Consider the following 103,758-nt stretch of genomic DNA (forward strand, 5'->3'; position numbering starts at 1 on the left):
GCCCTCGACCCAGAGGGCGGCGCCGGGGCCGGTGGTGCCGGTGCCGATGCGCACCCGGCGCAGGCCGCGGATCAGCGCGCCCGGGTCGCCGTCGGACAGCCGGCCGACCTGCTCGACGCGGCCGAGCACGCCGACGCCGGCGTAGTCGCCGTCGATCCGCGGCACCAGCAGGACCTGCGGCTTTCTGCCGTTCTCCCCCGTGGACCGGGCGGCCGCCTGGGCGGCCTCGACCGCGGCGCGCACCTCGGGGTCCGACAGCTCCAGCGGCACCACCATGCCCGGCAGGACCACCTCGTCGTCGAGGGGCAGAACGGGCAGGGTGAGCGAAGTGGACGTCGAAGCCATGATCTCTCCCTCGTAAGAGAAGTTGAGCTATGCCCACTCAATGCGGGAAGGGCCGTGGATGTTCCAGCGGTGACGGCCTGTTCGCTCACAGCGATACGCGGGCCACGCACACCCCGTGGCCACAGCGAGTGGGGCGGATACTTCCGGCATGCCGAACCCCGCACCGCGTCGCCGCAGCCTCGTCGCCGGGCTGTTCGCCGTGATCGCCTCCACCGCCTGCGCCCCCGGCGGTCACGCCGGCCACGGCCCGGGACGCCCGGGCGGCGGGACGGAGGGGTCCGCCACCTCCCGGCCGGGCGGCGCACCCTCCCCCTCAACGCCCGCCACCGCCCCCGGTATGCCCGGCCCGCCGCTGCTGGAATGGCTGGTCACCGGCGGGTTCGCGGGCGTACGGATCCGCACCCTGCTGCACGAGGACGGCACGTACACCGTCTCGACGGGCTCACTCGGCTCCCCGGACTCTCCCGACTCCCCGCACGACGACGCCCCCGGCCGCAGCGGCCGCCTCCCCGCGCGCGACGTGGCACGCATCCGCGCACTGCTCGCCGAGGCGCGCCTGGCCGAGGGGCCCCGCCGCACCCTCGACCCGCGCCTCCGGGACGGACTCCACTACCGCATCGCCCATGGCGGCCACGTGGTCCACCGCGACGACACCACGCTCGGCGCGCCGCTGCGGAAGGTGCGGGCGCTGCTGCCGCCCCCGTCCGCCTGACCGGCGGCCCGACGTCCCGAAAAGCGGGCCACCCCGGGGGCAGGTGTCCGCGAGGATGGAGCCATGAGCCTCACCCACAGCCCCCCGCCGCCGGAGCCCGTCGTCCTGGACCGCCGCGAGGGGCCGTACGGCGAAGTGGTGCTGCGCCGGCACGGCGAGGTGCTGCAGATCATCGCCAACGGCTGCTTCCTGATGGACACCTCCGACGGCCGCTCCGAACGCGGACTGGTGCGCGCCGCACTCGCCGCGCTGGACGGCAGGCAGCGGCCGACGCTCCTCATCGGCGGCCTCGGCGTCGGCTTCTCCCTCGCCGAGGCCGCGGCCGAGCCGCGCTGGGGCGGCATCACCGTCGTCGAACGCGAACAGGCGGTCATCGACTGGCACACCGGCCGGAACGCTCCGCTCGGCCCGCTCTCCGCCGCCGCGCGCGCCGACGCCCGCACCCGGATCGTCACCGCGGACCTGACGGCGCACCTGCGCGGCACCGACGACCGGTACGACGCGCTCTGCCTGGACGTCGACAACGGCCCGGACTGGACCGTCACCGACGGCAACGACGCGCTGTACTCCCCCGCCGGGCTCGCCGCCTGCCGGGCCCGGCTGACGCCCGGCGGCGTGCTGGCCGTCTGGTCCGCCAAGCCGTCCGCGACTTTCGAAGAAAGGTTGCGAAAATCCGGATTCGCACAGGTCCGCACCGATGAGGTAGCCGTCGTCCGAGGCGTCCCCGACGTGGTGCACGTCGCAACCAATCCCTCGTAGCCGCAGGCCGTACGGGGCCCGTACGCTGCTGTCCAGCACACAGACATCACAAGCCAACGGGGCTAGGCACTGGGCGGGCGAATGGACCAGAAGAACACTCCACAGACGCACGGCGGCGGCAGCTCTCCGGCGACCACTCCCGGCGCCCAGCGCCGCATCCTGGTCGTCGAGGACGATCCGACGATCGTCGACGCGATCGCCATGCGCCTCCGCGCCGAGGGCTTCCAGGTGCAGACCGCGGGCGACGGGCCCGCGGCCGTCGACACGGCCGAGGCGTGGCAGCCGGACCTGCTGATCCTCGACGTGATGCTGCCGGGCTTCGACGGCCTGGAGGTCTGCCGTCGCGTGCAGGCGCAGCGTCCGGTGCCGGTGATGATGCTCACCGCGCGGGACGACGAGACCGACATGCTGGTCGGGCTGGGCGTCGGCGCCGACGACTACATGACCAAGCCGTTCTCCATGCGTGAGCTGGCCGCCCGGGTGCACGTCCTGCTGCGCCGGGTCGAGCGGGCCACGCTCGCCGCGCACACCCCGCGCAGCGGCACCCTGCGACTCGGCGAGCTGGAGGTCGACCACGCCCAGCGGCGGGTACGGGTGAACGGCGAGGACGTGCACCTCACGCCCACCGAGTTCGACCTGCTGGTGTGCCTGGCCCACTCGCCGCGCGCGGTGCTCTCCCGGGAGCAGCTGCTGGCCGAGGTGTGGGACTGGGCGGACGCCTCCGGCACCCGGACCGTGGACAGCCACATCAAGGCGCTGCGCCGGAAGATCGGCGCCGAGCGGATCCGCACGGTGCACGGCGTGGGGTACGCGCTGGAGACGCCCGCGCCGGCCGCCCCGGCGGCCGACGGCTCCTGACCGTGGCGACGGGGGGGCTGCGCACGGCCGTACGCGGGGCCTGGAACCGCGCCTGGCGGCGCATCTGGGCGGGGCTGCGCCCGATCGACCCCTACCGTTCGGTCAAGGCGGCGCTCGGCTGGCTGGTGATCGTCTCGGTGGCGATCACCACGCTGCTGGTGGTGTTCGCCATCAACTCGGCCACCGAGCTGCGGGTGATCACCATCCTGTCGATCATCGTCTCGCTGTTCATCACCCAGTTCGTGGCGCAGACGCTGACCAGGCCGCTGGACGAGATGACGCACGCCGCGCGCGCCATGGCGCGCGGCGACTACGGACGCCGGGTGCGCGGCGGCCGCCGGGACGAGTTCGGCGAACTGGCCGAGACCTTCAACCGGATGGCCGCCGACCTGGAGGCCGTGGACCAGCACCGCAAGGAGCTGGTGGCGAACGTGTCGCACGAGCTGCGCACGCCGATCGCGGCGCTGCGGGCCGTGCTGGAGAACGTGGTCGACGGCGTCTCGGAGGCCGATCCGGAGACGATGCGGACGGCGCTCGCCCAGACCCAGCGGCTGGGCCGGCTGGTCGACCAGCTGCTGGACCTGTCGCGGCTGGACAGCGGCGCCGTACCGCTGCACGCGCACCGGTTCGAGGTGTGGCCGTACCTGGCGGGCGTGCTCAAGGAATCGAACATGAGCAAGCGGCAGGGGCACGCGCGCAACGACGTGCACCTGCACCTGGACGTCTCGCCGCCGGAGCTGACGGCCTACGCCGACCAGGAGCGGCTGCACCAGGTCGTCGTCAACCTGATCGACAACGCGGTCAAGCACAGCCCGCCCCTGGGCCGGGTCACCGTGCGGGCGCGCGGCGGCGCGACGCCGGACAGCCTGGAGATCGAAGTGCAGGACGAGGGCCCGGGCATCCCGGAGACCGAACGCCTGCGGGTCTTCGAACGCTTCAACCGGGCGAACGCCTCCGGGGGCGGCCCCCAGAGCGGCGGGACGGACGGCGGCACGGGTCTGGGCCTGGCCATCGCGCGCTGGGCGGTGGACCTGCACGGTGGGTGGATCAGGGTGGCCGAATCCCCCCGCGGCTGCCGCATCCGCGTCACCCTCCCGGGTCCGCGACCGGCGACGGATTGACGCACGGGGCCCTCGTCCGCCGCCCGGACGGGGGCCGCGCACGGTCCGGGCCCGCCGGGAGGACGCCTCGGACAGCCACGGACGGCGGGCCCGTTGCCGCTGGGTGCATCGCAGGTCACCGTGGGTGCGGGCGCGCGCACCGGGGTCCCCTGCGGCCGTCGTGGGTTGTTACGGTCGCTCCCGAGCGCGCGCCGCGACGCCCGGAGGGGGCCCGCGGTTCCCTCGCCGAGCCGAAACCAGGTGTGTTTCCCGCCATTTCCCCGGCCGAAACCAGGTTTCCGGTGTGACGTACACGACGACGGGCGCGTGCGGACTGCACTCACCCGCCCAAGAGGCGTAGCCTTTGTTTCCGCTGTCCACCACCTTTAGGAAGCGGAAGAGGGCGGTTGCCGCCGTGTCGTCACAGTCCCCCGAAACCTCGAGCGTCTCGACCCAGCCGGACGGAGGCGGGAAGTCACCCGTCGCCTTCGGCGCCAACGAGTGGCTCGTCGACGAGATCTACCAGCAGTACCTCCAGGACCCGAACTCGGTAGACCGAGCCTGGTGGGACTTCTTCGCGGATTACAAGCCCGGGCCGGCGGGCGCCGCCACCCGGGACAAGGGCGCGCAGGGGGGCGAGAGCGCCACGGGAGCAGGGCTGAGCCCGGCCGAGGCCGGCGGCCCCACCGCGCAGGTCCAGGCCGCCCCGCCGGCCCAGAAGACCGCACCCACCGAGCAGGCGCAGGCCGCGTCGGCGCAGCCCGCACCCGCCTCGCCGCCGCAGCCCGCGAAGCCGGCCGCCGCGGCGGCCCCCGCGAAGCCCGCGAGCAAGCCCGCCGCGACGTCCGCGCCCCCCAAGCCGACCGGCGAGGAGGCGGAGGCGCCCGCGGGCCCGGAGTACGTCACGCTGCGCGGCCCGTCCGCCGCCGTGGCGAAGAACATGAACGCCTCGCTGGAGCTGCCCACGGCCACGTCCGTGCGCGCCATCCCGGTGAAGCTGCTCATCGACAACCGCATCGTCATCAACAACCACCTCAAGCGCGCCCGCGGCGGCAAGGTGTCCTTCACGCACCTCATCGGCTACGCCATGGTGCAGGCGCTGAAGGCGATGCCCTCGATGAACCACTCCTTCACCGAGAAGGACGGCAAGCCCACCCTGGTCAAGCCGGACCACGTGAACCTGGGCCTGGCCATCGACCTGGTGAAGCCGAACGGCGACCGGCAGCTGGTCGTCGCGGGCATCAAGAAGGCGGAGACGCTCACCTTCTTCGAGTTCTGGCAGGCGTACGAAGACATCGTCCGCCGCGCCCGCAACAACAAGCTGACGATGGAGGACTTCACCGGGGTCACCGCGTCGCTGACCAACCCCGGCGGCATCGGCACCGTGCACTCCGTGCCCCGCCTGATGCCCGGCCAGGGCCTGATCGTCGGCGTCGGCGCGATGGAGTACCCGGCCGAGTTCCAGGGCACCTCGCAGGACACGCTCAACAAGCTGGGCGTCTCCAAGGTCATGACCCTGACCTCCACCTACGACCACCGGGTGATCCAGGGCGCCGCCTCCGGCGAGTTCCTGCGGATCATGCACCAGCTGCTGCTCGGCGAGAACGACTTCTACGACGAGATCTTCGAAGCGCTGCGCATCCCGTACGAGCCGGTGCGCTGGAACCAGGACATCGACGTCTCCCACGACGACGACGTCACCAAGGCCGCGCGCGTCTTCGACCTGATCCACTCCTACCGGGTGCGCGGCCACGTCATGGCCGACACCGACCCGCTGGAGTACAAGCAGCGCAAGCACCCCGACCTGGACATCACCGAGCACGGCCTCACCCTGTGGGACCTGGAGCGGGAGTTCGCGGTCGGCGGCTTCGCCGGCCGCACCATGGCCAGGCTGCGCGACATCCTCGGCGTGCTGCGCGACTCGTACTGCCGCACCACCGGCATCGAGTACATGCACATCCAGTCGCCGAAGGAACGCAAGTGGATCCAGGACCGCGTCGAGCGGCCGCACTCCTCGCCGGAGCGTGAGGAACAGCTGCGGATCCTGCGCCGGCTCAACGCCGCCGAGGCGTTCGAGACGTTCCTGCAGACCAAGTACGTCGGCCAGAAGCGGTTCTCGCTGGAGGGCGGCGAGTCCGTCATCCCGCTGCTCGACGCGGTGATCGACGCCGCCGCCGAGTCGCGGCTGGACGAGGCCGTCATCGGCATGGCCCACCGCGGCCGGCTGAACGTGCTGGCCAACGTCGTCGGCAAGTCCTACGCGCAGATCTTCCGGGAGTTCGAGGGCAACCTCGACCCGAAGTCGATGCACGGCTCCGGCGACGTGAAGTACCACCTCGGCGCCGAAGGCACCTTCACCGGTCTGGACGGCGAGCAGATCAAGGTCTCGCTCACCGCCAACCCCTCCCACCTGGAGGCCGTCGACCCGGTCGTCGAGGGTGTCGCGCGCGCCAAGCAGGACATCATCGGCAAGGGCGGCACCGACTTCACCGTGCTCCCGATCCAGGTGCACGGCGACGCGGCGTTCGCCGGCCAGGGCGTCGTCGCCGAGACGCTGAACATGTCGCAGCTGCGCGGCTACCGCACCGGCGGCACCGTGCACGTCATCATCAACAACCAGGTCGGGTTCACCGCCGCCCCGGAGTCCGCGCGCTCGTCGATGTACTGCACCGACGTGGCGCGGATGATCGAGGCGCCGATCTTCCACGTCAACGGGGACGATCCGGAGGCCGTGGTCCGCGTGGCCCGGCTGGCGTTCGAGTACCGGCAGGCGTTCAACAAGGACGTCGTGATCGACCTCATCTGCTACCGGCGCCGCGGCCACAACGAGACCGACAACCCGTCGTTCACGCAGCCGCTGATGTACAACCTGATCGACAAGAAGCGCTCGGTGCGCAAGCTGTACACCGAGTCGCTGATCGGCCGGGGCGACATCACGATGGAAGAGGCGGAGCAGGCGCTCCAGGACTTCCAGGGCCAGCTGGAGAAGGTCTTCACCGAGGTCCGCGAGGCCACCACGCACCCGGCTCCCGCCGAGGTGCCGCACCCCCAGGCCGAGTTCCCGGTGCACATCGACACCGGGATCACCCAGGAGGTCGTCAAGCGGATCGCCGAGTCGCAGGTCAACATCCCCGACCGGGTCAAGGTCCACTCGCGGCTGATGCCGCAGCTCCAGCGACGCGCCTCGCAGATCGAAGAGGGCAAGATCGACTGGGCGACCGGCGAGGCGCTGGCCGTGGGCTCGCTGCTGATGGAGGGCACCCCGGTCCGGCTCGCCGGCCAGGACTCCCGCCGCGGCACCTTCGGCCAGCGGCACGCGGTGCTCCTCGACCAGAACACCGGCGACGACTTCACCCCGCTGCTGTACCTCTCCGACGAGCAGGCCCGCTACAACGTCTACGACTCGCTGCTCAGTGAGTACGCGGCGATGGGCTTCGAGTACGGCTACTCGCTCGCCCGCCCCGAGGCGCTGGTGATGTGGGAGGCGCAGTTCGGCGACTTCGTCAACGGCGCGCAGACCGTGGTGGACGAGTTCATCTCCTCCGCCGAGCAGAAGTGGGGCCAGACCTCCGGCGTCACGCTGCTCCTGCCGCACGGCTACGAGGGGCAGGGGCCGGACCACTCGTCGGCCCGCATCGAGCGCTTCCTCCAGCTCTGCGCGCAGAACAACATGACGGTCGCGATGCCGACCCTGCCGTCGAACTACTTCCACCTGCTGCGCTGGCAGGTGCACAACCCGCACCACAAGCCGCTGATCATCTTCACCCCGAAGTCGATGCTGCGGCTCAAGGCGGCGACCTCGAAGGCGGAGGAGTTCACCGGCGGCGGCTTCCGCCCGGTCATCGGCGACGACACGGTGCGTCCCGGCGACGTCCGCAAGGTCGTCTTCTGCTCCGGCAAGGTCTTCTACGACCTGGACGCCGAGCGGCAGAAGCGCGGCGTCACGGACACCGCGCTGATCCGCATCGAGCGGCTCTACCCGCTGCCCGGCAAGGAGATCCAGGACGCGCTGGCGCCGTACACCAAGGCGCAGAAGTTCGTCTGGGCCCAGGAGGAGCCGGCCAACCAGGGTGCCTGGCCGTTCATCGCGCTGAACCTGGTCGACCACCTCGACCTGATCATCGGCGCGGCGCCGGACAACGCGGACCGGCTGCGCCGGGTCTCCCGCCCGTCCTCGTCCTCCCCCGCCGTCGGCTCCGGCAAGCGGCACCAGGAGGAGCAGAAGGCGCTCGTGGACGAGGTGTACGACCTCTGACGCGTCCACCATCCGGTACAGCCGGGTGACGTACGTCGCTTCGCGGGGCGGAGGCTGACAGCCTCCGCCCCGCGGCGCTAGCGTACGGATCATGTTTGCTGCCTACGCCGCGCGGATCGACAGGGCCCAGCCGCTGAGCGGACTGGAACTGGGGGAACGGCCCGAGCCGGAGGCGCCTCCGGGCTGGACCACGATCGACGTGCGCGCCGCCTCCCTCAACCACCACGACCTGTGGTCGCTGCGCGGCGTCGGGCTGGGCGAGGAGATGCTGCCGATGATCCTCGGCTGCGACGCGGCGGGCACCGACGCCGACGGCAACGAGGTCGTCATCCACTCCGTGATCGGCGCGACCGGACACGGCGTCGGACCGCACGAGAAGCGTTCGCTGCTCACCGAGCGCTACCAGGGCGCGTTCGCCGAACGGGTGGCCGTGCCGCAGTGGAACGTGCTGCCGAAGCCGAAGGAGCTGTCCTTCGAGGAGGCCGCCTGCCTGCCGACGGCGTGGCTCACCGCCTACCGGATGCTGTTCACCAACGCGAACGTACGGCCGGGCGACAGCGTGCTGGTGCAGGGCGCGGGCGGCGGCGTCGCCACCGCCGCGATCGTGCTCGGCGCCGCGGCCGGCCTGCGGGTCTTCGCCACCAGCCGCGACGAGACCAAGCGCCGACGGGCCGTGGAACTCGGCGCGGAGGGCGCGTTCGAGAGCGGCACGCGGCTGCCGCACCGGGTCGACGCGGTCATCGAGACGGTCGGCGCCGCGACCTGGTCGCACTCGGTCAAGTCCCTGAAGCCGGGCGGCACGCTGGTCATCTCCGGCGCGACGAGCGGGCCGAGCCCCGAGGCGGCGGAACTGAACCGCATCTTCTTCCTGGAACTGAAGGTCGTCGGCTCCACGATGGGCAGCAAGGAGGAACTGGACTCGCTGCTCAAGTTCTGCGCGGCGAAGGGCGTACGGCCCGTCATCGATTCCACCCTGCCCCTTGACCGCGCCCGCGAAGGATTCGAGAAGATGGCCGACGGCGATCTCTTCGGGAAGATCGTCCTGACCGTCTGACGGACCGACCGTCCGACCGACCTTCAAGGGGGACCCGCCGTGGCGGACCTGGGCATACGCGCCGCCACGGGGGCGGACCGCGACGCGATCGCGGCACTGCTGCACGAGGTGTTCCGGGACGACCCGGTGAGCCGATGGGTCTTCCCCGACGACGCGCACCGCGAAGAGGCGCATCCGCGCCTCTTCGGCGCCTTCCTCGACCACGGCATGGAGCACGGCACCGTCCACCTCACAGCGGACGGTGCCGGCGCGGCCGTGTGGTTCGCCGTCGCCGGAGGGGAGCTGCGCGGCGGCGACGACCTGGGGGCGCGGCTGGAGAAGGTCGACTCCGACCGGCTGCCCGTCCTCGGCGAACTCACCGAGTCCGTCCACCCGATGGACCGCGACCACGCCTACCTCCAGGCCATCGCGGTCGCCGCCGACCGCCAGAGCCGCGGGGTGGGCTCCGCCCTGCTGGCGCCCGTCCTCGCGCAGTGCGACCGGGACGGTCTCCCGGCCTATCTCGAGGCCAGCAGCGACCGCAGCCGCGGCCTGTACGAACGCCACGGCTTCACGGTGCTGGACCGCATCGTCCGCCTCCCCGACGGCCCGCCCATGTACCCCATGTGGCGCGAACCCACGGCCTGACGCCCCCGCGGCGCGCCCGTCAGGTGGAGGCGCCGCGGAGCAGGGCGACCACGTGGGCGGCCGTGGTGCCGAGGTAGTGGCGGGCGTCGCGGAGCTGGTCGGGGGTGACGCCGTGGTCGCGGGCGGCGTCGCGGACGTCGTCGCGGAGACGGTCCAGCAGCCGTTCCAGGTCGCGGGCCGGGTCGGAGGACGACGGCTCTTCCACCGCCCAGCCGGGCAGGTCCGCCTCCGGCGGCACCGGCGGCGGCACGGGCCCGCCGGGCGGGGGCGGCGGCGAGGGCGGCGCGTGAGAGCCGGGCGGGGGCGGGGGGCCCTCCGCCTGCACCGGCCCGCCGGCCGGGGACGACGGGGGCGGCGGGGGCGGCGCGGTGAAGCGGCCGAGGTCGCCGATGTGGCGGCTGAGTTCGGAGAGACCGGACTGCACCGCGCCCTGCCAGTCCCCCGCCTTGGCCTGGTCGCGGACCCGGTCCTGGACCCGGCCGGCGATGCGCCGCATCTCCGCCATCGCCTCGGCGTGCGCCTCGCGCTCCTTGTACGCCTGGTGGCGGGCCTTGCGCGCGTCCTCCTGTGCGCGCTGCGCCTGCGCCTTCCACTCGCGTTTGACGCGCTGCATCTCCTCCTTGGCCTGGCGCCAGGCGTCCGCGTCCCCGCCGTGCGATCCGCGCGGCGCGCCGCGCGGGGCGTCCGTGCCGCCGCCGGTGCCGCGTGCCTGCTCCCGCATCTCGCGCCGCAGGTCGCGGGCGGAGCCGCTGACGTCCTCGCGGATGTCCGCGGCGAGCGAGGCGAGGGACTCGCGGATCTCCAGTTCCAGTTCGGCGATCTCGGCCTGCCGGTCGGCGAGTTCGGCCCGTCCGGCGTCGGTGAGGGCGTAGGTCTTGCGGCCGCCCTCGGTGCTGTGGGTGACGAGGCCCTCGGCCTCGAGCTTGGCGAGCCGGGGGTAGACCGTGCCCGCCGAGGGGGCGTAGAGGCCCTGGAAGCGTTCCTCCAGGAGACGGATCACCTCGTAGCCGTGCCGGGGGGACTCGTCCAGGAGCCGCAGCAGGTAGAGGCGCAGACGCCCGTGGGCGAAGACGGGAGGCATGTCAGACGTCCTTCCTGAGGTCGTACGCCGCGCCCGCGCCGACCGCGTCCTCCTGCGGCGGGCGGCGGAGCAGCGCGACGGTGCCGGAGACCGTCTTGACGCGGAGGCGTCCGGCTCCGGTGCCGAGCGTGCCGGTCAGGCTCTGGGCACCCCAGTGACCGGCGACGCGCAGGGCGTCGAAGGCGCTGGAGAGCGCGCCGCCCGCCGTGCCGGCCTGGACGACGGCGTCGGTCGTGTCCGGCAGGCGTACGGCGACCTCACCGGAGACGGTGGCCAGGGCGATGTCCGGGCGCCCGGCGGTGTGCGCGAGGTCGAGGATCATGTCGCCGCTGACGGTGTCGGCCCGTACGGAGGAGCCGTCGCCGTCGATGACGGTCAGGTGGCCGGAGACGGATTTCAGGCAGAGGGGGCCGCGCAGTGCCTGCGCCTCCACGGCGCCGGAGACGGTGTCGGCGCGGACCTCGCCGCCCAGCCCCACCAGCGTGCAGCCGCCGGACACCCCGCGGACGGTCGTACCGCCGTGGACGCCGGAGACGACGGCGGTGGCGGCGACCACGCCCAGGTGGAGGCGGGTTCCGGCGGGCACCGAGACGGTGACCACGGCCGACCGCTCCCAGCCCTTGCGGTCGAGCAGCTTGAGGAAGCCCTTCCACGGGAGGTCGTCGTAGGCGACGACGATGCGGTCGCCCTCGCGGCGGACCTCCAGCGGCGGGCCGTGGATCTCGGCGATCTCGACCCGCGCGCCGGGCGCGTCGGTACCGACGACGTTCACGGCGCCGTTGACGATGCGGACGTCGAGTGCGGCGACGGGGTCGTCGAACTCCAGCTGCTGCGGTCGTGAGACTTCCGGCACGGGACACCCCCAGGGTAGACCGAGGACGACATATCGCGTCTCTCGTCAAACACGATATGTCGTGTCGTGTCGCGAGGCAAGAAGCCCCCGCCCCCAGCCGGCCCCCTCGGGCGCCTTTCCCGGCGGGCTACTCGTCCTCCTCCTCGTCGTCGAGACGGGCCAGCCACGTCGCGAGGCGTTCGACGGGGACCTCGAAGTCCGGGTTCAGGTCGACGAACGTGCGCAGCTGCTCGGAGAGCCACTCGAAGGTGACCTCCTCCTCGCCACGCCGCTTCTCCAGCTCCTCGATGCCGCGGTCGGTGAAGTACACGGTGACTCCCAGGTCGGACGGGGGACGACTGCCCCCAGCGTAGGGCGGGCACGGCACGGCCCCGCCGCCCGGTGAGGGCGACGGGGCCGGTGCGCCGTGCGGGCGACGGGGCCGGGCCGCAGCGCGGCCCCAGGGCTCAGAGGACCTTCGACAGGAAGGACTTGGTCCGCTCGTGCTGCGGGTTGGTGAGCACGTCCCGCGGGTGCCCGGATTCGACGACCACGCCGTCGTCCATGAACACCAGCGAGTCGCCGACCTGCTTGGCGAAGCCCATCTCGTGCGTGACGACGATCATCGTCATGCCGGATTCGGCGAGGTCCCGCATCACGTCCAGGACCTCGCCGACCAGCTCCGGGTCGAGCGCCGAGGTCGGCTCGTCGAAGAGCATCAGCTTCGGGTCCATGGCCAGCGCGCGGGCGATGGCGACGCGCTGCTGCTGACCGCCGGAGAGCTGTGACGGGTACTGCTTGGTCTTCTCGGACAGCCCGACCCGGTCCAGCAGCTGCATCGCCCGCTCGCGGGCCTCCGCCTTGGAGGTGCCCCGGACCTGGACCGGCGCCTCCATCACGTTCTCCACCGCGGTCATGTGCGGGAAGAGGTTGAAGCGCTGGAACACCATGCCGATGTCCTTGCGCTGCTCGGCGACCTCGCGCTCCTTGAGCTCGTAGATCTTGTCGCCGCGCTGGCGGTACCCCACCAGCCGGCCGTCCACGTAGAGGCGACCGGCGTTGATCTTCTCCAGGTGGTTGATGCAGCGCAGGAAGGTGGACTTGCCGGAGCCGGACGGACCGACCAGGCAGAAGACCTCGCGCGGCTGCACCTCCAGGTCGATGCCCTTCAGCACCAGGTTGTGACCGAATGCCTTGTGCACGGCCTCGGCACGGACCATCGGCCCGCCGGAGGTGGCGGCCGGGGTGTTCGACGCGGCGTTCGACGTGTTCTTCATCGGATCTCCCCCGATCCCGTCCCGTGCCGGAACGTGGTGAGGTTCTTCCACACCCGCTGCATCGGCGTGTCCGGCATCTGCCGCGAGGTGCCGCGGGAGTAGTGCCGTTCGATGTAGTACTGGAAGATGCTGAAGATCGTGGTGAGGACGAGGTACCAGACCGTCGCGACGATCAGCGCCTCCATCACCGCCAGCGTGCGGGAGCCGAAGTTGCGGCTGGCGAGGAACAGCTCGTTGTAGCCGATCGCATAGGCCAGCGACGAGGTCTTCAGCATGTTGATGAACTCGTTGCCGGTCGGCGGGATGATCACACGCATGGCCTGCGGCAGCACGACGCGCCGCATCGTCTTGGTGCCGCGCATGCCGAGCGCGTGGGCCGCCTCGGTCTGGCCGTGGTCGACCGACTGGATGCCGGCCCGGCTGATCTCCGCCATGTACGCCGCCTCGTTGAGGCCCAGGCCCAGCAGGGCGGCCATGAACGGCGTCATGAAGTCGTTCATCTCGTCCTGGTAGATCGGCCCCAGGTTGATCGTCTCGAAGATGATCGAGAGGTTGAACCAGAGGAAGATCTGGACGAGGACGGGCGTGCCGCGGAAGAACCAGATGTAGACCCAGGCGACGTACGACAGGACCTTGTTCTCCGACATGCGCATCACCGCGAGCAGCATGCCCAGGACCACGCCCAGGATCATGGCGAACACGGTGATCTTCAGGGTCTCCCAGGCGCCCTTGACGAACGTCTCGTCGTCGAGCATGTCGCCGACGACGCCCCAGTCGATCTGGGCCTGGGCGAACGCCAGGACGAGCAGGCCGAGCAGGGTGAGGACGGCGGCGGCGCCGACCCAGCGGCCGTAGTGCTTGACGGGAATGGCCTTGATGGCCTCCGGCGGGACCTTGCCGGTGGTCATGGCCCCGGTGCCGTCCGGGCGGGTGCCCCCCTTGCGCAGGGAGCCGCCGCCCGCGGCCTTTCCGGGCTCTTCGGGTTCAGACACGGGTGGTTACCTTCGGGATCAGAAAGCGGGTGGTGCGGGCGCCGGGGCGCGGCGGCGGCCGTCCGGCGGCCCGCCGTCACGCCCCGGCTGCGGCTCACTTGCCGGCGTTGACCGTCGCCTCGTCCAGTGCGCCGTTGGTCACGTCCCACTTCTTCATGACCTTCTCGTACTCGCCGTTCTCCATGATCCGGTTCATGGCGGACTGGATGGCGTCGCGGAGCTCGGTGTTCTTCTTGCTCACCGCGATGCCGTACGGGGCGGCGTCGATCTGGCCGCCGGCGACCTCGAACTGCTCGCCGTTGCCGAAGGTCTTCGCGTTGTACGCGGCCACCGGGAAGTCGGTGACGACGACGTCCGCGCGGCCGTTCTGGAGCTGCGTGATCGAGTCGGTGTCCTTGTCCGCGAAGAACGGGTCGATCTTCTCGTCGCACTTCTTGTTCTGCGTGCGGACCAGGGCCTCGTTCGCGGTGCCGCGCTGGGCGGCGACCGTCTTGCCGCAGAGGTCGTCCAGGTTCTGGACGTTCTCCGGGTTGCCCTTCTCGACCAGGAAGGAGGAGCCGGCCTTGAAGTAGTTCACGAAGTCGGCGCCGCCCTCGGCGTCGTCGCTCACACCCTCCTGGCGCTCCTTGGTGTCGGTGACGGCCGACATGACGACGTCGTAGCGGCCCGAGTTCATGCCCAGGATCAGCTGGTCGAAGGTGCCGTTCTGGAACTGGAAGTCGACGCCCAGCTCCTTGCTCATGGCCTTCGCCAGGTCCGGGTCGATGCCGGCGGGCTCGCCGTTCTCGTCCACGAACTCGACCGGCGCGTAGGCGATGTCCGAGCCGACCTTGATGGTCCCGGCCTTCTGGATCTTCTGCGGCAGCTCGTCGTACAGGGGGGCTTCCGCGTCGGCGGTCTTCTTGCCGCCGCCGTCGCCGTCCCCGCCCCCGTCCGTCTGGTCCCCACAGCCGGTGAGCAGCAGTGCTCCGGCGACCGCGATGGCTCCTGCCGCCCCGATCCGGGATCGGAAGGCCGGGGAACGTCGGGTGGTGCGAACGGTCATGGCCAGGTCCTCCTGCGAGTGAGGGTGTCGCCGGCCCGCGCACTCGTCGTCGAATGTCACGGTCCGGCCACGTCTGATGGGGGGAATCTTGCCACCCGGGGTAGTCATCCCAGGGGCCCGACGATGTCAAAATCGGATAACGGATAGTCGACTCCGGATACAGGGCACCCGAAAGGCGCTATGGCGCTCACCCGCGGCGCAGGTGTGCGGACCACGTGTCAGCGGCGTGTCAGCGGCGTGAGAGGTTCCTCACCCACCGTAGAAAGAGGTTCGTCGGCACGCACCTCCGTCGGGTAGAAAGGACGATTACACCCCTCACCCGGGGACCAGGGCGCGTGTGCGGCGCGCCCGGCGTCCGTGTCTCCCCCAGGCGGCGGTTACCCGCAGGCCCGGTCACGGACGTGGTGCCCGCCCGCCCCTCACCCGGGAGCGGCCACCCTCAGCAGTTATACGAAAACAAGGGGTCCACACAGTGGCAGCGGAGATCGTCAATCCCAAGGACGGGCTGGACGAGGACATGATCGACCCGGCATTCGCGCTCCATCGCGGCGGAAAGATGGCGGTGCAGGCGACGGTGCCGGTGCGGAACGCGGACGACCTGTCCCTCGCCTACACGCCGGGCGTCGCCAAGGTCTGCAGCGCCATCGCGGAACAGCCGGAGCTGGTGCACGACTACACGTGGCGCTCCCAGGTGGTCGCCGTCGTGACCGACGGCAGCGCGGTCCTCGGCCTCGGCGACATCGGCCCGGCCGCCTCGCTCCCCGTCATGGAGGGCAAGGCGATCCTGTTCAAGCAGTTCGGCGGCGTGGACGCGGTGCCGATCGCGCTCGACTGCCGCGAGGTCGACGAGATCGTGGAGACCGTCGCCCGGCTCGCGCCGTCCTTCGGCGGCATCAACCTCGAGGACATCTCCGCGCCCCGCTGCTTCGAGATCGAGGAGCAGCTGAAGAAGCGCCTCGACATCCCCGTCTTCCACGACGACCAGCACGGCACCGCGATCGTCACGCTCGCCGCGCTGCGCAACGCCTCGCGGCTGGCCGGCAGGACGCTGGGCGACCTGCGCGTGGTGATCTCCGGCGCCGGGGCGGCCGGCGTCGCCATCGCCAAGATCCTGGTCGAGGCCGGCATCGGCGACGTCGCGGTCTGCGACCGCAAGGGCGTCGTCTCCCGCGACCGCGAGGACCTCAACTCCGCCAAGCGCGACCTGGCGGGCTTCACCAACAAGGCCGGGCTCGTCGGCTCGCTGGAGAGCGCGCTGGACGGCGCGGACGTCTTCATCGGCGTCAGCGGCGGCACGGTGCCGGAGGAGGCCGTCGCCACGATGGCCGACGGCGCGTTCATCTTCGCCATGGCCAACCCGAACCCGGAGATCCACCCGGACGTCGCCCGCAAGTACGCCTCCGTGGTGGCCACCGGGCGCAGCGACTACCCCAACCAGATCAACAACGTGCTCGCCTTCCCCGGCGTCTTCGCCGGGGCGCTCCAGGTGCGCGCGTCCGAGATCACCGAGGGGATGAAGATCGCGGCGGCGGAGGCGCTGGCCGCGGTCGTCGCGGACGAACTGAGTGCGGAGCGGGTGATTCCGTCGCCGTTCGACGAGCGGGTCGCCCCCGCGGTGACGTCGGCGGTCGCAGCGGCCGCCCGCGCGGAGGGCGTGGCCCGCGCGTAGCCCTGCGGGGCTCAGCCGACGGAGGGGGTGACCGCACCGGGTGCGGTCACCCCCTCTGCGGTGCCCGGGTGGGATCGGTCCAGGTACGGGCCGGTGATCGTGGGCGGTAGCCGTGCGGTTCACCTGACGGGCGGGTGGCGGGGTCACAGCAGTCACATCCGCCTCAACCGTTCGGGTCTTGCGTGGATACGGCGATGAGGTTGCCGTATCCACGCAGGGAGTCGGGGTGTCCCGGACAAGGACCAGAGAGCCGGGCTGAGCGGCCCCGGCAGGCCCGTGGAGGAGGTGTGCACGCCGGCCGCCCCTGCCGGGGATGCCCGGCGCGGTGCGCCACCGGGGGGAAAGGGGAGGGCCGGTCGGGGGACGACGGGGCGGCGCGCCCCGTTCCGAGCCATACGTCGATGTGATCATCACGCCGGGTGACGCACCCGGTGTCGCCCCGTGAGTCACATCGGGAGGCGTCATCGCTGACAACCTCGTGCGGAACGGCGACGCCGAGCAGGGTCCCGGCGGGACGGACGCACCCGTCGACGCCGTGACGGGCTGGAAGGTCACCGAGGGGGCGCCCGCCCTCATCCGCTACGACTTCGGCGAGGGGCACCCCGGGCCCAAGGACCCGGGGCCGCCGCGGCGCGGCAGCCGCTTCTTCGCCGGCGGCACGTCCCCCCGTACCACGCTGCTCCAGGACGTCGCCCTGCCGACGGACGGCGCCACCGGCCGCGGCGCCGTGGACGGGGGCGGCGTCCGGTTCCGCGCGGCGGCGTGGCTGGGCGGGTTCGGGGACCAGGAGGACGGCGCCCGGCTCTCGGTGGAGTTCCGGGACGGCAGGGGCACGCCCGTCGCGCTCGCCGTGCTCGGCCCGCTCACCGCGACCGAACGCGACGGCCGCACCGGCATGTTCGAGCGCACGGCCGAGGCCGCCGTACCGCCGGGCGCCCGGTCGGTGCGGCTGGTACTGGCGCTGACGCAGGACGGCGGGGCCGCCAACGACGGCTACGCCGACGCCCTCTCCCTCACCCTGCACGGCGGCAGCGCCCGCGTTCCCTCCGCCACACCCACCGCCCCGGCGCGCCGGGAGGGGATCGCATGAGGCTCGGCAGACGCGGACTGCTCAGGGCCGCCGCCGCGGCGGGCGCGCTGAACCTCGCCTGGCCGCTGGCCGCCGGCCACTCCCCGGCGCAGGCGCGGGCCGCCGCCGAGGCGCTGGGGGCCACGTACGATCCGGCGCCGTTCACGCTGGGCGTGGCGTCCGGCGATCCGCTGCCGCACGGCGTCGTGCTGTGGACGCGCCTGGTTCCGGACCCGTTCGCCGTGGAACAGGACCTCCCCGAGACGGTCGAGGTGGGCTGGACGGTCGCCGAGGACCGCGGCATGCGCACGGTGGTCCAGCGCGGGACCGTCCACGCGTCGGCCACGCTGGGCCACAGCGTGCACGTGCCGGTCGACGGGCTGCGCCCCGGGCGCCACTACTACTACGCCTTCACCGCGCGCGGGAGGACCAGCCGGATCGGCCGGACCAAGACCGCGCCCGCGCCGGGAGCCCGGCGGGTGGTCTTCGCCAGCGCCAACTGCCAGAAGTTCTACGACGGCTACTACGCGGCGCTGCGCGGCATCGCCGCCGAGGAGCTGGACTTCGTCGTCCACCTCGGGGACTACATCTACGAGTACGGTCCCGGATCGGGCGACCGGGACCGCAACCACGACACCGGCGAGTGCCTGACCCTGGCCGACTACCGCAAGCGGTACGCGCTCTACAAGGGCGACCCGTCGCTGCGCGCCGCGCACGCCAATCACCCCTGGTTCCTGACCTGGGACGACCACGAGGTGCGCAACAACTACAGCCCGGCCGTCGGCGGCGCACCCTTCCTGCAGCGCCGGCTCGCCGCCTACCAGGCGTGGTACGAGCACCAGCCGCACCGCGACGGCGAACCGGGCGTCGACGCGGCGCTCCCGGAACCCGTGCTGCACCGGCGCCGCGACATCGGCGGACTGGTGGAGCTGACCGTGCTGGACCTGCGGTCGTACCGCACGGTGCCCGACACGGCGGACGGCAGCATTCTGGGCACGCGGCAGCGCGACTGGCTGAAGCAGGGCGTGACGAACGCACCGGACGCGTGGCACTGCTGGGCCAACTCGATCATGCTGAGCCAGCTGCGCGCCAAACCGGGCAGCGACATCATGTTCCCCGACCAGTGGGACGGTTTCCGCACCGAACGGGCGGACGTACTCGGCCACGTGCACGGCGCCCAGCTGGAGGACCTGGTGGTGATCACCGGCGACTGGCACTCGGCATTCGTCGACGAGATCCGCACCGACTTCGACGCCGCCGACTCCCCCGTGGTCGGCGCGGAGTTCACCTCGCACTCCGTCTGCTCGGGTGCCTACCGGCCGGAGTGGAACGAGAAGAACGGCCCGCTGATGGGCGAGGCCAACCCGCACCTCCAGTACTTCCAGGCGGGTTCGTACGGCTACGACCTGTACGAGGTCACCCCGGAGCGGTGGACGACGCACATGCGGGTGGTGGGCTCCCGCCACGACCCGAAGTCGCCCGTGTCGACCCTGACGAAGTGGCACGTGGACCGCGGCAAGCCCGGCGCCTACGAGGACCCGGCGACCAGCGGCTCGCACGCCCACTACCGCCGCGACTGAACGGCACCACGCGTCCCCGCCCGGGCGGACCCCGGCGGGGACGCGTGGTGTCGGGGGCGCGGCCGTGTCAGCGCGGGCGCACCCAGCGCCGGCCCGTGTCAGCGCAGGCCCAGGACCAGGGCGTCGGAGGGCGAGGCCCACACCGGGCGGGCCTCGGCGAAGCCCGCCTCCCGGAGGCTGCGGACGTGCCAGGCCGGGGCCTGGACCTGGTCGGAGAAGTGGTCACCGGTGCGCGGGTCGCCGAAGATGCGGAAGCGTTCGGCCGCCGCGTCGGCGAGCACCGGGTCGGCTGCTACCGTCCCCCACCAGTCCGCCCAGTCCTGGACGCCGGCCGCCTTCTCCCGCTCCTTGCGCGACCGCTCGAACGCGCGGACCGCCTCGTCCAGGCGCGGGGTGTCCTCGTCCGGCATGTGGTCGGCGTTCATGAACACTCCGCCCTCCCGCACGACCGAGGCGAGCTGCCCGTACAGACCGCGCAGCGCATCGGTGCGGAGCCAGTGCAGCGCGGTGGCGGTCAGCACGGCGTCGTAGGAACGGTGCGGCAGCCGGGCCGTCCAGTCGGGGTCGTTGAGGTCGGCGGTGACGAACTCGGCGCGCTCCTCGTCCGCGAAGTGGCCGCGGGCGATGGCGAGCAGCGCCGGGTCGAGGTCGACGCCGGTGGTGCGGGCGTCCGGGAACCGGCGCAGCACCCGGTCCGAGATACTGCCGGTGCCGCAGGCCAGATCCAGCACCCGCGGCGCGGGGCCGACGACGGCCTCCACCATGTCGAGCATGACCCGGAACCGCTCCTCGCGGTCGGGCAGGTACCACTCCTGCTGGCGGTCCCAACTGCGCTGCCATGCCTGCCAGTCCGTACGGCCGGCCGTTTCGGTCGTCATCCGTCCTCCTCGAGTAATACCCTGGAGGGCAGTTCGGCCATTACCGAAGCCCCACCCCGACGATAGACCGCGGCCGTAAGGACCACAAGTGGAACTCAACTATTACTCGGACTGGGCGGTGCGCCTGGTGAACACCGAGCAGCCCGAACGCGGCGAGGACACGCTCACCTCCGTCGACGCCGTGCGCGAACTGTTCGGCCCCGCCCGGCAGATGGCGCGCCGGGCCACGGACGGGGACGTGGCCCGGTTGCGCACCGTACGGACGCGACTGCGCGCGGTCTTCGGCGCGGCGGCCGACGGCGACGAGGTCCGCGCCGTGGACCTGCTGAACGCACTGCTCATGGAGTTCCCCACGAGCCCGCAGATCTCCGGGCACGGCGACCGAGGCGCGGACGGGCGCCCTCTCTGGCACATGCACCTCGCCGACCACGCCGCCAACGCGACAGCCGGCTACGCGGCCACCGCCTGCATGGGGCTGGCCTTCCACCTCACCGACCTGGGCGTGGAACGGCTGGGCATCTGCCAGGCCGGCCCCTGTCGCAACGCCTACCTGGACACCTCGACCAACCGGTCCCGGCGCTACTGCTCGGACCGCTGCGCGACCCGCGCCAACGTGGCCGCCTACCGGGCGCGCAAGCGGCTGGCCGGCGGCGGCACCAAGGGGCGCACGGCGGACAGCGCCCAGCGCAGCAGCGAGAACACCGACGCCTGAGCGGTCCCGGCACCGGCTCCGTCGCCGGGACCGGCGGCCCGGCGGGGCCGCACCCTCAGCAACGCGCGCGCGACCAGCAGTTCGTCCGGCACCGCCCCGAACTCCCGGCTGTCGTTGCGCACCGCCGGGTTGTCCCCCTGCACCCACCAGCCCGCCGCACCGCGCCGCCGGAGCACACGTTTGACGATCAGCAGGTCGTGCTGGAACGGGTGCCGCAGCACCACCACGTCCCCGGCCCGCACCCGGCCGCCGTAGTGCACGACCAGCTGGTCTCCCGGGTACAGGGTGGGCTGCATCGAAGGGTTGTACACCTCCGCCAGCCCGATCCGCCGCAGCAGCCCCTGGTCACGCGGCCCGCCGTCCGGTCGCCCGGCACGCGCCCGCGCCGACGCGATCCGCGGCTTCCCCCGTGACTTCGCCCGCTCGGGCATCCTCCGCCTCCGGTCCTTCCGATCATCCACCCGGCACGACTCCTTCTGGGACTTTTGGCCCAAGCCCTCAGGGGCACCCGGGAAAACACCTACCCCAGCGAGTAACCTCGCACCTGAGAAGACGATCACGAGGAAGGACGGCTTTCATGCTTTCCCGCCTGTTCGCCCCCAAGGTGCAGGTCAGCGCTCACTGCGACCTGCCCTGCGGTGTCTACGACCCCGCACAGGCCCGCATCGAGGCGGAGTCCGTCAAGGCCATCCAGGAGAAGTACCAGGCCAACGAGGACCCGCACTACCGCGCCCGCGCCACCACCATCAAGGAGGAGCGCGCGGAGCTGGCCAAGCACCACGTCTCCGTGCTGTGGAGCGACTACTTCAAGCCTCCGCACTTCGAGAAGTACCCGGAGCTGCACCAACTGGTCAACGACACGCTCAAGGCCCTCAGCGCCGCCAAGGGGTCCACCGACCCGGCGACCGGCCAGAAGGCCCTGGACCACATCGCCCAGATCGACAAGATCTTCTGGGAGACCAAGAAGGGCTGACCTGATCTCAAGCCCTTCGACCTGCGATTTCCTTGATCGTCTGGTCACCCCGTCCGCACCCGGTCCGCAGGCCGCCGAGCACGGCGTCCCTCACGGACCGGGTGCGGTCTTCTCTGCCCGGCCGGTCGGCCGCAGGTGCGCGTAGGTCCGACTTCCCCCGGGTGCGCGTCCGCGAACTCCCGTCCGTGACCCCGTAGCCGGGGTGGCCGCGGACGCCGCACGCGGTCGCGGACACCGCCGCACACGGTCGTTCGCGGGGCTGATCACCCCACTGGGTGACTGCGCGCCGGCACAAACCGGGTCAAGATCATTCCCATGAAAGCTTCCCTGACCCGCCGCGCATGTGCCGCGGCCCTGGTACTCGCCGCGACGATGACGCCTGCGGTAGCAGTACCGCCGGACGGCAAGGCCGCACCGGCCGACCGCAGCGGGGTGCAGGCCCGCCTGCTCGGCGAAAAGATCATCCCGCATCAGCTCACCTTCCGGAACACCACCGTCGGCGGGCTCTCCGGCATCGACCGCGATCCGTGCACGGGCGATTACGTCATGATCAGCGACGACCGCTCGTACCTGCAGCCCGCTCGCTTCTACACCGCCGAGATCGGTGTGGACCGTTCCGGGGTGCACACCGTGGACCTCACCGGCACGCACCCGCTCCGGCAGCCGGACGGCTCGCTCTACCCGCCGCCGACCGCCGGCGACGGCAGGGCCGTGGACCCGGAAGAGCTGCGGGTGGACCCACGGAGCTGCCAGTACGTGTGGGCCCAGGAAGGCAACCGGCCGAAGTCGGCGGGTGAACCGATGGTCCAGCCGTCGATCCAGTTCGCCACCCGCACGGGTGCGTACCTCGGACAGCACCCCCTGGCGCCCCACTACCGGATCACCACCGACGACTGGGGCATCCGGCGGAACCAGGCCGTCGAAGCGCTCACCTTCGGCGGCGGGGGTGGCCTGCTCACCAGCGCCGTCGAAGGCCCGCTGATCCAGGACGGCCCGGAACCGGATCGGGAACACGGCGCCCTGATCCGCGTCACCCAGCAGAACCGGCAGGGGCAGGTGCGGGGACAGTTCGCCTACCACCTGGAAAAGATCTTCGCCGAGTCCGACCCGACCAGCCCGTGGGGCCCGGACACCGGCGTACCCGCGATCCTCGCCTTCCCCCACGACCCCGACCGCTACCTCGTACTCGAACGCACCTGGGTGGCGGGCGCGGGCTACAAGATCCGCCTCTTCGACGCCACCACCCACGGCGCGACCGACGTGCGGAACATGGACTCCCTGAACGGACGGGAGGTCACGCCCCTGCGCAAGAAACTGGTCGCGGATTTCGACGACTTGGGCCTGTCCACCGTCGACAACACCGAGGGCATGACCTGGGGCCCGACGCTTCCGAACGGCGAACGAACCCTGATCCTGGTCAGCGACGACAACTTCGCCGAGAACGCCGTCACCCAGGTCGTCGCACTCGGCATCCGCTGAGAACGACCAGCGGCACGCCCCACGACGGCAGCGGCAAACCGCTCGGCACACGAGCCGGCGCGCCGCTGCCGGGCGGGTAGCCGTGCCCGGGTCCGCGCTGCGGGCCCGGGCACGGTCGTGTGCGGGTGGTCATACGCGGGTCGCCGTGCCACAGGCTGCGGGGTCGGCGCCGCCCGTGCCCGCCTCGCGGCTGCGGTCGTACGGGTCGCGCGTGGGGCCGTCGCCGCCCCCGTCCGCCCGTTCGGAGGGGAAGTCCGGGTGCAGCATGCCGTCCGCCTCGGCGTCGCAGCGGACGCCCGCCCACTCGCCGATCGTCTCGGTCACCCAGACCGTGCCCGGTGTGGTGGTTCCCCACCCGGCCAGCGCGTCGGCGGAGACGTCGCCGACGGGCTCCGCGGCCGGCAGTTCGATGGCGTCGGCCCCCTCGTCCCAGCGGCGTGCGGGCGAGCCCGCCCAGGGACGCTCCAGGGTGGGCAGGCCGGAGAACGCGGCGGTCGGCGGTGCACCGGTGGGTCGGCCGGTCTCCACGGCGAGCGGCTCCCGCTGGCCACCGGCGCCGGGGGATCCGAGGTTCAGGTGGCCGCGCCGGTCGGCGAACCACAGGCCGCCCACGAGCAGGCAGAGCACCGCGAACACCAGGCCCACCCGCCGGGACTGCCGCCAACCGCCGCCGCCCCGCGTCTCGTACAGGGCTGGTCCGGTGCGCCAGCCGTCCGGCTGCCACGGCTCCGGTGGCTTCCCCTTCCCGCGACGGCCGAACCCGCGCCGCTGCGCGGCGGCCGCGGCCTCGTCCTGCTCGCGCAGCCGCGCCGCGACCATCCGCGCCCGCGCGGACGGCTCCTTCGGAACGCCGGCGGCACCCGTCGATCCGCGCCGCCCGGACTCCTCCGCCTCCCGCTGGAACGCCTCCCACGCGCCGTCCGGGACGGACGACCCCTCTCCCCCGGCTCCCCCGTCCGCGGGGCCCGCGGGGCCGGACGCTCTGTCAGACATGTGGTGCTCCGCTTCGGTTCCCTGCACACGTCGCCGGCCCGCCCGGGGCGGGGGGAGGGTCCGGCGGGCGGCCGAGAGCCGTCCGAAGGGGGCCGTACGCTCCGGCATCGGCGGTGGGGCGCCGGCCAGCGGTTCAGGGCAGCATCGTAGAGGTGTTCGGGACGGCGCCCGGCGGCGGGGCGCGACGGCCCGCCGCGGGGCGCGGGTCCGTCGGGGCCCGGTGCGGTCGGTGCGGTCAGGCCGGGCCGGGGAGCGGCGGCAGCGCCCGGAGGCCGTCCGCGAGGTCGCGCTTGAGGTCCTCCACGTCCTCGAATCCGACGTGGACGCGGAGCAGCGGCCCGCGTCCGCGCCAGGTGCCGGCCAGCCGGTGCTGCGCGGGTTCGCACGGCACCACGAGGCTCTCGTAGCCGCCGTAGCTGTGGCCGAGCCCGAAGAGGGTGAGCCGGTCGGCCAGGGCGTCGGCTTCCTCCCGCCCGTACCGGGGGTCCAGTTCCAGGCCGAAGAGGCCGGAGGCGCCGGTGAAGTCGCGGCGCCAGAGGTCGTGCCCGGGGTCCTCCGGCAGCGCTGGGGAGAGCACGGCCGCGACGCCCGGCTGCTTGCCCGCCCAGCGCGCAAGCTCCAGGGCCTGCGCCTGGTGGCGCTCCAGCCGCACGTCCAGGGTGCGCAGGCCGCGCAGCGCGGCGTAGACGTCGTCCGCCCCGGCACACTGCCCCAGCCGCATGGCCGTGGCGCGCACGGCGGGGTACGCGGCGGCCGTGCACACGGCGACGCCCAGGATGCTGTCCGCATGGCCGGTGAGGTACTTCGTCGCCGAGTGCAGGACGACGTCCGCACCCAGCTGAAGCGGACGGTGGTACACGGGCGTGGCCCAGGTGTTGTCGACGAGGGTGGTGACGCCGCGGGCCCGGCAGGCGGCCGTGATCGCCGGCACGTCCTGCACCTCGAAGGTGGTGGACCCCGGGGACTCCAGGTACACCAGCCGCGTCGTGGGGCGGACGAGTGCGGCGATGTCCGCGCCGATGCCCGGCGGGTAGTACTCGGTCTCCACACCGAGCGCGGCGAGGGAGTCGCAGAAGCGGCGTGTGGGCAGGTACGCGGAGTCGGTGACCAGGACGTGGTCGCCGGCCCGGACGAAGGACAGGACGGCGGTGCTGATCGCCGCGAGTCCGGAGCAGGTGGCCACGCCGCCGTGGCCGCCCTCCAGTTCGGCCACGGCCGCCTCGAACGCCATGCTGGTCGGGGTGCCGAAGCGGCCGTAGACCGGCATCTCCCGCTTCAGCGGATCGGCCTGCGACACCGCCATCTCGGCGGTGTCGCGGTAGAGGACGGTGGACGCCCGGTGCACCGGCGGGTTGGGGTAGCCGCGCTGCGTACGGGGGTCGGAGCCGGCGTGCACCAGCCGGGTCCGCGTCGTGTGCCGCTCGCCGCTCACGGCACCGGCTCCGGGGTGCGATCCGCGGCGGTCCCGGACGGGACGACGGTGCGGCGGCGTCGGCGTGCGGGCAGGACGAGGAGCACGGCGACGGCGCACTGGACGGCGGCGAACATCCAGAACCCCTCGGGCTCCCCCGCCTGGACGAAGTGGGCGAAGGCGAACCCGCCGGCCAGGCCGGCGAGCAGCCCGCCCACACCTGCGGTGAGCCGCTGCACGCCGAACGCGAACGCCGGGTTGCCCGGCACCCGTTCGACCAGTTCCAGGTCGCAGCGCAGCAGCAGGAACACCTCGCCCAGGGTGAAGACCGCGGTACCCGCGAGAAGCATCCAGGGCCCGCCCAGGGACATCACCGCGGTGCCGGCCGCCAGCAGGGCGAACGATCCGCCGACCAGCAGCCGGTAGGGAGCTCGCGCGATCCTCCCGGAGAGGGCGGGCTGGAGGACCACCACCATGGCGCAGTTGAGCAGCATGACCCAGCCGAGCATGCCGATGTGCCCCAGCTCGGCGGCGTACAGGCCGACGAAGCTCTGGAAGAAGAAGTACAGGTAGAAGGCGAGTCCGGTGACGAGCACCGGCCGCAGCGCGGGGCGCAGCCGCCGCAGCACGCCCGGGCCGGTGCCCGGCGACGGGGTGGCGGCCCTGCCCTCGACCGGGCGCATGGTGAGCTGGTGGGCGAGGGTGATCGCCGCGAACAGCAGCGCGGCGCCGAGCAGGAGCATCATCGGGTCGGTGTCGATGAGGAGCGCCGCCAGCAGCGGGCCGACGCCCATGCCGGCGTTGAGCGCGGCGCTGCTGACCCCGAGGAACAGCGGTCGCAGGTCGTCGGAGACGCAGGTGACGATGTACGCCTTGTTCGCCGGCAGGTACAGCGCGGGACCGAGCGCGACCAGGAGCACGGCCGGGTAGGCGAGCCAGGGGACGGCCACCGCGACGCCGAGCAGGGCGAGACCGGCGGTACGCAGCACCAGCGCGCCGACCATGGTCGACTTGAGACCGATCCGGTTCACCACCGGCCCGCCGAGGATGCTGCCGCCGAACTGGATGAAGGTGGCGACGGCGACCAGGGCGCCGGCCACTCGCAGGTCGAGGCCCACCGCCTGGACCATCAGCACGCCGATGAAGGGCGTGACCATGTAGCTGCCGAGCGCGACGACGAAGGACAGGACGATCAGGGACTTCAGGCTGGGCGAGAGGTCCCGGAAGGTCTGCCACCTGCTCGCGGCGGGCGGCTTCTTCACGAGGCCCCCGTTCACGAGGCCCCCGCGTGGTCCGCGCTCCCGGCGCTCCCCGCGCTCCCCGCGTCTGCCGCGCCGGTCGCCACGGGTCGCCCGGAGGAGGGGAGGCCCCATTCGCTCCAGGACCCGTCGTAGACCGACAGGTCCTCCAGGCCCGCGAGGTGCGCGCCCAGTGCCAGGACGCAGGCGGTGACGCCCGATCCGCAGCTGAAGACCAGCGTCCCACGGTCCCCGGCGGCTTCGCGGAACGCCTCCCGCAGCTCGTGCGGGGGACGCATCCGGCCGCCGTCGCCCAGCAGTTCGCCGAACGGGAGGCTGACCGCTCCGGGCATGTGGCCGCCGCGCAGGCCGGGACGCGGCTCGGGCGCACGGCCGGTGAACCGGGCCCGGGTGCGGGCGTCGAGCACCGCGGCGTCCGGGTCGCGCAGCGCGTCCGCCACCCGGTCGGCGCCGACGAGGAGGCCGGAGCGCGGTCGGGCGGTGAAGTCGCCCGGGGCGAAGGGCTGCAGAGGCCGGGCGGCGTCTTCCACCGGCCCGCCGGACGCGGTCCAGGCGGGCAGGCCGCCGTCGAGGACCGCGGCCCGGTCGAAGCCCACGGCCCGCAGCATCCACCAGGCCCGCGGGCTGGAGTAGACGCCGGCCGCGTCGTACACGACGACGGTGTCCTCGTCCCGGAGCCCGAGGGCGCGCAGCTCGGCGGCGAGGCGGTCGGGCTCCGGCATGGTGTGCGGGAGCGAGGCGTGGTGGTCCGAGAGGGCTCCGTCGAGGTCGAACCGGCGGGCGCCGGGGATGCGGGTCTCCGCGTCCCGGTGCGCGCCGGCGGAGGCGTCGAGGACGACGAGCCCGTCCGCGCCCAGCCGGGGCGCGAGCCACGCGGCGTCCACCAGCGGCCCCGGCAGCGGACGCGGCGGCTGCGGCTGCGACGACGGCGGCACGTGAGGCCGGGGCGGCTCGGGCGGGGTCACGGGGTCGCTCCCGCGGTCTCGGGGGCGTCGACGGGACCGGCGGCATCCGGGGCATCGGCGGGACGCCAGCGGACCGCCCCGGCGAACCAGGCGGCGACCTTCTCCATGTTCGCCGCGACGTCCTCCTCCGATGCGCCGCCGACGACGTAACCGGCCAGGAACAGGCCGGACTTGACGCCTCCGTGGAAGACCTGACCGGCCCGGCCGGTGTGCGCGGACTCGAGCACGCAGTCGGGCGCGCCCTCGGTCGGGAGGTGCTCCAGTACGCCGCTCGACGGGGGGATCCACAGGCCGCCCGCCGGCCGGGGAGCCGGCCCGCCCGACGAGGCGGGGAGCCCGCACTCGGCGTAGAGCCACTCCTTGTCGAGGTCGATGCCGAAGGCGTGCCGGACGGCACGGGCGACCATGCCGCCGCCGGTGCGGCTGGCGATCTCGCAGAACACCGTCCGGTCGTCCGGGGTGATCCAGAACTCCGCGTGGAACGTGGTCCGTTCGGGCGTCGGGAGCTGCGCGAGGACCGCGCGGACCGCGTCGACGAGGCGGGCGTGGTACGGGTCCCCGGGCGCCAGCGGAACGCTGCCCATCCAGTGGTCGCTGCGGAAGGAGAGGCAGTCGTTCAGGTAGCGGAAGGGCCGCACGAAGACGGGTTCGCCGTCCCGCACCAGCCCGTCCACGTGGTACATCGCGCCCGGGACGAAGGTCTCGATCTGGCTGGTGCCGCGCCAGGGAGCGGCGAGGTAGGCGTCCAGGTCGGCTTCGTCGCGCAGGACGCGGGCACCGAGGGAACCGGACTCGGACACCGGCTTGACCACCACCGGGTACCCGTGCTCGGCGACGAACTCCACGGCCGTGTAGGCGGAGTCGAGGAGACGGTAGGCGGGGACGTCCACCGGGCCGCCCGCGAGGTGGTCCTTCATCACGACCTTGTCGCGGAAGGCGCGGGCGCTCGCGGTCCGCTGTCCGGGAAGGTCCAGCAGGTCGCGGAGCTGCGCGGCCCGCAGGACGTCCGACTCGGCCCGGGCGAAGACGGCGTCCACGTCCAGCTCGCGGGCGAGGCGCAGGGCCGTCTTCTCGACGAGCTGGTTGGTGTCGTAGTCGTCGAAGGCGTGCACGTGCCGGAGGTGGCCGTAGCCGGCGGCGTGCACACGGGGGGTCAGGACGACCGGCTCGATGCCGGTGCCCGCCAGCCACTGCTCGTAGGGCGTGGTGGCGTGGGGCGTCTTGGCGAAGACGAGGACGTGGCGCATGCGTGTCCCCTCTCAGGCCGTCGGCTCGACGAGCAGCGGCAGCCGGCGGCGCTGCGGCACGCGCGAGACGAGCCCGAGTTCCTCGGACAGTTCGGGGGCGAAGCAGCCGTCCTTGTAGACGCCCGCCATCCGCTTGTCGGTGAACGCCTGGATGGCCTCGTGGTCGAACTCGAGGTCGTAGCGGGCGCCGTCCTCGCCCTCGACGACGGTGCGGACCAGGATGCCCAGGTGGGGCTCGAAGGTGTTGACGCAGCCGACGATGTCGCCGATCTTCTCCCGGCGCTCCGGACCGTCCTCGGACAGCACGGTCTCCTCCGCGGGGATCGCGGCGAACAGCTGCCGGCCGGCGCGGCACCAGCCGACGTGCCCGGGGAAGCCCATGGCCTTGATGCCGAACGTCCCGAAGTCCTCGCTGACGCCGAGCTGGAAGTCCAGCTCCACGGTGTCGTGCAGCCAGCGGAAGTCGCGGTACGCCTGCTCGATCTCCTCGCGGGACAGCCGCAGACCGGGGTGCCGGCCGCCGTGGTCGCTGAAGTTGTTGAAGCGCACGGTGTCGACGCCGAGCTTGTTGAAGTACTGCGCGTAGCGCAGCAGGGACTCGCGCCCGTGGTTGTGGCGGCCGACGGTGACGCCGATGTTGACGCGGAAGGCGTCCGCGGTCTCGGAGCCGTCGGCGCGGCGGCGCGCGTTGTAGTCGGCGATCCGCTGCAGCACCTTCTCCGTGTCGGCGCCGCTGAACACGCCCTTGATCGGGTAGCTGCCGTCGTCGATCACCGCCAGGTTCTCGTCGAGTACGCCGTGGTAGGTGATGGAGATCGTGCCGTAGCCGCTCTCCCGCGCCAGGTCCAGGAGCTCGACGTAGTCGTCGCCGAGCAGGGGGCGTCCGCTCGTCCAGGCGTCGCCCTTCTCCATGGTCTCGGTGGGGATGTGGTCGGCTTCCTGGCGGAACTCGCGGTTGTTCGCCGGGCCGTAGATGCGCATGAACTCGCCGCCGTAGGCGAAGCTGTCCACGTAGCGCGGGTAGACCTGGTAGCCGTGGCTCTGCAGGCCCTCCAGGATGCGCGGGCCCTCGTCCATCGCGAAGGACTTGTCGTAGACCTTCTCGTAGTTGACGAACCAGCAGTGCGTGCACTTCTGGCCGCAGGTGTTCCGGCCGACCTTGGTGTCGAGGTCGAGGTAGATGTGGATGTCGGCGGGGTCTATTTCGGCGAACGGGACGGTGAACGGCGTGTCGCCGTGAAAGTCGTAAGAAATCGGCTTGTTGGTGGCAGGCATGACTTCCCCCATGGTGTGTCGCGCGTCGTGTGCCGGAAGGATGGTGCGGAAGGTGGTGCGGAAGGCGTACGGAAGTGTGGTGGTTTTCGGAACGCGGGGCGGAGCGGGCGGCTCAGCCGTCCCGCTGGGTGACGACGACCGGCACGGCCGTCAGTTCGCCGACCGCCGCGAGGCAGTCGGAGCGGGACTCCGCGACGAGCGTCGCCGAGCCGAGCCGGTCCGCGGAGGACCGCAGCGCCCCCACCTCGTCGCCGGGCCGTACGGAGAGGTCCCAGTCCACGAGCGTGCCGTGGGTGGGTGCGGGCGGGTCCGCGACGGCGGTGACCCGGCCGGGCGGCGCGGTGAAGAACACGGTGGCCGCGGCGGGTGCGGTGGGCGCGACGCGCGGCAGGTCCGTTCCCAGCGGCCAGCCGAGGGCCGCCGCCCGCCAGTCGAGGCCGGTGGTGAGCTGCACCAGGTCGGCGATGCCGTCGCCGCCGAGGCGGTTGTGGGTCTCGATGACGACGACCTTGTCGCCGTCGAGCTTGACCTCGGTGTGGCTGGGGCCGTCCGTGACGCCGAGGGCGTCCAGGAGCTCGGCCACGGCGTTCTCGACCAGGAGCTGCCGCCGCTCGTCCAGCGACGGCGGCGGCATCAGGTGACTGACCTCGACGAAGCCTGCGGTGGTGCCCTTCTGCGCGATGCCCACGACGGTGTGCCGGCCGTTCGCGGACAGGGCCTCCACGCTGTACTCCCGGCCCTCGGCGAACTGCTCCAGGAGGGTCGTCGGCGTCCTGCGGTCGTCCGGGAGGTCGTCGAGGCGTTCCAGCAGGGCGACGGCGTTGCTGCCGAACCCGTCCACGGGCTTGGCGACCACCGAGGGGTAGCGCGCGAAGAGCGCGGCGACGGCGTCCGCGTCGTCGCCGCGGGCGAAGGCGGGGTTCAGGTGCGGAACGCGCTGCTCCAGCAGCTGCCGCATGCGGAACTTGTCGCGGGTGGCGCGTACGACGTCCGGGTCCAGCCCGGTGACGCCGAGGTGCCGGGCGGCCAGGGCCGCCGGTTCCAGCCCGAGTTCGGTCAGCGAGACCACGGCGAGCGGGCCGAGGGGCCGGACCACCTCGTCGAGGAAGGGCAGCAGCGCGGTCCGGTCGAGGAAGTCGACGACGTGCACCCGGCTGCGGGAGTCCGGTCCGCCCTCGGCCGGAGCGCCGGCCGCGTCGTCGGCGGTACCGGTCAGGCGGAGGTGCACGACCTCGCGGGGGAGGGTGTCGGCTGCCCGCGCGACGGTCGGGTTCGCCCCGAGGACCACCAGTGTCACGCGGGGACCCGGACTGATCTGTGGAGCATGTGACGGCCACGCCTTCTCTGGTCGCGGGACGCGCGGGGCGTCGCCGGCTCACGAGTGATGACCACGTCGGACCACGGCCGCACTGGGCGACGAGGGGCGCTTCGGCCGATGTGGTGGGGAAGCAAAAGTGACAGGGGCAACTCGGAAGCGTCAACTCCCTTATGACACATGTCACTTGAGAAGGTCACCCTTTCGGTCTCGACTGCACATCTGGACCGTTCGCCTCCACATCACGCACAGGGTGCGCGCACGCGTGCCGCGCGGAACGCGCGCAGGGGGGCTCGGCGTCGCGCCCCGCCGCACGGCGACCGGGGGTGGCAACCGTGCGGGGGCGCGGCCTCGCAGCGGGGAGACGCGGGCCGTCAGGCCGCGGGGACGTGGAGGAGGGGGCTGTCGTGGTGGGCGAGCCACTGCCGGTAGGACGGCGACCCCCACGCGACCTCGCGGTAGGCGTCCTGGAGGTCGGCGAAGACCGCGTCGAAGTCGGTGCCGCCCTCGGGTGCGTCGGGCAGCGGGAGACGGGTCGCCATCACCAGCCGCACGGTCAGCGGGTCGCCGGCCAACGGCCGGATGACCAGCCCCGGACGCGCCCGCGAGGTGGGCTGGGCCGGGGCGACCACCTCGCCGGCCGCGACCAGGTCGGCCCCCGCGAGGTAGTCGCCGTGCGCGACCTGAAGCCGCAGCCCCGCCGCCGTGAACACCCGCCGCAGGCCCGCCCATTCGCCGTCCACGTTGGGGTCGACCATCCAGCGGTCCTCCACCAGGTCGGTGAGGGAGACCTCCTCCTTGCGCGCCGCCGGGTGCGTCGCGGGCAGCGCCACGAACTGCGGTTCACGCTCCATCAGCACGCGCTGCTCGAGGCCCTCCGGCACCTGCAGCGGGCAGCCGGCCACCTCGTGCACGAAGGCGACGTCGAGCTGGCGGTCGGCGACCATCTGGAGCAGGGCGCTGGGCGAGACGTCGATGCGGATGGTGGTGTCCGTCTCCGGCAGCCGGGCGTGCAGGCGCCGGAGCCAGCCGGGGACGGCGCGGTTGCCGGTGCTGCCGATGCGCAGCCGGGACCCGCCGCCGACACCGAGCGCGTCACGGGCCTCACTGATCAGCGCACTCATCTCGGCGACGATCGGCCGTGCCCGGCTCAGCACCGAGAGGCCGAACGGAGTGGGCCGGCTCCCCGTCCGCTCCCGGGTGAACAGCCGTCCGCCCAGGGCGCGTTCGATGCGTCCCAACTGGGTCGTCAACGACGGCTGGGTGACCCCGAGCTGCCGGGCCGCCTTGTGCACGCTCCCGTGATCGGCGATGGCGCACAACGCACGAAGATGTCTCACCTCGAGCTCCACGGCCGGAGCATAACCGCGCCCCGGTTCTCCGCGCCAGAGACATGACAAGCCAATCCTCCCTGCTCAGAGACGATGCGCCTGGACTATCACCGGATGCCATCATCCGTGCGGCGGGTGATTCGGCACACACTCTCCGGGACCGAACGTTCATCCGCGGTTCACGGGCGGCGTCCCCCACACGCCCCACACGTACGCCGAACCGGGCTCCGCGGACGACCTGGAGGACCCCCACATGAGAAACATCAGGACCGCCCTCGCCGCCTCGCTCGCCGTCGGCATGGCCGTCGCCGGTCTCGCCGCGGCCCCGGCCTCCGTCTCCGCCGGCTCCGGCTCCGTCGTCGCGGCCTACGAGGGTGGCGCCAAGTCCGAGCAGGCCCAGAACCGCGCGTTCTTCGAGGCCGTCTGGGAGAAGGCGCAGGAGCGCCAGGACGCCAAGCCCGGCTTCCAGGCCATCACCCTGTACTACAACGACTCCGCGGCCCCCTCCTTCCAGAGCGAGATCTCGCAGAGCGCCTCGATCTGGAACTCCTCGGTCAGCAGCGTCACCCTGGCCGAGACCTCCGGCAGCGGCGACTTCGACTACCGCGAGGGCAACGACCCGCGCGGCAGCTACGCCTCGACCGACGGCCGCGGTCACGGCTACATCTTCCTGGACTACGCCCAGAACGAGACCTACGACTCGCTGCGCGTCACCTCGCACGAGACCGGTCACGTGCTCGGCCTGCCGGACAACTACAGCGGCCCGTGCAGCGAGCTGATGTCCGGCGGCGGCCCCGGCCCGTCCTGCACCAACGCCTACCCGAACTCCTCGGAGAGCGCCCGGGTCGACCAGATCTTCGGCTGAGCGCAGTCGTCCGGGAGGACGCGCCGAAGTTCACCACCGCCCGCTGACGCGGCGGTAGGGCCCCGTACCGGGGTCCGTCCGGACGAGGGATCCGTCTGAACGTGTGCCCGTCCCGCTTCACCGCGGGGCGGGCACACGTGCGTGCGAGGTCGCGTCCACGCGTGCTCCGCGCGGGATCGGGCGCGTCCCCGGCCGCGGCGGAGGTCAGGCGTGGGTGAGGCGCCAGAGGGTGGTGACCTCGGCGGAACGGGCCGCGTGCAGCGGGTCGTCGGGGTCGGGGGCGGTGGCGCGCCGGTGGACGGGACGGGTGTCGAGCCGGCCGGCCACCCGCAGCCCGGCTGCGCCGATCCAGCCCAGGAGGTCGTCCCGCGTGCGCAGGCCGAGGAGTTCGGCCAGGTCGGAGAGGATCAGCCAGCCCTCTCCGCCGTCCTCGTCCAGGCGCCCGGGCAGGCCCTTCAGGAACGCGCGCAGCATCCCGCTGCCCGGGTCGTAGACCGCGCGTTCGACGGCGGACGTCGGTTTGGCGGGCAGCCAGGGCGGGTTGCAGACCACCAGCGACGGCGCGGCGGCCGCACCGCGCGGCGACCCGGCGGGAAACAGGTCGGCCTCCACCACCTCGACGACGCCGGGAGCGGCACCACCCGGGACGAGACGGTCCAGGTTCTCCCGGGCGCAGGCCAGCGCGCGCGGGTCCTGGTCGGTGGCCACCACGTGCCGGACGCCGCGCCGCGCGAGCACGGCGGCGAGCACCCCGCTGCCGGTGCCGACGTCCCAGGCCAGCGCCTCCGCGCGGGGCGGCAGCGGCGCCTCGGCGACCAGGTCGACGTACTCGCCGCGCACCGGGGAGAACACGCCGTAGCACGGGTGGACGCGGGCACTGCCCAGGGCCGGGACCGGCACTCCCTTGCGGTGCCACTCGTGGGCGCCGATCAGGCCCAGCAGTTCGCGCAGCGAGACCAGCAGCGGCTCGGCCGCGTCGGGCGGCCCGTAGGCGCCGCGGCAGGCGCCGTCGACGTCGGGCGCACGCCGCAGCGGCACGGTCCACCGTCCGTCCGCCGCCTCCAGGGGCACGAGCAGCATGCCCAGGATGCGGGCGCGTTGGGCCTGCCGTGCACGGTGACGGTGGAACGCCGCGGCCGGGTCCTCGCCGCCCTGCGCACGCCCCCGGGACGGGCGGTCGACGCGGCGGGTCAGCGCCGTGAGGAGCTGGCGGGCCCCGACGTAGTCGCCGCGCCACAGCAGCGCCGTGCCCTCGCAGGCGAGCGTGTAGGCGGCGTCGGCCCGGGTGCGGTCGTCGGCGGGGGCCACCTGCTTCGGCGGACGGGCGCCGCTCTCGGAACGCCAGCGGGCCGAGCGGTCTTCGCCGTCCTCGGCCCAGCGGACGGTCTGGCGTTCGGTCACGGCCACAGCGTACGGCCGGCCGGAGCTACCCGTGGCGGGAGGTGCGAACGGCACCGGCGCTGGCGGCGATCACCAGCGCCACCGCGAGCACCTGCACCCAGCCCATCCGCTGGTCCAGCACCAGGAATCCGGCCGCCGAGGCCGCCACCGGCATCAGACTCATCAGCACGGCGAAGGTGGACTTCGGCAGCCGCCGCAGGGCGAACAGCTCCAGCGTGTAGGGGATGCCCGAGGAGAGGACGGCGACCGCCGCTCCCAGGCCGAGGACGACCGGGTCGAGGAGCGCGCCGCCCGCGCTCAGGACACCGAGCGGCGCGCTGAGAAGAGCGGCCACCACCATCGCGATGGCCAGTCCGTCCGCGCCGGGGAAGCGCGCTCCGGTGCGCGCGTTGTAGACGATGTACGCCGCCCACATGCCGCCCGCGGCGAGTGCGTAGCCGACTCCGGCGACGTCGAGGTCGCTGAAACCGCTCGCGCCCAGCAGGTACACGCCCGTCAGCGCCAGTCCCGCCCACAGCAGGCTCAGCGCCCGCCGGCCCGCGACGACGGAGAGCGCCAGCGGGCCCAGCAGTTCCAGGGTCACCGCGGCACCGAGCGGGATCCGCTCGATCGCCTGGTAGAACAGCGTGTTCATGGTGCCCAGGGCCACGCCGAGGCCGACGACCGCCGCCCAGTCCGTACGCGAGTGCCCGCGCAGCCGCGGACGGCACACGGCGAACAGCAGCACCGCCGAGAACACCAACCGCAACGCGACCATGCCGAGGGCGCCCGCGCGCGGGAAGAGCAGCGCCGCCACCGCCGAGCCGAACTGGAGGGACAGCGCACTCGCGCAGACCAGCCCCACCGCGCCGAGGCGGCCTGCTCCCGACGGGTGCGCGCCGGGACCGGTCGAGGAGGTGTTCCCCGGGGACGCGGAGGCCGCCGGGCCGGAGCCGGCGACCGGGCGTTCGACGTGACTCATGGGTCCCACCGTAGAAGGCGCCGCGCACGGCAGGCGGCTCGGGCGGCTTCGGACGGCTTCGAGCGGTGCGGGACGGCGCAGGACGGTGTGGGACGGCTTCCAGCGGCTTCGGGAACGGAGAGGGACCACCAGAGGAGGGACAGGAGGAACCGGACGGATCCGGCACACGTTCACGGGTCGCGGGCACCCGCCCGCCACACCCCACAGTGCGGAGCTGGAGGCACACGATGGCAGGGTTCCTCGACCGGGCCAAGGAGCAGGCGCAGCGCGGTCTCGCCCAGGGCAAGGAGAAGATGGAGGAGGTCCAGGCGCAGCGCGCGGGGCACGACCTGGTGCGCAAGCTGGGTGCGGCGTACTACCGCCAGCAGCACGGCACCGGCTCGCCGGAGGAGGTCCAGCGCGCGCTGGCCGCCGTCGAGCAGCACATCGCGCAGCACGGCGACTCCGCCCTCCGCTGAGGCGGCCGGCGGGACCGGGGCGACGGCCGCGGTCCCGCCGGGCAGAATCGGCGGTGTGCAGCCCGACGCCTCCCCCACCCCGTCCGCCGCGACCCTGCGGGCCCTGCGCGACCTGGCCGGCCTCCGCTCCGGAGCGCGCCTGCCCTCGCCGCTGGTCGAGGTCGACGACGCGCGCTTCACCCGGCACGGCGTACGGCTCACCCTGAAGCGGGACGACCTGATCCACCCGGAGATCCCGGGCAACAAGTGGCGCAAGCTGGTGCCGAACCTCGCGGCGGCCGTCGAGGACGGCCGGCACACCCTGCTCACCTTCGGCGGCGCCTACTCCCACCATCTGCGGGCGACGGCTGCGGCCGGGCGCCTGCTGGGGCTCCGGACGGTGGGCGTCGTACGCGGCGGGGAACTGGCGGAGCGCCCGCTGAACCCCTCCCTCGCCCGTTGTGCCGCGGACGGCATGCGGCTGCATTTCGTGTCGCGGTCCGACTACCGGCGCCGCGCCGATCCGGCGTGGGTGGAGGGTCTCCGGGAACGGTTCGGGGACTTCCTGGCCGTGCCCGAGGGAGGCAGCAACGCCGCGGCGGTCCACGGCTGCACCGAGCTGGGCGGCGAGTTGCGCGGCCGCACCGACGTGGCGGCGGTGGCCTGCGGCACGGGCGGCACGCTGGCCGGGCTCGCCGCCGGGCTCGCCGCCGAGCCCGGCGGAGCGAGGGGACCGGGCGGAGCGTACGCGCTCGGCGTTCCCGTGCTGCGCGGCGGCTTCCTTCCCGCGGAGGTGCGGCGGCTCCAGGGGGAGGCGTTCGGCGGGCCGCGCGGCGCGTGGCGCACGGACGACCGGTTCCACTTCGGCGGCTACGCCCGCACCTCCGCCGAGCTGGAGCACTTCGCCGCGGACTTCGCGGAACGGCACGGCCTGCCACGGCTGGAGCGGGTCTACGTCGCCAAGCTGCTGTTCGGGCTCTGCACGCTGGCCGGCGAGGGGGCCTTCGCCCCGGGCAGCACCGTGACCGCGGTGATCACGGCGGGCGGCGGTGCGCCGGAGGGCGCCGCGAGCCCCGGCGCGGGCCCCGGCGCGGGTTCGCCCGGCCACGAACGGTGAACGCATCCGTCCTCCCGGGTGTCCGGGCGGCACGGAACGGGAACCTCTGAAAGGAGCCGGGTGTTCACCCAGTGTGGCCGCGGGGGCGGAGAACGGGCCGCAGAAGGGCCGTAGCGACCGGGTGTCACCAACGCAGTGTCACAATCCGGTATTTGAAGGCCCGACCCCCTAGCCACGGACTGTACCCACGTGTTTACTATAAGTGACGCCTCGCAAGTGGGGCGTTCGCGGTGCCGAGGGAATCGTCCGGGCGACATCCCGCGGTGGATCGCGATAGCGTCGCAGTCGAACGATCCAGTACGTCGGCCCGTTCCGACCGGACCCGGCAGGTGAGGCCCGGGCGGCCGGACCGCCGCACTGGTCACAGACAACGAGCCAACCGGCTTGTGCCACCTTGGAGGTGAGGGTGTCCCAGATCGCAGGCGAGCCCGGAGACAAGGACTTCGTCGAGGTCCGGCTGCCCGCCGCGGGCGCCTACCTGTCCGTGCTGCGGACGGCCACGGCCGGTCTCGCGGCCCGCTTGGACTTCACCCTGGACGAGATCGAGGACCTGCGGATCGCGGTCGACGAGGCGTGCGCGATCCTGCTCCAGCAGGCCGTGCCCGGCTCGGTGCTCAGCTGCGTGTTCGAGCTGATCGACGAGTCACTGCGGGTGACGGTCTCCGCCCCGACCACCGACGGCCGTGCCCCCGAGCGCGACACCTTCGCCTGGACGGTGCTCGCCGCCCTCGCGGGCGAGGTCGACTCGACGGTGTCGGAGGACCGGACGGTCAGCATCAGCCTGCGCAAGCAGCGCGGTACGGGTCCGGATCCGTCGTGACGGAACACGAGGCACGAGAAGCATGGGCGGGTCGCCACGAGGCGGCCGGTCCGGGCATTCCCGAGCAGCACGCCCGCCCGCACCCGGAGGGGAACGGCGGAGCGGTCGGTGAACGGTCCGAGCATCGGCGATCGGAGCAGGCCGAGCAGGCGGAGCAGGCGGACTCGATGGACGAGCAGCGGCAGGAGCGGCAAGGACGCCCGGGCGGCGCCACCGGCGGCCGGGGGCACACCCCGCAGGACCGCAGCGCCGCACGCGCCCTCTTCGTCGAGCTGCGGGCACTGCCGGACGGCTCTCCGGAGCACGCGGAGCTGCGCAACCGGCTGGTGCGGATGCACCTTCCGCTGGTCGAGCACCTGGCCCGCCGCTTCCGCAACCGCGGCGAGCCCCTGGACGACCTGACGCAGGTCGCCACGATCGGCCTGATCAAGTCGGTGGACCGCTTCGACCCGGACCGCGGCGTGGAGTTCTCCACCTACGCGACGCCGACCGTGGTCGGTGAGATCAAGCGGCACTTCCGCGACAAGGGCTGGGCGGTACGGGTACCGCGGCGGCTCCAGGAGCTGCGGCTGTCACTGACCTCGGCCACCGCCGAGCTGTCCCAGCAGCACGGCCGGGCGCCGACGGTGCACGAGCTGGCGCAGCGGCTGAAGATCTCCGAGGAGGAGGTCCTCGAAGGACTGGAGTCGGCCAACGCCTACAGCACGCTGTCGCTGGACGTGCCGGACACCGACGACGAGTCCCCCGCCGTCGCGGACACCCTCGGCGCGGAGGACGACGCGCTGGAGGGCGTGGAGTACCGGGAGTCGCTCAAGCCACTGCTGGAGGAGCTGCCGCCGCGCGAGAAGAAGATCCTGCTGCTGCGCTTCTTCGGCAACATGACGCAGTCGCAGATCGCCCAGGAGGTGGGCATCTCGCAGATGCACGTCTCGCGACTGCTGGCGCGCACCCTCGCACAGCTGCGGGACCGGCTGCTCGTCGAGGAGTGATCCGCACCGGGCCGTCGGCAGGGACGGCCCGGAGGCGACGAAAAAGAAAAGACAGAGGGGAAGAAGGGGACGGGGGCGCACGCGGGACTCCCGCGTCACGCGCCGGCCGTCGGGTGCCGGACTCCCCCGGGCGTCACGCGTCCCGCGGGCCGACCCCGAGGGCGGCGGCCGAGACCGGCGTGACCAGGCAGCCGAGGACGACGACCGCGACGACGCCGATCGCCACACCACCGGCGGTCCACACCCCGCCGTTCTGCGCCATCTGCCAGCCCACGGGCAGCGCCAGCAGCTGGGTGATCAGCGCGGGACCACGGCTCCAGCGACGCAGCAGCCAGAGCCCGCGAGCGGCCGCCAGCGGCAGCGCGGCCAGCGCGAGCACGGTCAGGGCCATCGTCAGCGCCTGCACGAGGCCGTCCGGGTCTCCGATGAAGAGCATCACGAGGGACACCAGGCCGAAGCAGGCGATCACCGCCCCTTCCGCGGCGGTCAGCGCCGCCGCGACGGTCAGCCGTGCCGGGCGGGGGTCGAGGGGGGCTTCATCGCTCACCCCTGCAGGGTAGCCCGGCCGCCGCAGCGGTCCTCGCCCGCAGTGCGGACCGCCCTGCCCCCGCGCGGGGGTCCTGGGTACGCTGCACCTCATGCGCGCACTCCTCGTGGTCAACCCGGCAGCCACCCTCACCAGTGCGCGGACCCGGGACGTCCTCACCCACGCCCTGGCCAGCGATCTGAAGCTGGAGGTCGCCTCCACGGAATACCGGGGGCACGCCCGCGACCTGGGCCGCGCGGCTGCGGAGGACGGGGAGACCGAGCTGGTGATCGCCCTCGGCGGCGACGGCACGGTCAACGAGGTGGTGAACGGCCTGCTGCACGGGGGGCCCGATCCCGAGCGCCTGCCCCGGCTCGCCGTGGTGCCCGGCGGCTCGACCAACGTCTTCGCGCGCGCCCTCGGGCTGCCCAACGACGCGGTCGAGGCCACGGGCGCCCTGCTGGACGCCCTGCACACCGGGAGCGAGCGCACGGTCGGTCTGGGCCGTGCCGACGGCGTGCCGGGGACGGACGACGCGGGCGCTCCCCCGCGCTGGTTCACCTTCTGTGCCGGCTTCGGATTCGACGCGGGCGTGGTGGGCCGGGTGGAACGGCAACGCGAGCGGGGCAGGCGTTCGACGCATCCCCTGTACGTGCGGCAGGTGCTGCGGCAGTTCCTCCGGGAACCGCATCGCCGTCACGGAACCATCACTCTCGAACGGCCGGGCGAGAAGAGCACCGAAGGGCTGGTGCTGTCCATAATCTGCAATACCGCGCCCTGGACCTACCTGGGGAGCAAACCGGTCTACGCGGCCCCGCACGCGTCCTTCGACACCGGCCTCGACCTGCTCGGACTCTCCCGTCTGACCTCGGCGGCGGTGGGCCGGTACGGCACCCAGCTGCTCACCTCGTCGCCCGGGCGCGGGCCTCGCGGCAAGCACGCTCTGTCGTTGCACGATCTGACATCCTTCACCTTGCATTCGCAGGTTCCACTGCCCTTCCAGATGGACGGTGACCACCTGGGACTCCGTACGAGCGTGGGGTTCGCAGGCGTACGCCGAGCACTGCGTGTGATTGCGTAAGTCGAAGGCCCGAAAGTCCTTCCACTCGAACGTTTAAACCAGCTTCCACCCCCTGGAAGTACGGCTGTGAGCCAAGCGACACCAAGGAATCAAAAAAAACTTTCCTGAAGGGGTTGTATCCGCCGCCGAGGTTTGCGAGTCTCTTCATGGCGATCGGGACAGCCCCTCACCGGGCCCCCTTGAGAGCCCCGAATCCCCCTCATCCGGTCCGGTGGGACCCGCATCACATCGACGTGGTACCCCTTCCGCCGCAAGGGGATTCGTGAAAGCGTTCACATTCACAAGCAAACTCACGCCCGTAATACGAGGAGAGGTAGCAGCCATGGACTGGCGTCACAACGCCGTTTGCCGCGAGGAAGACCCCGAGCTGTTCTTCCCCATCGGCAACACCGGTCCTGCGCTGCTGCAGATCGAGGAAGCCAAGGCCGTCTGCCGCCGCTGCCCCGTGATGGAGCAGTGCCTGCAGTGGGCCCTGGAGTCCGGTCAGGACTCCGGTGTCTGGGGTGGCCTCAGCGAGGACGAGCGCCGCGCGATGAAGCGCCGCGCCGCCCGCAACCGGGCGCGGAACAACGCCGCGTCCGCCTGACGGCCCCACCCACCGGCTGCAATCCCGAGCCGCAGCGCGCAGTGCTCTCGTCAAGCACCGCACCACGCATGGCTACGAGCCCCGGAAGCGACTGACATCCGTCGCACTCCGGGGCTCTGTGCTGTGCGGGGCGCCCCCGCAGTGCGGTGAGGGTCTTGACGTGAGAGGGGCGGGGGCGTTCGGCAGGGGGCGTGCGGCGCGGACACCACCACCCCGGCCGCATCACCGCGCCGGTCACTGCTTCTCGGACGCGACCGGCAGGTCGAGGATCACCCTCGTGCCCCGCTCCGGGGCCGGCACCATGTCGAACGTGCCGCCCAACTCACCCTCCACCAGCGTGCGGACGATCTGGAGGCCGAGATTCCCGGCGCGCTGTGCGTCGAAGTCCTCGGGCAGCCCCCGCCCGTCGTCGGTGACGGTGACCCGCAACCGCCCCTCCTCGCGGCCCACCCCCGGCGTGCGGACCGCACCGACCTCCACCGTGCCGTGCTCCGCCGGCCCGAAGGCGTGCTCCAGCGCGTTCTGCAGGATCTCGGTGAGCACCATCGACAGCGGCGTGGCGACCTCGGCGTCCAGGATGCCGAACCGCCCGGTGGTGCGCCCCGTCACCCGTCCCGGGGAGAGCTCGGCGACCATCGCCAGCACCCGGTCGGCGATCTCGTCGAACTCCACGCGCTCGTCGAGGTTCTGCGACAGCGTCTCGTGCACGATGGCGATGGAACCCACCCGCCGCACCGCCTCGTTCAGCGCGTCCCGGCCGCGGTCGGAGTCCATCCGGCGGGCCTGCAGCCGCAGCAGTGCCGCGACGGTCTGGAGGTTGTTCTTCACCCGGTGGTGGATCTCCCGGATGGTGGCGTCCTTGGTGAGCAGCTCGCGTTCACGGTGCCGCACCTCGGTGATGTCACGCAGCAGCACCAGGGAACCGATCCGGGTGCCCTTGGGCTTGAGCGGGATGGCGCGGAGCTGGACCACGCAGTCGTTGCCCTCGACCTCGGCGGTGCGCGGGGCCCAGCCGCTCGCGAGCTTGACCATCGCCTCGTCCACCGGTGCGCGGGAGGGGGCCAGTTCGGCGGTGGCCTCGCCGAGGTGCAGGCCGACCAGATCGGCGGCGAGGCCCAGCCGGTGGTAGGCGGAGAGGGCGTTGGGGCTGGCGTACTGGACGAGGCCGTCCGCGTCCAGGCGGATCAGACCGTCGCCGACCCGCGGCGAGAGGTCGGAGTCACCCTGGCGGCCGGGGTAGGGAAACGATCCGGCGGCGATCATCTGTGCCAGGTCGGACGCGCTCTGGAGATAGGTCAGCTCCAGCCGGCTCGGGGTGCGGACGGTCAGCAGGTTGGTGTTCCGCGCGATGACGCCCAGCACCCTGCCCTCCCGGCGCACCGGGATGGATTCGACCCGGACCGGCACCTCCTCGCGCCATTCCGGGTCGCCCTCGCGGACGATCCGCCCCTCGTCCAGGGCCGCGTCCAGCAGCGGCCGCCGGCCGCGCGGCACCAGGTGGCCCACCATGTCGTCCTGGTAGGAGGTGGGACCGGTGTTGGGCCGCATCTGGGCGACGGAAACGTAGCGGCTGCCGTCCAGGGTCGGCACCCACAGCACCAGGTCGGCGAAGGAGAGGTCGGAGAGCAGCTGCCACTCGGAGACCAGCAGGTGCAGCCACTCGAGGTCGGCGGGGCCGAGTGCGGTGTGCTGGCGGACGAGGTCGTTCATGGAGGGCACGGGCCGAGCCTACCGGCGGGCCCGCGGAGGCCGCCGCGCAGGCGCCGCCGGGGCTCGGCGCTGCGGACGGAGCGCGGACGGAGCGCGGACGAGAGCCGGGCGTGGGCCGGGATCAGGGCCCGGGGCCGGGGCCCGCGACGGGGCCGGGAAAGCACTTCGGGCCGCGGCGCCGGTACGGGACCCTCAACCCGTCCGGCACCGCAGCCCGGAGTTCCAAGACCCCGGCGCGGTCAGGGCAGATCACGCCGCGAGTCCCGTTCCGTCCTCCTGTGCGGGGAGAACGGACGCTTCCTCCGCCCCATTGTGGACTAGACCTGTACGGGTGTCCATGGGTCTGCGGCGAACGATCGATCAGACCAGCAGCCCCGCACTGCCGCGCCGGCTCAGTGGGTCTGGGTGACCTTGGCGAGGGCGCGGGGGGCGTCGGGGTCCTGGCCGCGGGCGAGGGTGACCTCGTAGGCCAGCATCTGGAGGGGCATGATCTCCAGGATGGGCTGGAGTTCCTCGGGCAGTCCTGCGGTGGGGAGGACGAAGCCGGCGGAGGCGGCGTCCACCTGCGCCTTCGGGCCGATCACCACGAGGTCGGCGCCGCGGTCGCGGAGCCGGTCCAGCACGGGCTGGAGCGCCTCGCCGCCGCGGCCGTCGGTGACCACGGCGATCACCGGGGAGATGTTGTCGACCATGGCCAGCGGGCCGTGCAGCAGGTCGGCGCCGGAGTAGGACAGGGCGGGGACGTAGCTGGTCTCCATCAGCTTCAGCGCCGCCTCCTTGGCCGTGGGGTAGCCGTAGCCGCGTGAGGTGATGACCATGCGGTCGGCGAAGCGGTAGCGGCCGGCCAGGGCCCGTACCTCCTCGCGGCGGGCGAGGACGGATTCGGCGAGTTCGGGCAGGGCCGCAGCCTGCTCCGGCCCGTCGGCGCCGCGCATGCCCGCCACCAGCAGGTACAGGGCGAGGAGTTCGGCGGTGTAGGTCTTGGTGGCGGGCAGGGCCTCCTCCGTGCCGGCCAGCACGTCGATGTGGAACTCGCTGACCTCGGCCAGCGGTGAGGCGGCGTTGTTGGTGACCGCCAGGGTGATCGCGCCGGCCTCCCGGGCGGCGCGGGTGGAGGCGACCAGGTCCGGGGAGCCCCCGGACTGGCTGACGGTGATCACCAGGCAGTCGGTGAGGTCCGCCTTCGCCTGGTAGGCGGTGGTGGTGGACATCGAGGTGAGTCCGCACGGCCTGCCCAGCAGCACCTCGATGAGGTACTTGGCGTACAGCGCCGCGTTGTCCGAGGTGCCGCGGGCGGTGAGCAGCACGAAGCGCGGGGCGCGGGCGGCGATCGCCCGAGCGGTCTCCCGGATCGTCGGGGCGCCGCCTGCGCCCCGCTCCCGCTCCAGCAGCCGGCGCAGCACCTCGGGCTGCTCGGCCATCTCGGCCGCCATCAGCCGCCCGGGCACGACGGGCTCCCCGGCGGTCTCGGGCACGGACGAGGACGGCGTCGGGACGGACATGCGGAGTGCCTCCAGGTGGCGTGACAGTCGGTCTGCGGCGGTCAGCGGCCGGCGTCCGCGCCGGTCAGGACCTCCGCGGCGGCTCGGGCGCAGACGCGGGCGGCGCCGTGGGTGGCGATGTGCAGCGCGCCGGCCGGCGGAGCCTGCGGGACGCCCATCTCCACCACGACGGTGTCGGGGCGGGTGGCGAGCAGGGCGTCCAGCACTCCGGCCATCCAGGCGTGCCGGTGGACGTCGCGTACCACGGCGACGATCCTACGGTTCGCCGCGGCGCCGAGCACCTCGGCGAGCGCGGCGTCGAGGCCCCCGTCGTCGATCCGGTCCCGGCCGTAGGTGGCGGTGGTGGTGCCGGGGAGCAGCCGGGCGAGTTCGGCGGCGAGGCCCCAGGGCGTCTCGCTGCCCACGGCGATGTTGGCGACCGGGGTGAGTGCGGCGACGAACGGCGGCTCGGTCAGCGGCCGGTGGTCCGCGAGCCCGGTGACGCGCAGCGCCCGGCGCGCGGCCAGAAGGCCCACGCCCTCGTCGTGCGCGGGGGTGGGTGCGGGGCCAGACGTGCTCCCCTCCTGGGCGCCGTGCGCGCGGGGAGTGCGCACGGCACCGGGTACGCCTGACCCCGCCGCCCGCTCCCCCGTCGCCCCCCGCTCCCCCGCCGTCCAGCGGGCGAGAGACCGGACCCGTGCCGCGGCGTCCGCGAGCCGGTCGAGCGGCAGGTCGCCGTCCCGTACGGCCCGCAGCAGCGCGTCGCGCAGCCGGAGCACGGTGTCCTCGTCGGCGAGGCCGCCGCCGACGCAGATGGCGTCGGCGCCCGCGGCGAGGGCGAGTACGCTGCCGCGTTCGATACCGAAGGAGGCGGAGATGGCCTCCATCTCCATCCCGTCGGTGACGATCAGGCCCTGGTGTCCCAGGCCGCCGCGGTCCACGGGGGCGCGCAGCAGGCCGGTGAGCGCCGCGGGGCTGAGCGTGCCCGGGAGCGCGGCGTCCAGGGCGGGCAGCAGGATGTGCGCACTCATCACGCACTTGCTGCCGGCGGCGACGGCGGCGCGGAACGGCACGAGTTCGCGTGTCCGCAGGGTGCCGAGGTCGGCGTCGATGCGGGGCAGCGCGTGATGGGAGTCGACGGCGGTGTCGCCGTGTCCGGGGAAGTGCTTGACGCAGGCGGCGACGCCGGCGGACTGGAGGCCCTCCACGTAGGCGACGGTGTGCCGGGCGACGAGGTGCGGATCGTCGCCGAAGGAGCGGACGCCGATGACGGGGTTGTCCGGATTGGAGTTGACGTCTGCGGAGGGTGCCCAGTTGAGGTTGACGCCGCAGGCGGCCAGCCGGCGGCCGAGTTCGCGGGCGACCGCGCGGGTCAGTCCGGGGTCGTCGACGGCGCCCAGGGCGAGGTTTCCGGGGAAGGAGGAGCCGGCGCTGGCCTCCAGGCGCGTGACGTCGCCGCCCTCCTCGTCGATGGCGACCAGCACGTCCGGCCGCACCTCCCGCAGTTCGGCGGTGAGCGCGGCGAGCTGGTCCGGGGAGGAGATGTTGCGGCCGAAGAGGCCCACGGAGCCCAGGCCCTCACGGAGCTGCCGGAGCAGCCAGCCGGGGGCGGTGGTGCCGGCGAAGCCCGGTTGCAGGACGGCGAGGGCGTCCCGGGTGACGGCGGAGGTGTCCCGTACGAGGGTCGTCATGGTGGGCGTCACCCCTTCACGGCGCCGGCGCTGAGGCCGCCGACGGCGCGTCGTTGCAGGAACAGGAAGAGCAGCAGGACCGGGATCGCGAAGAGCGAGGACGCGGCCATGGTCGCACCCCAGTCGTTTCCGAACGCCGACTGGAACTGGGTGAGCCACAGCGGCAGCGTGTACGCCTCGGACTCCTTGTTGAGCACCAGCACCATGGCGAACTCGTTCCAGGCGGTGATGAAGCCGAAGAGCGAGGTGGACATCAGGCCGGGCGCCAGCAGCGGGAAGATCACCCGGAAGAAGGCCTGGGTACGGCCGCAGCCGTCGATCAGCGCCGCCTCCTCCAACTCCTTCGGCACGGCGGCGATGAAGCCGCGCAGCGTCCAGACGGTGAAGGGCAGCACCATCACGAAGTAGATCAGCGTGAGGGTGCCGATGCTGTTGAGCATCTGCGCGTCGCGGGCGATCAGGTACATCACGATGACCATGACCTCCCAGGGGGCCATCTGCGCCATCATCACGGCCAGCACCAGCCCCTTGCGCCCCCGGAAGCGCATCCGCACGATCGCGAAGCTCGCCGCCAGCGCGACCAGCAGGGCCAGCAGCACGGCGCCGACGGTGACCGTGAGGCTGTTGGCGACGTAGGTCCAGAACAGCTCCACGCCGGTGGCCGTCGTGTAGTGCTCGACGGTCGGGGTGAAGAGGAACGTCGGGTCCTTGGTGAGCACCTCGGACGCCGGTTTGAAGGACGTGGAGAACATCCAGTAGACGGGGAAGACGAAGAACAGCGCCAGCGGCAGGGCCACCAGGTTGGGCCAGAGGCGGCCGAACGCCTTCCGGCGCCGGGCGCGTTCCGCGCTGCGGTCGGTCACGGCGGTGAGTGCGCTCACTGCTCCTCCTCCTGCTTGAGGATCAGGCGGAAGTAGAAGGACATGGCGACCAGCAGGATGAGGATGGTCAGCACGGAGGCGGCCGCCGCCACGCCGAAGTTCATCTGCGACATGCCCTCGACGTAGGCGAAGACCGGGAGGGTCTCGGAGGCGCGGTCCGGGCCGCCGCCGTTCAGGGCGACGATCTGCGCGAACGCCTTGAAGACCCAGATGATCTCCAGGAAGGTCGTGATCAGGAAGAACGGCTTCATGATCGGGAACACCACGGAACGGAAGATGCGGGAGTTCGAGGCCCCGTCCATCCGCGCCGCCTCGTACAGCTCACCGCTGATGGTGGTGAGACCGGCGTAGAGGTTGAGCGCGACGAACGGGACGGACGCCCAGACGATCATCAGGGTGACGATGGCGAGGGTGGAGAAGCCGGAGTCGAACCAGTTGTGCTGCTCGTAGCCGGCGAAGCCGAGGCCCCGCATCACCCAGTTCATCACGCCGAACTGGGTGTCGAAGAGCCAGCGGAAGACGGTGGCGGAGGCCACGATGGGCATCGCCCAGGCCATGACCAGGGCGAGCGAGAGCACCAGCCGCATCCGTGAGCCGAGCCGGTTGAGCAGCAGCCCGACGAGGGTGCCGAGGACCATGATCAGCACCACGTTGACGGCCATGAACACGAACGTGCGGACCACCACGGTCCAGAACATGTCGTCGGCCAGCAGCTCGGTGTAGTTGCTCAGCCCCGTCCACACCGTCTCGCGCGAGATCATCTCGATGCGGCCGAGCTGCTGCAGCGAGATCAGGACGTTGCGGACCAGCGGATAGCCGAGGAAGACCAGCAGGGAGAGCACCGCCGGCGCGACCAGCGCGTACGGCAGCCAGGCATGGGTCCGCGGGCGGCGCGGACGTCGCGGCGCGGCGCCGTCGGCCGACGGGGCGGGCTCGGGCACCTCGGGCGGCGGCTCCTCGGCGCGGGGCGCCGCCTGCGGCGTTCCGGGGGTCGCGCCCTGGGTGTGCAGGGTCATGTCCTCATTCCTCGGGGTGAGGGGGCGGGCATCAGGGCCGTGGAGTGCCCCGGCGGCCGGGGGAGGCCGGCCGCCGGGGACGGGTGCGCTGCGGACGCGCCGACGTCAGCTGCCGTTGATGCGTTCGGTGATGACCTCGTCGGCCTCCTTGCCGGCCTGCTTCGGGTCGGTCCCCTCCAGCACCTTGGTCATGTACGTCTTGATCGGGTTGGGGTCGGTCTCGACGTTGGCCCAGCCCGGGGTGACCGGGGTGATGCGGCCGACCTCCGCGGAGGCGACCATCGCCTCGGCGAACGAGCCTTCGGCCGGGTCGACCTGTGCGGCCGGGCTGTTGGGCAGCAGGCCGCCCTCGGTGGCCTCGGCGTACTTCGTCATCCACTTCTCGGAGGTGGCCATCTGCAGCCACTCCTGGGCGAGTTCCTTGTTGGGGGACCGCTCGGAGACGGAGAGGTTGGAGCCGCCGAAGAAGACGTGACCTGGCTGGTCGGCGGTCTTGCCGGGGATCGGGAAGTAGCCGAAGTCGGCCTCGTCGCCCGCCTCCTCGATGGCGGCGACGGCGCCGCCGGCCTCCCAGCCGAGCCCGATCCAGGACGCCACGTCGCCCTTGGGCACGACGTCGGTGGACTGCTGCGGGGTGGCCTCGTCCGCGTCCTTGGGGGCGGTGGAGTGGGACTGGAGCTCCTTGTAGAAGTCCATCGCGGCCGCCGCCTCGTCGCTCGCGAGGGCGCCCTCCCACGTGTCGCCGCCCTTCTCCACGGCGAGGTTGCCGCCCTCGTCCCAGAGGAGGCCGGCGAAGACGTACCAGCTCTGGCCGGGCAGGTAGAGGGGCTGCTTGCCGGTCTTCTCGCCGATCTTCTCCAGGCCGGCGAGCCACTCCTCACGCGTCTTCGGCGGCTCGACGCCCGCCTCCTCGTAGACGCTCTTGTCGTAGATCACCGCACGGTTGGCGGCGTACCAGGGAGCGGCGAAGAGCTTGCCGTCGAGTTCGGCGGAGCTCAGCATGCCCTCGTTCCACTGGTCGTAGCCCAGTTCGCCCTTCATCGGGGTGAGGTCGGCGAGGCCGCCGGTGACCGCGTATCCGGCGGTCTGGGTGTTGCCCAGTTCCAGCACGTCCGGCGGCGAGTCCTCGGAGAGCGCGGTGGTGATCCGCTCCTGGATGCCGTTCCACTGCTGGACCTTCATCTCGACCTCGACGCCCTTGTGCTCGGCCTCGAACGCCTTGTTCAGCTCCGTGGACCACGGCTCGGGCGCCGATCCGTCCATGACCCACACGGTCAGGGTCTTCTTGCCGCCGTCCCCCGCGCTGCCGCCCTCGGTGCCGCAGGCGGTGGCGCCGGCCACCAGTGCAGCGGCCCCCACCGCCGCTATGAGCTTGCGCCTCACGCCGTCCTCCTCGATGGTGTACGCAATGGTGTAGACCAGTGCCCGCAGCTTGGCCTAGACCTATAGGGGTGTCAACGGTCCGCGGACCCGCCGACCGTTCCGTTACCGGAACGACACCTGGCCTGGTACGTCCCACCGGGCCGGGCACGTGCCACGATGTGAACCGCAACGAAGACGGAGGAGCCGGTGACGAACGCCGCGAAGAACGGAAACGGCGGGAACGGGAACGGAAGCACGCGCACCGCGCGGGTGCCGAAGTACTACCGACTCAAGCGCCACCTGCTCGAGATGACCGAGACCCTGCCCCCCGGCACGCCCGTACCCCCGGAGCGCACACTGGCCGGGGAGTTCGACACCTCGCGCACCACCGTGCGCCAGGCCCTCCAGGAACTCGTCGTCGAAGGCCGGCTGGAGCGCATCCAGGGCAAGGGCACCTTCGTCGCCAAGCCGAAGGTCTCGCAGGCCCTCCAACTCACCTCGTACACCGAGGACATGCGCGCCCAGGGCCTCGAACCCACCTCGCAGCTGCTGGACATCGGCTACGTCACCGCCGACGACCGGCTCGCCGGGCTGCTGGACATCCCGGCCGGCGGACGGGTGCTGCGCATCGAGCGTCTGCGGCTGGCCAGCGGCGAGCCGATGGCCATCGAGACCACCCACCTGTCGCAGAAGCGCTTCCCCGCCCTGCGGCGCAGCCTGGTGAAGTACTCCTCGCTCTACACCGCGCTCGCCGAGGTCTACGACGTCCACCTCGCGGAGGCCGAGGAGACCATCGAGACCTCGCTCGCCACCCCCCGCGAGGCGGGCCTGCTCGCCACCGACGTGGGGCTGCCGATGCTGATGCTCTCCCGGCACTCCAAGGACACCGACGGGGAGCCCGTGGAGTGGGTGCGGTCGGTCTACCGCGGCGACCGCTACAAGTTCGTCGCCAACCTCCACCGCCCCGCCCGCTGACCTTCACCGCGCCCCCGCCCCTGCCGAACGGCCGTCACCGCACGCCTCCGACCAGCCACGACACGTACCGGATGACCTGCGGGTTGTCCGGTCCGTTATGCGGAAGGGGGGTGACGGGGGCCGCTCCCGCTGGCTAGATTCCTGCGCACCGATCAGGAGATCACTTCAGTACTTGGACGGGAGCACCACCCATGCCACCACCCACGAGCACGGGGACGATCCCCACCGTCACCCCCGCGCGCGCTCTGGCCGCCGTCTGTCTGTTCATTCCGTTCGTCGCGATGCTCTGGGTCGGCAGCTACGACTCGGTGGAGCCCACCTTCATCGGCATCCCGTTCTTCTACTGGTACCAGATGCTGTGGGTGCCCCTGGCCACCGTGCTCACGGTGATCGCCTACGTGCTGGTGCGGCGGGACAACGCCGCCCGTCGCGACGCCCGTGCGGCCGCCGAGGGGGGTGAGCGCGCATGAACGAGGGCATCAACGTCGTGGCGCTCGTGGTCTTCGTCTTCTTCTTCGCGCTGGTGACGGTGATGGGCTTCCTCGCCGCCCGCTGGCGAAAGGCCGCCAATGCCGACAACCTGGACGAATGGGGTCTGGGCGGCCGGAGCTTCGGCACCTGGATCACCTGGTTCCTGCTCGGCGGCGACCTCTACACCGCGTACACCTTCGTGGCCGTGCCCGCGCTGATCTACTCGGCCGGCGCGGTGGGCTTCTTCGCGGTGCCGTACACGATTCTCGTCTACCCGCTGATCTTCCTTTTCCTGCCGCGTCTGTGGTCGGTGTCCCACCGGCACGGCTACGTGACGACCTCGGACTTCGTGAAGGGCCGCTTCGGCTCGCGCGGCCTGTCCCTGGCCGTGGCGCTGACCGGCATCCTCGCCACCATGCCCTACATCGCGCTGCAGCTCGTCGGCATCCAGGCGGTGCTGGACGTGATGGGCATCGGCGGCGGCGCGTCGACGCACTGGTTCATCAAGGACCTGCCGCTGCTCATCGCCTTCGGCGTGCTCGCGGCCTACACCTACTCCTCGGGACTGCGGGCACCGGCCCTGATCGCGTTCGTCAAGGACTCGCTGATCTACATCGTGATCGCCGTCGCGATCATCTACATCCCGATCAAGCTCGGGGGCTTCGACGACATCTTCTCCAGCGCGGGCGAGAAGCTCTCCGAGACCGGCGGAGCACTGGTCACCGGGCCCGAGGGCCACTGGGCGTACGCGACGCTGGCACTCGGCTCCGCGCTGGCGCTGTTCATGTACCCGCACGCGATCACCGCGACGCTGTCCAGCCGCAGCCGCGAGGTGATCCGCCGCAACACCACCATCCTGCCCCTGTACTCGCTGATGCTGGGCCTGCTGGCGCTGCTCGGCTTCATGGGCATCGCGGCCGGCATCTCGCTGGACAATCCGCAGCTGGTGGTGCCGCAGCTGTTCGAGAACATGTTCCCGGCCTGGTTCGCGGGCGTCGCGTTCGCCGCCATCGGCATCGGCGCCCTGGTCCCGGCGGCCATCATGTCGATCGCCGCGGCGAACCTGTTCACCCGGAACGTCTACCGCGACTTCCTCAAGCCGAACGCCACCCCGGAGCAGGAGACCAAGGTCTCCAAGGTCACCTCGCTGCTGGTGAAGGTCGGCGCCCTGGTCTTCGTCCTCACCCTGGACAAGACGGCGGCGCTCAACTTCCAGCTGCTGGGCGGCATCTGGATCGCGCAGACCTTCCCGTCCCTGGTCGGTGGCCTGTTCACGCGCTGGTTCCACCGGTGGGCGCTGCTCGCCGGCTGGGCGGCGGGCATGGTGTACGGCACCATCGCGGCGTACAACGTGTCCAGCCCGAAGCAGGAGCACTTCGGCGGCAGCACGGCGGAGATCCCGATGATCGGTGAGATCGGTTACATCGGCCTCACCGCCTTCGTGCTGAACGCGGTCGTCACGGTCGTCCTGACGGTGATCCTGCGGGCCGCCAAGGTCCCGGACGGGCGGGACGAGACCAAGCCGTCCGACTACCGCGCGGACGCCGGCGACCGGGGCGTGAAGGAGGAGCTGCCGGCTCCCACCGCCGCTCCCTGATCCACGGAACCCACCCGAGCACCCCACCGGCGGCACGGCCGCCGGTGGGGTGCTGCATGCTGGGGACATGGACGTGACGATCAGGGCGGCGCACGAGGCGGAGTACGGCGAGGTCGGAGACCTGACGGCCGACGCGTACCTGGAGGACGGGCTGCTCACCTACGGCGCGGAGGACCCGTACCTGGAGGTGCTGCGGAACGTGCCGCACCGCGCCGGGCACGCACAGGTCCTGGTCGCCGTGGACGCGGGCACCGGCGACCTGCTGGGCACCGTGACCTTCGTCGGGGACGGCGGGGAGTACGCGAACATCGCCCGGCCCGGCGAGGCCGAGTTCCGCATGCTGGCCGTGCACCGGAAGGGGCGGGGACGCGGCGTGGGCGAGGCGCTGGTGCGCGACTGCCTGGCACGCGCGCGGGCCCTCGGCCGGGAACGCGTGGTGCTCTCCACCGAGTCGAAGATGACGACCGCTCACCGCCTGTACGGGCGACTGCGGTTCGTGCGCACCCCGGCCCGCGACTGGGAGCCGATCCCCGGTCTGCCACTGTGGACCTTCGCGTTGGAGCTCGCCGACGACGAGGACTGACGGGCACGGCAATCCTACCAGCGACACAAGATGTTGGGGTGCTCGCGCGGAGCACCCCAACATGTATGCTCGTCCTCGCTGTCGCCGCAGGGGAATCCGGTGCGAATCCGGGACTGTCCCGCAACGGTGTGCGGCGTGCCGTGCCCTGCCTCCACGCGTCGAACGGGCCCCGGAACGCCGCGAGTCCGAGCACCTGCCGACGGCGTCGTACACGTCCGGGCCCCGTGGGATGGGCCGGCGGACGCGAGGTGACGCCGGCCCGCAACGGGTCGCCGCCTGCGCCCCGCCACGCCTCCCCACCGGCCCCCGCCGAGCGAGGGAGAGCACGTCACCGTGACCATCGCACCCGAGGCCGCAGCCGTCCCGGCGCCGTTCCCGGCGCCTTCCGGGCCGGATGCCGACAGCGCCCTGCTGGAGCGGCTGTTGACGGAGCTGACCGCCGACCTGCCCGCGACCGACGCCGCCCGGATCGGCGCGGCGGTACGGCGCGGACGGCACCCCGGATCGACCCACGCGGACCTGCGGTCGCTGGCCGTCGAGGCGGCGGCCGGACTCATCGGCGACGAACCGGAGTACGGGCGCCTGGCGGCCCGGCTGCTGACCCGCGCCGTGCGCGAGGAGGCCGCCGGCCAGGGCGCGACCTCATTCTCCGCCTCGGTCGCCGTCGGCCACCACGAAGGTCTGATCGCGGACTCCACCGCCGCATTCGTCAGCGCACACGCCGCACGCCTGGACGCCCTGGTCGACGCCGCCGTGGCGGACGGCGCCGACGACCGGTTCGGCTACTTCGGGCTGCGCACGGTCCACTCCCGCTACCTCCTGCGCCACCCCACGACCCGCCGGGTGGTCGAGACCCCGCAGCACTTCCTCCTGCGCGTCGCCTGCGGGCTGGCGGCGGACGACAGCGCGCGGGCCGTCGAGGAGGTCGCCGAGCTGTACCGGCTGACCAGCTCGCTGTCCTACCTGCCGTCCTCCCCGACGCTCTTCAACTCCGGCACCCGGCACCCGCAGATGTCGTCGTGCTACCTGCTGGACTCGCCGCTGGACGAACTGGACTCGATCTACGAGCGCTACCACCAGGTCGCCCGGCTCTCCAAGCACGCCGGCGGCATCGGTCTGTCCTGGTCCCGCGTCCGCGCCCGCGGCTCGCTCATCCGCGGCACGAACGGCCACTCCAACGGCATCGTGCCGTTCCTGCGCACGCTGGACGCCTCGGTCGCCGCGGTGAACCAGGGCGGCCGGCGCAAGGGCGCCGCCTGCGTCTACCTGGAGACCTGGCACGCCGACCTGGAGGAGTTCCTGGAGCTGCGGGACAACACCGGTGAGGAGGCCCGCCGCACCCACAACCTCAACCTCGCGCACTGGATCCCGGACGAGTTCATGCGCCGCGTCGAGGCCGACGCCGACTGGTCGCTGTTCTCCCCCGCCGAGGTGCCCGAACTGGTGGACCTCTGGGGCGACGACTTCGACGCCGCCTACCGTCGCGCCGAGGCGGACGGTAAGGCCGTGAAGTCCGTTCCGGCCCGGCAGCTGTACGCGCGGATGATGCGTACCCTCGCGCAGACCGGCAACGGCTGGATGACCTTCAAGGACGCCGCCAACCGCACGGCCAACCAGACCGCCGAACCGGGCCGCGTCGTCCACTCCTCCAACCTGTGCACCGAGATCCTGGAGGTGACCGACGACGACGAGACCGCCGTGTGCAACCTCGGCTCGGTCAACGTCGCCGCCCACCTCGGCGACGACGGCGGGATGGACTGGGAGCGTCTGGACGCCACCGTGCGCACCGCGGTGACCTTCCTGGACCGCGTGGTCGACGTCAACTACTACCCCACCGAGCAGGCAGGCGGCTCCAACGCACGCTGGCGTCCGGTCGGTCTGGGCCTGATGGGCCTCCAGGACGTCTTCTTCCGGCTGCGGCTGCCGTTCGACTCCCCCGCGGCGCAGCAGCTGTCCACCCGCATCTCGGAACGCATCATGCTCGCCGCCTACGAGGCGTCGGCCGACCTCGCCGAGCGGCACGGCCCGCTCCCGGCCTGGGAGTCGACCCGCACCGCACGCGGCGTGCTCCACCCCGACCACTACCCGGAGGCCGAACAGACCTGGCCGGAGCGCTGGTCGGCGCTGCGGACCCGGATCGCCGCCACCGGCATGCGGAACTCGCTGCTGCTGGCCATCGCCCCGACGGCGACCATCGCCTCCATCGCCGGCGCTTACGAATGCATCGAGCCGCAGGTGTCCAACCTGTTCAAGCGCGAGACGCTGAGCGGGGAGTTCCTCCAGGTCAACGGCTACCTGGTGGAGGAGCTGAAGCGGCTGGGCCGCTGGGACGACACCACCCGGGAGGCGCTGCGCGACGCCAACGGCAGCGTGCAGGACCTCCCGGGGCTGCCCGCGGAGGTACGCGAGCTGTACCGGACGGCGTGGGAGATCCCGCAGCGCGCGCTGATCGACATGGCGGCCGCCCGCACCCCGTACCTGGACCAGAGCCAGTCGCTGAACCTGTTCATGGCGTCGCCGACCATCGGCAAGCTCAGCTCGATGTACGCCTACGCCTGGAAGCGCGGCATCAAGACGACGTACTACCTGCGGTCGCGGCCGGCCACGCGGATCGCGCGGGCGGCCGGGTCGGCCACCGCTCAGGCCGCCGTACCCGCCCAGCAGGGCGCCGCGCCGGACGAGGCCGTCGCCTGCTCCCTGGAGAACCCCGAGTCCTGCGAGGCATGCCAGTGACCACCCCCAAGACGCACAAGAACCTGCTCGACCCGGGCTTCGAACTGACCCTGCGTCCGATGCGGTACCCGGAGTTCTACGAGCGCTACCGGGACGCGATCAAGAACACCTGGACCGTGGAGGAGGTCGACCTCCACTCCGACGTCGCCGACCTCGCCAAGCTCTCCTCCGGCGAACAGCACATGATCGGCCGCCTGGTGGCGTTCTTCGCCACCGGCGACTCCATCGTGGCGAACAACCTGGTGCTCACCCTCTACAAGCACATCAACTCGCCCGAGGCCCGGCTGTACCTGTCGCGGCAGCTGTTCGAGGAGGCCGTGCACGTCCAGTTCTACCTGACGCTGCTGGACACCTACCTGCCCGATCCGGACGAACGCACCCAGGCGTTCGCGGCGGTGGAGAACATCCCGTCCATCCGGGAGAAGGCGCAGTTCTGCTTCCGCTGGATGGACTCGGTGGAGAAGGTGGAACGGCTGGAGACGCGCGAGGACCGGCGCCGCTTCCTGCTCAACCTGATCTGCTTCGCGGCCTGCATCGAGGGGCTCTTCTTCTACGGCGCCTTCGCCTACGTGTACTGGTTCCGCTCGCGCGGCCTCCTGCACGGCCTGGCGACCGGCACGAACTGGGTGTTCCGCGACGAGTCGATGCACATGTCGTTCGCCTTCGACGTGGTCGACACCGTCCGCCACGAGGAGCCCGACCTCTTCGACGACGCGCTGGAGAAGCAGGTCACCGCGATGCTGGAGGAGGCGGTGGAGGCCGAGCTGCAGTTCGCCCGCGACCTGTGCGGCGAAGGGCTGCCGGGTATGAACACCGACTCGATGCGGGAATACCTGGAGGCCGTCGCGGACCAGCGGCTCGCCCGGCTCGGATTCCCCGTCCGCTACGGCTCGGCGAACCCGTTCTCCTTCATGGAGCTGCAGAACGTGCAGGAGCTGACGAACTTCTTCGAGCGGCGCGCCTCGGCGTACCAGGTCGCCGTCGAGGGCTCGGTGTCCTTCGACGACGACTTCTGAGCACGTCGGACGGCACGCGCGGACGGGCCGGCCGGGTCTCCCCGGCCGGCCCGTCCGCGTGTGCCGTGAACCGTCAGTCGTTGGGGACGGTCTCGTAGCGGGGGGTGCCCTCGGCCATCTGCTTCAGGGCGTCCTTGCGCTCACGCTTGGAGAGCCGGTCGATGTACAGGTAGCCGTTCAGGTGGTCGGTCTCGTGCTGGAGGCAGCGGGCGAAGTAGCCGGTGCCGCGCACCCGGATCGGCTTGCCGTCGGCGTCCTGGCCCCGGACCACGGCGAAGTCCGGGCGGGCCAGCTCGGCGTACGCGGTGGGGACCGAGAGGCAGCCCTCGCCCGAGTCGTCCAGCGACCGCCGGTCGGCCGGCAGCTCCTCCAGCACCGGGTTGACCACGACGCCGACGTGCCGGACGCCGTCGTCGTCGGGGCAGTCGTAGACGAAGACCTTGGCGTCGACGCCGATCTGGTTGGCGGCGAGGCCGACGCCCTCGGCGGCGCGCTGGCTGGCGAACATGTCGTCGATCAGCTTCGCGAGATCGTCGTCGAACGCGGTGACGTCCTTGCACTCCTTGTGCAGGACCGGATTGCCGACGACGGTGATCGGGCGAGCCGTCCCCCGCGCCCGGTACGCCTGCTCGCGCTCCTCGCAGTCCTCGGTGTCGACCACGAACTCCTCAGCCGGCTCCGACCGGGTCTGATGCTGCTGCGACATTCCGCCGTACGCCTTCCTCACGTCCTCGGGGCACCCGCCCCGGGACCTCCGCCTGGGCCGTTACCGCGCGTCCCGCGCGGGATACGCCCTACAGGGTACGGGGCGCGCCGCAGCGGCGGGCCGGATACCGGTGGCGGGCGGACCGCCGGGACGCCGCGGTCGTCGCTCCGGCCTCAGCAGACCTCTTCCAGATCACGCCACTCGCGGGTGTCCGGGCTGTCGGCGACCCAGCCGTCCAGCAGACCCCGCACCAGCCCGGAGGGGGCGGCGATGCCGCACTCGCGTTCCGGCACCCACAGATCGCCGGGCCCGCCCGCCGTCATGTGGCCGAGGGGCCCGGGATGACCGGGGGAGCTGTGGTCGTGCGGGTCCAGGTGAACGGTGCCGTCGCCCTCGTCGCTCGGCATGCTGCTCTCGGAGCAGGACCGGCACAGCAGCCGCACGGACGAGGACCAGTCCTCCGCGGCGAATCCGGCGTCGGCCGCCAGCCGCTCCAGGGCGTCCCGGTCCTCCTCGGCGGCCGCGTCGAGCAGCACCACCCAGGTGGGCACCGGCGAGGGCGCCCACAGCTCGATCTCGTCGAAGACGGGGTAGGCCGGACCGGCCGCCGTGGTCCGCTCGCCGTGCGGCACGCCGTCGTGCAGGATCACCTCGCCCCAGCGGCGCCCGGAGGACGGCAGCGGGATGCTCTGGATCTCCAGCCGCGCCGGATCGATGCGGCGGCCCCACACCACCTCGGCCTCGCCCTCCGGGGAGAGCCGGACGGCGGCGCTCCCCAGCTGCATGCCGGTGGGCTCGCCCGCCGCGGCCGAACTGTGCGCCTCTCCGGGGACCCGCAGCCCGTACGCCTGCCAGGCGCGGCGGGCCAGCGGCCAGTCCTGGAGCGCGGTGGCGGCGATGCCGACGTTCCACCAGTCGGGGGCGCCCGCGTCGCGGTCCAGCAGCGCGACGGCGCGCAGACCCGCGGCGCGCGCCTGCTCCCAGTCGTGCCGGAACTTGTGCAGCAGCGCGAGATTGAACCAGGACTCGGAGAGCCACGGCTCCAGGTCTGCGGCGCGGGTGAGCAGAGCGCCGGCGTCCTCGTAGCGCCCGTCCCCGATGAGCGTGAACGCGCGGTCGGTCGCCTGCCGCCAGGAGGCGGAGGGACGGTGCCGCACCTTGCCGAAGATCCTCACGATGTGCCGCCTGACTCCCGCCTGTCGCTGCGTGTTCGCGTCGTCGATGACGTGGGGCGCACCACTGGTCGTGGTTTCCCCTCTCGCATCCAACCATGCCCACTCGCCCTCGCGCTCACTACCCGAAAGGCGAACCCGTGGCCCCGGACGCGGACCCCGGCGCGGGCGCGGCCGGTCCGGGGAGCTCCGGGGCCACGACGCGGGCGAGGGCGTCGACCACCCGCGGGTCGTAGTCGCGGGCGACGCCCAGCCGCAGCCGTTCCAGGGCCCGCAGGGGTGCCGCCACCGGGTCCTGCCCCGCGGTCAGCTCCTCGTAGGCGTTGGCGACCCGTACGAGACGCGCCGTGAGCGGCTGTTCACGCCACGGGTCGGCCTGCCGTTCGACCACCAGGGCGACGTCCGCGCGGACACCGGTCTGCCGGACCACGGCGCCACCGAGGAGCGCGATCCGCCGCCGTTCGGAGTCCTCCAGGGGCTCGGTCGCCCCGCCGGCCAGCGGGTCCACCAGGGACAGCTGGCCGATGTCGTGCATCAGGGCGGCGTACTCCAGCACGGTGAGGTCCGGCTCGGCCAGCCCGAGTTCGCGGGCCATGGCCCGGCTCAGCGCGGCGACGCGGCGGGCGTGGCCCTGTGGAGTGCAGCCGGCCACCTCGGTCGCCCGGGCGAGGGAGGCGATGGTCTGCCGGTAGGTGGCCCGTACGGCGGCGTGCCGGCGTACCGCGAACTGCACCAGCAGCAGCGGCACCCAGCACACCGGGAGCGCCCACAGCCCGCCCGCGCCCACCGCGAGCGCCAGCACCGCCCCGGTGGCGGTCAGCGCCTGCACGAGACCGAACGCGCCGCGCAGCGCGTCGTGCAGCGACGGCGAGAACGCCCGCGAGCGGCGGCCGGAACTCACCACGGCGGCCAGCACCGCGTCCCAGCCGGCGGTGAGGAGGAGGACGAGCAGGACCAGCGGGGCGTGCCACGGCCCGTCCAGTCCGGTCGCCTCGGCCCACGTGTGCAGGGGCTGGTAGCAGGCGGCGGCGAAGCCGGCCGTCAGCAACCTTCTGGCCTCCCGGTCCGGCCGGACGGGGCGCGGGACGCGGGCCAGGTGCGGGAGGGAGCCGGCGAGGGTGCCGGCCGCCGTGACCGCGACCACCTGCAGCACGCCGTGACCGGCGGCACGGCCCTCGACCTCGCCCAGCAGCGCGTAGCCGAGCGCGGCGGCGGTGGCCAGCGGTGCGACCGGGTGCGCGCCGCCGGGCAGCCGGACGCGTACGGCCTCGCCGGCGGCGACGAGCAGCGCGAACGCCAGCGCGGCGGCCGGCTGGTGCACGCCGTCGCGGACGGTGACGAGCAGCCCGGCCAGTGCGAGTGCGGCCGCGGCGGCGTGCACGGCCGCGACCCGTCGCCTCACGTCGGCTCTCCGGGACCGGGAGGGGATGCGGACGTCGGCGGGCCGGAGGAGCCGGCGCCTGCGGGCGAACGTTCCTGCACGCCGTCGCGGGGGCGTGCGTCGCCCGAGCCGTCCGGCAGGGCACCGGGCGGACCCGGCGGAGCGGCCCCGGGGCCGGGATGCCCCGGCCCCGCAGGAGCGGCGTGGCGCCCCCGGGCTCCCGGCGGGCGCCCGGAAGGTGCCCCGGCGGCGGACGGCGGTGTGGACGGGGCCGCCCCGGCGCCCGCCGGGCCGTCGCACGGCGGCGCCGCGTCGCGGTCCGGAGCGCCGCCGGACGCTCCGAGGCGGGCGGCGCCCGTGGTGTGGGTGGTCGGGCCGGACGGGAACGGCCGGGCCTCGGCGACGTGGTCCCGGGCTGCGGCGGGGGCACGCCCCGCACGGTGACGGCCGTGCGCGGGGCGGCGTACGGCCGTGCGCGGCGGCGGAACGGCCCGGTGGGAGCGGGAGCGGGGGGCGGGCGGGGCCGCGGGTTCGGCGCGGGCGCCGTCCCGGGCGGGGTCGGCGGTGACCTCCGCGGACCACCCGTGGCGGTCCAGCGCCCGGGTGAGGGCGTCGACCATGCAGGGGTCGAAGTGGGTGCCGGCGCAGCGGTGGAGTTCGGCGACGGCGTCGCCGACCGGCCGTCCGCGGCGGTAGCTGCGGTGGGAGGTCATCGCGTCGAACGCGTCGGCCACGGCGACCAGCCGGGCGGGTTCGGGGATCTCGTCGCCCGCGAGGCCGTACGGGTAGCCGGTGCCGTCCAGGCGTTCGTGGTGGTGCAGGATCGCGGAGCGGGCGTCGCCGAGGAAGCGGATGCCGCGCACCATCTCGTGCCCGTACTCCGGATGCAGTTCCAGCACGCTGCGCTCCAGCGGGCTGAGCGGTCCGGCCTTGCGCAGCAGCCGGGTGGGCACGCCGAGCTTGCCGACGTCGTGCAGGATGCCCGCGAACCGCAGCGCCTCGGTCCGGCCGTCGTCCATGCCGAGTTCACGGGCGATCAGGGCGGAGGCGCGGCCCACCCGTTCGCTGTGGCCGCGGGTGTAGCGGTCCTTGATGTCCACGGCCTGCACCAGCGCCCGTACGGTCGCCCGGTGGGCGGCCTGTTCCCGCTGGTACTGGGCGAAGACCCAGCAGCACAGCGCCATGGGCAGCAGCACGGACAGGGCGGCTGCCGGGCCGTACGGGCTGCGCCACAGCACGGCCATCAGAAGCCCGGCGAGCGCGTGCACGGCGTGCGGCGGCAACAGGGGAGTGAGGCGGCCGCGCCACGCGGCGCGCGGGGCGCACCGTTCGGCGGCGACCAGGACGGCGCCGTCCAGTGCGGTCAGCGCCGCGCAGTAGACGACCACGACCAGGGCCGCCGGGAGCAGCGCCTCCGGGAGCCCGAACGCGGCCGGCGCCTCCGCGCCGCCCGGTCCCGGTGCCGCTCCGGCGCCGGTCGCCGGGAGCAGCCGGGCCGCGGCGCCGGCGGCGTAGGCGGCCAGGGACAGCCGGGCGGCGCGCCACACGCGACGGGCGCCGGCGTGACGTGCGGGGACCCGGCCGGCGAGGGCACCCACGACCGGGACCAGCGCCGCGCCCTCCGGCCGGAGCAGCAGGACGGCGGTGAGCAGCAGTGGCCCGCACACCTCCGGCGGCGCGGCCTCCCCGCCGCCCCACGCGCGGGCCAGCTGCGGGGCCCGCCGCCCCGCCTGCGGAAAGAGCTGCGGCAGGCGGGGCAGGGTCTCGGCCGCGGCATACAGGCCGGCGAGCAGGGAGAGCGCCGCCCAGTCGGTACGGGCGGGGTGCAGGAGCGCGGGGAGGGCGCACACGAGGGCGGCCAGCGCGGCGGCGAGCACGAGCGCCCGCGCGCTCGCGGCGAGCCCGGCGGCCCGTGCTCCCATCGCGCCTCCTCCCCGTCCGGCACAGGGCAGGGAGAATAGGGGCGGTGGCGGGAGGCGCGGCGGGCGTGTCGGGAAATCCACCCGGCGGAGGCCCGCGGATGTCAGCCTTTCGAGTGTCTCACATTCGCACAGACGTGCGAGCTGTGAAAGTACGAGCGGGCTCGGGCGGCAGCGCCGACCGCGCCGGGCTCAGCGCCCGGCCCGGCCCTCGTCACCGGCGCGCGAGGCGGCGCCCGCGTCCGGGCCGATCTCCCCGGCGCGGATCTTCTCGATCCGCCCCATCACCTTGGACCGCAGGTCGGTCGGTACGTCGTCGTGCCCGCAGCACCGCTTGACGAGCTTCTTGACCTCCTGCTCCAGTCCGTACTTCTCCAGGCACGGGGAGCACTCGTCGAAGTGCACCTGGAACTTGGCGCAGTCGCTCTCGGGCATCTCCTGATCGAGGTACTCGTAGAGGTGGTCCAGGATCTCGGAGCAGTCCGTCTCGTGCGGCTCTCCGCAACTCATGAGCCCGAGCCTTTCCCGTCGTGCGACGCGTCCGTACCGGCACCGGCGGGGACGAGTCCGCGCTCGCGCGCGTAGTCCTCGAGCATGCCGCGCAGTTGACGACGGCCGCGGTGCAGCCGGGACATCACGGTGCCGATGGGTGTCCCCATGATGTCCGCGATCTCCTTGTACGCAAACCCCTCGACGTCCGCCAGGTACACGGCGATCCGGAACTCCTCCGGAATGTCCTGGAGGGCCTGCTTCACGTCCGAGTCGGGCAGGTGGTCCAGCGCCTGGGCCTCCGCGGAACGGAGCCCCGTCGACATGTGCGACTCGGCGCGGGCGAGCTGCCAGTCCTCGATCTCCTCGGCCGCGCTGCGCTGCGGTTCGCGCTGCTTCTTGCGGTAGGAGTTGATGAAGGTGTTGGTGAGGATCCGGTAGAGCCACGCCTTGAGATTGGTGCCCTCCCGGAACTGGTGGAACGACGCGTACGCCTTGGCATAGGTCTCCTGCACCAGGTCCTCCGCGTCGGCGGGGTTCCGGGTCATGCGGAGGCCGGCGGAGTACATCTGGTCCAGGAACTGCAGGGCGTCGCGCTCGAAGCGCGCACTGCGCTCCCCCGCGCTCTCCTGCTGCTCCGCGTCGCGCGCGCTGTTCGTGCCGTCGCCGGTGCCGGTGACCGGACCCACCTCCTCCGTAGCTCCTGCGGGCAGAAACGAGTACCCGCTCGTCCCGGAGGATAGACGACGTTCCGCAGCCTCCGCCGCCGGATTCCCGGCGCCACCGGCCAACGCGAGCGTGGCCCAGTCCAGGTCAGCGGCCTGGGGACGCTGCGGGCAAGCGACAGAACCCATGGGGGCGGCTTCCTTTCGCATAGGGCGTAGACGTTCGGGCGGTGTGGTCACCGCCGCAGCCCGTACAACACCTCAGGGGGCCGACGGCATTCCCGCGACGATCCACGACTGCACGGCTTCGGTGAGTGTCCGCAGCGCTTCGTCCTGTGACACCGCGGCGGTCTTCGGCACGGCGAAGCCGTGGTCCCCGCCGGGGACGGTGGCGAGCCGCGTACCGGCCGGGAACTCGGCGGGCCGCCCGAAGGGGTCCCGCTCGCCCTGGACGACCAGAGTGGGCAGGCCGGCGTCGGTCAGTTCACCGGCGCGCGACTTCTCCGGGCGGCCCGGCGGGTGCAGCGGGAACGACAGCGCGAGCACGGCGACCGCGCCGAGCGCGCCCGCCGTGCGGCAGGCGACGCGCGCCCCGGCGCTGCGTCCGCCGGCGACGAGGGGGAGCTCGCCGCCTTCCGTCCGGGCCTGAAGTGCGGGCCAGAGCGCGGTCCACGCCGCGTCCAGAGTCTTCGGGGCGGGGGCGACCTTCTTCCCGGCGACCCGCCAGGGCTGCTCGACCAGGGCGACGGTGGTGCCGTGCGGCGGCAGGGCCCCGGCGAGCGCCCGGAGGTCGCGGGCCTCGATGCCGCCCCCGGCGCCGTGGCCGAGGGCGAGCACCCGGCGGGGCCGGTCTGCCGGGTACCAGGTGAGGCGGGCGTCCCCGGTGGGGGTGGCGACGGTTTCGCGTGCGGGCATGCGGCGATTCTCCACCGCGCGGGCCCGGGACCCGCGCACCGCCGGGGGCGCGCCGCCGGAACGCGTACGGCCGCCGAACGCGCCGCGGCCCACCCGCCGCGGGCCGTCAGAAGAGCGTCGGCTCCTCGGGGGCCGCGATCTCCTCGACCAGCTCCGGCCCGTTGTTCCGCACGTTGCTCACCTCCGTCGACACCGGGTAGGCGCGCAGCAGGCCCGCAGGCGGCTGGGCGAGCAGCGCGCGGACCTCGTCCGGGTCGGTCCTCGCCGGGTCCAGCCACGCGTCCCACCTGTCGGGGGTCAGCACCAGCGGCATCCGGGGGTGGATGTCGGCCAGCGACTGCGGACCCGCGTCCGCCTCCCCGGTCGCCCCGGCCAGCAGGCCCGTCTCGGCGGCGGTCGTCACCACCGTGCACGTCACCCACCAGGAGCGCGGGTCGTCGTCGGCCCGGGTGCGGTCGCGCCAGAACTCGTACAGCCCGGCCATCGCCATCACGCCGCCGTCGGCCGGCGTCACGAAGTACGGCTGCTTGCGCGGCCGCTTCCGCTTCCCCTCCTGCTCCAGGTCCAGCTCCCTGTTCCCCGTCACCCACTCGAAGTAGCCGTCGGCGGGGAGCAGGCAGCGACGGGCCGCGAACGGCTTGCGGTAGGCGGACTTCTCGTGCACCGTCTCCGCCCGCGCGTTGATCATCTTCACGCCCATGTCCGGCGACTTGGCCCACCCCGGGACCAGCCCCCAGCGCAGCGTCCGCAGCTGACGTACGGGGCCGGGGTCGTCCGACCCCTTCTCCGGCCGGTCGAGCACCGCGTACACGTCCTTGGTCGGCGCGACGTTCCAGTCCGCCGCGAGCGCCTCCTCCGGCTCCCACTTCTGCACGTCGAACAGCCCGACGAGGTCCTCGGGCTTCCTGCTGGCCGCGTACCGTCCGCACATGAGTGCAAGACTGCCACGGCACACCGACAACGCGGCCGTGCGCGGAGGCGGGGACCGCGTCCGGACCGCCGGGGGCCAGGGGAGGCACGTCGCAGCATGGACACCAGGGGCATCACCGACCTGTGGGACCGGGTCCTGGGCACCCAGCCCGACCCCGACCTGTGGGTCGTACTCGCCACCGCCGCCGTCGCGTTCGCCGCGATCGCCCCGCACCGCGTGTGGCGGCTGTCCCGGAACGCGGTGACCATCGCGCACGAGGGCGGGCACGGCCTGACCGCGCTGCTCACCGGCCGACGCCTGGACGGCATCCGGCTGCACTCGGACACCTCCGGCCTCACCGTCTCGCGCGGGAAGCCGCACGGCGTCGGCATGGTGCTCACCGCCGCGGCCGGCTACACCGCTCCCCCGCTGCTCGGCCTCGGCGGGGCCTGGCTGCTGGCCGCCGACCACATCACGCTGCTGCTGTGGGGCGCCACCCTGCTGCTCCTGGCGATGCTGGTGATGGTCCGCAACGCGTACGGCGTGCTCACCGTCGTCCTCACCGGCGGCGCCTTCCTCCTGGTGTCGTGGCTGACCGGCCCGCAGGTCCAGGCCGCCTTCGCCTACGGCGTGGTGTGGTTCCTGCTGCTGGGCGGCGTCCGGCCGGTGTTCGAGCTCCAGGCCAAACGGCGGCGCGGCGGGGCCCCCGACTCCGACGTCGACCAGCTGTCCCGGCTGACGCACGTGCCGCCGTTCCTGTGGCTGCTGCTGTTCCACGCGGTGTCGCTGTGCTCCCTCGCGGGCGGCGGGCGCTGGCTGCTCGACCTCTGAGGGCGGGCCGGCCCCGTACTTGCGCCGCCCCGGGCCCGTCCGGGCGCCGTGCGCAGGGGCGCAGCCTCTAAGGTTGAGCCATGACCGAGACCACCGGCCGCCCCGTCGCGGACCCCGCCCTCTGGCCCGCCCCGCTCGCCGCGGACCCCGTGGACGCGACCGTGACCGTGCCCGGGTCCAAGTCGGTCACCAACCGCGCCCTGGTGCTCGCCTCCCTGGCCGCCGAACCCGGCTGGCTGCGGCGCCCGTTGCGGTCCCGCGACACGCTGCTGATGGCCTCCGCGCTGCGGGCGATGGGCGTCGAGATCGAGGAGACCGCGTCCTCCAGCACCGCGCCGGTCAGCGGGACGGCGGGGAGCGGAGAGGTGTGGCGGGTCATCCCGGCCGGCCTGCACGGCCCCGCGACCGTCGACGTCGGCAACGCGGGCACCGTGATGCGCTTCCTGCCGCCCGTCGCCACCCTCGCCGACGGACCCGTCCGCTTCGACGGCGACCCGCGGTCGTACGAACGGCCGCTGCACGGCGTGATCGACGCGCTGCGCGCCCTCGGCGCCCGCGTCGACGACGACCGGCGCGGCGCGCTCCCGCTCACCGTGCACGGCGCGGGCTCCCTGGAGGGCGGCGCGGTCGAGATCGACGCCTCCTCCTCCAGCCAGTTCGTCAGCGCGCTGCTGCTGTCCGGGGCGCGCTTCAACCAGGGCGTCGAGGTACGGCACGTCGGCGGCAGGCTGCCGTCGATGCCGCACATCCGGATGACCGTGGAGATGCTGCGCGCCGCCGGCGCCCGGGTCGACACCCCCGAGGACGGCGGGGAGGCCGACGTCTGGCGGGTGACGCCGGGCGCGCTGCTCGGACGCGACGTGGTCGTCGAGCCGGACCTGTCCAACGCGCAGCCGTTCCTCGCCGCGGCGCTGGTCACCGGCGGCCGCGTGACCGTCCCGGACTGGCCGCGGCACACCACGCAGGCGGGCGACGCGCTGCGCGACCTCCTCACCGCCATGGGCGGCTCCTGCGAACTGGACGAACGCGGTCTCACGTGCACCGGCTCGGGCCGCGTCCGGGGCGTCGACATCGACCTCGGCGAGGTCGGCGAACTGACGCCGGGCATCGCCGCCGTCGCCGCGCTCGCCGACGGCGAGACCGTGCTGCGCGGCGTCGCGCACCTCCGGCTGCACGAGACCGACCGGCTGGCCGCGCTCGCCCGGGAGATGAACGGGCTCGGCGGCGACGTCACCGAGACCGAGGACGGCCTGCGCATCCGGCCCCGGCCGCTGCACGCCGGGGTCTTCCACACCTACGACGACCACCGGCTGGCCACCGCGGGCGCGGTGCTCGGGCTGGCCGTCGACGGCGTACGCGTGGAGAACATCGCCACCACCGGCAAGACCCTCCCGGACTTCCCGGAGCTGTGGCACGGCATGCTCGGCACCTCCGCCGCGTCCCCCGCCGGAGCACGGGCGTAGAGGGCGGCCGGGATGCGCCGCTACGGCAAGCACACCGACGAGGACGACATCCGCGTACGCCCCGGCCGCCGCGGCAGCCGGCCCCGCACCCACCGGCGGCCCAAGCACGAGGACGCGGCCGAGGGCTTCGTCGTCACCGTCGACCGCGGCCGGCTCACCTGCCTGGTCGACGGCCGCACGATCACCGCGATGAAGGCCCGCGAACTGGGCCGCAAGGGCGTGGTCGTCGGCGACCGGGTCGCCGTGGTCGGGGACCTGTCCGGCGCGAAGGACACCCTCGCCCGCATCGTGCGGGTCGAGAAGCGGGCCTCGGTGCTGCGGCGCACGGCGGACGACGACGACCCGTACGAGCGCGTCGTCGTCGCCAACGCCGACCAGCTCGCCATCGTCACCGCGCTGGCCGACCCGGAGCCGCGGCCGCGGCTGATCGACCGCTGCCTCGTCGCGGCGTACGACGCGGGACTCGACCCGCTGCTGGTGCTCACCAAATCCGACCTCGCGGCGGCCGGCCCGCTGCTGGAGACGTACGCGCCCCTCGGCGTGCGGTACGTCGTCTGCAACCGGGAGGAGCTGGCGAACGGCGACGCGGCCGAGCGGGTGCGCGAGCGGCTCTACGGCCGCACCACCGCGTTCGTCGGCCACAGCGGGGTCGGCAAGACGACGCTGGTGAACGCGCTGGTGCCGCCCGCCCGCCGACGGGCCACCGGTCACGTCAACGCGGTCACGGGGCGGGGCCGGCACACGACCACCTCGGCACTGGCGCTGCCCCTGGCCGGCGACTCCGGGTGGGTGATCGACACCCCCGGCGTGCGGTCGTTCGGACTGCACCACGTGGACGCGGGGCGCGTCATCCACGCCTTCCCGGACCTGGAGCCCGGCACGGAGGGCTGCCCCCGGGCGTGCAGCCACGACGAGCCGGACTGCGCGCTGGACGCGTGGGTCGCCGACGGCCGTGCGGAGCCGGCCCGCCTCCACTCCCTGCGACGCCTCCTCGCCACCCGCGAACCCCACGAGGGCGACTGACGCCGCGTCGCACCGCCGGCGCCGGAGGAGGCGCGGGCCTCAGAGGAGAGCGCGGGTGACGTCGTGGATGCGGGTGCACGCCTCGTCCTCCGCGCCGGGCACGGGTACGACGACATAGGAGAGCGCAAGGCGGAGTCCCGCGTCGCAGGCGAGGTGCAGCGGCTCGGCCCGCGCCGCGTCGGCGGCGAGCGCCGCGACCAGCCGCCGCAGCAGCTCGTCCGCGAGTTCCTGGGGCGTCCCCGGCTCGCCGCGCGCCGCCGGCGGCATCCGCCCGGTCCAGCACCCGGTGAGCGCACACCGCACGATCGGCTCGCCGCCGATCGTGCGGAGCATCCACCCGGCGGCGACCGCCAGCCCCGTCGGCGGGTCCGCCCCGCCCCGGACGGCCTGCGCAGCGACCGCCGCGGCACCGCGCAGGAAGCCCTCGACGCGGTGGTGCACCAGCGCCCGGCCGAGCCCGTCCTTGTTGCCGAATTCGTTGTAGAGGGTCTGCCGCGAGACACCGGCGCTCGCGGCCAGTTCGACCATGCGGACGCCCGTCCACGGCCGGGTGGACACGGCCTCGTGCGCGGCGTCGAGCAGGCTCTCGCGTGCGGTCGGCATCCCCACCTCCGTGCGGCGTGCACGCGCAGCGCGCGCACGTGGCGCGGGCACAGAATCGACGCGTCCGCAGGGGCTGTCAATACGCGCCGCACCGGGCGACGCACCCGGACGGCCACGCTCGTGTGGCCGCCCGGGGAGACGGTCGATACTGTTCGCACATGCCGGACTACCACGATGATCTGCGCCTCGCCCATGTCCTGGCCGACGCCGCCGACGCCACGACCATGGAACGGTTCAAGGCCCTCGACCTCAAGGTGGAGACCAAGCCGGACATGACGCCGGTCAGCGAGGCGGACAAAGCGGCCGAGGAGCTGATCCGCACGTCCCTGCGGCGGGCGCGCCCGCGCGACGGCGTGCTGGGCGAGGAGTTCGGCACCGAGGGGAACGGTCCGCGCCGCTGGATCATCGACCCGATCGACGGCACGAAGAACTACGTCCGGGGCGTACCCGTGTGGGCGACCCTGATCGCGCTCACCGAGACGACGGAGGGGGGCGACCGTCCGGTGGTGGGGCTGGTCTCCGCGCCCGCGCTGCACCGCCGGTGGTGGGCCGTGCAGGGCGGTGGCGCGTACACCGGACGCAGCCTCTCGCAGGCCACCCGGATGCACGTGTCGCGCGTCGGCCGGTTCGCGGACGCCTCGTTCGCCTACTCGTCGCTCTCGGGCTGGGAGGAGCGCGGGATGCTCGGCGGCTTCCTCGACCTGACCCGGTCCTGCTGGCGTACGCGCGCGTACGGCGACTTCTGGCCGTACATGATGGTCGCCGAGGGCTCGGTGGACATGTGCGCGGAGCCGGAGCTGTCCCTGTGGGACATGGCGGCGAGCGCCGTGATCATCGAGGAGGCGGGCGGCCGTTTCACCGGACTGGACGGCAGGCCGGGCCCGCACAGCGGGAACGCGGCGGCCTCGAACGGCCTGCTGCACGACGAGCTGCTGGGGCGGCTGACGGCCTGACCGGGCCGGTTCCGTGAGCCAGTGCTGCGGCCGGGGGCGCGCGCCGGCGGGCGGGCGCCCTCTTGTTGTGTCCGGGGCGGCGTGTGAGCATGAAGACTCGAACCGCTTGTGACCTTGTGAAACGCTTCGCAAGGCCCGCAACAGCTACCCGAGAGGGGCTCACACGCCATGCCCACCCTCGTACAGGACGCCATGAGCACCGTGGTTCTGACCATCGGCCCGACCCACTCGCTGCGGCAGGCCGCCGAGCTGATGTCCGCCCGGCGCGTCGGCGCCGCGGTGGTCCTCGATCCCGACGCCGGCGGCATCGGCATCCTCACCGAGCGGGACATCCTCAACTCGGTCGGCGCCGGCCAGGACCCGGAACAGGAGACCGCCCAGGGGCACACCACCACGGACGTCGTCTTCGCCGGCCCGCGGTGGACGCTGCACGAGGCCGCCCAGGCCATGGCGCACGGCGGCTTCCGCCACCTGATCGTGCTGGACGAGCAGGAGCCCGTGGGCGTGGTGTCCGTCCGCGACATCGTGCGGTGCTGGTCGGGCATCCCGGACGCCTACGACGCGACGGTGTCCGCGGGCTGACCCCGCCCGCAGGCACTCCCGGCCCCGACGGACCGGAGGGACCGGAGCCCCATGGCGTCCGGTCCCTCCGGCTCTTCACGGCGAGCGGATGCCCACCGGGGTGCGCGACCCCGGGTCAGCCGCGGAGGGCCTGTACCGCGGCCTCCAGCCGCTTGCCGTAGTCCGGGTCCGCCCTGCGGAAGTTCTCGATGGCGCGCTCCGCGATGTGGTCGTGGGTGATGCCCGCCATGGCGCCGGCCAGGTTGTCGATGAGCCGGCCCTTCTCCTCCTCCGTCATCAGCCGGTAGAGGTCGCCGGCCTGGACGAAGTCGTCGTCCTCGGCGTGGGAGGGGGCCTCGGTGTCGCCGGTCCGCCCGGAGACCGCGACCGGCTCCCACAGCGGGCGGCCGGTCTGGGGCGGCCCGCCGAAGCTGTTCGGCTCGTAGTTCTTCCGCCCGCCGTGCCGGCCGTCGTACAGGAAGCCGTCCCGGCCGTGGGTGCGCGCCTCGGTGGCGTGCGGGCGGTTCACCGGGAGGTGGTCGGCGTTGATGCCGACGCGGTAGCGGTGTGCGTCTCCGTACGCGAAGAGGCGGCCCTGGAGCATCTTGTCCGGGGACGGGCCGATGCCCGGCACGAAGTGGTGCGGGGAGAAGATCGACTGCTCGACCTCGGCGAAGATGTTCTCCGGGTTGCGGTGGAGCTCCATCCGGCCGATCTCGTGCAGCGGGTAGTCCGCGTGCGGCCAGACCTTCGTCAGGTCGAACGGGTTGAAGCGGTAGGCCGCCGCGTCCTGCACCGGCATGACCTGGACGTAGACCGTCCAGCTCGGGAAGTCGCCCCGCTCGATGGACTCGCGCAGGTCGCGCTGGTGGCTGTCCGGGTCCTTGCCGGCCAGTTCGTCCGCCTCGGCCTGGGTGAGGCTCTTGACGCCCTGGTCGGTCTTGAAGTGGTACTTGACCCAGAAGGCCTCGCCGTCGGCGTTGCTCCACTGGAAGGTGTGCGAGCCGAAGCCGTGCATGTGGCGGTAGGAGGCGGGGATCCCGCGGTCGCCGAAGAGCCAGGTCACCTGATGCGTGGACTCCGGCGACAGCCCCCAGAAGTCGAAGACGTTGTCCGCCTCCTGCGAGCCGGTGTACGGGTCGCGCTTCTGCGTGTGGATGAAGTCCGGGAACTTCACGGCGTCCTTGATGAAGAACACCGGGGTGTTGTTGCCGACGAGGTCGTAGTTGCCCTCCTCGGTGTAGAACTTCAGCGCGAAGCCGCGGGGGTCGCGGACCGCGTCCGCCGCGCCCAGGTTGCCGGCCACGGTCGAGAAACGGGCGAAGACCTCCGTCTCCTTGCCCACCGCAGAGAGGAACGCGGCGCGGGTGTAGGGGGTCACGTCGCGCGTGACGGTGAAGGTGCCGTACGCGCCGGCGCCGCGGGCGTGCACGATGCGCTCCGGGATGCGCTCACGATTGAAGTGGGCGAGCTTCTCCAGCAGGTGCTGGTCCTGGACCAGCACCGGGCCGCCGGCACCGGCCGTCTGACTGTTCTGGTCGTCCGCGACGGGTGCGCCGGACTCGGTCGTCAGCGGGCCGGTGGTCTCGTACTGCTGCGCGGTCACATCCGCCTCCTCGGTGCTCGGGGACCCGTCCTGCGGGAAACCGTTCCCCTGGTGATCTGCACTCGATCCTACATTGGACATTGTCCAAGTCAAGAAGACTCCGAAAGCCGTACGGGGTCTGGCCATGGAACGTCCGACTGCTAGGCTTGGGGGCATGAGCGACCTTCTGCAACGACTGAGAGAGCGCGGCTGGCGGCTCACCGCACAGCGGCGCGTCGTCGCCGAAGTGCTCGACGGCGACCACGTGCACTACACGGCCGACGAGGTCCACGCGCGCGCCACGGACCGGCTTCCGGAGATCGCGCGGGCCACGGTCTACAACACGCTGAGCGAACTGGTCACGCTGGGCGAGGTGCGAGAGGTCAGCACCGACGGGCGCGCCAAGCGGTACGACCCCAACGCCCGGCACAGCCACCAGCACCTGGTCTGCTCGCAGTGCGGAACGATCCGCGACGTGCACCCGACCGGCGACCCGCTCGCCTCGCTGCCCGACGGGGAGCGTTACGGCTTCTCCGTGGCGGGCGCGACGATCACCTACCGGGGGCTGTGCCCCGACTGCGCCGCGGCCTGACACCCGAGGGCACCGTCGCTGCCGCCCTCGCGCAGCCCACGCGGCAGTCGCGCGACACGCACACACGACGAAGGGCCCGGAACACCGTTCCGGGCCCTTCGTCTTCAGTAGCGGGGACAGGATTTGAACCTGCGACCTCTGGGTTATGAGCCCAGCGAGCTACCGAGCTGCTCCACCCCGCGCCGTTGTGTGATCACTGTAGCGGACCACAGGACGCCGGTGCAAATCGCGTACCCGCCGCGCCCTCGGACACGGGACACCCGACCCCGCCGCTCCGGCCGGGGCCCGCCCGGCGCGGCGGCGCCGCCGTGAGGCGGGCCACCCCGCCCCACGGTCACGCCGAGAGCTCGTCGGCGAGAGCGTCGGCCAGCCGCGCCGCGCGCTCCGCGACCTCCTCGGGCCCCATCTCGACGGCACGGGCACACCAGCGCCGGCCCTCGGCCAGCTCACCGCGCCGGGCGGCGACCAGTGCCAGCCGCAGGGCCGCACGGCCGTGGCCGGCCTCCGCCGCTCGGGTCCACCACAGCGCGGCCTCGGGCTCGCCGCCCTCACGGGCCAGCAGCAGTCCGAGGTTGAACGCGCCGTTCGGGCTGCCGCCCTCGGCGGCCGCGCGGTACCAGCGGGCGGCGTCCACGACGTCGCCGCGCGCGGAGGCGCACATGCCCAGCCGCACCTGCGCGCGCCGGTGTCCCTGCTCGGCCGCCCGCTCGTACCACTCCTCGAACTCGTCACGGCCGGGCAGCACGTCGGCGCTGCGCTCCCGCGGCTCCTGCGCCTGCTGCTCCAGCAGCACGCCCAGCCGGAAGGCGCCCTCGATGCTGCCGCCGCCCGCGGCACGCCGCAGATGGCGCTCGGCGGCGTGGTCGTCGCCGTCCCGCTGGAGCGCGAGGCCGACCTGGAGAGCCGCCTCCGCGTGCCCGTCGTCCGCCGCGCGCCCGTACCAGATGCGCGCGCCGTGATCGTCGCCCCGGCCCACGTGGAGGATGCCGAGGTTGAAGGCGGCGTCCACGCTGCCCGCCTCGGCGGCCTTCGAGAACCACGGCTCGGCACCGTCCGCGTCACCCCGCTGGAGCAGCAGGACGGCCAGCGCGTTCGCCGCCTCGTGGTGTCCGGCGTACGCGGCCCGCCGGTACCACTGCTCGGCCTGGGCCGTACGGCCCTGCGCGGAGCAGAGCAGGCCGAGGTTGAACGCGCCGTTGTCGTCGCCCGCGTCCAGCGCGGCGCGGTACCAGCGCTCGGCGGTCTGCCGCTCGCCACGGGAGGCGTGCAGGGCGCCGAGGGCGTTGGCGGCGTTGCCGTCCCCGCCCTCGGCGGCGCGGCGCCACCACTCGGCGGCGCCGTCCTCGTCGCCGGCGTCGCGGAGCAGGAAGCCCAGGGCGCAGGCGGCACGGGACTCGCCGTCCTTGGCGGAGGTGAGGTACCACCGGCCGGCCTCCCTCAGCTCACCGCGGCGTTCGAGGATGGTGCCCAGGCGCAGCGCGGCGAGGCGGTGGCCGCGTGCGGCGGCCTGCCGGTACCACTGCTCGGCCTCCTTGCGGCCGCCCTCGCCCCCACGGTCCTCGGTGATCTTCGCGAGCCGGTACGCCGCCTCGCGGTGGCCCTGTTCCGCGGCGGCCCGGAACCACTCCCGGGCGCCCTCCTCGCCGCGGTGGGCGAGCAGGTCGGCGAGCGCGTACGCCCCGAGGGCGTGACCGGACTCGGCGGACTGCACCAGCCAGTAGTGCGCGGCCGGTTCGTCGCCCCGCTCCCGGTGGTGGCGGCCCAGCGCGTGCGCCGCTGCGGCGGAGCCGGCCACGGCGGCGACCCGCCACCACCCGGCGGCCTCGTCGGGGTAACCGCGCTGGTGCAGCAGCACGCCCAGATTGTTGGCCGCCGCGCGGTCGCCCGCGGCCGTCGCGGCGCGCAGCTTCGGCTCGGCGGCGTCGAGATCCCCCCGGCGCAGCAGTTGCGCACCCAGCACACTCATCGCGTTGATGTCCGGCGTGCCACCCCCGACATCCCGATCGTCAAGTCTGACCTTGTCCCCCATAAGCCCCATCGTCGCATCACCCGCAACCCGCGTACACCTCAATACCGCTCCCCATGAGGTCACTTCAGCGTTTTGTCGACTTCCCGACACGGAGATCACTCAAACACCGAACACCGGACATCCCCCGGACAAGCGAAGGGCCCGGAGTCGTTGACCCCGGGCCCTTCGTCCGATTTTCCCGTCAGGAACCGCCGCCCGCACGCGCGTCGGCGGCGTCCTGGATGGCCTCCTTCAGGTCCTCCTGGGCTCGCCCGTAGGCACCCCAGTCACCCTCGCGGAAAGCCTCCTCGCTGCGCTCGTAGGCGTCCTCGATGTCCTGGAGGGCCTGCTGGAGGTCCGGGTCGCCGGGCGGATCGCCACCCGGGTCCTGACCCTGGTCCTCGCCGGGGTCCTGGCCCTGATCCTGACCGGGATCCTCACCCGTGTCGCCGGTCCCGTCGGCCTGGAAGACGTTGTTCAGCGCCTCCTCCAGCGTGTTCTCGAACGCGACCCGTTCGCCGTAGACCGCGACGACCTTCCGCATACGCGGATAGCTGGTGTTCGCGCCCTCGATGTACACCGGCTCGACGTAGAGCAGGCCGCCCCGGAGCGGCACCGTCAGCAGGTTGCCGTACTCGATCTCGGAGTCGCCGCGTTTGAGGATGTTGAGGTCGTCGGCGATCTCCGGATCGGAGTTGATCTTGCTCTGCACCTGCTGCGGCCCGGCCACCGTGGTGTTGGAGGGCAGTCTCAGCAGGTCGATCCGCCCGTAGTTCGGACTCGTCGCGTTCGCGTCCACCGCCATGAAGGCGCCGAGCGTCTCACGCTCCACCGGGTTGAAGGTGGTGGTCAGCGAGAACGTCTGCTCCTTCTCCCCCGGCAGCTTCATGCTCAGGTAGTACGGCGGAACTGCCGTGCTGCCCTCGCGCGTGGGGTCGTCCGGGATCTGCCAGCGCTCGCTGCCGCTGTAGAACTGCGAGGCGGACGTGACGTGGTAGCGGGTGAGCAGCTCGCGCTGGACCTTGAACAGGTCCTGCGGATAGCGCATGTGCTCCTTGAGGTCCTTGCTGATCGCGCTCTTCGGCTCCACGGTGCCCGGGAAGGCCTTCATCCAGGTCTTCAGCACCGGGTCCTTCTCGTCCCACTGGTAGAGCTCGACCTCGCCGGTGTAGGCGTCGACGGTGGCCTTCACCGAGTTGCGGATGTAGTTGACCCGGTTCTGCTGGGCGACGACCGAGCGCTGGCTGTCGGTCAGGGCGTCGGTGGTGGTGTCGCCCAGCGTGGTGCGGGAGGAGTACGGGTAGTTGTTGGTCGTCGTGTAGGCGTCGACGATCCACTGGACCTTGCCGTCCACGATCGCCGGGTAGGGGTCGCCGTCGATCGTCAGCCACGGGGCGACCGCCTCGACCCGCTCCTTCGGCGTCCGGTTGTAGAGGATCTGCGAGCCCTCGCCGATGGCACCCGAGTACAGGATGCGCGGCTCGCCGAAGCTCATCGCGTACGCGGCCCGGTTGAACGGGTTGGACAGCTCGACGCCGCCGTCGCCGGTGTAGGAGTACGTGACCTCCGCGCCGTCCCCGACGTAGTCGATCTCCTTCTGCGGGCCGTCGACGATGGAGTACTCCGTCGTCTGCTCGCCGTAGTAGATCCGCGGCTGGTACTCGCCCAGCTCGCCCCGCGGCGGCAGGTTCTTCTCCAGGAAGACCGGCTCGCCGTCCTTGTCGACCTCGGTGCCCTTCGCCGCCACCATGCCGTAGCCGTGGGTGTACTTGAAGTGCTCGTTGATCCACCCCTTCTTCGGGATGCCGTCGGGGTCGATCTCACGGAGACCGACCACCGAGTCGACCTCCTCGCCGTCCTCCGTGGTGTAGCGGTCCACGTCCAGCGTGGCGGGAAACTCGTAGTACCCGCGCACCTGCTGCTTCTGCTGGAAGGTCGGCGAGACGACGTTCGGGTCGAGGAGGCGGAGGGCGGCGGTGGTGTCCGCCGCGTTCCGCAGCTCCTGGTCGCCGGCCTTGCTGGTGCCCGAGTAGTTGGTCGCGCGCGAGTCGTTGATGTTGTACGCGTCGCGCGTCGCCTTGATGTTCTTCTTGATGTACGGCGTTTCCTTGGCCTGCTCGTTCGGCTCGACCTGGAACTTCTGCACGATCGCCGGGTAGAGGCCGCCGATGAGGATGGCGGAGAGCACCATCAGGCCGAAGCCGATGACGGGGAGCTGCCAGGTACGCCGCCACAGGGTCGCGAAGAACAGCACGGCGCAGATGATCGCGATGATGAAGAGGATGGTCTTCGCCGGCAGGTACGCGTTGGCGTCGACGTACTTCAGACCGGTCCAGTTCTCCGTGGCCTTGAAGTCGCTGCCCTTCACCGCGAGGCCGTACCGGTCCAGCCAGTACGCCACGGCCTTCAGAGCGACGAAGACGCCGAGCAGCACCGAGAGGTGGCCGGTCGCCTGCGCGGTGGCGCGGGCCCCGGGGCTGGTGACGCGCAGCCCGCCGTACAGGTAGTGCACCAGGCCGGCGGCGATCAGCGAGAGCACCGTCGCGGCGAACCCGAAGCCGAGCAGGAAGCGGTACCACGGCAGGTCGAACGCGTAGAAGGCGACGTCCATGCCGAACTGCGGGTCGGTGGTGCCGAAGTCCACGCCGTTCACCCACAGCAGCCACTTCCGCCACTGCCCGGCGGCGGACGCGCCGGACACGAGACCGACCAGCGCGGCGATGCCGAGCAGGATCCACCTCTTGTACGGCGCGATGCCCATGCGGTACCGGTCCAGGCTCTGCTGCTCGAGCGACATGGCGCTCAGCGGCGGCCGCAGCCGGTGCGCGAGCCAGATGTTCAGCCCGACGACGGCGGCCATCAGCAGGCCGAAGACGGCGAACAGCCCGACCTTGGTCACCAGGGTGGTGGTGAAGACCGAGCTGTAGTCCAGTGAGCGGTACCACAGCCAGTCCGTCCAGAACCCGGCGAACATGACGAAGAGCATGGCGAGGACCGCGAGCACGCCCGCGGTCATGAGCAAGGTCCGGGCGCGCCGCGAGGGTCGGCCCACTCTGATCCGTGGCCCGGTGGGACCTCCGGAGCCCCGGTCCGGCATCTGGAAAGCCAAGGTGCGCACCTCGAAGATTCGCAGTGGATGATGCAGGGCCCGCATCGTAGGCCCACCTAGGCAACTTACCGAAGCTTTACCCGGTTCCCGAGTCCGGGGGCCGGACCGGCAGGATGGAGCGATGAACAGCAACGCGACAGGCAGCACCCCGATGGCCACGAGCCCCCTGACCAGGGCGGTTCTCGAAATCGACGAGTACGCGGCGGGTCTGGGATGGGATCAGCCCGCACGGCTCTTCGCCCTGGTCGACACCGCGAGGCTGCGCGCCGAGGAGCCCGGGCTCGCCGAGCAGCTCGGCGTGCAGGGCGGCGACGAGGAGCAGCCGGGCGTCCTCGCACTCACCCCCGTCGAGCAGGACGAGCTGCCGCCCGGCACTCCGCTCGACGAGTTCCTGGGCACGATCGGCTGGCCGGACGCCGTGGCCGGCTGCGCGCTCACCGTCGAGCGGCTGATGCTGCCGCCCTCCGCCGAGGACTCGGCACCCGAGGACATGGACGAGGCCGGGCTGTCGCGGTGGGTCGCCGAACACCCGGAGCGGCAGGAGGTCCGGATGACCGTGGGCGTGCTGCGCGACGGCGCCCGCGAATCGGCACTGCGGCTGCGGGAGAAGGACGCCTCGACGGAGGTCCTCACCGGCGCCGGGCTGGTGCCGGGGCTGGCGGACGCCCTCGCCGCGACCTTCGACGAGGCCGGCTGAAGGACGAGACGGGCTGAGTGACGGGTCCGCGCCGCAGGGTTCCGGGTGACCGGAGCCCCGGGCGGCCGGGCTCAGCCGCCGCAGCGGGGAAGGTCGGCGGTCTCGCCCGCGCGGATCTTCTCCAGCGCGCCGAGCGCGTCGTCGAGCGTCTCCACCTCGACCAGGGTGAGGCCGTCGGGCTTGTGGGCGAGAGCGGAGGAGCAGTTCTTCGCCGGGGTGAGGAAGTACTCCGCACCCTTGTCGTGGGCGGCGATCGTCTTCATGCCGATGCCGCCGATCGCGCCCACCCGGCCGGTCGCGTCTATGGTGCCGGTGCCCGCCACGAAAGCACCGCCGGTGAGCTTGTCCTCGGGCGTCAGCTTGTCGATGATGCCCAGCGCGAACATCATCCCGGCGCTCGGGCCGCCGACGTCCGCGAGCGAGATGTCGATCCGGAACGGGAAGGTGTGGGTGAGGCCGGGCTGGATGCCGACGATGGCGCGGCCGTCCTCCGGCGCCTTCTCGGTGCGGACGGTGACCACTTCGCCGTCGAGGGAGCCGATGCCGCGGCCGTCCTTCTGCGCGTCCTCCACCTCGTCCGCGGGGACCACCGTGAAGCGGACCTTCTCGCCCGGCTGGTGGCGGGTGACGATGTCGGCGACCTCCGTCGGCTTCCGCACCTGCTCGCCGTCCACCGACCGGATGATGTCGCCCGCGTGCAGCGTGCCCTGCGAAGGGCCGCCCTCGATGACCGCCTGCACCACCACCCGGGCGGTGACCGGCTCGCCGATCGCCTTGAGCGCGGCCGCCTTGGCGCTCTCCTGGGACTGGCTGAACTCCTCCGCGTTCTGCTGGTCGACCTCCTCGGCCGACTTGTCCTCCGGGTAGAGGATCTCGTGCGGCACCACCGCGTCGTCCTCGCTGAGCCAGCCGTGCAGGGCCGTGAACAGGTCCATCCGGTACTCGGAACCGGTGACGCGGACGGTCGTCATGTTGAGGTGCCCGCCGTAGGCGTTCTCCGGAATGTCCTTGCCCGGGAAGCTCAGCACCTGCTCGCCGTCCACTTCGCCCAGCGTGTTGTACGTCGGCCCCGGGGACATCTCCGCGTACGGCACCTTGATCAGCACGACCCCGCACAGCAGGGCTATCAGAAGCAGCGTGGACGCAAGCATGGTCGCGGTGCGGCGTGGCATGCGTACGACAGTACGGGACCGGGGAGTCAGTGCGCTTCCCGGCCCGCACCGCTCCCGGCGGGCGGCATGGTGCCGTGGTTGGCCGGTACCCGCGGCGTCGAGGCGGCCGGAGCGGCGGGCTCGGGGGAACCGGCCCCGCCACTGTGCGTGCGCGCCATGGCGGCGCGGAACCGTTCGTATCCGGCCACGCCTGCCGCGTCCGGGACGACCGACTTGCGCCGGGCGGCCCAGCCGCCCCAGACGCTCGCCACGACTCCGGCGGCGACCGGGATCAGCAACCAGAGGAGAGCCGCCATCGAGACCTCCCGACGTGGAAATGCGCTGGTCGACCGGACTTCCGGCCGACTGATGAGCAGATTAGCTCTCGGCGCTTCCAACGCTCGGGGCGGGTGCGGGGTTACGCAACGCCGACACGCACAACGGTCTCAGGTGTTTGAAACCCGCACTCCGCCCACGCCCCCGAAGGGAAGGCGCTACGCGTCATCGCGGGCGCTACGCGCCCACCCATTCTTCGGTGCCGTCGTGGAAGGTCTGGTGTTTCCAGATGGGGACTTCGGACTTCAGGTCGTCGATGAGGCGACGGGACGCCGCGAAGGCCTCCGCGCGGTGCGGGCAGGAGACCGCGACCACCACCGCCAGGTCGCCGATCTCCAGGTCGCCCACCCGGTGCACGGCCGCCAGCGCCCGCACGGGGAAGTCCGCGGCGACCTTCTCCGCGACCCGGCGCAGCTCGGCCTCCGCTGTCGGATGGGACGAGTAGCCCAGTCGGGCGACATCCGCGCCGCCATCGTGGTCGCGGACCGTTCCGACGAAGAGCGCCGTCCCGCCCGCCGCCGAGTCGCCGACCGCGGCGAACACCTCGTCGACCGACAGCGGGGTGCCGCGGATGCCCAGCAGCCGGATCGGGTCGGGTGAGGGCTGCTCGCCGGGGTGCTCGTGCGTCTGTGCCATGCGGCTCATGCTGCCCCACCGAGCCCCGCAGCGGAACCGCCGTCTGCTCCGTGGACGGCGTGGCGACGGGGGCCGACGGGAACGGCGGGAACGGCGAGTGACCGCGAGGTCAGACGCCCCGGCGCTTGCGTGCCCGGCGCACCACCGCCGCGGCGCCCAGCAGGGCGACCGTGGCGCCGGCGGCGCCGGCGGCGGTGGCGTCCTTGCGGCCGAGGCGGCGGCCCGCGACCGTGTGCCGGCCGGCGACCTCCTCCAGCAGCTCGGCCAGCACCTCCTCGTTCGTCCAGGCCGGGCGCCAGCCCGCGTCGTGCAGCCTGCTGCCGCTGACCACCCAGGGGTGCATGGTGTACGCCAGGTCGCCTGCCGGGGAGGGTGTTATGCCGAGCCGGTGCAGCCGGGAGGCGGCGCCGAGGGCGACCGACGACGGCAGCTCCATGCGCCGGATGCCGGTCAGCTCCTCCACCTCCTCCTGCTCCAGCCAGCCGTCGCAGCCCACGGCCAGCTCACCGTCGACCTTCCCCAGCACCGCGTACTCCAGGGCGCTGACCAGGTCGTCCACGTGGCAGAACTGCCAGCACGGCCGCGAGCCGGCGACCACCAGCAGGCGCGGCGACTCGAAGTAGCGGGTCAGCGCGGTGTCCGTGCCGCCGACCAGCACGGCCGGCCGGAGCACGGTGACGTTCAGGCCCGGGTGGGCGCGGGGTGCGCGGTGCGCCAGACGTTCGATCTCCAGCAGGTCGCCCAGGCCCGTGGCCTCCGCGGTGGCCCGCAGCTCGGCGTCCTCCGCCAGCGGCACGTCGTTGTCCGGGAGGGCTCCGTAGACCATCGCCGAGGTGCAGACCACGACGCGCGGCACCCCGGCCGCGGCCGCCGCCGTGAGCACGGTCTGCGCGCCGCGCACGTTGTAGGCGGTACGGGCCGCCGGGTCGGCTTCCAGGTCCAGGTCGAGCGCAAGGTGGACCACCACGTCGACGGGGCGGGTGTCGCCGCGCAGCCGTTCGGCGATGGCCGGGTCCCGCACGTCGAGGGTGTGCCACTCGACACCGTCCACCTCCCCGCGACGCTCGTCCAGGGCGATGACCTGCTTGATCTCCGGCGAGGCGGCGAGCCGCTCGGTGAGCAGGGCACCCACTCCCGAGGCCGCGCCGGTGACGGCGACGACGGGGGTTCGCGCTGCGCGAACGTCGGACGGAGAGGAACTCACCGGGCGTCTCCAGTGGTTGTTTCTGGTACGAGGTGGGCTGGACCCATCCTGCCTGACGGGTGTCTAGGCTGGAGGCAGAGCCCACCGGATCGGTCAGATCCACACCCGCGACCGTACGCGGGGTCCGGGCCTGGCCGCGCACGCCACACGCGACAGCGCACGCAGCAGCGAACCGTCCGACGAGACAGAGCCGAGGAAACCCGTGAGTGACATTCCGTTCGGATTCGGCGTACCTCCCGAGGAGCCCGAGGACGGGGACGAGGGCAAGAAGAAGCGGAGCGGCGACGAGGGACAGGGCGGCCGGAGCGACGGGCCGAGCCCGAACCCGCTCGGCTTCGGCGGAGGCCAGGGCGGTGCGGACAACCCGCTGGCCGCCATGTTCGGCTCGCTGGGCGGAGCCGGCGGTGCGGGCGGCTTCGACCCGAACGACCTCGGTGCTGCGTTCCAGCGGCTGGGCCAGATGCTGTCGTACGAGGGCGGCCCGGTGAACTGGGACATGGCGAAGGACATCGCCCGGCAGACCGTCGCCCGCAGCGGCGAGAACAGCGGCGACAAGGACGTCAGCGTCGGCCCCGCCGAGCGCGGCGCGGTCGAGGAGGCCGTACGGCTGGCGGACCTGTGGCTGGACGGCGCGACGTCGCTGCCCTCCGGCTCCGCCTCGGCGGTGGCGTGGAGCCGCGCCGAATGGGTCGAAGCGACCCTGCCGGTCTGGAAGGACCTGGTGGACCCGGTCGCGGAGCGGGTCGGCGCGGCGATGGGCGACGTGCTGCCCGAGGAGATGCAGGCGATGGCCGGGCCCCTGCTCGGCATGATGCGCTCCATGGGCGGCGCGATGTTCGGCACCCAGATCGGCCAGGCGCTCGGCGTGCTCGCCGGCGAGGTCGTCGGCTCCACCGACGTCGGCCTGCCCCTGGGCCCCTCGGGCAAGGCCGCGCTGCTGCCGCACAACATCGAGAAGTTCGGTGAGGGCCTGGGCGTGCCGCTGGAGGAGGTGCGGCTCTACCTGGCGCTGCGCGAGGCGGCTCACCAGCGGCTCTTCCAGCACGTGCCGTGGCTGCGCTCGCACCTGTTCGGCGCCGTCGAGGGCTACGCCCGCGGCATCAAGGTGGACACGAGCAAGCTGGAGGACGTGGTCGGCCAGTTCGACCCGCAGAACCCGGAGGAGCTCCAGCAGGCGCTGCAGCAGGGCATGTTCCAGCCGGAGGACACCCCCGAGCAGAAGGCCGCCCTGGCCCGGCTCGAGACTGCCCTCGCCCTGGTCGAGGGCTGGGTCGACGCGGTGGTGCACGCCGCCGCGGAGCCCCACCTGCCGTCGGCGGGGGCGCTGCGCGAGACGCTGCGGCGGCGCCGCGCGTCCGGCGGCCCCGCGGAGCAGACGTTCGCCACCCTGATCGGGCTGGAGCTGCGGCCGCGACGGCTGCGGGACGCCGCCCGGCTGTGGGCGTCGCTGACCGACGCGCGCGGCGCCGAGGGCCGCGACGGCCTGTGGTCCCACCCGGACATGCTGCCCACCGCGGACGACCTCGACGACCCGGACGGCTTCGTGCACCGCGAGCAGCCGGACTTCTCCGAGCTGGACAAGATGCTGGGCGACGCGGCGGAACGCCGCACCGACGGCGAATCCGGGGCGGACGGCCGGGACTCCGGCACCGGCGGTCCGGACTCCGGCACCGGCGGTCCGGACGAGCAGAAGTGAGCCTGCACGCAAACACGGGCCGCGTACTGAGGGAGTGGGGCGCCCCGGACGCCGAGCAGGAGCAGCTGCGGCTGACCTACCTCGACCACCTCGCCGCCCGTCCGGACGGGGTCTGGAAGGCGTGTGCCGACGCGCACGTGACGGCGAGCGCGCTGGTGGTCGACGCCGACGGCGGGCGGGTGCTGCTGACCCTGCACCGCAAGCTGCGGATGTGGCTCCAGACCGGCGGCCACTGCGAGCCGGAGGACACGACGCTGGCGCAGGCGGCGCTGCGCGAGGCGACGGAGGAGTCCGGGATCGCGGGGCTGGCGCTGCTCGGCGACGCGCCGGTGCGGCTGGACCGGCACCTGACGCCGTGCGCATGGCACCTGGACGTCCAGTACGCGGTGCGGGCGCCTCGCGGCGCGGTGGCGGAGGTCAGCGAGGAGTCGCTGGACCTGCGCTGGTTCCGCTTCGCGGAACTCGCCGACGTCACGGACGCCTCCGTCCAGCGCCTCGCCACCGCGACGAGCCGCCTGCTCGACTGACAGGGATGGGGTCGGCTCTCCCGGCCCGTACGGGCGCGGTACGCCCCTGCCGTCCCCGGTCGCCGGGCGCGCGCTGCGCCCGGCGACCGGGGACACGCGGCGTCAGCCCCAGATGTTGCCCTGGTTGGCGCCGCGGGCGCCCTGGGCCCCCACACCGAACTGGGCACCGAGGCCCTGCCCGATCTGGGCGTTCTGCGGCGGCAGCAGCTCGGCGGGCTGCACCAGCGCGTGGCCCTCGCCCATGAAGCTGAGCTCCCACCCCTCGCCGGTGCTGCCGCGGCGCCGCCACACGCTGGAAGCGCTGGTCTGCGCCTGCATCTGCACACGCAGGGAGGAGGACCAGGCCACGACCGCGTCGGAGTCGGCGTTCGCGTAGGCGTCCGGACTGACCGTGAGCAGCAGCGGCTGGCCCGACGTCATCAGCGCGACCTTGCCCTGGCCGGTGATGTTGAGGTTGTACTTGCCGGAGCCGGACACCCCGTACTGGCTGTCGACGGAGACGACCTCCCAGTGCAGCTGGGAGTCGAGGGCGAGGACGTACTGACTGTCGACGGTCAACCCCTCGTGGCCGACGTCGAGGAGGTGGACGTACTGCGCGAGGTTCGCGAGGAACACCGTGCCCTGTCCGGAGACGCGCATCAGGTCCAGGCCCTCGCCGGTGCGCCGCCGGGCGCGCCGCTGGCCCTGCGTCTGGTACTCGCCCTCGAACTCCACCATGCCCTGATAGGCGACCATGCTGCCCTGGCGGGCGAGCACGTCGTCGTGGCCGGTGAGCCCGACCCGCAGCAGGCGCGGGTTCTGGAGCGCGTAGCGGTCCGTGGACTGGACCTCGGTGTAGCCGAAAAGCGGACTCTGCATGATCTCTTCGCTCCCCCTCAGCCCCGCGCCCGCAGGCGGTCGGCGCTGTCCTCGCTGGGCTGGACGACGACGAAGCCCTGGCCGGAGAAGCCCAGCTGGTAGGCCTCTCCGCTGCCGCGGCCGATCATCGACGACGCCTTGAAGCTGCGCTTGCCCTTCATCTTCAGGTGCGTCGACCAGGCGACGAGCGCGTCCGGGTCGACGTACGTCTCGTCGGCGCCCTTGCCGCAGTCGACGACGACGGGCGTGCCGCGGGTGGTGAGCGCGACCCAGCCGGTGCCGGAGATCGCGACGTTGAACAGGCCCTGGCCGGAGAACTTCGCCATGCCCTTGACCCGCTGCACGCCCCAGTTCAGGTGGGCGTCGAAGGCGAGGAGGTTGGTGCCGTTGACGGACAGGTTGTCGTCGTTCAGGCCGACCACGACGACGTCCGCGCCGTAGTCGGCGAGGTAGAGCAGGCCGTCGCCGTGGCAGCGCATCAGCGGCGCGCCTTCGCCGGTCAGCCACTGCGAGGCCATCTGGCGTACGGCAGGCGGGTTGGGCTCGTACTGGACGAAGCCCTCGTAGGCGATCATCGATCCGGTGCGGGCGAGGAGGTCCTGCCCGCTCTGCATGGCGACCTTCAGCATGCTGCGGCCGTGGTTCTCCATGCGTGCGGCGGGGCGGGTCGGGGCGTGGCCCGAAACGAGTTGCTGATCCATGACGGGCTCCCTCAGACCTCGCACGGCTGGACGACGATGAAGTTGCCGGGAGCGCCCCGGAACTGGAGGTTGACGGTCTCGCCGCTCTGGCCGCCGTACACCTGGCGGCGCAGCCGGACCTGGCTGGAGACGATCACCTGTGCGCCCGCGGACCAGGCGACGACCGCGTCGGCGTCGGCGAAGGTCGTCGGCGTGACGGGCAGCACCACGGGCGTGCCCTGCGTCCTGACGACGACCGTGCCGGTGCCCTGGAACTGCATGGTGAACAGCGCGCCGCCGGGGATGCCGTGGCCCTCGATGCGCCGCACCTCGTGGTGCAGCGACTCGTCGAAGGCGAGCACGTTCTCCGCGGAGACGCAGATCGCGTCGCCCTGGAGTTCGATGGGGTGCAGGTGGGACGCGCTCTCGGCGAAGAACACCTGCCCGCCGCCGGTGCAGCGCATCAGCTGCATCTCCTGGCCGGTGGCGTTGCCGACGACGCGGCCCTTGAAACCGGCGCCCTTGTAGGAGAAGTCGACCTTGCCCTGGTACAGCACCATGCTGCCCTGACGTGCGAGCACGGGCTGTCCGTCGACGCCGAGGTCGACGCGGGCCAGTTCCTCGTTCTGCAGGGTCCAGCGCCGGCCGGTGGCGGCCTCGCGGTACTTCTCCAGGGCCGTGCCGAGGCCGGAGGGCGGCGTCTGCGGCACCGGCCGGGCGGCTGCGGCGGGCGGCTGGGCCGCGGCGAACGGGTTGCCCATGGCCTGGCCGGGCACGGTGGGCTGCCCGGGCGGACCCGGGGGATGCTGACCGAACGGCGGCGGGGCGGGTGCCGGTACGCCCTGCTGGGCGGGCGGCGCGGCGGCCGGTGGCGGGGCGGCGGGCGCCGCGAAGGACTCGCCGGGCTGCCAGCCGGGACCGCCCGGCGGGCCGGGCTGCGCCGGAGGAGCCGGTGCCGGCACCTGCGCGGGGGCCGGTGGGCTCTGCTGGGGCGGCGGGGCGGCCTGCCCCGGAGGCGGCGCGAAGCCGGGCGCGGGCTGCGCCGGGGCGGCCGGAGGCGCGAAGCCCGGCGCGGTGCCGGGAGCCGCGCCGGTCCCGGTGGGCTCCTCCTCCAGCACCTCGCCGCCGAAGTGCCGCAGCAGCGCGTCCAGTCCGCCGTCGAAGCCCTGGCCGACCGCGGCGAAACGCCACACGTCCTTGAGGTAGAAGTCCCCGAGCATCACGGCGCGTTCGGTGGTGAACTCCGAACCCTCGAAGGCGTAGCGGGCGACCTCCTCGCCTCCTGCGACGATCCGCAGGTAGCCCGGGGCGATCTGGGACATCTGCCCGGCCCCGTCGACGGTCGCGGTGAAGGAGAGCTTCTGGATCTGGGCGGGAATCCTGTCCAGCGTGACCCGGAACGACTCGGTGTCGCCCGCCTGCGCGCCGAGCAGCTGCACGGACTCCTCGGGCGACTTGGGCTGGTTGAAGAAGACGAAGTAGCGGTCGTCGGCGAGCCTCTCCTGGGCGTCGAGACCGAAGCAGCTGATGTCGAACCCGAGGCCCGGTCCGGTGATCTGCACGCCCACGTACAGGTCCGTGCCCGCCGTCAGATCACTGATCCTGGCCTTGTGGCCGCGTTGGAATTGCCTGGACATACGTAACGACCGTCCCCCATCCGGTGGCGATTGGTGCGTCGCGCCAGGCTAGCGGGTGAAGGCGGCGTATCACTCACCCTGTGCGGAAGGAGTGTGCGGCAGACGCCCGGCGGCGGCGACGCCCTCCAGGAAGCCGCGGGCCCGCTCGGTGCGCGGGTAGGTGTCCAACAGCCGCCAGAAATCCGGCCCGTGGCCCGGCACCAGCAGGTGCGCGAGCTCGTGCAGCAGCACGTAGTCGACGACGAAGGACGGCATGCCCTGAAGCCGGTGCGAGAGCCGGATGCTGCCCTCGGCGGGGGTGCACGAGCCCCACCGGGTGTGCTGGTTGGTGACCCAGCGCACGGACGAGGGGCGGGCCCGGCCCTGGAGGTACTGCTCGGAGAGTTCGGTGGCGCGGCGGGCGAGTTCGCTGCCGTCGAGCGTCCGCCGGTTCTCCTGGGCGGCCAGCCGGTCCAGCATCACCCCGATCCAGCGTTCCTCCTCCGCCGCGCTCATCCGGTCGGGGATGAGCACCACGGTGCGGTCGCCGTCCCGGTAGGCCGAGACCGTGCGACGGCGACGGGTGCTCCGGCGCACCTCGACCGGGCCCCTGCCGGTTCCGGTGCTGTTCAGCGGCTCGACGGTCACGTCTTGAAGTTACCCTCCACATGGCCCGCGATGCGTGTCACCCGGCCGTGGACGGGCCGTAGGCGGCCAGTGATCAGACAATCGGCCACAGCCTGTGGACAGCCGGCTACGCCGTTTTGGCGCAGCGCGCATCCTGGCCCCATGCATCCCATGATCAAGCCGGCGTTGCGCCGGGGCTGGCGTGACCGGCAGACGCTCCAGTACGGCGTGGCTCCCGCGCACGCGGTGCTGCTCGGGCCGGTGGACGACGCGTCGGCGGCGTTCCTGGACCGGCTGGACGGCACCCGCAGCATGGAGCTGCTGCGACAGGAGGCGGTGCGTGCCGGCCTGCCGCAGGGCGCGGCCGACACCCTCGTGGCCCGGCTGACCGCCGCCGGGCTGCTGGACGACGCCGAGACGTACCGGAGGGCGGCCGGGCGGACGGGGGACGGGCTGCGGGCGGACCTGGCGTCGCTGTCCGCCGTGCACCCCGAGCCGGGCGGCGGGCCGGTCCGGCTGGCGGCCCGCCGCCGGGCACGGGTCCGGGTGCGCGGTGCGGGCCGGGTCGGCGCCGCGGTGGCGGCCCTGCTGTCGGCCGCCGGGGTGGGGCGGGTGGAGGTGCTGGACGGCGGAGACGTCGAGCCGTGGGACACCTTGCCCGGCGGGATCGGCAGGGGCCGGATCGGTGAGCGGCGGGACGTGGCGGCACGCCGCGTGGTGTGCGAGGCGGCGCCGTGGCCGCGCCGGCCCCCGCCCGGGGCCACCCGTGACGGCGACGGCATCGCGCTGGTGGTCGTGGCGCCGCGCGACGGGCTGGACGCCTACGCCCCGGATCCGGCCGCGGCCGCCGCACATCTGCGGGCCGGCGCTCCGCATCTCTTCGCGGGGGTGCTGGAGGGCACCGGCTTCGTCGGTCCGCTCGTGCTGCCGGGCGTGACGGCGTGCGCGGAGTGCCTGCACCGTGCGCGGGCGGAGCGGGAGCCGGCGTGGCCGCTGGTCCTGGCGCAGTGGCGCAGCTCGGGCCGCAGGCGGGCGGGCGTCCCCGCCTGCGACGCAGCCCTGGCGACGGTGGTGGCGGGGATCACAGCGTCGTACGCACTGAGTTTCCTGGACGGCGACGGGCTGCCGGCCGCAGGCTTCCGGACCCGCTGGGTGCTGCCCCATCTGAGTGCGGAGACGGAGCGGTTGACGCCGCACGCGGACTGCCCGTGCGGGGCGGCTTCCGGTCCGGGTGACCCTCCGCCCTCGGCAGGCGTCCCGGTGCAGTCCACAATGGCCCGGTAGGGCTGGACAGTCCGGGAGTTGGAGGGGCGCATGTCTGATCTTCCCCGCAGGGCGGTCACCCGCACCGCGAAACTGGCCGCACTCCCCCTGGGTTTCGCGGGGCGCGCGACGTGGGGCCTCGGCAAGCGGATCGGGGGGTACTCCGCGGAGCTGGTCGGCAACGAACTGCAACAGCGCACCGCGGAGCAGCTGTTCCGGGTGCTGGGCGAGCTGAAGGGGGGCGCGATGAAGTTCGGGCAGGCGCTCTCCGTTTTCGAGTCGGCGCTTCCCGAGGAGATCGCCGGCCCTTATCGCGCGACGCTGACCAAGCTCCAGGAGGCGGCGCCCCCGATGCCCGCCGGCACGGTGCACGGGGTGCTGGCAGAGAGCCTGGGCGAGGACTGGCGTGAGCTCTTCGAGGAGTTCGAGGACAAGCCCTCGGCCGCCGCCTCGATCGGCCAGGTGCACCGGGGTGTGTGGCACGACGGCCGCGAGGTCGCGGTGAAGGTGCAGTACCCGGGCGCCGGGGACGCGCTGATCTCCGACCTGGCACAGCTCGGCCGGTTCGCCCGGCTGCTCGGCCCGCTGGTGCCCGGCATGGACGTGAAGCCGCTGATCACCGAGCTGCGCGAACGCGTCACCGAGGAGCTTGACTACGCGCTGGAGGCCGAGGCGCAGCGCGGATACGCCGAGCAGTTCGCGGACGACCCCGACGTGTGGGTGCCGGACGTCGTGCACCAGGGCGATTGCGTGCTGGTGACCGAGTGGATGACCGGCGTGCCGCTGTCGGAGGTGATCGCCGAGGGCGGGGAGGAGGCACGCGACCGGGCGGGGCAGCTTCTCGCACGCTTCCTGTTCTCCGGCACGGCCCGCACCGGGCTGCTGCACGCCGACCCGCACCCGGGGAACTTCCGGCTGATACCGGGCGAGAACCCGGACAGCCCGCCGGCCGAGTGGAAGCTGGGAGTGCTGGACTTCGGCACCGTCGACCGGCTGCCCGACGGGCTGCCGCCGACGATCGGCACCGCGCTGCGCCTCGCTCTGGACGGCGACGGGGACGCGGTGTACGCGATGCTGCGGGAGGAAGGCTTCGTCAAGGACTCCGTCGACCTGGAGCCGGACGCGGTGCTGGACTACCTGCTGCCGATCATCGAGCCGGCGCGGGTGGAGGCGTTCACCTTCAGCCGGGGCTGGATGCGGGAGCAGGCCGCCCGGATCGCCGATCCGCGCTCGCCGGCGCACCAGTTGGGCAAACAGCTGAACCTGCCCCCGTCGTACCTGCTGATCCACCGGGTCACGCTCAGCACGATCGGGGTGCTGTGCCAGCTGGGCGCCACGGTGGCGCTGCGGGACGAGATGGCCGACTGGGTGCCGGGCTTCGACCCGACGCCGCCGGAGGAGACCGGGGCACCCCTCGACGACACGGCCCCGGGTGCGTGACCGGCTCAGCCCGGCACGCCGAGGGGCCGGGGCGTGGACGCCCCGGCCCCTCGGCTCGGAAGTGACCGCATCACGGTGGAGGTCGCCCCGTGACGGCGGGGTTCAGCCCGCGACGGCCCGGGTCACTGCATGACCGCCATCGCGACGGCCCGGCGGGCCCGCAGCGAGACACGCTCGGCACGGCGCTGAAGGCGTCGGGCGCGGACGACCCGCAGCGCCGTCTGTTCGGATTCGGCCTCGTAGAGGCGTGACTGGAGTTGGGCACGAGCCAGGGATTCTGGCATGAGTTGCATCTGTCGGGTCCTGTTCTGCGAAGAGTGCGGGGTACCGGCCTCGGGCCGGCGGAATGCGCGGTGGGGGGAGTCGTTCATCGTGAGGTCCTGCTTCGGAAGGTGACGCAGCTGCGGATCGCGCGTCGACGGGTGATTGAGCGTTCCCTGGACGTTCATGCCACGACCGGGTTCTTCCGCGGACGGCCACGCGGCCGCTTGCGGGGAACGACGACGCCCTGGACGAACAGCTCGCCGCCCCAGACGCCCCAGGGCTCGCGCCGGTCCTTGGCGCCGGCCAGGCAGGCCTCGCGCAGCGGGCAGGTCTGGCAGAGCGACTTGGCGTACTCGACGTCCGCGGGGGCCTCGGCGAAGAAGACCTCCGGGTCGTAGGAGCGGCAGGGGACGGCGACGCCGAGCCTGTCGATGGCGTCGTCGAGCTCGGTGAGGGTGATGAGCGGGGCGGTCAAGGAGTCCTCCGTGGAGCCGGGCGGGATCAGGTCGGTGGTCGGTGACGGCGCGTGCGCTTCGAGATGCACTGTCGGTGTCTTCCTCGTCGGTGGTGTCTGTTGTCTGTTCGGCCCGGCTGGTGGCCGGGCGGCTGGGGCAAACAGAAGGGCCGCGGATCCCGGTGAGGGTTCCGCGGCCCTGGAAGGTGCCGACCTGATCACTGCCGATCAGGCTGGATCTCTCCAGGGTTCGTGGCCACGGAAGGCCCACATCAGGTGCTGCTTCTTCTGGCGACCCACGCCGGCACCGTTGGCCGCGAAGCCGAGGGCATAGGCCGCTGCCTGTGCCTCTGCTGCCACCGCGGGTGCCTTGGTCGGTCGCTCGGCGCCGAGCCGCTCGTTGCCGCCGGCGATCTCGACGACGCCCGGACCGAACGGGGCGACGGCGGAGACGGGGGCGCCGGACAGACCGGTGCCGCGCAGGCGGGAGCCGAGCAGGCACGTGGAGACGGCCGAGCGGTCGGTCGTCGTCGTGGTGTTGATGAAGCTGATCACTGGGCTCGCCTCCTCTCGGCGTCTCGGGGACCGGGCGTCCGGCCCACGGGCCGGAGCTGATCCGAAGATGTTCAGGGTTCAGTACAGCATGAACGGGGTGGAGCGAGAAGCCCCCGCCCTGTCCACGTCTGGAAGGCTATGAGGCCGCACTGCGGCTGCGCAAACTATTTTCCGGCTTCTTCTGTAACAGCTTCTGTGACGGACCGGCGGGCCGGATTCCCGGGCCGTCCACCGGGTCACCCGGGCGGCAGGTCCGCCGGCACCGCCCGGTCCTGCCTCAGCAGGCGGAAGAGCCTGCCCGCCTCGGACCGGTCCCAGGTCACGGCACTGCCCTTGGACGTGGGCACGCCGACGCCCGACACGGGCACGTTCATGCGGCGGCCGTCGCCGCCCGCCACGTCCCGCACCGCGCGCGCCATCGCCGCCAGGTCCCGCAGGCTCATCCCTCGGTCGACGACGAGCGCGTCCAGTCCGGCGCTCAGCGCCCCGTAGGACTCGGCGGGGTCCAGCAGCGAGTCGGGCCTGGCGGCCTGGTGGGCCAGGGCGCTGAGAAGCCGCTGCTGGTTCCGGGTGCGCCCCAGGTCGCCGCGCGACTCCTGGTGCCGCTGGCGCACGAAGGCGAGGGCGTCGGCGCCGTCCAGGTCCTGGCAGCCCTTCCGCAGGTCGGCACCCGACTTCTCGTCCCGGATGTCGCGGCGCAGGCACATCCGGACCCCGCCCAGGGAGTCGACCACGTCCACGAATCCCCCGAAGCCGGTCTCCGCGTAGTGGTCCACGCGCAGCCCGGTGTTGTGCTCGACGGTGCGCAGCAGGAGTTCCGGTCCCCCGTGCGAGAACGCCGCGTTGAGCTTGTCCCCGCCCGCCGGTACGTGTTTGCCGGTCTCGGGCCGGGTGTGCGCCGGGACGGTGACCCAGGAGTCCCGCGGCAGGCTGACCATGGTGGTGCCGGCGGACCCGGTGTGCAGCAGGATCATCACGTCCGCGCGGCGGCCTCCGCCCCCGCCGGCGGACAGGTCGGCCCGCTCCTGCGCGGACAGCCCGCCGCGGCTGTCGGAACCCACGATCAGGTAGGTGGTGCCCTTTCCCGCCGGAGGCCGCGGGCCGTACGCGCCGAGGTCGACCGCCCGGTCCAGCCGGTGGTCGGCCCACGCGTAGCCGCCGAGGCCGGCGGCGAGCACGGTCACCAGGAGCATGACGCACGCCCGCCGCAGCCGGCGCAGACCGGTGCGGCGACGCGCGTGCCTGCTGCGCGGGCCGTAGCGGTACGCCGTGCCGCGCAGCGCCGCGGACACGCCGCGGGGCCGGGGCTGCTCGAAGGGCTCGTCGTGGCCCTGCGGGGGCGGGTTCGTCATCGCTCGGCTCCCTCGGGGACCTTCAGTACCGGCATCGGCTGCGGAAGCGTGTCCTCCGCCTCCAGGTAGGGGTCGGCGGTGCCCGCGCGGCGCAGGCGCTGCCACTTCAGCCGGCTGCCGGCGAGTGCGGTCATCACGGACTGGATCACCACCAGGTACAGCAGCTGGCGGTAGACGAAGAGCTGGAGCGGCAGCGTCCACAGCGCGCGGAGCCGTTCCCGGTCGAGGCGCAGCGCGTACGCGGCGGTGACCATCTGGACGCCGAGGAAGCCCAGCCAGACGGCGACGGCCGTCCCCCGGTCGGCGATGCACACCCCGTAGAGCGCGAAGACGTCGACCACCGGGGCGAAGAGCGGCAGGAGCACCTGGAACAGCATCAGGTAGCTCAGGCCGCGACGCCCGAACCGGCCGGCCGCGCCCCGTTCCCCCAGGGAACGGCGGTGCTTCCACATCGCCTGGAGCGTGCCGTAGCACCACCGGTAGCGCTGCCGCCACAACTGGCGGAGCGACGTGGGCACCTCGGTCCACGCCACGGCCGACTCCTCGTACACGATCCGCCAGCCGGCCCGCCCCATCGACATCGTCAGGTCGGTGTCCTCGGCGAGCGTGTCGTCGCTGACCCCGCCGGCGTGCGCCAGCGCCTCCCTGCGGAACGCGCCGATGGCGCCCGGCACAGTCGGCATGCACTGGAGGACTTCGAACATGCGCCGGTCGAGATTGAAGCCGACGACGTACTCGAGATGCTGCCACCGGCCGAGCAGCCGGCGCCGGTTGCCCACCTTGGTGTTGCCGCTGACCGCGCCGACCCGGGGGTCGGCGAGCGGCTGGACGAGCCGGTGCAGCGCCTCCGGTTCGAAGACGGTGTCCGCGTCGACCATCACCACGATGTCGTACCGGGCGTGCGCGAGACCGGTGTTGAGGGCGCCGGGCTTGCCGCGGTTGGGCTGCCGGACCAGGGTGACGCGCGGGTCGTCGATCCGCTCGACGAGCGCCGCGGTGTCGTCCGTCGACCCGTCGTCGACGACGACGATCTCCAGTCGCGGGTGGGTGGAGTCGAGGAGCGAGTACACGGTGGACGCGATCCCCGCCTGCTCGTTGTGCGCGGGCACCAGCACCGTGACCGGCGCGGTCACCCCACCCGGGCCGTGCGCGCGAGCGGGGTCGCGGTACCGGCGGCGCACGTGGGCGCGGGCGAAGAGGAGGAGCAGCAGCAGGCGCAGCACGCCCAGGGCACCGGCGACGCCCAGGGCCCAGGCCGTCAGGCGGGTGAAGGCGCCGCCGGCGGCCTGCATCCACATCAGGCCCTCGCCCTCGATCCGTTGGAGACCGCTCGCGGGAGTGGTGAACGTGGGCGTGCCGAGTCCGGCCGAGACGGTGGGGAAGTCGTCGATCCGCGGATTGCGCAGCAGGGCGCGCACCTCGCGGTGGCCCAGGCCGGTGTGGCTGTACTGCCGCACGACCCCCTTCCTCGCCTTGCGCGACGAGCGGTCGGCGGCGACCAGCAGGTACCCCCTCTCCGCGGCGCGCCGGGCGGCCGACCATTCGGGTCCGCACATCGTGTCGGCGGCCGTCGTGTGCGGCAGGCGCAGGAGCCGGGTCCGCACGCCGGCCGAACCGGCCAGCGCCGTCTGGGTCAGCGACAACTCCATGCGGAACCGCAGGTCGGAGGCCTTGCCCAGGGCGCCGCCGGTGTAGGTGTAGGACCCGACTTCGTGCCCTTCCGCGACGATCCGCCGCATCAGTGCCGGATTCCGGGCCGCCTGCGCGCCGGTGACGAAGAAGGTGGCGTGCGCGTCGTGCCGGCGCAGCAGCTCCAGGATGCGCGGCGTCCAGACCGGGTCGGGACCGCCGTCGAAGGTGAGCGCGGCGGTGCGGGGCTGCATGGCAGCCGTCTCGATCCGGCCGTCGGTGAGGCGCAGCACCGGGTCACCGTCGTCGGCGGCCTCGGGTATCGGGCTGGTGCACGGCTCCTTCGTCCGTGCCGCGTCGATCTCGTGGGTGGACCAGCCTTCGAAGAGCAGGGCGGCGGCGATCACCGGGAGGACGAGCAGCAGCAGGATCCAGTGACCGCGTGGCGGCCGGCGCAGCGCGTGTCGTGGGCTCACCCGCCCGCAGGGTCGGGGACGCCGGCCGGAGCCGAGGGCGCCGAGGGCGAGGGCGGAGCGTCCGGTACCGGGTCCGCCGGGCGGGAATCCGGAGCGCCCTCGGGTGTGGGGGTCCCCGAAGGCGCCTCGGACTCGTGCATGGCGGGGGCGCTGGGCAGCGGCCGGTCCGTGCGCGGTGGGTGGTTCCCTACGGAATCCTGCATTCCGCCGAACAGCACGCCGACGAAGAGGAGATAGCCGGCACAGGAGCATCCCAGCGTGAATGCGGCGTACCGGAGGAATGTTCTACGACGTCCAGAACTTTCCATGAATATCGGACGGTTCCGCCGCCCTCGGTGTGTACTGGTGTGGGGGGTAGTACGCATGGCGGAGGAGTGTACTCACGGCGCCGCGGAAATGAACAGGAGCCTCTGACCGGCAGTGGAGCGGCCCGGCCGACGGGGCCGCCCTCTACCGCTCCCCGGGGCCGGAGGTTCCGCGCGCCGGGGAATTTCACAGAACCAGCAGGGGATTCCCACAAGGCGATTCCGCCCAGCCCGAATCCGGTACGCATTGTCGCCCGGCCGCTACTCACGCGCAGGAAAGCACGGGGTGTGGTTTATCGTTCGACTTCTTCATTCGCCGTGCCGTCGCCTGTGTGTTCCTCGCCACTCCCGGGGAGTTCCGCGCCGGCGCAGAGGGCGAGCACGTCGGCCCCGAAACGCTGGAGCTTGCGGGTGCCCACGCCGGAGATCGTCGCCAGCGCGGCCTCGTCGTCCGGCACGGCTTCGGCGATGGCCATCAGCGTCTTGTCGGTGAAGACGCAGTAGGCCGGCTGGCCGAGCTGCTTCGCCTGGTCCGAACGCCAGTCGCGCAGCCGCTCGTACAGCTCCTCGTCCAGGTCGGAGGGGCAGCCCTCGCAGCGCATCAGCTTCACCTCGCCGGGGTCGGTGAGCGTGCGGCCGCAGACCCGGCAGCGCACCGGCCCTCGGCGCCGGCGGGACCGGCCCGCGCCGCGTTCCACGCCGCCCGCGCCACCGGCCGTACGGGTCCCCGTGGCGGAGGAGCCGGGCCTCAGCCCCGCCAGGAAACGGCTGGGGCGCCGGCTCGCCCGGCCCCCGGGCGAGCGGGACAGCGCCCAGGAGAGGGACAGGTGGCGGCGGGCCCGGGTCACGCCGACGTAGAGCAGCCGCCGCTCCTCCTCGACCTGCGCGTCGGTCTTGGCGTAGGTGATCGGCACCATGCCCTCGGTGAGCCCGACGAGGAAGACCGCGTCCCACTCCAGGCCCTTGGCCGAGTGCAGCGAGGCGAGGGTGACGCCCTCGACCGTGGGGGCGTGCTGGGCGTTGGCGCGCTCGTCGATCTCGGCGACCAGGTCGGCGAGGGTGCTCTGCGGACGGGCGCGGGCGAAGTCCTCGGCGAGGCGCACCAGGGCGGCCAGCGACTCCCAGCGGTCGCGCACCGCGCCGGAGCCGGCCGGAGGTTCGCTCGTCCAGCCGCGGGAGGTGAGCACGGCACGCACCTGGGACGGCACGTCGACCGCGTCCTCCAGCAGCGGGTCGTTGCCCGCCGCGCGGGCGGCGCCGCGCAGGGCGACGCCGGCTTCGCGCACCTCGGGGCGTTCGAAGAAGCGCTCGGCGCCACGCAGCTGGTAGGGCACGCCGACGTCCGCGAGAGCCTGCTCATAGACCTCGGACTGGGCGTTGATGCGGTAGAGGACGGCGATGCCGCCGGCGTTGACCCCGGCGTCGATCAGCTCCCGGATGCGCCGGGCGGTGCCCTCCGCCTCGGCGGGCTCGTCGGCGTACTCCGTGTAGACCGGATCGGGGCCGGCCTCGCGCTGGGAGACCAGCTCCAGCCGGTGGTCCGCGGCGCGGCCGCGGGCCTGCGCCAGCAGGCCGTTGGCCAGGTGGACGACCTGCGGGGTGGAGCGGTAGTCCCGGACAAGTTTCACCACGGTGGCGTTCGGGTGGCGGGTACGGAAGTCGAGCAGGTGGTCGGGGGTGGCGCCGGTGAAGGAGTAGATCGTCTGGCTGGCGTCGCCGACGACGCACAGGCTCTCCCGGTCGCCGACCCACAGTTCGAGCAGCCGCTGCTGGAGCGGGCTCACGTCCTGGTACTCGTCGACCACGAAGTGCTGGTACTGGGCGCGGACGGTCTCGGCGATGTCGGGCCGGTCCTGGAGCACGCCGACGGTCAGCAGCAGCACGTCCTCGAAGTCGATCACCGAGCGGTCGCGCTTGAGCTGTTCGTAGAGCGCGAAGACCCGGGCGACCTCGGCCGGGTCGCGCGGCGCCTCACGACCGGACTTCGCGATCATCGCGGGGTAGTCCTCCGGAACGGTGCGCGTCACCTTCGACCACTCGATCTCTCCGGTGACGTCCCGCAGTTCGTTGCGGTCCAGCCGGATGCGGCAGCGGGCGGCGGCGTCGGCCACCAGCTGGATCTTCCGCTCCAGCAGCTGCGGCAGTTCGCCGCCGACCGCGCGCGGCCAGAAGTACTGGAGCTGGCGCAGCGCCGCCGAGTGGAACGTGCGGGCCTGGACGCCGGTGGCGCCGAGCTGGCGCAGCCTGCCGCGCATCTCGCCGGCCGCGCGCTGGGTGAAGGTGACCGCGAGGACGCCGGCCGGGGGCAGGACGCCGGCGCGCACGCCGTACGCGATCCGGTGCGTGATCGCCCGGGTCTTGCCCGTCCCCGCGCCCGCCAGCACGCACACCGGGCCGTGCAGCGCCGTCGCCACCTCGCGCTGCTCCGGGTCGAGCCCTTCCAGCACGGCGTCGGCGTCCCGCGGCGGCTCGACGTGCTCCGGGCGCGGGGCGGCGGGCGCCGGGACCGGGGGCGGCGCGCTCGCGGAGGTGTCGGGCGCGGAGGCCCCGGAGCCGGCGGGGAAGAGGGTGGCGTCGCTTGCTGCACTACTCACCCCGCCCATGCTGCCAGCTTCGCCGCCGCCTCTCGGTACGTTGTCCACAGCCCCGACTCTGCGGTGTGACGAACGCCGCCGGGAAGCGCCGCCGCTGACGGGAATGTCCGGGTCTCCCCCGGACGTTCCCCTCGCGGCGCCCCGGCCCTGCGCTCGGCGCCCGCGCCGCAGGCACCGTCCGCACACGAAGGAGATTCCGCGCCCATGATGGGAACCGTGACGATGTACAGCACCACCTGGTGCGGCTACTGCCGCCGCCTGAAGAGCCAGATGGAGCGCGAGGGCATCGCCTACACCGAGATCAACATCGAGCAGGACCCCGCGTCGGCGGCATTCGTGGAGAAGGCCAACGACGGCAACCAGACGGTGCCCACGGTCCTCGTCGTCGGGCCCGAGGGCACCGAGACGACCATGACCAACCCCTCGCTCGCCCAGGTGAAGGCGGCCCTGGCCGCCTGAAGCCGCCCTCACAGGCCGTCCGCCGCCGTCCGCCGCCAGGCCGACCGCGGACGGCGTCCCGAGCCCCCCGGCCCCGCAGGGCCGGGGGGCTTCCGCTTGCCTCCGGGCCCGCACGCGCACACCACCCGCACGCGTTGCACGTAGCTGCGCGAAAACGCGCGCAACCCTTGACCTGTGAGCAGATTCGGGCGGAAACTGCTGCGCGATCGCACCCTTGCCGCGTGTCAGGAGGCTTCGCATGTCCGGACCCGAAGACGTCGGCGGGCTGTCCCGCAGAACGGCGCTGCGCGCCGGGGCACTCGCCGGAGCCGGAATGGCCGCGGTCGGCGCGAGCGGCGGCACCGCCGCGGCCGCCGACCGTACGGGGCCGCGGATTCCCGGAGCCGACGAGAGCACCTGGCCGAAGCGGCGCGGCCGGTCGATGATGGGCGTGCCGTTCGACCGGCACCGCACGGTGCGCGTCGGCATCATCGGGCTGGGCAACCGCGGTGCGGCCATGCTCCCGCTGTTCCTCGCGCTGGAGGGCGTCCGGGTCACCGCGCTGTGCGACGTGGACCGGGAGAAGGTCGCCGAGGCCGTGAAGACGGTCACCGACGCCGGACAGCCCGAACCGGCCACGTTCACGACCGGCGAGGACGCGTACGAGAAGCTCTGCGCCTACCGGAAGCTCGACTTCGTCTACGTCGTCACGCCCTGGGAGTGGCACACCGAGATGGCCCTCACCGCGATGCGGGCCGGCAAGCACGTGGGCGTGGAGTGCCCGATCGCCACCAGCATCCGCGACCTGTGGCGGCTGGTGGACACCTCTGAGGAGACCCGGCGGCACTGCATCCAGCTCGAGAACTGCTGCTACGGGCAGAACGAGCTGCGCGTGCTGCGCATGGCGCACGAGGGACTGTTCGGCGAACTCCTGCACGGCTCCGGCGCCTACCTGCACGACCTGCGCGAACTGCTGTTCTCCGACACGTACTACGAGGACGAGTGGCGCCGCGCCTGGCACACCCGGCGGGACGGCGACCTCTACCCCACGCACGGGCTCGGACCGGTGGCCGCCTACATGGACATCAACCGGGGCGACCGGCTGGTGCGCATGACGTCCATGAGCACCCCCGCCCTGGGGCTGGCCGACTACCGCGACCGGCACGTGCCGCGCGACGACCCGAAGTGGGACGAGCGCTACGTCAACGGCGACGTGACGATGAGCCTGCTGCAGACCGAGCGCGGCCGGGTGATCCACCTCGTGCACGGCGTCTCCAACCCGCACCCGTACAGCCGGCTCAACTACCTGGCAGGCACCCGCGGCGCCTTCGAGGACTACCCGGAGCGCATCTACCTGGAGCCCGACGCGAGCGGCCACGAGTGGCAGGACTTCGGACGGTACGCCGAGTACGACCACTGGCTGTGGAAGGACGTCGGACCGGGGCCGGGAGGCCACGGCGGCATGGACTACCTCATGCTGTACCGCCTCGCGCAGACGATGCGGCTCGGCCTCGCGCCGGACATGGACGTCTACGACGCCGCAGCCTGGAACGCGCCCTTCGCGCTCAGCATCCACTCGGTGCGCCACGACGGCGCGACGGTCCCCTTCCCGGACTTCACCCGCGGCGAGTGGAAGACCCCGCATCCGGGAACCGACTCCGCCAAGCCGTCCGGCGGCTGACCCGCAGGCACCACGGCACGCACGGCGCCCCACGGCCACGATCGGGGCGCCGTGCGCGTATATGCTTGAATGGCCTGCGGAACACTCAGAAAACGTCAAACGATTCACGCCGAGGAGGGTCCGTGACGCACCTCGAAGCGGAGACGGCCGACCAGCCCGAGTGCTGGGACCGTGCCGCCGCACTGGCCGCGGCCCGCGGCGACCTGCTTCCCGTGAACGGCGAGCGGGTCGCCGTGGTCGGCTGCGGCACCTCCCTGTTCATGGCCCAGGCGTACGCAGCGCTGCGCGAGTCCCACGGGCTCGGGGAGACCGACGCCTTCGCGGCCTCCGAGTTCCCGCGCGGCCGCCGCTACGACCAGGTGGTCGCCCTGACCCGGTCCGGCACCACCACCGAGGTGCTCGACCTGCTCGCCGAACTCCGCGGCGCGGTGCGCACGCTTGCCGTCACGGCCGACCCGCGCACCCCGGTGGCCTCCGCCGCCGACGCGCTCGCCGTGCTGGACTTCGCAGACGAACGCTCGGTGGTGCAGACCCGGTTCGCGACCAGCGCGCTGACCTTCCTGCGCGCGGGCCTCGGCCTGCACGACGCGGGAGTGGAGCGGGACGCCCGGCGGGCCCTGGCCGAGCCGCTCCCCGAAGGCCTCGCCCAAGCCTCGCAGTTCACCTTCCTCGGCAGCGGCTGGACGGTGGGGCTCGCCCACGAGGCCGCGCTGAAGATGCGCGAGGCGACCCGGTCCTGGACCGAGTCCTATCCCGCCATGGAGTACCGGCACGGACCGATCAGCATCGCCGACCGGTCCACCGTCACCTGGATGTTCGGACCGGCGCCCGCCGGGCTCCCCGAGCAGGTCGCGGCGACCGGCGCACGCTGGATCGAGAACACGCTGGACCCGCTGGCCTCGCTGGTCTCCGTGCACCGGCTGGCCGCCGCGGTCGCCGCGGAGCGCGGGCTGGACCCGGACCGGCCCCGCAATCTGTCCCGCTCCGTGATCCTCGCCGACGGCTGAGCGCCGTGCCCCTCGTCCCCACCGGAGCGCTGGTCGCCGAGGCGGCCGCCCGCAGCGCGGCCGTGGCCGCCTTCAACGTCATCACGCTGGAGCACGTGGAGGCCGTGGTCGCCGGCGCCGAGCGCGCGGGCCTGCCGGTGATCCTCCAGATCAGCGAGAACGCCGTGCGTTTCCACGGCGGCCGGCCCGGGCCGCTGGCGGCGGCCGCCGCGGAGTGCGCCCGGCAGGGCACGGCGCCGCTCGCACTGCACCTGGACCACGTCAAGGACCGCGCGCTGCTGGAGCAGGCGCCCGGCTGCGGCTTCGGGTCGGTCATGTTCGACGCCGCGCACCTGCCGTACGAGCAGAACGTCGCCGCCACCCGGGAGGCCGCCGCGTGGGCGCACGCGCACGGCCTGTGGCTGGAGGCCGAACTCGGCGAGGTCGGCGGCAAGGACGGCCGCGGCCCGCTCGACGCGCACGCGCCGGGCGCGCGTACCGATCCGGACGAGGCCCGCCGGTTCACCGAGGCCACCGGCGTGGACGCGCTCGCCGTCGCCGTCGGCAGCTCGCACGCCATGACCACCCGCGACGCCCGGCTCGACCACGATCTGCTCGGCGCCCTGCACCGGGCGCTCGACGTGCCGCTGGTGCTGCACGGCTCGTCCGGCGTGCCCGACGCCGAGCTCGCCCGGGCGGTCGCCGGCGGCATCGCCAAGGTCAACATCGGCACCGCCCTCAACATCGCCATGACCGGGGCCGTACGGGCCGCCCTGGCGGCGGAGCCGGAGCGCGTCGACCCCCGCGCGTATCTGCGCGAGGGCCGCGAGGCGATGACCGACGCCGTGGTGCGCATGCTCGCCGCCGTCGCCGGCGCGGGCCGCCCGCACTGAGCCCGGCACGCCACCCCCCGTTATCTTCTTCGCGGTCCTGCAACGGGACCGTTGGCCTCCGGGCCCGGCATGACTGTTGCCCCCTGTCGCTCATATGACCTGGGGGGTGGTGTCACCGGGCCCGAGGGGTGCCGTCGGAGACGCTGATAAGAGGACCGGCCGTCGCCTGACCTGGTGCAACACCAGGTCGTCTGCGGACGATAGGTCTGCATAACGTGGATGCGCGCGTGCGGCCCCCGAAGCCCGAGGCCGGCATGCCATCGACGACATGTGGGGGCACGGTGACCAGCATCGACGAAGTGGGCGTCTTCCTCGGCCTGGACGTGGGCAAGACCGCCCATCACGGCCACGGCCTGACCCCGTCCGGGAAGAAGGTCTTCGACAAGCCCCTGCCGAATAGCGAACCGAAACTGCGGGCCGTCCTCGACAAGCTCACGGCCAAGTTCGGCAGCGTCCTGGTGATCGTGGACCAGCCCGCCTCCATCGGCGCCCTGCCCCTGACCGTGGCCCGGTACGCGGGCTGCCAGGTCGCCTACCTGCCCGGCCTGGCCATGCGCCGGATCGCCGACCTCTACCCCGGCGAGGCCAAGACCGACGCCAAGGACGCCGCCGTCATCGCCGACGCCGCCCGCACCATGCCCCACACCCTGCGCACGCTGGACGCGGGGGATGAGACCACGGCCGAGCTGACCCTCCTGGTCGGCTTCGACCAGGACCTGGCCGCCGAGGCCACCCGCACCTCCAACCGCATCCGCGGCCTGCTCACCCAGTTCCACCCGTCGCTGGAACGCGTCCTCGGCCCCCGCCTGGACCACCCCGCCATCACCTGGATCCTGGAGCGCTACGGCTCCCCACAGGCTCTGCGCAAAGCCGGCCGGAGCAAGCTCATCGAGCTCATCCGCCCCAAGGCCCCACGCATGGCCACCCGGCTCATCGACGACGTCTTCCACGCCCTGGACGAGCAGACCGTCGTCGTCCCCGGCACCGGCACCGGCACCGGCACCCTGGACGTGATCGTGCCGTCCCTGGCGAAGTCCCTCGCCGCAGTTCACGAACAACGCCGGGCGCTGGAGACGCAGATCGAGGCCCTCCTGGAGGCCCACCCTCTTCACCAGGTCCTGAC

Annotated in this window: 93 protein-coding genes, 1 tRNA gene, 1 pseudogene and 1 riboswitch (1 of these 96 only partly in view); of the genes and pseudogenes, 42 read left to right on the forward strand and 53 right to left on the reverse strand. The window is 72.8% G+C overall.

Translation table 11 applies throughout. The annotated features are described in order from the left end of the window. A protein-coding gene (gene lon / locus K304_RS0126035; RefSeq protein ID WP_027766096.1) for an endopeptidase La crosses the window boundary here: on the reverse strand, positions 1-345 show its beginning. It extends 2,067 nt beyond the left edge of the window; the window shows 345 of its 2,412 coding nt (coding positions 1-345); its start codon is at positions 343-345; its stop codon lies beyond the left edge, outside the window. 148 nt (positions 346-493) lie between these two features. On the opposite strand from lon, the gene K304_RS34275 reads away from it, so the two are divergent. The 7 genes from K304_RS34275 (at position 494) to K304_RS0126070 (ending at position 9,710) form a co-directional block, all read left to right on the forward strand. After that, a complete protein-coding gene (locus tag K304_RS34275; RefSeq protein WP_027766097.1) occupies positions 494-1,057 on the forward strand; it encodes a hypothetical protein in 564 nt (187 codons plus the stop codon). 63 nt (positions 1,058-1,120) lie between these two features. Continuing rightward, complete coding sequence (locus tag K304_RS0126045; protein ID WP_027766098.1) at positions 1,121-1,816, forward strand: spermidine synthase; 696 nt, start codon at positions 1,121-1,123, stop codon at positions 1,814-1,816. An 81-nt stretch (positions 1,817-1,897) separates the two neighbouring features. Then, a complete protein-coding gene (locus K304_RS0126050; RefSeq protein ID WP_027766099.1) occupies positions 1,898-2,674 on the forward strand; it encodes a response regulator transcription factor in 777 nt (258 codons plus the stop codon). A 2-nt stretch (positions 2,675-2,676) separates the two neighbouring features. Further along, positions 2,677-3,795: a sensor histidine kinase gene (locus K304_RS31445; protein WP_051308859.1), complete on the forward strand. Its 1,119-nt coding sequence runs from the start codon at positions 2,677-2,679 to the stop codon at positions 3,793-3,795. A gap of 394 nt (positions 3,796-4,189) precedes the next feature. Next, a complete protein-coding gene (locus K304_RS0126060; protein ID WP_027766100.1) occupies positions 4,190-8,029 on the forward strand; it encodes a multifunctional oxoglutarate decarboxylase/oxoglutarate dehydrogenase thiamine pyrophosphate-binding subunit/dihydrolipoyllysine-residue succinyltransferase subunit in 3,840 nt (1,279 codons plus the stop codon). Between the two features lie 91 nt (positions 8,030-8,120). Then, on the forward strand, positions 8,121-9,083 hold the full coding sequence (locus K304_RS0126065; RefSeq protein ID WP_027766101.1) for a zinc-binding dehydrogenase: 963 nt from the start codon (positions 8,121-8,123) through the stop codon (positions 9,081-9,083). 48 nt (positions 9,084-9,131) lie between these two features. Beyond that, positions 9,132-9,710 (forward strand): GNAT family N-acetyltransferase, encoded by a 579-nt coding sequence (locus K304_RS0126070; protein ID WP_027766102.1) that lies wholly within the window; start codon positions 9,132-9,134, stop codon positions 9,708-9,710. A gap of 19 nt (positions 9,711-9,729) precedes the next feature. Here K304_RS0126070 and K304_RS0126075 read toward each other — a convergent pair whose 3' ends face one another. The 6 genes from K304_RS0126075 to K304_RS0126100 all read right to left on the reverse strand — a co-directional run bounded on the left by K304_RS0126075 (position 9,730) and on the right by K304_RS0126100 (position 14,937). Beyond that, complete coding sequence (locus K304_RS0126075) at positions 9,730-10,791, reverse strand: PadR family transcriptional regulator (RefSeq protein ID WP_027766103.1); 1,062 nt, start codon at positions 10,789-10,791, stop codon at positions 9,730-9,732. A gap of 1 nt (position 10,792) precedes the next feature. Next, positions 10,793-11,644: a DUF4097 family beta strand repeat-containing protein gene (locus K304_RS31450; protein WP_051308860.1), complete on the reverse strand. Its 852-nt coding sequence runs from the start codon at positions 11,642-11,644 to the stop codon at positions 10,793-10,795. 127 nt (positions 11,645-11,771) lie between these two features. After that, positions 11,772-11,954 (reverse strand): DUF6104 family protein, encoded by a 183-nt coding sequence (locus tag K304_RS0126085; RefSeq protein ID WP_027766104.1) that lies wholly within the window; start codon positions 11,952-11,954, stop codon positions 11,772-11,774. 136 nt (positions 11,955-12,090) lie between these two features. Next, positions 12,091-12,843 (reverse strand): amino acid ABC transporter ATP-binding protein, encoded by a 753-nt coding sequence (locus K304_RS0126090; RefSeq protein WP_027766105.1) that lies wholly within the window; start codon positions 12,841-12,843, stop codon positions 12,091-12,093. 53 nt (positions 12,844-12,896) lie between these two features. Next, the gene (locus tag K304_RS0126095; protein ID WP_051308861.1) at positions 12,897-13,892 is read right to left on the reverse strand and encodes an amino acid ABC transporter permease; all 996 of its coding nucleotides are present in this window, start codon (positions 13,890-13,892) and stop codon (positions 12,897-12,899) included. A gap of 94 nt (positions 13,893-13,986) precedes the next feature. Further along, a complete protein-coding gene (locus tag K304_RS0126100) occupies positions 13,987-14,937 on the reverse strand; it encodes an ABC transporter substrate-binding protein (RefSeq protein ID WP_027766107.1) in 951 nt (316 codons plus the stop codon). Between the two features lie 472 nt (positions 14,938-15,409). On the opposite strand from K304_RS0126100, the gene K304_RS0126105 reads away from it, so the two are divergent. The 3 genes from K304_RS0126105 (at position 15,410) to K304_RS0126115 (ending at position 19,255) form a co-directional block, all read left to right on the forward strand. Continuing rightward, the gene (locus K304_RS0126105; protein ID WP_027766108.1) at positions 15,410-16,606 is read left to right on the forward strand and encodes an NAD(P)-dependent malic enzyme; all 1,197 of its coding nucleotides are present in this window, start codon (positions 15,410-15,412) and stop codon (positions 16,604-16,606) included. A gap of 478 nt (positions 16,607-17,084) precedes the next feature. Beyond that, positions 17,085-17,696 carry a phosphoesterase gene (locus K304_RS31455; protein WP_486591809.1) on the forward strand — a complete coding sequence of 204 codons (612 nt, stop codon included), beginning with the start codon at positions 17,085-17,087 and terminating at the stop codon, positions 17,694-17,696. Then, a complete protein-coding gene (locus K304_RS0126115) occupies positions 17,693-19,255 on the forward strand; it encodes an alkaline phosphatase D family protein (RefSeq protein WP_027766109.1) in 1,563 nt (520 codons plus the stop codon). The genes K304_RS31455 and K304_RS0126115 overlap by 4 nt, the downstream gene beginning before the upstream one ends. 98 nt (positions 19,256-19,353) lie before the next feature. On the opposite strand, the gene K304_RS0126120 is transcribed toward K304_RS0126115, so the two are convergent. Further along, positions 19,354-20,133, reverse strand: coding sequence for a class I SAM-dependent methyltransferase (locus tag K304_RS0126120; protein WP_027766110.1), 780 nt, complete (start codon positions 20,131-20,133; stop codon positions 19,354-19,356). Positions 20,134-20,221: 88 nt separating this feature from the next. On the opposite strand from K304_RS0126120, the gene K304_RS0126125 reads away from it, so the two are divergent. After that, complete coding sequence (locus K304_RS0126125; protein ID WP_027766111.1) at positions 20,222-20,845, forward strand: CGNR zinc finger domain-containing protein; 624 nt, start codon at positions 20,222-20,224, stop codon at positions 20,843-20,845. Here K304_RS0126125 and sodX read toward each other — a convergent pair. Beyond that, the gene (gene sodX, locus K304_RS32660) at positions 20,755-21,276 is read right to left on the reverse strand and encodes a nickel-type superoxide dismutase maturation protease (RefSeq protein ID WP_078529749.1); all 522 of its coding nucleotides are present in this window, start codon (positions 21,274-21,276) and stop codon (positions 20,755-20,757) included. The genes K304_RS0126125 and sodX overlap by 91 nt on opposite strands. 146 nt (positions 21,277-21,422) lie before the next feature. Between sodX and sodN the strand changes: the two genes are divergently transcribed. Next, positions 21,423-21,818 carry a superoxide dismutase, Ni gene (gene sodN, locus K304_RS0126130; protein WP_027766112.1) on the forward strand — a complete coding sequence of 132 codons (396 nt, stop codon included), beginning with the start codon at positions 21,423-21,425 and terminating at the stop codon, positions 21,816-21,818. A 315-nt stretch (positions 21,819-22,133) separates the two neighbouring features. Then, complete coding sequence (locus K304_RS0126135; protein ID WP_027766113.1) at positions 22,134-23,297, forward strand: esterase-like activity of phytase family protein; 1,164 nt, start codon at positions 22,134-22,136, stop codon at positions 23,295-23,297. Between the two features lie 129 nt (positions 23,298-23,426). On the opposite strand, the gene K304_RS31460 is transcribed toward K304_RS0126135, so the two are convergent. From K304_RS31460 to K304_RS0126175, 8 genes are all read right to left on the reverse strand, one after another. Next, positions 23,427-24,290, reverse strand: coding sequence for a hypothetical protein (locus tag K304_RS31460; RefSeq protein WP_051308864.1), 864 nt, complete (start codon positions 24,288-24,290; stop codon positions 23,427-23,429). A 235-nt stretch (positions 24,291-24,525) separates the two neighbouring features. Then, positions 24,526-25,722 (reverse strand): cystathionine beta-lyase, encoded by a 1,197-nt coding sequence (metC, locus tag K304_RS0126145; RefSeq protein WP_027766114.1) that lies wholly within the window; start codon positions 25,720-25,722, stop codon positions 24,526-24,528. Next, complete coding sequence (locus tag K304_RS31465) at positions 25,719-26,963, reverse strand: MFS transporter (RefSeq protein WP_158687430.1); 1,245 nt, start codon at positions 26,961-26,963, stop codon at positions 25,719-25,721. Before K304_RS31465 ends, metC begins: the two co-directional genes overlap by 4 nt. Positions 26,964-26,974: 11 nt before the next feature. After that, positions 26,975-27,859, reverse strand: coding sequence for a sulfurtransferase (locus tag K304_RS31470; RefSeq protein ID WP_078529778.1), 885 nt, complete (start codon positions 27,857-27,859; stop codon positions 26,975-26,977). Between the two features lie 62 nt (positions 27,860-27,921). Next, a complete protein-coding gene (locus K304_RS31475; protein WP_051308866.1) occupies positions 27,922-29,172 on the reverse strand; it encodes an ATP-binding protein in 1,251 nt (416 codons plus the stop codon). Positions 29,173-29,184: 12 nt separating this feature from the next. Continuing rightward, entirely contained in the window at positions 29,185-30,447 is a 1,263-nt protein-coding gene (locus tag K304_RS0126165; RefSeq protein WP_051308867.1) for a hypothetical protein, read from the reverse strand. A 112-nt stretch (positions 30,448-30,559) separates the two neighbouring features. Beyond that, complete coding sequence (locus K304_RS0126170) at positions 30,560-31,744, reverse strand: ATP-grasp domain-containing protein (RefSeq protein WP_027766116.1); 1,185 nt, start codon at positions 31,742-31,744, stop codon at positions 30,560-30,562. A 392-nt stretch (positions 31,745-32,136) separates the two neighbouring features. After that, complete coding sequence (locus K304_RS0126175) at positions 32,137-33,102, reverse strand: LysR family transcriptional regulator (protein WP_027766117.1); 966 nt, start codon at positions 33,100-33,102, stop codon at positions 32,137-32,139. A 244-nt stretch (positions 33,103-33,346) separates the two neighbouring features. On the opposite strand from K304_RS0126175, the gene K304_RS0126180 reads away from it, so the two are divergent. After that, positions 33,347-33,958, forward strand: a complete 612-nt coding sequence (locus K304_RS0126180; RefSeq protein WP_027766118.1) for a snapalysin family zinc-dependent metalloprotease — start codon at positions 33,347-33,349, stop codon at positions 33,956-33,958. Positions 33,959-34,162: 204 nt separating this feature from the next. Here the strand turns inward: K304_RS0126180 and K304_RS0126185 are convergent, their stop codons facing one another. Together K304_RS0126185 and K304_RS0126190 are read right to left on the reverse strand one after the other, a co-directional pair. Further along, on the reverse strand, positions 34,163-35,359 hold the full coding sequence (locus K304_RS0126185; RefSeq protein WP_037792194.1) for a methyltransferase: 1,197 nt from the start codon (positions 35,357-35,359) through the stop codon (positions 34,163-34,165). A 25-nt stretch (positions 35,360-35,384) separates the two neighbouring features. Beyond that, positions 35,385-36,320 carry an EamA family transporter gene (locus tag K304_RS0126190; protein WP_199779687.1) on the reverse strand — a complete coding sequence of 312 codons (936 nt, stop codon included), beginning with the start codon at positions 36,318-36,320 and terminating at the stop codon, positions 35,385-35,387. A 227-nt stretch (positions 36,321-36,547) separates the two neighbouring features. Here K304_RS0126190 and K304_RS0126195 point away from each other — a divergent pair, with 227 nt between their 5' ends. From K304_RS0126195 to K304_RS0126210, 4 genes are all read left to right on the forward strand, one after another. Continuing rightward, entirely contained in the window at positions 36,548-36,778 is a 231-nt protein-coding gene (locus K304_RS0126195; RefSeq protein WP_027766121.1) for a hypothetical protein, read from the forward strand. A 103-nt stretch (positions 36,779-36,881) separates the two neighbouring features. Then, entirely contained in the window at positions 36,882-37,874 is a 993-nt protein-coding gene (locus K304_RS31480) for a pyridoxal-phosphate dependent enzyme (protein WP_051308888.1), read from the forward strand. 406 nt (positions 37,875-38,280) lie between these two features. Next, complete coding sequence (locus tag K304_RS0126205; protein ID WP_027766122.1) at positions 38,281-38,694, forward strand: ATP-binding protein; 414 nt, start codon at positions 38,281-38,283, stop codon at positions 38,692-38,694. Further along, on the forward strand, positions 38,691-39,683 hold the full coding sequence (locus K304_RS0126210; protein WP_027766123.1) for an RNA polymerase sigma factor SigF: 993 nt from the start codon (positions 38,691-38,693) through the stop codon (positions 39,681-39,683). Before K304_RS0126205 ends, K304_RS0126210 begins: the two co-directional genes overlap by 4 nt. A 133-nt stretch (positions 39,684-39,816) precedes the next feature. Here K304_RS0126210 and K304_RS31485 read toward each other — a convergent pair whose 3' ends face one another. Further along, positions 39,817-40,230, reverse strand: coding sequence for a hypothetical protein (locus K304_RS31485; RefSeq protein WP_037792030.1), 414 nt, complete (start codon positions 40,228-40,230; stop codon positions 39,817-39,819). A 91-nt stretch (positions 40,231-40,321) separates the two neighbouring features. Here K304_RS31485 and K304_RS0126220 point away from each other — a divergent pair, with 91 nt between their 5' ends. Both K304_RS0126220 and K304_RS0126225 read left to right on the forward strand, forming a co-directional pair. Beyond that, complete coding sequence (locus tag K304_RS0126220) at positions 40,322-41,290, forward strand: diacylglycerol kinase family protein (protein ID WP_027766124.1); 969 nt, start codon at positions 40,322-40,324, stop codon at positions 41,288-41,290. Between the two features lie 322 nt (positions 41,291-41,612). Beyond that, positions 41,613-41,876 (forward strand): WhiB family transcriptional regulator, encoded by a 264-nt coding sequence (locus K304_RS0126225; protein ID WP_023528300.1) that lies wholly within the window; start codon positions 41,613-41,615, stop codon positions 41,874-41,876. A 234-nt stretch (positions 41,877-42,110) separates the two neighbouring features. Here the strand turns inward: K304_RS0126225 and K304_RS0126230 are convergent, their stop codons facing one another. The 6 genes from K304_RS0126230 to K304_RS0126255 all read right to left on the reverse strand — a co-directional run bounded on the left by K304_RS0126230 (position 42,111) and on the right by K304_RS0126255 (position 50,038). After that, positions 42,111-43,586 (reverse strand): PAS domain-containing sensor histidine kinase, encoded by a 1,476-nt coding sequence (locus K304_RS0126230; protein WP_027766125.1) that lies wholly within the window; start codon positions 43,584-43,586, stop codon positions 42,111-42,113. A 392-nt stretch (positions 43,587-43,978) separates the two neighbouring features. Continuing rightward, positions 43,979-45,088 carry an SIS domain-containing protein gene (locus K304_RS0126235; RefSeq protein ID WP_027766126.1) on the reverse strand — a complete coding sequence of 370 codons (1,110 nt, stop codon included), beginning with the start codon at positions 45,086-45,088 and terminating at the stop codon, positions 43,979-43,981. Positions 45,089-45,129: 41 nt separating this feature from the next. After that, on the reverse strand, positions 45,130-46,758 hold the full coding sequence (locus K304_RS0126240; RefSeq protein ID WP_027766127.1) for a glycoside hydrolase family 3 N-terminal domain-containing protein: 1,629 nt from the start codon (positions 46,756-46,758) through the stop codon (positions 45,130-45,132). Between the two features lie 8 nt (positions 46,759-46,766). Next, on the reverse strand, positions 46,767-47,639 hold the full coding sequence (locus K304_RS0126245) for a carbohydrate ABC transporter permease (protein WP_486591810.1): 873 nt from the start codon (positions 47,637-47,639) through the stop codon (positions 46,767-46,769). After that, positions 47,636-48,655, reverse strand: a complete 1,020-nt coding sequence (locus K304_RS0126250; RefSeq protein WP_027766129.1) for a carbohydrate ABC transporter permease — start codon at positions 48,653-48,655, stop codon at positions 47,636-47,638. The genes K304_RS0126245 and K304_RS0126250 overlap by 4 nt, the downstream gene beginning before the upstream one ends. Before the next feature lie 105 nt (positions 48,656-48,760). Beyond that, positions 48,761-50,038, reverse strand: coding sequence for an extracellular solute-binding protein (locus K304_RS0126255; RefSeq protein WP_027766130.1), 1,278 nt, complete (start codon positions 50,036-50,038; stop codon positions 48,761-48,763). Positions 50,039-50,224: 186 nt separating this feature from the next. Between K304_RS0126255 and K304_RS31490 the strand changes: the two genes are divergently transcribed. From K304_RS31490 to K304_RS0126285, 6 genes are all read left to right on the forward strand, one after another. Then, positions 50,225-50,992 (forward strand): GntR family transcriptional regulator, encoded by a 768-nt coding sequence (locus K304_RS31490; protein WP_037792032.1) that lies wholly within the window; start codon positions 50,225-50,227, stop codon positions 50,990-50,992. Positions 50,993-51,183: 191 nt separating this feature from the next. Then, on the forward strand, positions 51,184-51,462 hold the full coding sequence (locus K304_RS0126265; protein ID WP_027766131.1) for a DUF3311 domain-containing protein: 279 nt from the start codon (positions 51,184-51,186) through the stop codon (positions 51,460-51,462). Further along, complete coding sequence (gene mctP, locus K304_RS0126270; protein WP_027766132.1) at positions 51,459-53,060, forward strand: monocarboxylate uptake permease MctP; 1,602 nt, start codon at positions 51,459-51,461, stop codon at positions 53,058-53,060. Before K304_RS0126265 ends, mctP begins: the two co-directional genes overlap by 4 nt. A 67-nt stretch (positions 53,061-53,127) precedes the next feature. Continuing rightward, positions 53,128-53,643, forward strand: coding sequence for a GNAT family N-acetyltransferase (locus K304_RS0126275; protein WP_027766133.1), 516 nt, complete (start codon positions 53,128-53,130; stop codon positions 53,641-53,643). Positions 53,644-53,708: 65 nt separating this feature from the next. After that, positions 53,709-53,858: riboswitch (cobalamin riboswitch) on the forward strand. A gap of 118 nt (positions 53,859-53,976) precedes the next feature. Then, a complete protein-coding gene (locus K304_RS0126280; RefSeq protein WP_027766134.1) occupies positions 53,977-56,376 on the forward strand; it encodes a ribonucleoside-diphosphate reductase subunit alpha in 2,400 nt (799 codons plus the stop codon). A 59-nt stretch (positions 56,377-56,435) separates the two neighbouring features. Continuing rightward, positions 56,436-57,392, forward strand: a complete 957-nt coding sequence (locus K304_RS0126285; protein ID WP_486591814.1) for a ribonucleotide-diphosphate reductase subunit beta — start codon at positions 56,436-56,438, stop codon at positions 57,390-57,392. Positions 57,393-57,465: 73 nt separating this feature from the next. Here K304_RS0126285 and def read toward each other — a convergent pair whose 3' ends face one another. The 8 genes and pseudogenes from def to K304_RS0126325 all read right to left on the reverse strand — a co-directional run bounded on the left by def (position 57,466) and on the right by K304_RS0126325 (position 65,570). After that, positions 57,466-58,098 carry a peptide deformylase gene (gene def, locus K304_RS0126290; RefSeq protein ID WP_027766136.1) on the reverse strand — a complete coding sequence of 211 codons (633 nt, stop codon included), beginning with the start codon at positions 58,096-58,098 and terminating at the stop codon, positions 57,466-57,468. 173 nt (positions 58,099-58,271) lie between these two features. Continuing rightward, on the reverse strand, positions 58,272-59,273 hold the full coding sequence (locus K304_RS0126295; RefSeq protein WP_027766137.1) for a tetratricopeptide repeat protein: 1,002 nt from the start codon (positions 59,271-59,273) through the stop codon (positions 58,272-58,274). Positions 59,274-59,391: 118 nt separating this feature from the next. After that, on the reverse strand, positions 59,392-60,672 hold the full coding sequence (locus K304_RS31495) for an HD domain-containing protein (RefSeq protein WP_051308868.1): 1,281 nt from the start codon (positions 60,670-60,672) through the stop codon (positions 59,392-59,394). A gap of 461 nt (positions 60,673-61,133) precedes the next feature. Next, a pseudogene (locus K304_RS31500) lies at positions 61,134-62,573 on the reverse strand (HD-GYP domain-containing protein); the annotation flags it as partial. A gap of 189 nt (positions 62,574-62,762) precedes the next feature. After that, positions 62,763-63,080 carry a mycothiol system anti-sigma-R factor gene (rsrA, locus tag K304_RS0126310; RefSeq protein ID WP_027766138.1) on the reverse strand — a complete coding sequence of 106 codons (318 nt, stop codon included), beginning with the start codon at positions 63,078-63,080 and terminating at the stop codon, positions 62,763-62,765. Further along, positions 63,077-63,748: a sigma-70 family RNA polymerase sigma factor gene (locus tag K304_RS0126315; RefSeq protein WP_027766139.1), complete on the reverse strand. Its 672-nt coding sequence runs from the start codon at positions 63,746-63,748 to the stop codon at positions 63,077-63,079. The genes rsrA and K304_RS0126315 overlap by 4 nt, the downstream gene beginning before the upstream one ends. 237 nt (positions 63,749-63,985) lie before the next feature. Continuing rightward, entirely contained in the window at positions 63,986-64,639 is a 654-nt protein-coding gene (locus K304_RS0126320) for an alpha/beta family hydrolase (protein WP_027766140.1), read from the reverse strand. A 106-nt stretch (positions 64,640-64,745) separates the two neighbouring features. Further along, complete coding sequence (locus K304_RS0126325; RefSeq protein ID WP_027766141.1) at positions 64,746-65,570, reverse strand: SOS response-associated peptidase; 825 nt, start codon at positions 65,568-65,570, stop codon at positions 64,746-64,748. A gap of 96 nt (positions 65,571-65,666) precedes the next feature. Between K304_RS0126325 and K304_RS0126330 the strand changes: the two genes are divergently transcribed. From K304_RS0126330 to rsgA, 3 genes are all read left to right on the forward strand, one after another. Further along, positions 65,667-66,380, forward strand: coding sequence for a M50 family metallopeptidase (locus tag K304_RS0126330; RefSeq protein WP_027766142.1), 714 nt, complete (start codon positions 65,667-65,669; stop codon positions 66,378-66,380). An 80-nt stretch (positions 66,381-66,460) separates the two neighbouring features. Then, positions 66,461-67,843 carry a 3-phosphoshikimate 1-carboxyvinyltransferase gene (gene aroA / locus K304_RS0126335; RefSeq protein ID WP_027766143.1) on the forward strand — a complete coding sequence of 461 codons (1,383 nt, stop codon included), beginning with the start codon at positions 66,461-66,463 and terminating at the stop codon, positions 67,841-67,843. A 12-nt stretch (positions 67,844-67,855) separates the two neighbouring features. Next, positions 67,856-68,866: a ribosome small subunit-dependent GTPase A gene (gene rsgA, locus K304_RS0126340; protein ID WP_027766144.1), complete on the forward strand. Its 1,011-nt coding sequence runs from the start codon at positions 67,856-67,858 to the stop codon at positions 68,864-68,866. Positions 68,867-68,905: 39 nt separating this feature from the next. Here the strand turns inward: rsgA and K304_RS0126345 are convergent, their stop codons facing one another. Then, on the reverse strand, positions 68,906-69,469 hold the full coding sequence (locus tag K304_RS0126345) for a TetR/AcrR family transcriptional regulator (protein ID WP_027766145.1): 564 nt from the start codon (positions 69,467-69,469) through the stop codon (positions 68,906-68,908). Between the two features lie 158 nt (positions 69,470-69,627). Between K304_RS0126345 and hisN the strand changes: the two genes are divergently transcribed. Beyond that, complete coding sequence (hisN, locus tag K304_RS0126350; RefSeq protein WP_027766146.1) at positions 69,628-70,422, forward strand: histidinol-phosphatase; 795 nt, start codon at positions 69,628-69,630, stop codon at positions 70,420-70,422. A gap of 168 nt (positions 70,423-70,590) precedes the next feature. Further along, positions 70,591-71,004, forward strand: coding sequence for a CBS domain-containing protein (locus K304_RS31505; RefSeq protein ID WP_051308869.1), 414 nt, complete (start codon positions 70,591-70,593; stop codon positions 71,002-71,004). 115 nt (positions 71,005-71,119) lie between these two features. On the opposite strand, the gene K304_RS0126360 is transcribed toward K304_RS31505, so the two are convergent. Next, a complete protein-coding gene (locus K304_RS0126360; RefSeq protein ID WP_027766147.1) occupies positions 71,120-72,589 on the reverse strand; it encodes a catalase in 1,470 nt (489 codons plus the stop codon). A gap of 154 nt (positions 72,590-72,743) precedes the next feature. On the opposite strand from K304_RS0126360, the gene K304_RS0126365 reads away from it, so the two are divergent. After that, the gene (locus K304_RS0126365; protein WP_027766148.1) at positions 72,744-73,160 is read left to right on the forward strand and encodes a Fur family transcriptional regulator; all 417 of its coding nucleotides are present in this window, start codon (positions 72,744-72,746) and stop codon (positions 73,158-73,160) included. A gap of 108 nt (positions 73,161-73,268) precedes the next feature. Here the strand turns inward: K304_RS0126365 and K304_RS0126370 are convergent. The 3 genes from K304_RS0126370 to K304_RS31510 all read right to left on the reverse strand — a co-directional run bounded on the left by K304_RS0126370 (position 73,269) and on the right by K304_RS31510 (position 78,286). Continuing rightward, positions 73,269-73,342, reverse strand: a tRNA-Met gene (locus tag K304_RS0126370). Positions 73,343-73,494: 152 nt separating this feature from the next. Further along, positions 73,495-75,198 (reverse strand): tetratricopeptide repeat protein, encoded by a 1,704-nt coding sequence (locus K304_RS0126375; RefSeq protein ID WP_051308870.1) that lies wholly within the window; start codon positions 75,196-75,198, stop codon positions 73,495-73,497. Between the two features lie 172 nt (positions 75,199-75,370). Beyond that, the gene (locus K304_RS31510; protein ID WP_199779688.1) at positions 75,371-78,286 is read right to left on the reverse strand and encodes a UPF0182 family protein; all 2,916 of its coding nucleotides are present in this window, start codon (positions 78,284-78,286) and stop codon (positions 75,371-75,373) included. A 112-nt stretch (positions 78,287-78,398) separates the two neighbouring features. On the opposite strand from K304_RS31510, the gene K304_RS0126385 reads away from it, so the two are divergent. After that, complete coding sequence (locus tag K304_RS0126385; RefSeq protein WP_027766150.1) at positions 78,399-78,974, forward strand: PPA1309 family protein; 576 nt, start codon at positions 78,399-78,401, stop codon at positions 78,972-78,974. Positions 78,975-79,045: 71 nt separating this feature from the next. Here K304_RS0126385 and K304_RS0126390 read toward each other — a convergent pair whose 3' ends face one another. From K304_RS0126390 to K304_RS0126405, 4 genes are all read right to left on the reverse strand, one after another. Then, the gene (locus tag K304_RS0126390; protein WP_027766151.1) at positions 79,046-80,146 is read right to left on the reverse strand and encodes a PDZ domain-containing protein; all 1,101 of its coding nucleotides are present in this window, start codon (positions 80,144-80,146) and stop codon (positions 79,046-79,048) included. 26 nt (positions 80,147-80,172) lie between these two features. After that, positions 80,173-80,442, reverse strand: a complete 270-nt coding sequence (locus K304_RS31515; RefSeq protein ID WP_051308872.1) for a hypothetical protein — start codon at positions 80,440-80,442, stop codon at positions 80,173-80,175. A 196-nt stretch (positions 80,443-80,638) separates the two neighbouring features. Further along, complete coding sequence (locus K304_RS0126400) at positions 80,639-81,097, reverse strand: molybdenum cofactor biosynthesis protein MoaE (RefSeq protein ID WP_486591811.1); 459 nt, start codon at positions 81,095-81,097, stop codon at positions 80,639-80,641. Positions 81,098-81,206: 109 nt separating this feature from the next. After that, entirely contained in the window at positions 81,207-82,301 is a 1,095-nt protein-coding gene (locus K304_RS0126405; protein WP_027766153.1) for an SDR family oxidoreductase, read from the reverse strand. 202 nt (positions 82,302-82,503) lie between these two features. Here K304_RS0126405 and K304_RS0126410 point away from each other — a divergent pair, with 202 nt between their 5' ends. After that, positions 82,504-83,997: a zinc-dependent metalloprotease gene (locus K304_RS0126410; RefSeq protein WP_027766154.1), complete on the forward strand. Its 1,494-nt coding sequence runs from the start codon at positions 82,504-82,506 to the stop codon at positions 83,995-83,997. Continuing rightward, entirely contained in the window at positions 83,994-84,524 is a 531-nt protein-coding gene (locus tag K304_RS0126415) for an NUDIX hydrolase (protein ID WP_027766155.1), read from the forward strand. The genes K304_RS0126410 and K304_RS0126415 overlap by 4 nt, the downstream gene beginning before the upstream one ends. Before the next feature lie 102 nt (positions 84,525-84,626). Here K304_RS0126415 and K304_RS0126420 read toward each other — a convergent pair whose 3' ends face one another. From K304_RS0126420 to K304_RS0126435, 4 genes are all read right to left on the reverse strand, one after another. Further along, complete coding sequence (locus tag K304_RS0126420; protein ID WP_027766156.1) at positions 84,627-85,382, reverse strand: AIM24 family protein; 756 nt, start codon at positions 85,380-85,382, stop codon at positions 84,627-84,629. A 17-nt stretch (positions 85,383-85,399) separates the two neighbouring features. Continuing rightward, positions 85,400-86,083: an AIM24 family protein gene (locus K304_RS0126425; protein ID WP_027766157.1), complete on the reverse strand. Its 684-nt coding sequence runs from the start codon at positions 86,081-86,083 to the stop codon at positions 85,400-85,402. Between the two features lie 11 nt (positions 86,084-86,094). Continuing rightward, positions 86,095-87,699: a TerD family protein gene (locus K304_RS0126430; RefSeq protein WP_027766158.1), complete on the reverse strand. Its 1,605-nt coding sequence runs from the start codon at positions 87,697-87,699 to the stop codon at positions 86,095-86,097. 69 nt (positions 87,700-87,768) lie between these two features. Continuing rightward, the gene (locus K304_RS0126435; protein WP_027766159.1) at positions 87,769-88,326 is read right to left on the reverse strand and encodes a M48 metallopeptidase family protein; all 558 of its coding nucleotides are present in this window, start codon (positions 88,324-88,326) and stop codon (positions 87,769-87,771) included. Between the two features lie 141 nt (positions 88,327-88,467). Here K304_RS0126435 and K304_RS0126440 point away from each other — a divergent pair, with 141 nt between their 5' ends. Beyond that, a complete protein-coding gene (locus tag K304_RS0126440; RefSeq protein WP_027766160.1) occupies positions 88,468-89,589 on the forward strand; it encodes a ThiF family adenylyltransferase in 1,122 nt (373 codons plus the stop codon). 30 nt (positions 89,590-89,619) lie between these two features. Further along, positions 89,620-91,008 carry an ABC1 kinase family protein gene (locus K304_RS0126445; RefSeq protein WP_027766161.1) on the forward strand — a complete coding sequence of 463 codons (1,389 nt, stop codon included), beginning with the start codon at positions 89,620-89,622 and terminating at the stop codon, positions 91,006-91,008. A gap of 122 nt (positions 91,009-91,130) precedes the next feature. Here the strand turns inward: K304_RS0126445 and K304_RS0126450 are convergent, their stop codons facing one another. The 6 genes from K304_RS0126450 to K304_RS0126475 all read right to left on the reverse strand — a co-directional run bounded on the left by K304_RS0126450 (position 91,131) and on the right by K304_RS0126475 (position 98,490). After that, positions 91,131-91,457, reverse strand: coding sequence for a hypothetical protein (locus tag K304_RS0126450; RefSeq protein WP_027766162.1), 327 nt, complete (start codon positions 91,455-91,457; stop codon positions 91,131-91,133). After that, on the reverse strand, positions 91,454-91,816 hold the full coding sequence (locus K304_RS0126455; RefSeq protein ID WP_027766163.1) for a WhiB family transcriptional regulator: 363 nt from the start codon (positions 91,814-91,816) through the stop codon (positions 91,454-91,456). Before K304_RS0126455 ends, K304_RS0126450 begins: the two co-directional genes overlap by 4 nt. Positions 91,817-91,954: 138 nt before the next feature. Beyond that, positions 91,955-92,281, reverse strand: coding sequence for a hypothetical protein (locus K304_RS0126460; protein ID WP_027766164.1), 327 nt, complete (start codon positions 92,279-92,281; stop codon positions 91,955-91,957). 236 nt (positions 92,282-92,517) lie between these two features. After that, positions 92,518-93,633 (reverse strand): LCP family protein, encoded by a 1,116-nt coding sequence (locus tag K304_RS31520; protein WP_078529761.1) that lies wholly within the window; start codon positions 93,631-93,633, stop codon positions 92,518-92,520. Continuing rightward, positions 93,630-95,738 (reverse strand): glycosyltransferase, encoded by a 2,109-nt coding sequence (locus tag K304_RS0126470; protein WP_027766165.1) that lies wholly within the window; start codon positions 95,736-95,738, stop codon positions 93,630-93,632. Before K304_RS0126470 ends, K304_RS31520 begins: the two co-directional genes overlap by 4 nt. Positions 95,739-96,336: 598 nt before the next feature. Continuing rightward, the gene (locus tag K304_RS0126475) at positions 96,337-98,490 is read right to left on the reverse strand and encodes an ATP-dependent DNA helicase UvrD2 (RefSeq protein ID WP_027766166.1); all 2,154 of its coding nucleotides are present in this window, start codon (positions 98,488-98,490) and stop codon (positions 96,337-96,339) included. A gap of 351 nt (positions 98,491-98,841) precedes the next feature. Here K304_RS0126475 and K304_RS0126480 point away from each other — a divergent pair, with 351 nt between their 5' ends. The 5 genes from K304_RS0126480 to K304_RS0126500 all read left to right on the forward strand — a co-directional run. Then, positions 98,842-99,096: a mycoredoxin gene (locus K304_RS0126480; RefSeq protein ID WP_027766167.1), complete on the forward strand. Its 255-nt coding sequence runs from the start codon at positions 98,842-98,844 to the stop codon at positions 99,094-99,096. Between the two features lie 238 nt (positions 99,097-99,334). Then, positions 99,335-100,756 (forward strand): Gfo/Idh/MocA family oxidoreductase, encoded by a 1,422-nt coding sequence (locus K304_RS0126485; RefSeq protein ID WP_027766168.1) that lies wholly within the window; start codon positions 99,335-99,337, stop codon positions 100,754-100,756. Between the two features lie 122 nt (positions 100,757-100,878). Continuing rightward, positions 100,879-101,763: a sugar isomerase gene (locus tag K304_RS0126490; protein ID WP_027766169.1), complete on the forward strand. Its 885-nt coding sequence runs from the start codon at positions 100,879-100,881 to the stop codon at positions 101,761-101,763. A gap of 5 nt (positions 101,764-101,768) precedes the next feature. Beyond that, entirely contained in the window at positions 101,769-102,635 is an 867-nt protein-coding gene (locus tag K304_RS0126495; protein ID WP_027766170.1) for a class II fructose-bisphosphate aldolase, read from the forward strand. Positions 102,636-102,916: 281 nt separating this feature from the next. Next, positions 102,917-103,758, forward strand: an 842-nt coding sequence (locus tag K304_RS0126500; RefSeq protein ID WP_027766171.1) for an IS110 family transposase, incomplete at its 3' end; no start/stop codon positions are given.

The organism is Streptomyces sp. CNS606 (assembly GCF_000426325.1).

Excerpts from the sequence above, each read along its gene's own strand:
- K304_RS34275 (WP_027766097.1), top strand. The coding sequence starts at position 494 with ATGCCGAACCCCGCACCGCGTCGCCGCAGCCTCGTCGCCGGGCTGTTC.
- K304_RS0126045 (WP_027766098.1), top strand. The coding sequence starts at position 1,121 with ATGAGCCTCACCCACAGCCCCCCGCCGCCGGAGCCCGTCGTCCTGGAC.
- K304_RS0126050 (WP_027766099.1), top strand. The coding sequence starts at position 1,898 with ATGGACCAGAAGAACACTCCACAGACGCACGGCGGCGGCAGCTCTCCG.
- K304_RS0126065 (WP_027766101.1), top strand. The coding sequence starts at position 8,121 with ATGTTTGCTGCCTACGCCGCGCGGATCGACAGGGCCCAGCCGCTGAGC.
- K304_RS0126075 (WP_027766103.1), bottom strand. The coding sequence starts at position 10,791 with ATGCCTCCCGTCTTCGCCCACGGGCGTCTGCGCCTCTACCTGCTGCGG.
- K304_RS0126090 (WP_027766105.1), bottom strand. The coding sequence starts at position 12,843 with ATGGTCCGTGCCGAGGCCGTGCACAAGGCATTCGGTCACAACCTGGTG.
- K304_RS0126100 (WP_027766107.1), bottom strand. The coding sequence starts at position 14,937 with ATGACCGTTCGCACCACCCGACGTTCCCCGGCCTTCCGATCCCGGATC.
- K304_RS0126115 (WP_027766109.1), top strand. The coding sequence starts at position 17,693 with ATGAGGCTCGGCAGACGCGGACTGCTCAGGGCCGCCGCCGCGGCGGGC.
- K304_RS0126120 (WP_027766110.1), bottom strand. The coding sequence starts at position 20,133 with ATGACGACCGAAACGGCCGGCCGTACGGACTGGCAGGCATGGCAGCGC.
- sodX (WP_078529749.1), bottom strand. The coding sequence starts at position 21,276 with ATGCCCGAGCGGGCGAAGTCACGGGGGAAGCCGCGGATCGCGTCGGCG.
- sodN (WP_027766112.1), top strand. The coding sequence starts at position 21,423 with ATGCTTTCCCGCCTGTTCGCCCCCAAGGTGCAGGTCAGCGCTCACTGC.
- K304_RS0126135 (WP_027766113.1), top strand. The coding sequence starts at position 22,134 with ATGAAAGCTTCCCTGACCCGCCGCGCATGTGCCGCGGCCCTGGTACTC.
- K304_RS31460 (WP_051308864.1), bottom strand. The coding sequence starts at position 24,290 with ATGTCTGACAGAGCGTCCGGCCCCGCGGGCCCCGCGGACGGGGGAGCC.
- K304_RS31475 (WP_051308866.1), bottom strand. The coding sequence starts at position 29,172 with ATGCGCCACGTCCTCGTCTTCGCCAAGACGCCCCACGCCACCACGCCC.
- K304_RS0126165 (WP_051308867.1), bottom strand. The coding sequence starts at position 30,447 with ATGCCTGCCACCAACAAGCCGATTTCTTACGACTTTCACGGCGACACG.
- K304_RS0126180 (WP_027766118.1), top strand. The coding sequence starts at position 33,347 with ATGAGAAACATCAGGACCGCCCTCGCCGCCTCGCTCGCCGTCGGCATG.
- K304_RS0126190 (WP_199779687.1), bottom strand. The coding sequence starts at position 36,320 with ATGAGTCACGTCGAACGCCCGGTCGCCGGCTCCGGCCCGGCGGCCTCC.
- K304_RS0126195 (WP_027766121.1), top strand. The coding sequence starts at position 36,548 with ATGGCAGGGTTCCTCGACCGGGCCAAGGAGCAGGCGCAGCGCGGTCTC.
- K304_RS0126220 (WP_027766124.1), top strand. The coding sequence starts at position 40,322 with ATGCGCGCACTCCTCGTGGTCAACCCGGCAGCCACCCTCACCAGTGCG.
- K304_RS0126225 (WP_023528300.1), top strand. The coding sequence starts at position 41,613 with ATGGACTGGCGTCACAACGCCGTTTGCCGCGAGGAAGACCCCGAGCTG.
- K304_RS0126230 (WP_027766125.1), bottom strand. The coding sequence starts at position 43,586 with ATGAACGACCTCGTCCGCCAGCACACCGCACTCGGCCCCGCCGACCTC.
- K304_RS0126235 (WP_027766126.1), bottom strand. The coding sequence starts at position 45,088 with ATGTCCGTCCCGACGCCGTCCTCGTCCGTGCCCGAGACCGCCGGGGAG.
- K304_RS0126240 (WP_027766127.1), bottom strand. The coding sequence starts at position 46,758 with ATGACGACCCTCGTACGGGACACCTCCGCCGTCACCCGGGACGCCCTC.
- K304_RS0126250 (WP_027766129.1), bottom strand. The coding sequence starts at position 48,655 with ATGACCCTGCACACCCAGGGCGCGACCCCCGGAACGCCGCAGGCGGCG.
- K304_RS0126265 (WP_027766131.1), top strand. The coding sequence starts at position 51,184 with ATGCCACCACCCACGAGCACGGGGACGATCCCCACCGTCACCCCCGCG.
- mctP (WP_027766132.1), top strand. The coding sequence starts at position 51,459 with ATGAACGAGGGCATCAACGTCGTGGCGCTCGTGGTCTTCGTCTTCTTC.
- K304_RS0126275 (WP_027766133.1), top strand. The coding sequence starts at position 53,128 with ATGGACGTGACGATCAGGGCGGCGCACGAGGCGGAGTACGGCGAGGTC.
- K304_RS0126285 (WP_486591814.1), top strand. The coding sequence starts at position 56,436 with ATGCGGTACCCGGAGTTCTACGAGCGCTACCGGGACGCGATCAAGAAC.
- def (WP_027766136.1), bottom strand. The coding sequence starts at position 58,098 with ATGTCGCAGCAGCATCAGACCCGGTCGGAGCCGGCTGAGGAGTTCGTG.
- rsrA (WP_027766138.1), bottom strand. The coding sequence starts at position 63,080 with ATGAGTTGCGGAGAGCCGCACGAGACGGACTGCTCCGAGATCCTGGAC.
- K304_RS0126320 (WP_027766140.1), bottom strand. The coding sequence starts at position 64,639 with ATGCCCGCACGCGAAACCGTCGCCACCCCCACCGGGGACGCCCGCCTC.
- K304_RS0126325 (WP_027766141.1), bottom strand. The coding sequence starts at position 65,570 with ATGTGCGGACGGTACGCGGCCAGCAGGAAGCCCGAGGACCTCGTCGGG.
- K304_RS0126330 (WP_027766142.1), top strand. The coding sequence starts at position 65,667 with ATGGACACCAGGGGCATCACCGACCTGTGGGACCGGGTCCTGGGCACC.
- aroA (WP_027766143.1), top strand. The coding sequence starts at position 66,461 with ATGACCGAGACCACCGGCCGCCCCGTCGCGGACCCCGCCCTCTGGCCC.
- rsgA (WP_027766144.1), top strand. The coding sequence starts at position 67,856 with ATGCGCCGCTACGGCAAGCACACCGACGAGGACGACATCCGCGTACGC.
- K304_RS0126345 (WP_027766145.1), bottom strand. The coding sequence starts at position 69,469 with ATGCCGACCGCACGCGAGAGCCTGCTCGACGCCGCGCACGAGGCCGTG.
- hisN (WP_027766146.1), top strand. The coding sequence starts at position 69,628 with ATGCCGGACTACCACGATGATCTGCGCCTCGCCCATGTCCTGGCCGAC.
- K304_RS31505 (WP_051308869.1), top strand. The coding sequence starts at position 70,591 with ATGCCCACCCTCGTACAGGACGCCATGAGCACCGTGGTTCTGACCATC.
- K304_RS0126365 (WP_027766148.1), top strand. The coding sequence starts at position 72,744 with ATGAGCGACCTTCTGCAACGACTGAGAGAGCGCGGCTGGCGGCTCACC.
- K304_RS0126375 (WP_051308870.1), bottom strand. The coding sequence starts at position 75,198 with ATGGGGCTTATGGGGGACAAGGTCAGACTTGACGATCGGGATGTCGGG.
- K304_RS0126385 (WP_027766150.1), top strand. The coding sequence starts at position 78,399 with ATGAACAGCAACGCGACAGGCAGCACCCCGATGGCCACGAGCCCCCTG.
- K304_RS0126390 (WP_027766151.1), bottom strand. The coding sequence starts at position 80,146 with ATGCCACGCCGCACCGCGACCATGCTTGCGTCCACGCTGCTTCTGATA.
- K304_RS31515 (WP_051308872.1), bottom strand. The coding sequence starts at position 80,442 with ATGGCGGCTCTCCTCTGGTTGCTGATCCCGGTCGCCGCCGGAGTCGTG.
- K304_RS0126400 (WP_486591811.1), bottom strand. The coding sequence starts at position 81,097 with ATGGCACAGACGCACGAGCACCCCGGCGAGCAGCCCTCACCCGACCCG.
- K304_RS0126420 (WP_027766156.1), bottom strand. The coding sequence starts at position 85,382 with ATGCAGAGTCCGCTTTTCGGCTACACCGAGGTCCAGTCCACGGACCGC.
- K304_RS0126425 (WP_027766157.1), bottom strand. The coding sequence starts at position 86,083 with ATGGATCAGCAACTCGTTTCGGGCCACGCCCCGACCCGCCCCGCCGCA.
- K304_RS0126430 (WP_027766158.1), bottom strand. The coding sequence starts at position 87,699 with ATGTCCAGGCAATTCCAACGCGGCCACAAGGCCAGGATCAGTGATCTG.
- K304_RS0126440 (WP_027766160.1), top strand. The coding sequence starts at position 88,468 with ATGCATCCCATGATCAAGCCGGCGTTGCGCCGGGGCTGGCGTGACCGG.
- K304_RS0126445 (WP_027766161.1), top strand. The coding sequence starts at position 89,620 with ATGTCTGATCTTCCCCGCAGGGCGGTCACCCGCACCGCGAAACTGGCC.
- K304_RS0126450 (WP_027766162.1), bottom strand. The coding sequence starts at position 91,457 with ATGAACGTCCAGGGAACGCTCAATCACCCGTCGACGCGCGATCCGCAG.
- K304_RS31520 (WP_078529761.1), bottom strand. The coding sequence starts at position 93,633 with ATGACGAACCCGCCCCCGCAGGGCCACGACGAGCCCTTCGAGCAGCCC.
- K304_RS0126480 (WP_027766167.1), top strand. The coding sequence starts at position 98,842 with ATGATGGGAACCGTGACGATGTACAGCACCACCTGGTGCGGCTACTGC.
- K304_RS0126485 (WP_027766168.1), top strand. The coding sequence starts at position 99,335 with ATGTCCGGACCCGAAGACGTCGGCGGGCTGTCCCGCAGAACGGCGCTG.